Source organism: Glaciecola sp. HA4-3 (assembly GCF_055693685.1).
In genome coordinates, this window is the sequence record NZ_CM146340.1 from 1,211,102 (window position 1) to 1,326,444 (window position 115,343).

Genomic DNA, 115,343 nt, shown 5'->3' on the forward strand with positions numbered 1-115,343 from the left:
AAATCGTCAATTTTAGGTATCGCATATTCAGTGGTGTCATTTCTTGATAGCTGTTCACTAACTTCAATATCAAGGTTTATGGTATTGTTTCTGCGCGAACCTTCTTCATTTATGCTTAAGGTCATTAATTTTGATCATCTTTTGGCACTTTACTATTAAAGCCAGTGTTATCTTCTTTTTGCTGTTGTTTTATGCGTTCTTGTTCAAGTTCATATTTTTCATACGCTTGAACTACTCTTGCCACAACAGGGTGTCTTACTACGTCATTTGCGCTGAAAAAATTAAACGATATATCATCAACGTTACCAAGCACTTCAATCGCATGGCGAAGGCCAGAGCGAGCTCCTCTTGGCAAGTCAATTTGTGTGATATCGCCTGTAATAACTGCTTTAGAATTAAAGCCAATGCGAGTTAAGAACATTTTCATTTGCTCAACGGTCGTATTTTGCGATTCATCAAGTATGATAAACGCATCATTTAAAGTTCTGCCGCGCATATAGGCCAATGGTGCTACTTCTATGACATTACGCTCGATGAGTTTCTCGACTTTTTCAAAACCAAGCATTTCAAATAAAGCATCGTATAAAGGTCGTAAGTATGGGTCGACTTTCTGAGATAGATCACCGGGCAAAAACCCAAGCTTTTCACCAGCTTCAACTGCAGGTCGGGTCAATAATATTCGTCTTATTTCTTGGCGCTCAAGCGCATCAACTGCGCATGCAACTGCTAAGTATGTCTTTCCGGTTCCAGCAGGTCCTATACCAAAAGCAATGTCGTGGGATAACACATTACTTACATACTGAGATTGATTAGGATTGCGTGGTTTAATAACGCCACGTTTTGTCTTTATATGGATTTCTTTACCATGCTTGGTTTGTTCGTGTTGCTCCAAACAATTAGCCTCTTGAATAGCCAAGTGAACTTGGTTTGGTTCTAGTTCGGGAACACTGCCATTCACAGCCTAGGTCTCAATATACAAAAGTTTAAGTAATTCACTTGCGCCATTAGCTTGTTGTGTTGAGCCAGCGACACTGAACTCGTTATTCCGATAATTTATCTCAACACCAAGGCGTCGCTCTATTTGTTTGATATTATCGTCAAAAGGACCACATAGACTTTTTAAGCGTTTGCTATCTTGTGGTTCTAATATTAGCTTGTTACTCACGATATTACTCAATTTGCTTACCCTTCATATTTTATCTATTGCTTACGCAGGCATGATTTGTATAACACCGTTACGATCTGGCTTTGGCTGCTTATCAAGAATACTTTGTGGTGAGATAGCGACTCGAAGTCCCATTTCACTCTCTGTGCGTATTACTGTTCCTCTTAAGGAGTTACTGTAGACTTCGGTCACGTCTACATCGACAAATTGGCCAATCATATCTATGGTGCCTTTAAAATTAACGACACGATTGTTTTCGGTCCTACCGGTTAACTCATTTGGGTCTTTTTTAGAGGGGCCTTCGACCAAAATACGTTGTTGTGTTCCTAGCATATTGCGTGCGATTTGTTGTGCATTTTGATTAATGCGCTGTTGGAGGATTTGCAAGCGCTGTTTCTTCGTCGCCTCGGTGACATCATCGATGGCATCTGCTGCAGGTGTTCCAGGTCTTGCACTATAGATAAAGCTAAAGCTCATGTCATAACCAACATGATTAATTAAATCCATTGTTGCTTCAAAGTCATCGTCTGTTTCGCCAGGAAAGCCGATAATGAAATCAGATGACATTGCGATATTAGGACGAACTTTTTTTAGTTTTCTAATAATAGACTTATATTCTATCGCTGTGTGTCCGCGTTTCATAAGATTTAGAATACGGTCAGACCCTGATTGAACAGGTAAATGAAGGTGGTCAACTAGTTCAGGTATTTGCGCATAGGCTGCCACAATATCGTCAGTAAACTCAACAGGATGAGACGTGGTGTAGCGGATACGGTCAATTCCGTCTATGCTAGCGACAAGCTCAAGTAATTCTGCAAAACGGCAAACACTACCGTCAAAATGTTCACCGCGAAATGCATTAACATTTTGCCCCAACAAATTGACTTCCCTGACGCCTTGGGCGGCAAGTTGAGCAACTTCAAGTAAAACATCGTCAACCGGTCGGCTTACTTCTTCACCGCGAGTGTAAGGTACTACACAAAAACTACAGTACTTTGAGCAGCCTTCCATAATTGATACAAAGGCTGTAGGCCCCTCTGCTCTTGGTTCTGGTAGACGATCAAATTTCTCTATTTCAGGAAAGCTAACATCAACAACCGAACGCTCGCCACCTTTTATTTGCCCAATCATTTCGGGCAATCTATGAAGGGTTTGAGGACCAAATACAATATCAACAAAAGGAGCACGTTTGCGGATTTCATCTCCCTCTTGAGATGCGACGCAGCCGCCAACGCCAATAATAAGTTCAGGCTTATCTTTCTTTAAGTTTTTCCATCTGCCGAGTTGATGAAATACTTTTTCCTGTGCTTTTTCTCGAATAGAGCATGTATTGAGCAATATAACATCTGCTTCATGAGCTTCATCTGCTTGGGTAAAGCCATGTGTCGCATCTAATAGGTCAGCCATTTTTTCCGAGTCATACTCGTTCATTTGGCAGCCCCATGTTTTGATAAATAATTTTTTACTCATTTTTTCAAATACTTAAAGTTTAAGCCTTTAGCTTGTTTATACGCGTTTACGCCTTTTGGAGTTTATTTTAATGTGCATAAAACACATCACTATATCTTGGCGAAATAAGACGGCGATTTTACCTGTAAAAATGGGCTATTACCACAACCATCGCTGTCGTATTGTGATACTAGCAGCCCACAATATGCATAACATGCCCGGATAGAACATTAAAGAAATAACGTCACCCCAAAAAACTGCACCTAAGATCGCTGCGAATATCACGCTTGAGTAAGCAAAAAGACCAATATTTACCACCGATGCATATTGATATGCTTTTGTCATCAATAATTGTCCGATTAGGGCAAGAGCGCTCATCAATCCAATAAGTAGCCATGTGTTTGAGTGAATAGTTCGCCATGAGTAGAGCATGGGCAATGCGCTGATAAGCGTTGCGATGGCGATAAAATAAAACACAATACGAACAGCTGGTTCTGTTTCTGATAAGCGGCTCAAAGTACACTTGGTTGTTGCCACTAAAATAGCGCAGCAAAGCGCGATAGCGCCAATGAATAGTGAAAAACCGTGTTGAGGGTCAATAATCAAAAAGACGCCAAAGAAACCGACAAAAATAGCAATGACATTCATAAAGCTAATCGTTTGACCAAGCCAGAAATAGGCAATAAACGGAATAAAAAAAGGGGCGGTTTTCAATGTTATTATTGCAGATGTTAAAGGCATATTTGCAAGAATATAAAAGAAACAGTACATGCCAGCAAGACCTGTAAACGCTCTAAACATATGCAACGGCAAACGTTGGGTTCTAATAGATAAAATGTGTGTCTTACTTAGCCAAGGAAGTAAAAACAACAATGCAAATAAGTTTCTAAAAAAGACTAATTGATGCTGACTGAGGGTATCGCTTAGATACTTTACCAATGCACCTGTACCAGCGAGAAACGCTTCTGCCAGGATAAGAAGTAAAGCGCCTAGATAAACGGGTTTGACGGTAAAATTCATGTGGCTAATTCTAGCATACATTTCCTTTAAAAAGCCTCATGTGTCATAATTGTTGATGAGAATAAGTAAGCAATCGTAGGGCCTTAAAATGAGTTTGTCTGTCGATATATGTATTGTTGGTGGCGGCATGGTGGGGAGCGCGCTTGCCATAGGTTTTGCCCAACAGAATTATTCCGTCGCGTTAATCGAGAAAAATGAACTCATTGATTTTCAAGCCACGCAGGGCCCAGATATACGAGTTTCGGCCTTAAATATGAAAACCGTTGACACTTTGGCTCAACTGGAAGTGTGGGATGAGCTCAAAAAAATGCGGTTAAGGCCATACAGTTCGCTTAGTGTATGGGAACAGGGTACCGAGAAAACTACTTTTAGCGCCAGTGAAGTAGACCATGAGGTACTGGGTTTTTTCGTCGAAAACAGATTAATACAACTGGCTAATTATGCGCAAATTAAAAAGCAGCATGCACAGCGCATTACCTGTGTATTTAACAAAGAGATTGTTAACATTGACCCAATGCACGGTTGTGTAGAGCTTAACGATGGCACAATACAAGCTAAATTAATCGTTGGAGCGGATGGCGCTCAATCAAAAGTCAGACAGTCAGCCAACATTGCGTGTTCTGGATGGCAGTATAAACAGCGTGCAAATGCGATTTTGATAAAATGTCACCAAACGATTCGTGATGAGACTTGGCAAATGTTTCATGCAAATGGACCAAGAGCATTATTGCCTATGTATAACGAGCAAGATGGCGATTTTGCTTCACTAATTTGGTACGACAATGATGAACAATCAGCATGGATTCAACAAGCAGATTATGGTCAATTACACGCCGCTATTATCGAACATTTTCCAAATGTATTACCTGATTTTGATATTGTTGATGTTGCGGGATTTCCTATTACTCGAATGCATGCGAAGCAATACGGAAGGGGTAAAGCCATAATTATTGGTGATGCTGCTCACACTATTAACCCGCTTGCTGGCCAAGGTCTAAACTTAGGTTTTAAAGATATTGCAGCTCTATTGGAACTAATTGAAACAATGGGGATCGAAAACACGCATAATATCATCGTTGAATATGAGCGAAAAAGAAAGGGCCAAAATCTGTTAATGATGTCAGCGATGGACGCGCTATATCTTGGGTTTTCGAATGAACTAAAACCTTTAAAAATGTTCCGAGAAATAGCCTTGAAGCTTGCAAATAAGGCTGGACCGATTAAACAAAAAGCCCTCAAGTATGCGATGGGTATTGACTAAAAAATTATAATATTTAAGGATAATACATGACAGTGCTAATTGTGATAGGGGTGTTATTTATATCACTTATCGTTATCATCCCACTGATTGAAAAATCAAGTATGAGAGTGTCTGACGAACAAGCTGCGAAAATATCTCGATGGATATGGCCGCTAATGATTATAGCGCTTATCGCATCCATGTTAAGCGCGTTTCTATAAATTTAGATACATGACGTCTTTAGGCGCCAGTTACTTTTAGTCATCACCTCTCCAGATGTTTGGCTCTTCTAGCTTACCTTGAATATAACAATCATCTTTGTCGAACTTGATAGTATTGCCTGATCCTCGTTTTTTACGATAATCTTGGGTAACTGCAACAATAGTTGGGGTTAAAATGAAAATAGCGATAACATTTACCAAGGTCATCAAACCAAGCGCCATGTCTGCCATTGCCCATACCATTGGAAGGGATGCCATTGAACCCCATAAAATCATCAATAAATACCCCGAGGTATAAAATCCTCTGCCGATTTTATTATCGAGCTTGAACATATGTAAGTTACTTTCACCGTATGCGTAATTTGCGACAACAGACGTAAATGCAAAAAAGCAAATTGCTGCGGCGATAAAATCGGCACCTCCCACACCTAAATGCGCTTCCATCGCAGTTTGAGTTAGCCTTATTCCTTCCATTTCACCGATGCCAGTTTGCGTGCCTAATAAAATGATAAATGCAGTGCATGTGCACAGCACCATAGTATCGATAAATACTCCTAACATTTGCACATAACCTTGCGACGCAGGATGATTTGGATGGGGAGTTGCAGCTGCCGCGGCATGAGGAACGCTTCCAGACCCCGCTTCGTTAGAATATAGACCGCGTTGGATGCCATTTTTTATTGCAGCTGCTAAGGCACCGGCACCAGCTTCTTGGAAGCCAAATGCACTCTTTATGATGTCGCTTAGTACACCTTGGCAATAAATGAATATTGATGATAGTGACAATAAGAGCAATCGCTAAAAAGGCTAATGCCATAAATGGGACAACATACTGAGCAAAAGTTGCAATTGACCTAAGTCCGCCCACTACAATAAGAGCAGCAAGCGCAATGATACCTAAGCCAGCATATAAGGTTGACAGCCCATAGCTATTGTTTAACGCATCGGTAATCGTATTTGCCTGTACTGCACTAAACACAAAGCCATATCCGAAAAATAAGCATAATGCAAAAAGAGTGGCAAAGGCTTTGCTCTGAATCCCTTGTTGGATGTAATAAGCGGGGCCACCTCTAAACTGACCGTTGCTATCTTTTATTTTGTAAACTTGACCCAGTACACTTTCAGCATAACCTGTCGCCATGCCAAGTATGGCAATTACCCACATCCAGAAAATAGCGCCTGGACCCCCTAATGATATTGCAACGGCTACACCAGCTAAATTACCAGTACCTACTCGAGCCGATAGGCTTGTACAAAGTGCTTGAAAAGAACTGATCCCCTCACTATCAGCTTTTCCACTATTTCGCATGATGGAAAACATATGTCTAAAATCAGCGATTTGAATGAATTTTAAGCGCCATGTAAACCAAACGCCTGCTGCCAACAACAGGTAAATTAATATTTGTCCATTACCCCACAATATATTGTTAACAAAGCCTACAATTGTATTGATAGACTCTTGAAGCGGGAGAAAGAAATTTTGACTAAGCCAATTTTGTGATTCGGACATGGATGTAGATGCTTAAAATAAAACAAGTAGATGTATCTATTGTGCAAGATTTTTAAAAAAATCACTATCGTAAAGTGTGATTACTTAAAAAGAATTGTGTTGAGACAAAGAAATGGCTGGGGTAGCAGGACTCGAACCTACGGATGGCGGGATCAAAACCCGCTGCCTTACCAACTTGGCTATACCCCAGTTGTAGATAAACAGTAAACATACAATATAAAAAGTGGCTGGGGTAGCAGGACTCGAACCTACGGATGGCGGGATCAAAACCCGCTGCCTTACCAACTTGGCTATACCCCAACAATGGTGCGGAAGGAGAGACTTGAACTCTCACGCCGTGAAGCACTGGAACCTAAATCCAGCGTGTCTACCAATTCCACCACTCCCGCGTATTACTTTTTACATTTTCACTCAACAATTGGTGGCTACGGCGGGACTCGAACCTGCGACCCCATCATTATGAGTGATGTGCTCTAACCAGCTGAGCTACGTAGCCATTGTTCACTGCATTTCTGAGTGGCGCGTATTATGCTTAGTTGAAGCTTAGGCGTCAACCGTTTTTTGGCAAAAAAGTTGTGGTTGCCTATAAACTAGCCATTACCATGGGTCTAAACTTCAAACAATTGCGCTTAAGCTTCTGATTAATCGATCTGTTTGGGTAAAATACCATGCTTTATATTATAAGAATTTAACTGTTGGCGGATTTTCGCGCCTAATCTGCCGCCTCGTATCTTTGGTACACGGGTCGAATCAGTTTCATAATTCGCAGTCGCAAAAGTATGTGCAAACTCATTGTCATTTGCACCTATCGCATTTAAGCGAGTCTTTGCTGATAGTTCAGAGATCTTACTAATGCTTTGCTGGCGAGAAAATCGAGCAAATCCTTTAAATGTAAAGTGCGTTTCAACATACCGCTGACTACTCTGCAAAGCCCAATCCATCAGACCATGAAGTATAGCATCTTCGCTCAATCCATCTAATAGGATGTGCGCGCAAGCTCCATTACAAAGCTCTGGCAGGCGTGTTTGGCTACTAGGGCATATATCTACATGTAAAAGATATCTACCAGCGTTTAGTGTAATTAAGTCTAGTCTAGAGAAACATGCTTTGTCGTATTGTATTTCAGATAAAAGTGAATCTATTTGTTGCTCAGTTAAGTTTTCACATTGGTTTTTCGATAAACCTTTTATCTGAGACACTGCAATTAGTGGTAAGTCTTGATGACAGCTAAACGGCGTGGTGATGGCGTGCTTGGTTTTATATTTAAAAAGTTCTCTAACTTCATGTTCACGCGCTTTTAAAAGCGCCAAAAATGCAGTTTGAATTATTTCCGAAGATGGTAATTGTGGCTCCACTCGCCATCTTCTTCCATACACAATTTTGTCTGCTTCTTGTTGTGCTAATGGCAGGTAGTTGTCTTTGCCTATGATACCAACTTGGATAAAGATACTGGCTTGGTCTTCATCAACAAATAAAACGAAGTTATCATCAAATCCGATATTAGCGATAATATTGTCAATAGAGTCTTGAGTATGATGATAGCTCAAATAGTGTTGTGGAATACAATTGGTACCGTCATCTAGCACTACAGAGGGTGCGCTTGGCAATGGTGTCTCACCAGGAAGTAATGGTAATTGTTTTTTCATACATCTCACATAAAATGTAGGTCTACTAAATAGACCAAGCACGCCAATAGAAACTTTCAACTACTAGCTAATATGTGAATAATGTAAATGTGGTTTAGTATCGATGTATAAATTTTATGTAATATGTTGGCGCTAGCAAATATCTAAGCAAGCGCCACCACGCATTAAACAAGTTATCTGGGATATATTGCTGCTTCGCCTTCTTCAGGAATTGTGTTAAGTATAAATTCGCGCAAATCCTGGTTTGACAACCTAAGATCATCTCTGCGTAAATACATCATGTGGCCGCTACGATAACCTTTAAAGCTCAAACGTTCATTCATTTTGCCACTAGGATCAAGTTGCCACATTGTATATTTTGCGTCGAAATAGTTTGTAGCACCATCATAATAACCGGATTGGATAAGTACATTTAGATAAGGGTTTTGTGCCATCGCAAGCCTTAAGTTTTCTCCACTTTGATTGTTGCTTCTATCCCAAGGCCTCACAGGACCGAACATGTTGTACTTTACATCTGTTTTATAATTAAGTTCTTGTGCTATGTAGTAATTGATCGCGGGGGTAAATGAATGCAACCAAGATGTTAATTCGGCCCAGTAGTCGGGACGGTCCCCGGTTTCCTTTTTATCAATACCTAAATAGCGGCTATCAAGGCGCCCAAGCGTTTTTCCTTCATCTCTAAGTAGCTCCTTCCAAAAAAAGGCATTGCTAATATCAAGGTGACTTTGTGCAACCGCTTCTTCACTTAGTCCAGAGTACTTTGCGACTTTCTCTATTGTTGCTTGTTTTTCGCTATCAGATATGAAACCACCCTTGGCTAATGCAGGAATAAATTGATTAACGGTATATTCTTCTACTTCGTCTAAAACATCATATAAGTCTTTAGCTTGCAGTTCTGGGCTCAATTTGTTGTGGTGCCAAGCAGTGGCCGCGAAGTAGGGGAGTCTATTAGCAGCGTCAACAGGTCCATCGCGTTCAATACCAATATTGGTAGGTGAAACTAATACTACGCCATTTAAGTACATCCATTGTCGATTTTGAAGTTCAAGGGCTAAGCCTGAAACTCGTGTCGTCCCATAGCTTTCGCCTATCAAATATTTAGGTGACCGCCATCTGTTAAACCGGGTGACAAAGGTATTTAGCCATTCTGCAAGATAGCTGATATCAGAATTGACCCCAAAAAAGGTCTCTCGTTGCATTTCTGTTGATGGCATATCGCCATTTTCATCAGGTAAAACGCGAGAATAGCCAGTATTAACCGGATTGATAAACACAATATCAGCTACATCTAGCACCGAATATGGATTAGTTTGCACGCCATAGGGTTGAACGGGATATCCTTCATCGTCAATATTTAAAATTCTAGGGCCAGTATATGCCACATGCATCCAAACTGATGCTGAGCCAGGGCCGCCATTAAATGACATTAGTAAGGGTCTTTTCGCATCATCTTTAATGTCGGTACGTTTATAATAAGTATAAAACAACGTTGCTATAGCTTTACCTTCGTCATCCCAAACAGGCTGAGTACCTGTAGTCGCAGAATATGCGATGCGTTTCCCATTTATTTGTGTTTTGTGTTGCGTAACAACTGACGAGTCTGCTTCAATTTGCCTGCTCTGAGCAAAAAGAACGCTACTTAATACAAGTAAGCATGTGGCTATGCTTATATTCAAATATAATCGAAATGAGGTCATGTGGGTCTCTGATTGTCATTTTAGGAATAAAATGTAACAGTAAATTAAAGGCATACCAAGTTTTAGGTATAAAAAAACACGACCTTTTGCCGTGTTTTTATTTGATCTTATTTGAATTTAGACATTAAATCTAAAATGAATAACATCCCCGTCTTTTACGATGTAGTCTTTTCCTTCTAAGCGCCATTTTCCTGCTTCTTTTGCGCCTGATTCACCTTGGCAAGCAACATAATCGTCATAGCCTACAATTTCAGCTCTGATAAAGCCTTTTTCAAAGTCGGTGTGTATTTTTCCAGCTGCTTGTGGTGCAGTAGAGCCATTTGGATAAGTCCACGCTCTGACTTCTTTTTCACCCGCGGTAAAATAAGTTTGTAAAGTTAGGAGGCTATAACCTGCCCGAATTACTCTATTTAGCCCAGGTTCAGTTAAACCGAGTTCTTCCATAAATTCAGCTTTTTCGTCATCTTCTAATTCAGCAATATCAGACTCTATAGAAGCACATACGCTAACCACCGTTGCATTTTCAGCTTTGGCAATCTCTTTTACCCTATCTAAGTATGGATTGTTTTCAAAGCCATCCTCACTGACATTAGCGATATACATGGTCGGTTTGAGTGTCAAAAAGTTCATGTATGAAATAGCCGCGATTTCTTCAGGCGCTAATTCTACAGCTCTTAAAAGCACGCCTTCGTTAAGGTGAGGCATTATTTTCTCAAGTACTTTTAGCTCAAACTTAGCGTCGGCATCTCCGCCTTTCGCTTTTTTGGCGACTCTGATGATTGCTTTTTCAGTTGTTTCTAAATCTGCTAAACCTAACTCAGTATTGATTACATCAATATCTTCTTGAGGATTCACTTTGCCCGCAACATGCACGATGTTGTCGTCATCGAAGCACCTTACCACATGGCCTATGGCATCTGTTTCTCTGATGTTCGCTAAGAATTTATTACCCAATCCTTCGCCTTTAGATGCACCTGCCACTAAACCTGCTATATCAACAAATTCCATGGTTGTAGGAATGACGCGTTGAGGGTTAACGATCGCCGATATCGCATCTAGTCGTACATCGGGAACTGGTACAACACCCGTATTGGGTTCAATCGTGCAAAATGGAAAATTAGCTGCCTCAATACCTGCTTTGGTTAGTGCATTAAATAATGTTGATTTACCTACGTTGGGTAATCCCACTATGCCGCATTTAAAACCCATGATGTGCCTCTTTTTCGCTAATGTTAATTAATCTGCTTTAAAACTATGAAGCCGTTGTTGTGCTGTACTTAAATCATTTTCCCAAATCAATGGGATACAACGAATGGCTTCATCGATTGCGTCTTGTGTTTTTTGTCTGTCTACTTGTGGGGCTTTTGATAAAACAAAATTAGACACTTTGCTTTTGTGTCCAGGATGTCCAATACCAATTCGAAGACGAAGGAAGTCTTTTTGATTGCCAAGGCTGCTAACGATATCTTTGATACCATTTTGACTTGAGCTACCACCTATTTTAAATTTCGCGATACTCTGAGTGCAAAGTCCAATTCATCATACGCAACAAGTAGATTCATTGTATCTATTTTGTAAAACTTGCACATGGCGGAAACTGATTTACCACTGAGGTTCATAAATGTAGTTGGGATCAACAAGCGTACTTCTTGTTGAGCAATCATACCGCGCCCAGTAAAACCAAAAAACTTAGCCTCAAACTTTAATTGAATATTAAATCTTGAGGCTAAGTCTTCAACTAATTCAGCACCTGCATTGTGGCGTGAACCTTGATATTGTGAGCCTGGATTACCCAAGCCCACAATTAATCTTATCACTGTGGACACCGATTATTCCTCAGTGTCTCCAGCTTCAGCTTCACCTGCTGAATCTTCATCTTCAGCTGCTGGTCCTTTTGCTGCTTTAATGGTAACAACGGCTAAATCGTGCGATTCGCCTTTACCTAATTCAACAGCTTCAACACCTTTTGGTAAGGTAAGGTCAGAAATATGTAAAGTTTGTCCTAAAGCAACGCTGCTTAAGTCAACTTCGATATATTCAGGCAAGTTTTGCGGTAAGCATGAGATTTCGATGTCAGCCATGTGTTGTTCAGCATGACCACCTTCAATCTTAACAGAGTCAGCTTTGTCTTCATTAATGAAGTGAAGCGGCACGTTAGTTTGTAGTAATTCACCTGCTACAACGCGTTGGAAGTCGATATGAGTCACTTTAGGCTTAAAAGGGTGACGTTGCATATCTTTAACAAGCGCTTCTTCAGGCTTGCCATCAACATTGATTGTTAATACGTGTGAGTAAAATGCTTCAAACTCTTGGGCTTGAATCACTTTGTTATGATCAAGTGTTAATGCGATAGGGTCTTTACCCGCTCCGTAAATAATAGCCGGTACTTTGCCTTCATGACGTAGGCGGCGGCTCGCACCTTTCCCCATATCAGTACGGACAGTAGCGTCTAATGTAAAAATAGCGTCAGACATTATATGTCTCCAAAATTAATAATTTAAATAAGTAGTGTTTTGCGACCAAACACCACGTGAGTTAGGGCTTTTATTCGCCCTTACCGTTTTTTTCACCAGCCTTATTCAAAGCTGACCATAAAACGGCGGCGAATATTACCATTAGTGTTGAGCGCATACAATTATTTATTGCTTTGATGAGTGTTTTATTTGCGCTGATTAACGGTGTTGGTCAATCATGATTGGATTACCATCCGGGTCTTCGATAATTAGGTGTGCAGGTCCAGTGCTTTTGTCGTCAATTCGGTCTTGGATTGTCAGGCCTTTTTCAAGAAACTGAGCTTGTAATTGTCTTATATCGGTATACTCAGCTAGATTTTCTGCTTTTTGATTCCATCCAGGATTAAAGGTTAGGGTATTTTTAGCTAACATACCTTCAAATAGACCAATCAAATGTTCACCATGTTTCATAATTAGCCACTTTTGTTCGATTTCTCCAGCAAATACGGTAAATCCAAGTTTTTCATAAAACCTTTGTGAGAGATTGATATCTTTAACGGCTAAACTAATTGAAAATGCGCCTAATGACATAATGCTATCCTTTTGTTGAGAGTATCATCAGTATAGTTGAAATTACGTGTTGTATATTTTGAAAGTTTTTATACTTAATTACATAATTTAATCACTCAATAAACGTCCATTGATTGCGCTTATGATAAACATTCATCACTATCTAAGTCTTAAGTGTAGCCATTTGTAATAAAACCATCTAAGATCGCGCCTTCTTCATTTTATTGCCTGAGAAACAACGTGAACTTGATCAAATCTCTGAAAACTTACGGAATAAGCACCGAGCTTGAAATTCTTCATAACCCATCTTATGAAACACTCTTTATAGAAACTACTCAAAGCGGGCTTGAGGGCTTTGATAAGGGGTATCAAACTCAAAGTGGTGCGGTAAATGTTAAAACGGGCAAGTTTACGGGACGTTCGCCAAAGGACAAGTATATTGTTAAAGACGAAGTTACAAAAGATACAATTTGGTGGTCAGATCAAGGTAAAAACGACAACAAAGCAATCACACAAGATACGTGGAAACATTTAAAAGGTATTGTTACCACACAGTTGTCAAATAAGCGCTTGTTTATTGTTGATGCTTTTTGTGGCGCTAACAAAGATACTCGTTTGAGTGTGAGGTTTGTCACAGAAGTAGCGTGGCAAGCTCATTTTGTTACTAATATGTTTATTCGACCAAATGCACAAGAGCTTAGTGAATTTGTCCCCGATTTTATTGTGATGAATGGCGCGAAGGCAACTAACCCTTTATGGCAAGAACAGGGCCTAAATTCAGAAAACTTCGTCGCTTTTAACTTAAGTGAACGAATTCAACTTATTGGTGGTACTTGGTACGGCGGTGAGATGAAAAAAGGCATGTTTTCAATCATGAACTATTACTTGCCATTGCAAGGGATGGCTTCGATGCATTGTAGTGCAAACGTTGGACAAAAAGGCGATGTAGCAGTATTTTTTGGGCTATCTGGGACCGGCAAAACAACCCTTTCTACAGATCCAAAGCGTCAACTTATCGGAGATGATGAACATGGCTGGGATGATAATGGCGTCTTTAATTTTGAAGGTGGCTGTTACGCCAAGACGATAGATTTAAGTAAGGAAAATGAACCTGATATTTATCAAGCTATTAGACGTGACGCCTTGTTAGAAAATGTTGCTGTAGATGAAAAGGGTAATATTGATTACGCTGACAATACACTGACTGAAAATACACGCGTTTCTTACCCCATTTACCATATAGATAACATTGTGAAGCCAGTATCAAGAGGCGGACATGCTAAAAAGGTTATATTTTTAACGGCCGATGCTTTTGGTGTATTGCCAGCTGTATCAAAACTCAGTGCAGAGCAAGCACAATATTATTTGTTGTCTGGCTTTACGGCAAAATTAGCGGGTACTGAAAGAGGTATTACTGAACCAACCCCCACATTCTCAAGTTGCTTTGGAGCAGCGTTTTTAACCCTCCATCCCACCAAGTATGCTAGTGTGCTCAAAAAACGAATGGAGTACGCTGGCGCTCAAGCTTATTTGGTGAATACTGGATGGAATGGTACTGGCAAGCGAATTTCAATTAAAGCGACGCGCGCAATTATTGACGCTATTTTAGATGACAGTTTAGATAGTGCTCCTATGCAAACACTTCCTATTTTTGATTTACAGATACCGACTGTTCTTGAAGGCATCGATGCTAACATTCTAGACCCTAGAAAAACGTATTATGACCAAGAATTATGGACGGAAAAAGCTGAAGACCTCGCGATAAAATTTGTTGAGAACTTTGAGAAATTCACTGATATCAAAAGTGGTCAACAATTAGTAGCCGCAGGCCCTAAAATCACGGTAGTATAAAAAAACAAAACTGTCGAGTCTTATTATTCCAAGCACATTCATTTTATTGTTCACAGCATTGGTCGCATTTGCGGCCAATTCTGTTTTTTGCCGTTTGGCTTTAGCGAATCAAAGCATCGACCCGGCAAGTTTTACGATTATTAGACTACTATCGGGCGCCGTTACGCTAGTAATTATCTATGTAATCGTTTCATACTTAAGCTCTAGGTCGACAAACAATGAGATAAGTAAAAATACGCCATCAAATATTAGCAAGGGGACATGGATGGGGGCATTGTGTTTATTTGTTTATGCACTTTGTTTTTCTTATGCCTACACAAAGCTAGATACGGGCACCGGAGCTTTGATGTTATTTGGTAGTGTGCAGGTGAGCATGATTGTTTATGGTTTGTTTAAAAAGGAACCTTTTACATTGCCACAAGCTCTTGGGTTTGCTCTTTCCTTATTTGGACTGATTTATTTAATGTGGCCACAGCTAGGATCACCCACCTTTTTCGGGGGATTGCTAATGGTATTATCGGGAGTAGCATGGGGCGTATATTCTATTATTGGTAAATCAAGCCAAAGCGCCTTAACCGATACCACCTTTAATTTTGTTAGAAGCTTAGTTTTTATCATTCCAGTTGGCCTAATTAGTCTTGATACAATGAATGTCAGTAATACTGGACTATTATACGCTGTTCTATCAGGTGCATTTGCATCTGGATGCGGCTATGCTATTTGGTATGCTGTTTTACCAAAATTGTCCTCCATCAGCGCTGCATCGGCGCAATTGAGCGTCCCTATTATTGCTTCATTAGGAGGGCTTATATTTGTATCAGAAGCCTTAAGTGTCAGACTTATTGTTTCATCAATGTTGGTTCTAGGCGGTATTTATATTGTAATTAGTGCGCAACTAAAAACAAGTTCTTAGGATGCACTATTATTGGGGCTTAGGTATTAGTCCTTATTTTTTCTATTAAGTTGATTTATTTGCATATCACTTAACCACTTAAGATATTCTTTAGGTACATCTTGATTTTGATTCTCGATTTGCCAGTTTTTAAGTGTGCTTAGCATCAACGCTTGTTTTGCCCTGTAAGCATCAATTTTAACTAAGCGCTCAATATTTTTGGCTCTATCAGATGATTCCAACGATAAATCGCTCGCTAGGATATGATTTTTCTGTGCGATAGATGAAAGCGCGTTAGAAATATTCTCTAGCTCTTGATTTAAGTGGACAAAGGACGGTGCCCTCAATCTTGAACCTGTGACGGAAATTTTTTCAATTTCTTCTTCATCTTTAATGCCTTGGCTGTTTTGTATGAGTGTCAGAGGGGCTTCTAGGTGACTTAATTCATCATCGTTTTCAGAAGACTTTGATTCGGCAACAGTATATTCCCCAGCATTACCTATGTTGTTATCTTCAAGCGCATTTTGACTAGAGCGCTTAATAGTATTTATTTGTTCTTGTTCTTGCTTACGAGCAAATAAATCTTGTTCTTTAGATATCGTGTTTTCGTCATTTTCAATAGTGGATGGCGTTTCTTGGATATCCGTCAGGGTCTGTTCAACTTGACCACTGTTTAGATATAAAAATACGGCAACCAGCGTAATTGATGCGGCACTTGAAAAGGGCACATACCATGACCTGCGCCAATGGCTAGAAGATGCTCCTTTCATATTTTTACCAGCATGTGTTTTGGCTAATTCTAAGACTTTACTATTGGTAACCGCGCTTGGTTCTTCTTTATCCAATTGGTGGTAAATAGCATCAATATCATTATCTTTCATGCTTATTTTCCTCAATAATCGTGTTCGAGGATGATTCTATTCGCTTATTAATGCACTCGCGTAAGTTTGCATATGCTTTTCTAAGTCTGCTCTTACTTGCTTCAAGCTGCGTATCCACAATGTCTGCAATCTCTTTTACGGTAAAGCCAGCTTCATTTTTAAGTAAAAAGCACTCTAACTGAAGACTTGGTAGTCGTTGTAAGCAATGACGCAATGCGCTTTGGGTTCTTTCACTGTCGATAGTAACTTCCCCTAATTGGTCTTGATCACTGTCAAGCGCATGCTCATTAATTTCATGCTCTTCGTTGCTAATAATACGGTCAACAACGACTAAATTCCGCTTATTATCGATAACTTTGTTTCGTGCAATCGAATATAACCAAGTATTAAATTTCGCCGAAGTTTGATAGTTTTCAGCACTTTTAACGATACTTAGCCATGTTTCTTGAAAAATTTCTTCTGCCGCTGAGCGAGTCGATAGTTGCCTTAAAAGATATCGAAACAATGGGCCTTTGTGTTTTTTGTACAATAATTCAAAGGCCTCATAATCCCCCTCTTTGAAAGCAAGCATCATGCTCTCATCGCTTTGCAATGTCTATCAACCTCTCTGTGGTGAGTGTATTGTCAGTATTTATCGATACTTGTTCTAATGCTTTTGCGTTTCTAACCAATTGAATAAATTCGTTTCTATATCCAAATAGGTCATTGCCTTTTGCTTCAATCGCGGTATCGATAACCCAGTCAAAGTCCAATTCCTCAGTAAATTTACTACGTTTTAGTAGTTGGGCAAAATTAGCGGTGGCAATTGCAAATCTGAAATCGTCGCTTTGCTCACTAAATTCAGCAACATCACTGATCTTAACTGCATGTTCAATTAACTTACTAATGTCTTGTTTTGGATGTTTATATCTTAACTTTACAAAGGCAATTTCATCATTTGCGGCAATATTTGAGGTGTTTGCACGACTTGTTTGTTGATATCGAAGCTCATCAACAAATTTATCCTTTGCGTCAACAAACGTTAATTCATACATTGCTGTTACACGATGGCCTGCACCAATATCACCTGCATCAACTTTATCATTATTAAAATCCTCGTTTGCCAATACTCTATTTTCATAGCCAATCAAGCGGTATTCAGCCACCACTGCAGGGTTGAATTCCACTTGTATTTTGACATCCTTTGCAATTATTTGCATTAAAGCTTGGACTTCATCAACAAGTACTTTTCTCGCTTCATTAATCGTGTCGATGTAGGCGTAATTTCCATTTCCTGCATCAGCTAACTGTTCCATTAAATGATCGTTATAGTTACCTTGCCCGAAACCTAAGGTGCTAAGCGCGATACCTTTTGTACGTTTAAGGCTTATCATATCAATCAGACTATCATGATCTACTAAACCCACATTAAAGTCGCCATCTGTCGCTAAAATCACTCTATTGTTGCCATTTTCTTTAAACGACTGCTCAGCAAGTGAATATGCTAATTCGATACCCGATGCGCCATTTGTTGAGCCGCCTGCTTCAAGAGCATTGAGTGCAGCACTTATTTTGGCAGAGTTATTGCCAGCAGTGGGCTCTAAAACGACACCCGACGCACCGGCGTATACGACAATTGAAACTGTATCATTTTCGTCTAATGATTGACTTAGCATATTCAATGATTTTTTAAGTAAGCCTAACTTATTGGGTTGGTTCATAGAGCCAGATACATCAAGTAAAAAAACAAGGTTGTTGTCTAAAGTTTGTTTGTTTATATCATTAAAGCCCTTAATGCCGATTTTTAAAATATGTCTGTGACTATTATTTGGTGATGTTGATATCTTTGTTGTGACACTAAATGGCGTATTGGCATCAGCAGTATTGGGATACTGATAGGTAAAATAATTAATAAACTCTTCGGTTCTAACCGCTTCTTTAGGCGGCAAATAACCCTGATTCAACATTCGTCTTACATTGGTATAACTGCCTGTATCAACGTCAATAGAAAATGTAGAAACCGGACTGTTGGCAACAAGTTGCACTGCATTTTCTATTGGCGATTGGTAGTGCTCTGTGCTGATATTAGGCTCATAAGATGATTCAAAGTGTCGGTATGATTGGTTTATGCTAACACTTAGCTTCTCAGCGCTAGGGGCATACATTTCGGCTTTCCGTTCGCGATTTGTTGCATAAGTATCTTGCAAAACAAGGCTTTCGCTCTCACTTATTCTACTGCCTGTTACAACAACTGCTTGGGGATTTTCAGCCTCTGATTGATTGACAACATCCTTGTGCTTGGTATGTGAACAAGCAATAGCAGCCATTACTGCAATTACACAGATGCTTAATCGAAATAGGTGTTGTGGTGTTCGCGAGTCACGATGTTGATTCACTTTAGATTGTTTGCTACTGGCTTGAAGTAGTTTAATCATCATTTCATCCTTAGGTGGTTTAGACTGTTCGAAGCGCATTAATCAAGCGCTTATTTATCACAAACGTTCCAAGAATAAAAAAGGGGTTTTTATTTTTACTAAATTTATAAATCGTTATCGTCAGATTTGGGGTTTTGCGCTACAACGACGGTCTCTATGACTTGCACAATTTCTCCATACTGCATAAAGCTCATGACATCAGGACGTGGTATAACGGTTAATGTCAATATTAAGCCTTCTTTTTTGTGCGATTCATCAAGGTCCATCAAGGTATATTTATTACCTTTTTCATCAATAAATGCAAAAAAGCCACCTTCAAGCTCAATGTACGTCATCGTTCCAGTTATTACTTTGGGCGTGGATTGTGTTTGCTCCATCGGTTCTTCCTGCGGGGCGAGTTGTGCTGCATTTAACTCATTTAAAGACTGAGGCTTAGATACTTCACTACTATTTTCAATTACTTGTTTATCTTCGCCTTTGTGCTCACTATTTTCATTACAAGCACTTAGTAAGACAAATCCCACAGCGCTTATCATGCATATAGCTAATTGCCTGCTCATACTACCAACTCCCTGTATTTTCCATTGATGCCCATGGTTCTTGGGCCGCTAAAGATTCACCTTTTTGAAGCAACTCAATCGATACTCCATCTGGAGATTTAACAAAGGCCATATGACCATCGCGAGGAGGTCGGTTAATCGTAAGGCCTGCGTTTTGTAATTTTTCACAAAGCTCATAAATATTATCAACCCGAAACGCTAAATGCCCAAAAGCAGTGCCAGAACTATAATTTTGTTCTTCTCCCCAATTATAGGTTAGCTCAATCATAGGTGCCTTGCGCTCTTTAGCTAAGGCCTCGTCTTCAGGTGCACATAAAAACAAAAGGCTAAATTGGCCTTGTTCATGGTCAACTCTGCTCACTTGTTTAAGCCCGAGTAAATCACAGTAGAAAGCTAGACTCTCGTCAATATTCTTGATTCGTAGCATAGTATGTAGATACTGCAAAATTTACTCCGGCTTATAAAGTGTGTTTAATATTCAAACATCGCTGAAATAGATTCTTCATTGCTGATTCGTCTAATTGTTTCAGCCAACATTTCAGATAATGTTAGTTGTTTGACCATATTCAGCTTTTTGATGTCTTCGGGCAATGGAATACTGTCGGTAATGATAATTTCATCGATGACAGAGTTTTTAAGGTTCTTAGCCGCATTTCCTGAAAAGACTGCATGGGTAGCATATGCAAAAACGCGTTTTGCACCATGTTCTTTTAATGCTTCGGCTGCTTTTGCTAATGTTCCGCCTGTATCAATCATGTCATCTACAATAATACAATCACGATTATTAACATCACCAATAATATTCATGACTTGGGCAACATTTGCTTTTGGTCGACGTTTATCAATAATGGCCAAATCAGTGTCATTTAATAATTTAGCCGTTGCGCGGGCACGCACTACACCGCCAATATCTGGTGAAACCACGACAGGCGAGTCAAAATCTCGCTGGAACATATCGTCTAAAAGAATAGGTGTACCAAAAGCATTATCAACTGGCACATCAAAGAAGCCTTGAATTTGTTCAGCATGCAAATCAATAGTTAGGACTCTATCAACGCCAACATTTGACAGAAAGTCAGCAACAACCTTGGCTGTAATAGGCACTCGTGCTGATCGCACTCGTCTATCTTGCCTAGCATATCCAAAATAAGGAATAACGGCGGTAATCCTTCCCGCTGATGCTCTTCTAAAGGCATCAATCATTACGATCAATTCCATAAGATTGTCATTAGTAGGTGCGCAAGTAGATTGAATAATAAAAACATCGGAACCGCGAACATTTTCGTGGATTTCGACACTAATTTCTCCATCACTAAATCGACCACATGACATGTGACCTAATTTAGTATACAAACGTTCAGCGACTTTCTGGGCGAGTTCAGGAACGGCATTTCCTGCAAAAAGCTTCATATCAGGCACAAGTGATTCCTCGGTGCGAAGTTAAGTGTGTTTGGCTGGGGTAGCAGGACTCGAACCTACGGATGGCGGGATCAAAACCCGCTGCCTTACCAACTTGGCTATACCCCAATTGTACATTCTGGCGCGCTAATACATTCATCAGCACTTTCACAGGTGTTTCTTTAGCGGCGAAGTGTTTATTCCTTTTGCAATAAACCCAAAGATATCTTTGGGAAGAGCATTTAAGACGCCTTGAGCATCATCAAGATGGTCAAAAACAGAAAAAACGCTGGCACCGGTTCCAGTCATCCTCGACGGAGCGTAGTGTACCAACCACTGTAATAATTTTGCAACCTTAGGATGCAGATCCCCTACTAATTTCTCACAATCATTTCTAGTTTGTTCAAAATTATAGTCATTGAAATCGATTTTTGGGGTCTGTCTAGGTAAGTCAGGATGTGAAAAAACACTCGCAGTAGAAACATGCACCTGAGGTGTTGCTACCAAATAATACTTACTCGCAATCTTGGTATCGTACAAATCTTGGCCAATACCTGATGCAAACGCACTGTGACCATGAATAAAAATAGGAACATCGGCCCCTAATTGCAAACCAAGGGCTTTGAGCTGTGTGTTAGACAAACCACATTCCCATAAGGTATTTAGAACGAGCAAGACGGTCGCCGCGTTTGACGAACCTCCGCCTAAACCGCCGCCCATTGGTATTCGCTTCTTTAGCGATAAAACGACGCCTAGAGTGTTATCTTTGCGATAGGGGAGTAAAACTTTTGCTGCTTTGAAAAGTAGGTTATCTTTTTGTTCGACATCTTTTATCGGGCAAGCCAATACGATTTCGCCATTGCTAGTTAATTGTGTGCCAACTTCATCACCAAAATCTAGCAGTTGAAACAGCGTTTGCAACTGGTGATATCCATTTGGATATTGACCGCAAATGTGTAGAAAAAGGTTTATTTTAGCGGGACTTGGCCACCATTGTATTGGCGTTTTTGTCAGTTCCATTTGTTGATGCTTACCTTAATTACAGCGTTATTTACTTGATGTCGTAGCTCGATTTTTATCGGTAATTGATATGCGACATCATTAATGACCACGTTTGAGTATGCTTGGTAGTTGATTTGCCATTGCGCGCAGTTATCACAATTGGGTCTAAAGGATTTAACCAAACCATTTTCGTAAAACTCAATACGTTTAAACTCAATATCTTCGTTGCTGTAATTAAGCTCGCCTTTCAACCAAGCTTGAAGAGATAGAACCGGAATATCCCAACCGGTTACTTGCCAAATTAAAAAACTTGGATCTGGGGATGTATAGATTTTGTCATCTGCAGTTAAGGTGGCATTTGCATCTAAAAAGTCAAGCCTTGCTAAGGTGACGCCTAATAAGTTGGTTAATATAAACGAAAAATTCTCGTTGTCTTGTGACCAATTCATATATGCGCTTTTTCGGTCTTGCTCGGTGATCCAAGCAATGCGACCTTTGGCTTTATAGGTCGTTAACGTTTGAACATTATTGCTAATGAGCTCAGCCGTGGTATCGCTTGTTTTTAAACCAGTGCAAGCGCCCATAAACACTATGGAAAACAAACAAATTAAGGTATATTTCACACGCGACACCTGATGCATTGATGTGCCTGTTAACCAGACTTTAGCTGTTACTTGAAATCGCTCAAACATAAGGTGTGTAATTTTATTGATGAAATTTACGTGCTTGTGGCGGATAACATACAAGATCAAGGCCTTTTTTGCTATTGATATTGTGAATTTCTTTAAATCTAGGGGACTTTTGACTACAATGCGCCATTGTTTAATTTCCGCAAGTTGATGTCTCTTAAAATGAGTTTTATTGCCATTGGCATAAATCATGATTCTGCGCCTATCGCAATACGTGAAAAGGTGGCATTTACTCCTAGCTCACTAGCGGCCGCATTAAAGTTATATGCCAAGCAACAGCAAGAAGGTGAGCTGGTAATCTTGTCAACATGCAATCGAACTGAGCTTTTTGCAAACAGCGAGCAAATTAGCCCTGAATCTTTGTGTAAGTGGTTAGCTGATTTTCATTCAATTGAGCCTGCAGAGCTTGATTCACATTTTTATACCTTTACTGGAAAACAAGCGATTGATCACCTTATGCAAGTTGCTTGCGGCTTAAACTCCTTAATTCTAGGTGAACCACAAATATTTGGGCAAGTGAAGCAAGCATTTTCTGAAGCAAAACATATTGGAACGGTCACTGGATATTTTGAAAAGCTATTTCAGTCGACATTTGCTGTGGCAAAGAAAGTGCGAACACAAACTGAAATTGGCGCAAATGCGGTTTCGGTAGCATATGCGGCAGTACAACTTGCCAAACAAATTTTTTCGACTTTACACAAAAGCAACGTGCTATTGATTGGTGCAGGCGAAACTATCGAATTGGTAGCCAAACATCTTAGTGATGCTCAGGTTAAGCAAATGACGGTGGCCAACCGAACGTTAGCAAACGCAGAAAAGCTGGCAAAGAGTCTTCCTGGAGAGACTCAAGCGATTACTATCAGTGAGATACCTTCACAACTCACTCAAGCTGATATTGTCATCAGCTCAACAGCAAGTGCATTGCCCATTTTAGGAAAAGGAACAGTTGATGCGGTGTTAAAAACGCGTAAATATAAGCCTATGTTAATGATTGATTTAGCCGTGCCGCGTGATATTGAAGATCAAGTGGGTGAAATTGATGACGTATATCTATATACCGTTGATGACTTGCAACATATCGTAAAACAAAATGTCTCTAATCGAGAGCAAGCCGCACAGGAGGCTTTGTCGATTATTAATGCCGAATTAGTGCAATTGCTTCAATGGGAGCGGTCTAACAAAAAAATCGATTTGATCAAGCGCTACCGAGATGAGTCGGCGTTAACAGCACAGCAACTTTCCGCCAAGGCCTTAGCTAGATTGAATCAAGGTGAAGCTCCTGAAGATATAATAAAAGAATTAAGCTATAAGCTATCACAAGCCATGATGCACGGACCGACAAGGGCAATACAACAAGCGATTTCACAGCCTGAACTGCCTGCATTACAAGTGTTTGAAAATATTTTTTCAGATACTGATAAAGACAATAACTAGCCAGAATTTGGTGTTGAATAAAGGAATGACATGAAAGATTCAGTCATACAAAAACTTGAAACGCTTGTAGAGCGTTTTGAAGAAGTACAAGCATTGCTCGGCGAGCCAGATGTCATTAGTGATCAAGAACGGTTTAAAGCTTTATCAAAAGAGTATTCTCAACTCGAAGAAGTCGTAAAAGAGTTTGGCGATTTTAAAAGTGCCCAACAAGATATCGATTCAGCATTAGAAATGATTCAAGAAGATGATGCTGAAATGAAAGAAATGGCTCAAGAAGAGTTAAAAGATGCTAAAAAACGCATCGAGGTCCTTGAAACACGTCTGCAGGTTTTATTACTGCCTAAAGACCCAAACGACGATAATGATTGTTTTATTGAAATTCGGGCCGGAGCAGGTGGAGATGAAGCGGCAATATTTGCTGGCGACATGTTTAGAATGTATAGCCGTTACGTGGAAAGCAAAGGTTGGCGATTAGAAATAATGAGTGCAAATGAAGGTGAGCATGGTGGCTATAAGGAAATTATCGCTCAAATAAGTGGAGATGCACCTTATGGTGTATTGAAATTTGAGTCAGGTGGTCATCGCGTGCAACGTGTTCCAGAAACAGAGTCGCAAGGTCGTGTGCATACCTCGGCTTGCACCGTAGCAGTTTTACCTTTAGTACCAGAGTCAGAAGCAGTAGATATTAACCCTGCAGACCTTCGTGTTGATACGTTTAGGGCATCTGGCGCTGGTGGACAACATGTTAACAAAACCGATAGTGCTATTCGGTTGACGCACATACCGACGGGCGTCGTAGTAGAGTGTCAAGACGAGCGTTCGCAACATAAAAACAGAGCAAAAGCCATGTCAGTTTTACAATCGAGACTTAATCAAATTGAGATCGATAAACGAGCGGAAGAAGAAGCTAGTACACGTAAGTCTTTGGTAGGCAGCGGCGATAGGTCCGAACGAATTCGTACGTACAACTTTCCGCAAGGTAGAGTATCTGATCATAGAATTAACTTAACACTTTATAAGTTAGATGATGTTATTGCTGGTGATTTAGGGGCGTTATTGGATCCTATTAGGCAAGAACATCAAGCAGACTTGCTTGCCGCCTTAGCCAGTGACTAACTTGAGATTAACGTATCAAGTAGATCTAACGCTTAAGTCACTACTTAAATTATCGATTGAGGCTTTATTGACCTCAAAGCTTGAAACCATCGATAATCCAAGCTTGGCAGATAGTGCAGACGTATCCGAAAATCAGCTTCAAGCAGAATCAAGCTATGAAGCAAAATTATTGCTAACACACGCTTTTGATAGCAATACCGCTTGGTTGATCACGCACGAACACAAGCTAGTCAAAAAAGAAGAGTTTGATAGGTTTAACGAGCTTTTAAACCGACGTTTAGTAGGTGAACCCATTGCATTTATTTTGGGTAAGCAAGGTTTTTGGACCTTAGATTTGGAGGTTGCGCCTTGTACGTTGATACCCAGACAAGACACAGAAACCCTAGTGGAGGCCTCACTTGATTTACCTGTAGCTAACAATGCAAGTGCCTTAGATTTAGGGACAGGCACAGGAGCAATTGCTTTGGCGCTTAAATACGAAAGACCAAGTTGGCAAGTGCTTGGTCTTGAAAAAGTGCCACAAGCTGTAGATTTGGCGCGACGAAATGCGATAAACAATCAACTAACAGTTGAGTTTGTGCAAAGCGATTGGTTTACTTATATTAAAGGTACGTCAAGGCGCTTTGATTTAATTGTATCTAATCCGCCATATGTTGAGCCTAGCAGTCCCTATTTAGAAAAAGGTGATCTCAGGTTTGAACCGCACACAGCACTAGTTGCTCAGGGTGAAGGTTTTGATGATATTGCGTTTATTATCATCAATGCAAAGCAGTATTTAAAAGAAGGTGGTTTTGTTGCGATTGAACATGGTGCGAGTCAACATGAAAAGGTCAAATTACTTTTTGAAAAAGCAGGTTACATTGAGATACAGCGAATCACCGATCTTAACAAGCTCGATAGAGTGACCATTGCGAAATTGGGGTAAACTCATTGTGTTTAGCCAATATGTATTTACACTTATAGAACGCTTTGCTGCAATAAGCGGCTTGATAAGAATAACAATCAAAGGAAAGTATTATGTATACCATTGTTAAACATGCTCACTTAAGCATTATAGTGCTGACATTTTTATTCTTCGTTGTCAATTTTGCACTGACATTGAAGCAGTCTGACGCCGTGAATAATAAATTATTAAAAATAGGTCCTCATATTTTATATACATTTTTTGTATTAACCTTTATCTACTTAGCGTATCAAAGTCCTATTAGGCTTGATCCGACTGTAAATGGTTGGGCACTATCAAAGCTAGCTGGTTTTGTGTTTTACGTATTGTCTATTGCGTTTGCGTTAAAATGGGCCAAGTCCAACATGTGGCGCATTGTAGGAGCAATAAGTGTGATATTTTGGCTATTAGTGACAGCGCGCTTAGGGTTTTCTGATAAGTTAAAAATCAAAGGCATAGCACAAGACCCAAATGCAGCGATAGTGGTATTAGAAAACACGCTATCTGCATGGGTATAAATAGCTAGTAACGTAAAGGAAGATAAGTAATGCCTAATATTTCTCATGTAAATATACATAATATAAAGGTCTCAAACGACTCACCGTTTGTACTATTTGGTGGTATGAATGTGCTTGAATCAGAATCACTTGCTATGCATATCGCTGAAAAATACAAAGAAGTCACAAACAAGCTAGGCATACCATATGTATTCAAAGCATCGTTTGATAAGGCTAATCGTTCTTCTGTTCACTCGTACAGAGGCCCCGGTTTAGAAGAAGGCTTAGCTATATTTGAAAAAATAAAACGTGAATTTGAAGTGCCCATTATAACAGATGTTCACGAGCCTGCTCAGGCTGCTAGTGTAGCTGAAGTCGTAGATGTCATTCAATTACCTGCTTTTTTAGCGAGGCAAACCGATTTAGTCGTTGCAATGGCACAGACCAATGCAGTTATCAATGTCAAGAAACCGCAGTTTCTTGCGCCACACGAAATGGCACACATAATTAAGAAGTTTGATGAAGCAGGTAACAATAAAATAATGCTGTGTGAAAGAGGCAGTTGTTATGGCTATAACAACTTAGTAGTGGATATGTTAGGGATGGACCTAATGAAACCGATGGCGCCCGTTATTTTCGATGCAACTCATGCTTTGCAAAAACCAGGAGGAAGAAGTGATTCGGCTGATGGCAGAAGGGCACAAGCGGCGACCTTAGCAAGAAGTGGAATGGCGCTTGGCTTGGCCGGCCTTTTTATTGAATCTCACCCGAATCCAGATGAAGCGAAGTGTGACGGTCCTTGTGCATTGCCATTAGACAAGCTTGAGCCGTATTTACATCAAATGAAGCAGGTGGATGATCTCGTAAAAGCATTTGAGCCCTTAGATATAGAATAAATAATGCATCCATCAAAAAGCCAGTCAATTGACTGGCTTTTTTGTAAGGTGTTGTTAGTTACACATTCTCTAGAATTTCGTTAAGCGTACTACTTGGTCTCATTGCTTTGGCCGCAAGAGCGAAATCCGCAAAATAATACCCATTTATGTCCATAGCAACACCTTGCGCTGAGTTTAACTCATGTACGATAGTGTTTTCATGTTGTGACATTTTTTGAGCAACTGAATCAAATTGCTCACTAAGGGCTTTATCATCCGATTGTTCGCTAAGCGCTTGTGCCCAATACATGGCCAAGTAGAAGTGTGAACCACGATTATCAAGCTCATTAACGCGTCTAGATGGAGATTTATTCTCTTGAAGGAATTTTGCAGTGGCTTTATCCAATGTATCAGCAAGTACTTGTGCTTTTGGATTACTAGTTCTGGTGCTAAGGTGTTCCAAAGAAGCCGCTAGTGCAAGAAACTCCCCTAAAGAATCCCATCTTAAATGGTTTTCTTTCTCAAATTGTTGAACGTGTTTCGGCGCAGAGCCACCAGCCCCAGTTTCAAATAAACCACCGCCGTTCATTAATGGAACAATTGACAACATTTTGGCACTGGTACCAAGTTCTAAAATAGGGAACAAATCAGTCAAATAATCACGCAAGACGTTGCCGGTGACAGAGATAGTATCTTGTCCATTCTTGCATCGCTCAAGAGTGTATGCCGTTGCTTTAACAGGACTCATTATTTTAATGTCTAGACCGTCTGTGTCATGATCAGGCAAATATGCGTTTACTTTTTTGATCATTTGCGCATCGTGAGCTCTGTCTTCATCAAGCCAAAATACTGCAGGGCTGTTTGTTGCACGAGCACGTGTTACTGCAAGTTTTACCCAATCTTGAATGGGTGCATCTTTGGCTTGGCACATTCTCCAAATATCGCCTTCTTCCACTTCATGAGACAGTAAAGCATCACCATCGCTATTTGATACCTTTACAGTACCAGCAGATGCCAAGATAAATGTTTTATCATGTGAACCGTATTCTTCTGCTTTTTGTGCCATTAGGCCTACGTTAGGAACGGTTCCCATTGTGGTTGGGTCAAATGCCCCATTAACTTTACAAAACTCAATAACAGTATCAAAGACACCCGCATAGTTACGATCTGGAATCATGAACTTTGTGTCTTTTTGCTTACCATCTGGCCCCCACATTTGCCCTGAGGCACGAATCGCGGCTGGCATAGACGCGTCGATAATGACATCACTTGGAACATGCAAGTTTGTAATGCCCTTATCCGAATCAACCATAGCCATATCAGGTCGAGTTTCGTATACCGCCTGTATGTCTGCTTCTATTTCTGCTCGTAAATCCGCAGGCAAGTTTGTAATTTTGGCATACACATCGCCTAAACCATTTTTTACATCAACGCCTAGCTGGCTGAAGGTCGAAGCATGTTTGACAAAAACGTCTTTAAAAAACACCTCAACAGCATGACCAAAAATTACTGGATCAGATACTTTCATCATTGTCGCTTTCATGTGAAGCGATAACAAAACATCTTGCTGTTTTGCTGAATTTATTTCTTTGTCAAAAAATGCGACAAGCGCTTTTTTACTCATCACTGACGCATCGATAATTTCTTGGTCTAATAGACTCACTTTTTCTTTTAAGACAGATACCTGACCTGAAGCCTTATCAATAAATTCGATTTTCACATCTTGTGCTTTGCCAACAGTAGTTGACTGCTCTGAACCGTAAAAGTCACCCGTTTCCATATTGGCCACATGTGATTTAGAATCCGAAGACCATGCGCCCATTGAGTGTGGATTGTTTTTTGCGTATTGCTTCACTGAACCAAGGTGCTCTTCTATCAGAGTTACCCTCACGCAGTACTGGGTTTACCGCAGAGCCTAATACTTTTGCATAACGGCTTTGAATATCTTTATCGGTATCGTTGTTCGCTTGCTCAGGGTAGTCTGGTAAATCGTAACCTTTAGCTTGTAATTCTTTTATGGCAGCTTGTAGTTGAGGTATAGACGCACTGATATTAGGCAGTTTGATGATGTTTGCTTCAGGAGTTTTTGCAAGCTCTCCTAACTCACTTAATGCATCGCCAATGCGCTGCTGTTCAGTTAAATATTCTGGGAAATTGGCTATTATGCGTCCAGCTAAAGAGATATCTCGTGTTTCAACTGCGATGCCTGAAGAAGCTGTAAACGCTTCAATAATTGGCAACAATGATTGTGTTGCAAGAGCAGGGGCTTCGTCAGTAATTGTATATATTATTTTAGCGCTATCAGTAGTCATACTTTTCCTAAAAACAGTTATCAGAGGATAATTTGGGGCAAGAGTTTACTTGAAAATCATAGATTTTTATATAGATGCAAGACTAATAGCGAAGACAAATAGTACTGGTAAGATGAGTAAAGCGTAAAGAATATTGGTCTTACCTTGCTGCTGATGTTTTTAGACATAAAAAAGCACACAAGATTATAGCGATAAACTGTGTGCTTTTGGGAGGCTGATACTGATTAAGCTAATGCTTAGTTAATGTTGTTAACTTCACTTAATAATTCATCTGTGAGTGCAATGGCATTACCAATATAGCTTGAAGGGGACAAACGTTTGAGTTCTTCTTTAGCTTCTTGTGGCAAGCTTAAGCCGTCAATAAAGTCAGCCATATGCTCAGCGTTGACTTTCTTTCCTCGAGTGAGTTCTTTTAATTTCTCATAAGGTTTTTCTATTGCATATCTGCGCATCACTGTTTGGATTGGTTCCGCCAAAAGCTCCCAGTTACTATCAAGTTCTTTCTCAAGACTATCTTGATTAACTTGTAATTTGCTAATGCCTTTTAATGTTGCTTTGTAGGCGATTAGCGTATAGCCAAAGCCAACACCTAAATTGCGCAGGACAGTCGAATCGGTTAAGTCTCGTTGCCATCTACTGACAGGTAACTTTACTGCCAAATGTGAAAATATAGCGTTTGCAATCCCTAGATTACCTTCTGAGTTTTCAAAATCGATAGGATTTACTTTGTGTGGCATGGTTGAGGAACCAATTTCACCATCAATGGTTTTTTGTTTAAAGTGGCCTAGGGCGATATAGCCCCAAATATCACGATCAAAATCAAGCACAATAGTGTTAAATCTTGCCATTGCATCGTAAAGTTCTGCAATGTAATCATGAGGTTCAATTTGTGTTGTGTATGGATTGTGATCAAGGCCCAAGGATTCAACAAAGTGTTTAGAAAAGGCATGCCAATCTGTGTGTGGATATGCGCTCAAGTGAGCATTGTAATTACCTACTGCACCATTGAGTTTGCCTAAAAATGGTACGGCTTTAATTTGCTGGTATTGTCTGGCTAAACGAGCCACTACATTAGCCATTTCCTTTCCCATTGTAGTGGGAGAGGCGGGTTGACCATGCGTTCTGGCCATCATTGGAATATGTTTATATTCTTTCGCTAATGCTGTCATTGCATCAATTATTTTTTTGCATTGAGGCAACATGACAGACTCAATACCACCCTTTAGCATAAGTGCATGTGACAGGTTATTAATATCTTCAGATGTACATGCAAAATGAATAAATTCATTTACTTGCTCAAGTTCTGGCAAGTCTGCGACCTTTTCCTTTAGAAAATACTCAACTGCTTTTACATCATGATTTGTTGTACTCTCAATGTCTTTAATACGCTGGGCATCTGATTCATTAAAATTCGCTACGATATTGTTCAACAATTGTGTCGCTTTATCTGAAAATGCAGGCACTTCGGCGATGTCACTATGCTCGGATAAAGCTTGTAGCCAGCGAACTTCAACAAGTACTCGATGATAAATCAAGCCATATTCGCTAAAATATGACCGTAATTCGTGACTTTTGTTTCCATATCGACCGTCTACTGGCGATAGGGCGCTTAAAGAAGAAAGTTCCATCAAAGTACCTTAATTAAATGTTTAATTTATTGAGCGAAGTGCGTGTTTTCCCGACACCACTATGGCTTTGCGATTAAATAAAATTTGTCGACGTTTACCACCTAATTGACGCCACAATACAGCAGATCTAATGCCAGCTAAAAGAAGAGCTCTGACACGTTTTTGATTAGTTTCAATACTCAAGAATTCAGGATTGCCTGCCACCTGGATTTTAGGTGCCAATGGGCTTACGATATCTGAATATATTGAGGCTAAGGATGTCATTATCTGACTACTTTCAAAATCCACATGCGCCAATTGACGTTGAACATGTGAGACGCGGTCTGCCAACGCTCCCAGTGCTTTTTGATTTCGACTTAATTTGCGCTCTAAACTTAGCACTGAAGCAATGTACCGCGTTAATTCGGCGTCTTTTTTCTGATTATGAGTATCTAATTGAGCAACTAAACTGATGAATCCCAGTTTGAGGTTTTGTAAAGAGCCATATACTTGTTGTGGGCTATCTGCATCTGTGACAAGAATACTTGAAATACTCGCTTCAAATGCTTCTTTGTCAAACTCACCCTTACGGGCTATCTGTTGAACCAACGAAGCAGATTGACATACGCCAGCAAGGGCAAGATGTTGTTCGTGATTACTCATGAAAATTATGCCCGTTTTAATAAAGAATGATTATTGTCATCAGACTTAATGTAGCTATCAATTATGCCGCCGCCAAGGCAAACTTCATCTTGGTAAAAAACAGCTGACTGTCCTGGTGTTACGGCTTTTTGAGCTTGTTCAAAAAGTAACTTAGCAGTGCCGTCTGCTTGGGGGATATATTTGCATTGAATGTCTTGTTGGCGATATCTTGTTTTGACGGTAATTGTTGTGACTTGCTCAAGGCCCACTCTATCTACAAAATGTAGCTGGTTAGCGATAAGCCCCATTGAAAACATACTTGGATGGTTAGCTCCTTGTGCAACGATTAATACATTTCGTTTTACATCTTTTTCAACAACATACCAAGGCTCATCTCCAAACTCTTTTTTTCCGCCAATAAGCAAACCTTTGCGTTGACCAAGGGTGTGGTACATTAAACCCTGATGCGTACCTATCTCAATCCCGTCAATCGTTTCAATAATACCCGGCTGTGCCGGTAAATACTGACTTAAAAAATCTGAGAACTTACGTTCACCGATAAAACAGATTCCAGTACTATCTTTCTTGTCATGGGTAATTAAATCGTTTTTAAGTGCAATTTCTCTCACTTTTGGCTTTGGCAAATCACCTATAGGGAATAAGGTTTTTGCAATATGTTCATGGCTAAGGGTATATAAAAAATAACTCTGATCTTTGTTGTCGTCGTTTCCTCTTAGCATTTGCCACTGACCATTGCGCAGACGTCGTTGTGTGTAATGTCCTGTCGCAATATAATCGGCGCCTAGGTCTTCGGCAGCAAAGTCTAAAAAGGCTTTAAATTTTATTTCTTTGTTGCACATAATATCGGGGTTGGGGGTTCGACCTGCTTTGTATTCTTCAAGAAAATATTCAAATACATTGTCCCAATATTCAGCTGCAAAATTGATCGTATGTAAATAGATCCCCAATTTATCAGCGACCGCTTTTGCATCGGCTAGATCTTCAGCTGCTGCACAATATTCATCATTGTCATCTTCTTCCCAATTTTTCATGAAAAGACCTTCTACTTGGTAGCCTTGTTCCTTTAACAGCAAGGCTGAAACAGAAGAATCTACACCGCCGGACATTCCGACAATGACTTTAATAGCACTTTTGGGTTTTTGTAAATAGGGATCGATCTTACTCATTTGGAAATTTTAATGCTCAATTGTGTGCGCTTTTACTGCGCGTAGTTGACCTTATCTATGCTTACTTAATTATAGCAAAGCAATATGAGTTCGTCATTTGGTGTTTGTGCTAATTTATATCATTTTGTGCCATGGTTTGCCCATATGGCAATATGAGCCTAATTTAGCTCGTAGTACTCACCATTTTCTAATCCATCAATCGTCCAATTTCCAATTCGATACCTTATAAGGCGAAGGGTCGGATGATTGATTTTGGCTGTCATACGTCTAACTTGTCGATTTCTGCCTTCACTAAGGGTAATACTCAACCATGTCGTTGGAATGTCTCTGCGCGACCTGATCGGAGGCGTTCTAGGCCATATTGCAGGTTCATTGATTTTGCTGACCTTTGCAGGTAACGTGATGCCATCTTTAAGTTCAACGCCCTGAGATAGCTTTTCAATTGATGACATTGCGACATTTCCTTCAACTTGCACCCAATAGGTCTTTGTTGTTTTGTGTTGAGGGCTGGTTATTCTATTAGCTAATTTACCATCATTAGTAAGCACCAAAAGGCCTTCACTATCATAATCAAGTCGACCAGCAGCATATACATCAGGAATATCAATATAGTCTTTAAGTGTAGGACGTTTTTTATCACTATCGTCTGTAAACTGGCACATAACTTTGTAAGGCTTATTAAAAAGCACTAGTTTACGTGTTGGGGCAGGCCCTTTGAAGGCGCTGTTATTTTTATGTTTATATGCCATTTTAACTTCTAATGTTGGCCACAAAAAAAGCAGATAAAATCTGCTTTTTGTTATCTTTCGTTTACATAATTATCGAGTGGGTTCGCCATCATCCGCAAAATCGATATTTTCGGCGTGCAGACCTTTTGGGCCCTCCTGAACATCGTATTTAACGCTTTGTCCCGCTTTTAAAGAGCGATACCCGTCCATTTGTATCGTAGAGTAGTGTGCAAAGATATCGTCTCCGCCATCTTCTGGGACGATGAAACCAAACCCTTTCGCATTGTTAAACCATTTTACTTTACCAACTGCCATGCTAGTGCTTCCTAATTCCTTGAAATTTTGAACAATCGTCACCACATACTACTTACAGCACAAATTATTACTAATTACGCCTGCAATTAACACTAATTTGAACTAAAAGTGGCGAGTGCTACTCACTTTAAGTATCACTTAGTGTTACTGTAGATATTATGAACACTTTATGTCAAGAAGAACTCTGCAAATATCTCGATTTTGTCACAAAATTATACTAATTGGTTATGTCTTTGGTCTAAGTCTTGATATATCTACTATTATATTATTATGAGTAAAGAAAATATTATTAATATCGAACGTGAAAAGCAGCTGCAAAGACAGAAAACGCAGCCGCCTCCGATGTATAAGGTCATGTTAAACAATGATGATTACACGCCTATGGACTTTGTCATCGAAGTCTTACAAAAATTTTTCGCAATGGACATGGAAAAAGCGAATCAGCTAATGTTAACCGTTCATTATCAAGGAAAAGCAGTTTGTGGCATATATACTGCAGAGATTGCAGAAACAAAAGTGATGCAAGTCAATCAATATTCTCGTAAACATCAGCACCCGCTTATGTGTACGATGGAACCAGCGCAGTAAAGGGGAAAGTATGTTAAATAAAGATTTAGAACAAACGCTCAACGAAGCCTTTGTTTTTGCGCGTCAACAACGTCATGAGTTCATGACTGTAGAGCATCTTTTGCTCACACTATTAGACAACCCAGCCGCGGGGGAAGCTTTAAAAGCCTGTGGAGCAAAAGTTGATGTTCTTCGTACTGAATTGACAGATTTTGTCAATGAAACAACGCCTCTTATTAGTGAGGAAGATGCAGCTGAGCGCGAGACACAGCCTACCTTGGGCTTTCAGCGTGTATTACAAAGAGCCGTGTTTCATGTGCAATCTTCAGGAAAGGGTGAAGTAACAGGTGCCAATGTCCTGGTGGCAATTTTCAGTGAACAAGAATCACAAGCGGTATATATACTCAAAAAAGCGGATGTAACGCGTCTAGATGTGGTTAATTTTATTTCTCATGGTGTGAGTAAAAGTGATGATGAGGATGTTCCCTCTGAAGAAATTTCAGAAGAAGGCGCCGAGGGTGAAGAAAATCAGTCAATGCTTTCTAAGTATGCAAGTAATCTAAATGTTGCCGCAAAAGAAGGCAAAATCGATCCGCTTATTGGCCGAGATTTTGAAGTAGAAAGAAGCATTCAAATTTTATGTCGTCGACGTAAAAACAATCCACTACTTGTTGGTGAGGCAGGCGTAGGTAAAACCGCTATAGCTGAAGGATTGGCATTTAGAATTGTAAATGAAGATGTACCTGAGGTAATTGCGGATAGCACAATTTATTCTTTAGATTTGGGCGGTTTACTTGCTGGCACTAAATATAGAGGGGATTTTGAAAAAAGGTTGAAAGGCATTCTTAAAGAATTAAGTCGTGACGAGCATGCAATTTTATTTATTGATGAGATTCATACAATTATTGGAGCTGGCGCAGCGTCTGGTGGTGTAATGGACGCGTCTAATTTGCTTAAACCTAAACTAAGCAGTGGTGAGTTGCGCTGCATAGGTTCTACGACTTACCAAGAGTATCAAGGGATTTTTGAGAAAGACCGTGCATTGGCAAGGCGCTTCCAAAAAGTTGATATAAAAGAGCCGAGTGTTGGAGATACCACCAAAATTCTAATGGGATTGAAATCTCGATATGAAGAGCACCATAGTGTTCGATTTACGCAAAAAGCGTTGCAAGCGGCGGCTGAATTATCTGCTAAGTACATCAATGAACGTCAATTACCTGATAAAGCAATTGATGTAATTGACGAGGCCGGCGCAAGTCAAAGACTGTTGCCAGTATCAAAACGCAAAAAGACTATCAATGTGAGCGATATTGAGCAAATTATTGCAAAGATTGCGCGCATCCCCGAAAAGTCAGTGTCTGCGTCAGATAAAGATGTGCTAAAAAATCTAGAGCGAAATCTGAAAATGGTAGTGTTTGGCCAAGACGAAGCGATTGAGAAAATGTCTCAGGCAATTCAATTGTCGCGTTCTGGATTAGGAAATGAAGCTAAACCGATTGGAAACTTCTTATTCGCAGGTCCAACAGGTGTAGGTAAAACTGAGGTGACGCAACAGCTAGCTAAAGCTATGGGCGTCGAATTAGTGCGCTTTGATATGTCAGAATACATGGAGCGTCATGCCGTTAGTCGTTTGATAGGAGCACCTCCTGGTTATGTTGGATATGACCAAGGTGGTTTACTAACCGATGCTGTCATTAAAAATCCGTATTGTGTTGTCTTGCTCGATGAAATGGAAAAAGCGCACAGTGATATTTATAACATTCTGTTGCAAGTCATGGATCATGGAACGCTTACCGATAACAATGGGCGGAAAGTTGATTTTAGAAACGTAGTGTTAGTGATGACAACTAACGCAGGTGTACAGGCAACTGTGCGCAAATCTATGGGCTTTAAGCAACAAGATCATAGTCATGATGCTATGGCAGAAATTAACAAAACATTTACGCCAGAATTTAGAAACCGCTTAGATAGTATTGTATGGTTTAATCACCTAAATGAAGAGGTGATTATGCAAGTGGTAGATAAATTTATCATTGAACTTCAGGCGCAACTCGATGTTAAAGGTGTTTCACTAGAAGTCAGCGATAAAGCGCGAGAGTATATGGCACAGAAGGGCTATGACAAATCCATGGGTGCAAGACCAATGGCTAGATTAATCCAAGAAGAGTTAAAGCGTGAGCTCGCCTCAGAGTTGTTATTTGGGAAATTAGCAAAAGGCGGCGAGGTAAAAGTGGGGATGAAGAATAAAAAGCTTCATTTTAATTACACGAGCGTCGAAACCACAAAAAGCGAAGAAGTATAAATTAGCTAAGACAGCCGTAATACGCATATAGTTGGTTACCAGCATTGGGCCATAAAGCTCAATGCTAATTCGCTACAAACGGAGTTATCACCGTAGAGCAGGTAAATAAAAAGCCACTGAAAAGTGGCTTTTTACGTTAAAAATGCGTGTGTGCAGACTATTTATCTTGCTCGATAAATAATACGGCCTTTACTTAGATCGTAAGGAGTCATTTCAACCGTTACTTTGTCGCCCGTTAAAATACGGATGTAGTTTTTACGCATCTTGCCAGAAATGTGCGCAGTAACGACGTGCTTGTTTTCAAGCTCTACTCTAAACATAGTGTTTGGAAGGGTATCAAGTACCGTGCCTTCCATTTCAATACAATCTTCTTTTGCCATTTAGCGAGATAACCTCATTTGATTTAGTAATTGCTGGTGTGCAAAGCGAACTAATTATACTTTTAACAAGAACACACCGCTTTCGTTGCGCGCGAACGATACTGGAAAATCATTCAATAGTAAAGTTTTTCCTGCCTATTTTATCGATAAAACCCATTGTTTGTCTTGCAAACGTTGATTTGGATAAAACTTATTTTTGTAGTTCATTTTATCGCAATCATCTATTTGATAACCTAAATATAAGTAATGCATGTTTTCTTTTTGACATAGCTCTATCTGTTTTAGAATAAAAAATGTCCCAAGAGAGCGTTTATTTAGTGCTGGTGAAAAATACGTATATAGCGCTGATAGTGCATTTGGTAACTTGTCTGTCACCGCCACGCCTACCAATTCACCTTGTATCCTTCCCTCTATAAATATCGGATCATTCCAATTGCATCGTATAAATGAACGGTACTGTTCATAGGATGGAGGGTACATAGCTCCATCCTTATGGGCAGTATTAATATATTGTTCATAAAGAGAATAATAATCGTCGCGCTCAGCCTCGCTAACACAGACACTGATATCTTTGTTTTTGTTAAGTATTCGACGCTGACTCTTAGATGGTTTGAAGGCGCTGCAAACCACCCTTAGTGATTCACAAGCTTGACAGTTTTGACAATGTGGTCGATATAACTGCTCACCACTGCGTCTAAACCCGCTTTGAATTAAGCTAGGGTAGTGCTCATAAAGTGATTCTTCCTTTTCCATGCATACGAGCAGTTGCTCTTCTCGCTCGGGTAAATAACTACAAGAAAATGACTGTGTAACACCAAATTTCATAAATAAAAATAAACTATATGGGTAAGGGTAATGATTGCTTTTGCCAACAGTCTACCATGTCTTTGTGTTGTTCAAGAAGACCTATAAATTCTTGACGTTCAATTGCTTGACAGCCTAAACGCTCTAGATGTGGATTGACTAACTGACAGTCTATTACCCATAGTTTATGTTTTTGAAGGTGTGTCGATAGTGCAAAAAATGCAGTCTTACTTGCATCTGTTTGTAAGTGAAACATTGATTCGCCACAAAACACACTACTTACCACTACACCATAAAGGCCACCTACCAGTTTGTCGGTAGAATCATATACTTCTATCGAGTGAGCATAACCTAAACGATGTAATTGTTTATAGGCATCAATCATCTCTTGAGTAATCCAAGTTGGATTTTCATGCTCATCTGATTGATGTAAGTTATTTCTTGGGACAGTCGCGCAATACTCAATAACCGAATCAAAATCGCGATTTAGACTCGCGTGGTACTGATATTTGCGGATACTTTTTTTAAACTTTTGTTTGCAGTAAAGTTTCGTGCATCAATAATTGCTCTAGGATTTGGAGACCACCAAAGAATTGGTTCATCGTGGCTATACCATGGAAATATTCCATGTTTATAAGCTTGAATCAAACGATTTGGCGATAAATCCCCTCCAAAAGCAAGCAAACCATTAGGTTCATCAAGCGCGAAGTCAACGTTGGGAAATATCAATGGATGACTAAGTTTAAATAGCTCAAGCATAAGTAAACTTAGTCACATTTGACGTATTTTGCGAAGTTGTATTATTTTTCCAAAGCATCCAAATATTTTTCTGCGTCAAGTGCTGCCATGCAACCTGTGCCGGCAGAGGTGATCGCTTGACGATAAACATGATCACTTACATCACCAGCTGCAAACACACCTTCAACACTAGTTTGCGTTGCGCCGCCGTGCAAGCCGCTATTAACGATAATATATCCGTCTTTCATATCAAGCTCACCATCAAAAATTCCTGTATTAGGTGAATGACCAATGGCAATAAAAACCCCCATTGCGTCGACACTTGTAACGTCAGAGCTCTGGGTATCTTTAATTTTTATTCCAGTTACCCCCATTTCATCTCCCACGACTTCTTCGAGCGTCTTATTGAGGTGAAGAACAACATTACCATTTTTGGCTTTTTCTAATAAACGAGAGGCTAAAATCTTTTCACTTCTAAACGTGTCGCGGCGATGCACTACATGGACTTCAGAGGCAATGTTAGACAAATACAGTGCTTCTTCAACGGCGGTGTTTCCCCCACCAACAACAACAACTTTTTGATTGCGGTAGAAAAAGCCATCACACGTTGCACACGCACTAACGCCTTTGCCCATAAACGCGCTCTCGCTGGGAAGGCCTAAATACTTAGCCGATGCTCCTGTACAAATGATAAGCGCATCACAAGTATATTCACCATTTTCTCCAACTAAAGTAAAAGGACGTTTGCTTAAGTCAGTTTTAACAATGTGGTCGTATACTATTTCGGTATCAAACTTTTCGGCATGCTCTTGCATCCGCACCATCAGGTTAGGTCCAGTTAAATCATTTGCATCGCCTGTAGCCAGTTTTCTACTTCTGTAGTTGTTGTGAGTTGTCCGCCTTGTTGACTACCTGTAATCAAAACTGGGCTTAAATTTGCTCTTGCAGCGTATACTGCAGCTGTATAGCCAGCAGGTCCTGAGCCAAGAATTAGCAGTGGCACATGTCTAGAAGTCGCCATTAAAATCTCCGAAAGTAAAACATTGCCTGTGTATATACGGGCAATTGTAAGTAATTCAATAGTATGTTTTGTTATATTTTAGCTAAGATTAGCTTGAGCCATATTTATATGTATGAGCGTATACTTATATGAAGCTGGATTTTTTGGTGTTGCGACTAGAAAAGTCAACATACGGCGTCAAATTTAGCTTTACGAGTCATACAAAACTGTACCTGTAAAGAGTAGCATTTATGCTATGATTTAAGTAGTTGTATCACTATTAAAACAACAAATTAATTTAAAATATGGGTATTTTTAGACACGGCTGATGTGTCATATTATGATGTTCTCCAGCGGTAACTTAAGGCAAAAGCAAAACAATGGCGCAAAATATTATGAACTACATAAAATTGGGAAAAGCCTATATGGCGCAGTGGCCAATGCAAAAACAACTTTTTGCTCTTTTCCCTGAATGTAGAGTTATTCTTGCGACAAAATTGGGGCTGAAAATATTACCTGGATTAGGCGTGTTTATATTCGTCCTTCAACTACATTTTTTAGGCATGTCGTTTTTTCCTCAAGCGCTTGCTACAGGGATCTTTTTTGTTGGTTTGCCTTTTCAAGGGCTGATATGGTTAGGATATCGTTCGGAACAACAAGTGCCTCCTCAAATATCGGCGTGGTACAACGAAATTTATACTAAATTGATGTCAGAGGGTTGTGATGTGGCTAAACTGAGCCGTAAGCCAAAGTTTAAAGAGCTCGCGGTTGTACTAACAGCTGCATATCGTGAAATAGACAAGGCTTTCAAATAGAGCTCATCTATCACGTTTTTTCTAATACCTTCTTACAACGCTTACAATAATATTCTTGCTTTCCTCTTTGCACCTTATTATGCCGAATTAATGATAATTCAATTGTTTGACAAGCGCATTGATAGGCAAACGATTGCTCTGCGAGTACCTTAGTGTCCATCTTATGGGTAACGTTTGGCGATAAATTAAATATATTACTCATTACATAACGCCACTCTTTCCCATGCGGCTTTGCGTATCTGCCAAATTTTGAATATACGATAAGATGTGCTAGTTCGTGAGGAATCACTTGCTCAATAAACTGCGTTTCATTATGAGCGAATAACACGGGGTTTAACTTAATTATATTTTTATTAAGGATAGCACAACCAGCGATTTTACCGCGCTGTGTAAAAGCAAGGGTAGGTAGTTTTAGTGCTGCTTTGTACCAAGGCATCTCAAGCTTTGAAATGGCATGTTGATAGTGACTAAATAAGGCGTCGTTTGCGCGTTTTTTTGCAGCGTCACACAAACTGATATTTTCGGTATTATCAATAATCGTCATAACGAAAGTTTATCAAAAAAAAGAGCCGGATAATATATCCGACTCTTGTCATTCATCATGAATTATAAGCAAGATGTTTATTTAACCATTGAGCATTCCATGCACAACACATAAGCACCCATCGGGTCATTTAACTCTGTGATCATACTTGATTTTTCTTCAAGTTTATCAGCAAAATCGACTAGAGGGCTAGGACTGTAATCGATGTTCAACCCAGACATTGCGACGCTTGCGTTTTGCAATAGGTTTTGCCACATCAATTCATCTTCAGTTAATTCTCTTTCGATGTATACTTTCTCAAAATCTTCTAATGTTGCTAACTCAGCAGCGTGCGCAACTGCTTCAGCTAGGCCGCCCAACTCGTCCACTAGGCCTAACTCTAGGGCTTGTGTACCGACCCAAACTCTTCCTTGCGCAACGGCATCTACTTCTTCAAGTGTCATGCCTCTTTCGTTGGCAACCAACGATATAAACCTTTCATATCCGCGTTCAATATTAAGCTGAAAAAGGCTTTTATACCCATCGCTTAAGCCACGAGTTGGGTCGATACCGTCTAGCTCAGACGTACTCACACCATCGGTATTAATGCCAACATATGAGAATGCATCCTCAAAGGTATTTATCATACCAAAAATACCAATAGAGCCTGTGATAGTGCTAGGTTCAGCAAAGATACGATCTGTACTTACCGATATCCAATAACCGCCTGATGCAGCAACAGAGCTCATACTAGCAACAATTGGCTTTCCAGCTTCTTTGATTAATTCAACTTCACGACGAATAACTTCACTAGCAAAGGCACTACCACCACCTGAATCTACTTGCAGTACTACTGCTTTGACTTGGTCATCCATGCGGGCTTCACGAAGCAGTTTTGCTGTGCTGTCGCCACCAATTGTTCCTGGGTCTTGATTACCATCTAAAATCGTACCTTTTGCTACAATAACGGCGACTTTATCTTTTTGTGTCGGTAATGCTGGCATATCAGGTGTAATAATATCTAGGTAGCGAGCGAAACTAACCGAGTTATAGGTGTTTTCTTCTTCGCCTTCACCTAATAATTCAATCATTTGAGCTTTAAATTCTTCGCGTGTTCGAAGTCCATCGACCCAATCATTATTTAACGCATATTCGCCGAAATCACCCTTTACACTCTCAAACTTCGCTAAAAAGTCTGCAAAGGTCTCATCAAAGTTATCTTCACCAAATTCTCTAGCGCCTGCAACATCACCTTTAAACATTGCCCATAATTCATTGAGCCAAGCTTCGTTTGCTAGTTTTGCTTCATCCGACATGTCATTACGTGTAAATGGTTCAACCGCTGATTTAAACTTACCTACTTTAAATACATGAGTTGTGATGTTAAATCTATCTAATGCATCTTTGAAATAGGTGCCATAACGGGCATAGCCTTCCATCAATAAAATACCCATAGGATGGATATATACATTGTCAGCATGAGAGGCGAGGTAGTATTGGTTTCTAGTGTAATAGTCACCATTGGCATAAATTGGTTTGCCGGATGCTTTAAAATCGTTTAAAGCTTCACCTACCATCTTAAGCTTGTCCATACCTCCGCCACCAAAGCTATCTAACTTAAGTACCATTGCTTTGATACGGTCGTCTTCGGTTGCGTTTTCAATAACCTTAATCAGGTCATTTAGTAAGATTTCAGGATTCTCTTGACCTTGGCCAAGTGCTTGAGAAATAAATTTCTCAGCAGGATCAACCCATGTTTTTTGAATAACAAGGTTACCTTGAAGATTTAAGATTAAAGCACTGGAATCTTTAACAGTAGGTTTGTCTGAACCAGAACTCGCTATTCCTACAATAATAGCGATGAGAATCACTAAAAATAAAATATTTAAAACCAATCTGCGACTAAAGTTCAGCGCATTCCAAATACCCACAAAGAGCGATTTGGTAAAACTTGTTTTCTCTGACATGTGTACTTACCCTTTTCTATTATAATTTTCTATTTTGCAGTTTATCTAAGCACGAGATAAAAAGACAATCGTAAATTGTAAAAAGTTGTTACACAAAGATGTATAGATATCTAAACTTAATATGTATGTCTTATGTAATAATACGATAAATAAAACGATTCTAAGGAAGATTATGCTTGCACTTGATATGTTACTTAATCGACGTTCTCAACCGCGTTTAAACGCGCCAGCGCCAGCGGGTGATGTCCTTGACAATATTCTGCAAAGCGCATTTGCTGCTCCTGATCATAAATGCCTTCGACCTTGGCGCTTTATTGTATGTACCGGAGAAGGTTTGCATAAATTAGGAGAAATTTTTAAACAAGCCGCTATTAGAAATAATAAAGGGGCTGAATCCATTGAAAGGGCGCCTCAATTACCGCACCGAGCCCCAATGGTCATCGTGGCAATATGTGACCATAAAGAAGATCCCAAAATCCCGAGGGTAGAGCAAATCGCATCAACAGCATGTGCAGTTAATGCAATGCAAATGGCAGCTTTGGCTCAAGGCTACCAAGGAATATGGCGTACAGGATGGTATGCATGCGATGAACTTGTAAAACGTAGCTTAGACTGTAAATCAGATGATGAAATTTTAGGCTTTTTGTATTTAGGCAGTACGCCACTAAAAAGTATGCCGCGCCAACGAGTTGAGCAGGGCGATTTAGTCCAGTATTGGTCTTAGTCAATACTGGACTAACACCTTAACTTTCTATTTTAAATACTAAACCTGCATTTTTTGTTAAACGCTCTATTAGCGAGTGTCCCATGGCTGGTGCCGATGTGTAAAATCCGCCCTTAATGTCTGCTTGCATGTTTGCTAGGCAAATTGCGCTTTCAGTAATCATTCTAGACGTAGAACCATATCCGGGATCTAAATCTCCAGCAACACTAGCGCTATAGGTTTGTCCATTTTCATGTTCACCAATGAACAATACATCATAGAACCCATTTTCTCGTTCTTCTTTACTCGGGCCTTCTCCGGGTTTTGGGCCCTTGTCTCCAGATAAAGATTTATCATTGGCAACATGCTTTGCAATTGCTTCTCCCTTATCGCCTGGGCCTGTAAGCATCATTTCATCATATTGAAAATCTTTGCCATAAGCATAATCTAATAGATAGTTTGTTCGATGCACATTTTTGGTATTAATAGCTGCCATAATAAAAGGCGCGACCCATGAATTAAGAGATTCATCAAAGTAGGGTTTGTCGCCTCTAGGTTGTTCGGCCAACACATCTGATGTTGCTAATGAATAGGGATTAATTAGCGCTTTCATTAGACTAGGGTCTTGTTTTGCCGCAACTAATGTTGCCTTTAAGCTAGCGGCTGTGCCACCAGAGAAGGTACCTTGCATCTTGCGTACTCTGCCTTTTACATAATTCAGTGCTGTGCCAGTAGTGCTTTTAACATGGTCTTGTAAGGCAAATACACCCAAATCAAACGGTATAGAATCAAAACCACATGAGAAAACAATAACTGCTGAGGTTTCTATGGCGCGAGCTTGATATTTATTTATCATTTGATGCATCCAAGCCGGTTCACCGCATAAATCGACATAACCGGTGCCACTTTCGACGCAAGCATTGAGAAGTTTTTCGCCATAGAGTTGATAGGGCCCAACGGTGGTTAAAACAACTTTAGTATTAGCTACTAAGTTTGATAGCGCTTCATTGTCATCACTATCTGCGACAATCAAATCAATACTATCATCAATACCAAGTTCAGACTTTACATGTGCTAGTTTGTCAAGGCTACGGCCTGCCATTGCCCATTTGATATTCTCATCCGCTAGCGGTCCATTTTGGCCATAGAATTGATGTAAATATTCAGCTACTAATTTACCGGTGAAGCCTGTGCTACCAAACACCACTAAGTCATATTTCTTACTTGCTTGAGTCATGAGTTTTCCTATTTAGTTGTTATCACCATAGCTAATAACTATACGAAAGAAAGAAAAAAAGATAATTGATTAGGGTGATATATGCCTATTCACATTGATGTGCAAAGCAATAAAAAAGCGAGCCTATTGCTCGCTTTTTTGACATAAACTAAGGTGTTTACTTTTTCTCATGATGATGATGGTCGTCTTTAACCATTGCATCTTCATGATGGTGTTGATGTTCACTCTCGTGGCCGTCATCTCCATGATGATGCTCGTGCTCGTTGGCATGACCGTCTTTTCCATGATGATGCTCATGCTCGTTAGCATGGCCATCATCGCCGTGATGGTGCTCATGTTCGTTTGTGTGACCATCGTCTACGCCATGATGATGAGTGTGTTCACTATCATGTGCGTGATCGCCATGATGATGAGTTTCATCTTCTATATGGTTGGCAGCCGTATGATGGTGTTCGTATTCATTGGTGTGACCATCATCGCCATGATGATGCTCGTGCTCATTTGCATGACCGTCGTCACCATGATGATGCGCGTGTTCATTTGTATGTCCATCTTGACCATGATGATGCTCATGTTCAGTTTGATGACCATCATTACCATGATGATGAGCGTGAAGTTTATTTTCTACTTTATCATCCGGCGTAATGGCAAAACTTGAAGCTCCTATAGTCATGCCTGCAAGTAGCAAACTTAACGAAAGCATCTTACTTAGAGGAAAACCGGGTCTTATTGGTGTGTTCATATGTGTTCCTATGTGTCTGTGATGTAGTGTTTCTTGTGCTGTGTCACTCTTAACAATAGGCTGTTGAGGCAAATTTAACAAGCTAAAAGCAAAAGAAAACATGTATTTGCGACCTTAGTTCAATACCTTATTGATAGCTGATAATATAAGACTGATGTTGACCATAGGGTTTGCAGAAACACATCGTACCCATAGCCCAGATTGTGATTGATAACTTGAAAACATGCCATGAGGGAGCTGTTTTAAAAAAGTATGTGTGTCCATTAATGTAGGTCTAAATAGAAACACACCAGTTGTTGGTGTTGAATAAAGCTCTATATCGCTTCGTTGGCTTAGGGTTTTTGCAAGCTCAGAGGCGTTATCCATACATTTCTCTATTCGTTGTTCGAAACCTTTACTACCCCAAGCTAAAATTGTGGCAAGCAATGGAATCGCGCTTGCACCTCTTGAGCCTTGCACACCAATGTTTGGTGACGAAAGGTAGCCCGCATCAAGAGTAATAGCACTGTGAGCTGACTTGGGGTCCTTAAACAAAATAATAGCAGAACCCTTCGGTTGAAAGAGCCATTTGTGCGCTGAAACGCTAACTGAGTCCGCATTCTCAATTCCATCTAATAAGTGAGCATATCGCTCGCATAAGCGCAGTGGTCCACCCCATGCAGCATCAATATGGCACCATGCTGCTCGCCCTATAATTTCGCTTGAGTCAATTGCACCAGTTGATGTCGTTCCTGCATTTAATACTAGGCAAGCGTCGCTAATATCTTCAAGGCATGAAATATCAAGTTGACCTTGATTATTACATGGGATGAGTTCAAGACTCATGCCCAGTATCTTAGCTGATTTTTTTATACTTGAATGAGCGTGATGTGATGTGACGACTTTATTTATACCCTTTGTGTCTCTTGCTGCCCATAATGCAGTTAAATTGGCAATACTTGACCCACTGCACATATGGCCATCCTTCATACCAAAATATGGAGCAAGCCAATTGATTACAAGACGCTCAGCTTCTCCTGCAAAAGGGGAGGTTGCTTGGTGAAGTAAGTTTTGATTAAGGCTAGCATTCCACTGTGCTGTTGCCCAAGTAATCCAAGGGGTCGGGGGATCCATGTGGGCCATCGCATCAGGAGCACCAAGCATAGTGGCATGTTCAATGACATGCGAACTGAGTAACCTAAGAGCATGCTCTTCACCAAGCCCGATATCTGGAAACTCGATAGGTAAGGCTTCATTTTGTTTGCAAGGATTTTGTAGTAAGGATAAGGCACGTGCTAAGCCTTGATTGTAAGCAAAACTTGGATCAGTAGTTTTCATAATAGATTTAGAAGGCCTCAACAGTGTGTATGCTACTGTTCAATCTATCGTGTCTCATAAAAAAAGGCGAGATCACTCACCTTTTTTTACGTAATATTATTTAATTTAGCTAACGGTCACAATTTTACATACATTTGTTGCGCCTATAGTCTCCATTTTATCACCGTAGGTTAATATAAATTGGTCGCCAATATTCAATATGCCATTTTCTTTTAGTGCCACCACGACATCTGAGGTTAAAAAGCCTGGTTGACTTTTAGTCGTGTCGAAATACATCGGTTTTACACCTCTGTAAAGTGCCATAATATTCAGTGTTTGTGTATGTCTAGACATTGCGATAATGGGTAAAGAGGTAGTAATTCTTGACATCAGCTTTGGCGTTGTCCCACTTTCTGTTAAACCCACAATCGCCTTTATTGTACCTAGATGGTTTGCTGCATATACCGCCGCCATAGCAGTAGTTTCGCTTACATCGCTGAAGGCTTCATCGACTCTGTGTTTCGATATTTTAACACTTGGATGGGTTTCTGCGCCTTCACAAACTCGAGCCATTGCAGCAACTGTTTCAATTGGAAAATTACCTGCAGCAGTTTCAGCTGATAACATTACCGCATCAGTACCATCTAACACAGCGTTAGCAACATCCATGACTTCAGCACGAGTGGGCATAGGGCTTTCAATCATCGACTCCATCATCTGTGTCGCGGTAATAACAACTCTATTAAGTTGCCTAGAACGAGCGATTAATTTTTTTTGCACACCAACTAATTCGGCGTCCCCTATTTCTACACCTAAATCACCGCGCGCAACCATTACAGCATCTGATGCATGGATAATATCGTCCATTGCATCTTGTGAAGCAACTGTTTCTGCTCGCTCAACTTTAGCGCATATTTTAGCGAAGCATCCGGCTTCTTCGGCTAATTTTCGCGCATAATCCAAGTCTGCACCCGAGCGTGGGAATGATACGGCTAAATAATCAACTCTCATTTTTGCTGCAGTCACAATATCTTGTTTATCTTTTTCAGTAAGCGCCTCGGCGGATAAGCCACCACCAAGTCGATTAATGCCCTTGTTATTGGACAGTTTGCCTGCAACTGTAACCACCGTGTGAACTTTTTTGCCTAATACTTTTGTTACTCTTAGCTGGATTCTTCCATCATCTAATAAAAGAATATCATCTTTACTCACATCGTCAGGAAGCGCTTTGTAATCAATACCAACAGATTCTGCAGTGCCTGAGTAGGTATCTAATTCGGCGTCTAATATGAATGTTTGCCCCATTGTTAATGTGACAAAATCATTTTTAAATCGTGAGACTCTAATTTTAGGGCCTTGTAAGTCCCCTAAAATACCGACATATGTGCCCAAGCTATGAGCGACATCTCTGACCCGTTGTGCTCGTTGAATATGATCTTCTGCACTGCCATGTGAAAAGTTCATTCGCACAACATTTGCGCCTGCTTTGATAATCGCTTCAATCATTTCTGCGGAATCAGTAGCAGGGCCCAGTGTTGCGAGTATTTTTGTTCTACGAGACATTACATTTCTCTCTTGTTGTTGGGGTGATTAACATTGGTTTATTAGGGGCTAATTTTTGTGATATCGGGAGCTTCTTAAAGTATCTTTTACCCGTTTAAGGTTTTCTCGAAACTTGTTTCCTCTTCGAAGCGTAAAACCGGTCGCCAGTACATCAATCAAGGTCAGCTGTGCAATTCGTGACGCCATTGGCATATACAAATCGGTGTCTTCAGGAACCGCTAATGATAATACGTAGTTACACTCTTTGGCCAAAGGCGACTCAGCACTTGTGATCCCAATAACAGTTGCGTCATTTGCCCGAGCAATAGCTGCAATATCAACCAGACTTTTGGTGCGACCCGTATGGGAAATAAAAATCACAACATCACCTTCACGACTGTTCATACAACTCATGCGCTGCATCAAAATATCATCAAAATGTATTACTGGGACATTAAATCTAAAGAATTTGTTTACTGCATCTTTCGCGACAGAGGCTGATGCGCCTAAGCCGAAAAATGAGATGTTTCTCGCTTGAGTTAGTAAGTCAACTACGCGATTTACCATTGCTATATCAATTGATTGTCTGGCAACTTCAAGTGAAGCCATGGTGGATTCAAAAATCTTGTTAGTGTATTCATCAGGACTATCGAACTCATCAACATGACGATTAACGTACGGTGTGCCATTTGCCAAACTCTGGGCTAGGTGTAATTTAAAATCTGGGTAACCTTTAGTATCAAGGCGTCGACAAAAGCGGTTTACTGTAGGTTCGCTGACGTTGGACAGCTTTGCTAATGTGGCAATTGAAGAATGAATAGCGGATTGAGGATTGGCTAATATTACTTCTGCTACCTTCTTTTCAGACTTACTAAATTCAGTCATATCTTGCGATATTTTTTCTAGAATGTTCATTATTGAGTCTTTTTCGGATCAATTTTGCTTATATCTTACTGCTTATTTTCTATTTTGTCATATTTCTTGTAACTTTTTAACGAAATACTTGTAATTTTATTTAATATTCAGGGCTATTTTACCACGAAATAGTAAATAAATAGCGTCATGAAATTTGGATTTTAAGCCTATATAGTCTGTGCTTAGATAGCTATTTTTGTTTAACTATATGTATTTAAACAAAAAACTTGGCACTTCAAATGTTTTTTTTATTTTCGTTGCATCATAAAGGAATACAAATAAATTAATTGTAATTTTACTACATTTATAGTTAACTATAGGTATAAATTCGTCCCTTGCACGCGCACGACTTTACCCTGTACATGTAAGCGTAGCGTTCAACCGCACAAATGTTTGAGGCTACTATGGTCACACAATTAAAAAACGAACCCATTGATTTTGTCTTATTCGGTACGCTAGGGGATCTAGCTCGCCGAAAACTTCTACCAGCATTGTATCAACTTGAAAAAGCAGCGCTTTTGCATGATGGCTCAAAAATCATAGGGGTAGCTCGTCAACAACATACCTGTGATGAGTATAAAAACATCGTTAGAGAAAATATTGAAAAATTTATGGGTGAAGACATCTGCGAGGAAACATGGCTTCGCCTTACTCAACGTTTTGAATATGTTTCTATTGATATGGTCGACCCAAAAGCATATGTTGCTTTAAAAGAAAACGTCGATATTGAAAGGGTTATGGTTTGCTATTTTGCAACACCACCTTCCATTTTTGGTGATATTTGTAAAGGAATGGACGCCGCCAGTTTGATAGACGAAAGCGTTAGGGTGGTTTTAGAAAAACCAATTGGGCATGATTTAGATTCATCGAAAGTCATCAATGATCAGGTTGCTGCATTTTTCACCGAAAAACAGATTTATCGAATTGATCATTATTTAGGAAAAGAAACGGTGTTAAACCTTATTGCACTTCGTTTCGCTAATTCCATATTTGCAACCAATTGGGACCATAATTGCATCGACCATGTTCAGATAAGTGTAGCAGAGTCTGTCGGTATAGAAGGGCGTTGGGGCTACTTTGATGATGCTGGTCAAATGCGAGATATGGTTCAAAACCACTTATTACAAATACTATCACTTATCGCGATGGAGCCACCCGCTACACTCGATGCTGATAGTATTCGAGATGAAAAGTTAAAGGTACTGAAGGCACTTCGACCAATCAACGCATCAAACGTAGCGTCAAAAACGGTTCGCGGGCAATATGTGTCAGGTTTTGTTGCAGGTGAAGAAGTGCCTTATTACTTAGAAGAGCCTGAAGCAAATCAACAAAGTAGAACGGAAACCTTTGTTGCAATTAAAGCGGAAATCGACAACTGGCGTTGGGCGGGTGTGCCGTTTTTCTTAAGAACGGGTAAAAGGCTTCCAACAAAAGTGAGCGAAATTGTTATTTACTTCAAACGTCAACCTCATAATCTATTTGGAGATAGCTTTACATCTTTACCTCCAAATAAGTTGGTCATTAGATTGCAACCTGATGAAGGGGTTGAGGTTACAGTAATGAACAAAGTACCTGGGCTTACTAGTAAAGGTTCGATGGGCTTACAAAAAAGCACCTTAGATTTAAGTTTTTCAGAAGAGTTTGCTGGAGCGCGCATAGCGGATGCTTACGAAAAACTACTTTTAGAGGTCATGATAGGTAATCAAGCCCTGTTTGTTAGACGAGACGAAGTAGAACAGGCATGGCATTGGGTTGATTCTATTCTTGATGCTTGGCAAGCGAACAACGAATCACCTGAACCATATCAAGCGGGCACGTGGGGCCCTGTCTCATCTATAGGTTTGTTAGCACGAGAAGAGCGTAGTTGGTATGAGAGCAAAATAAAACATAAAAGGTCTTCATAATGTCTTTGCATGTAAAAGCGTTTTCAACAAGTGATGATTTAAACCAGGCGTTTAGTGCCCAAATTGTCGACATTTTGCAACAAGCAATTGTACAAAATAACAGTGCAACTATTGCCGTTAGTGGTGGGTCGACACCCAAGGCATTGTTTAACCTTTTATCAAAGCAGTCACTTGATTGGTCAAAGGTAACTATTACGCTTGTTGACGATAGATGGTTACCAGCTGACCATGTTGATAGTAACCAAAAATTAGTCAGCGAAAACTTGCTTGTTAACGAAGCTAGTAAAGCTACATTTAGCAGCTTAACTAATCAATACGACACTCCTTTCACCCAAGAATCCGTTATTTCTAAGCGTGTAGACGATATCACCAACTCATTTGATATTGTTATTTTGGGTATGGGAGAAGATGGTCATACTGCTTCGTTGTTTCCGTGTAGTGAACAGATCGAAGAGGGCCTCAATTTGGACCGAACCTTAAGTGTTATCGCTACTCAACCAACAACAGCGCCTTATCAGCGTATATCAATGTCACTTGTGACTATACTCAAAGCGAAACATATCTTTTTACATTTGGTTGGGCAGAAGAAAAAGACGTCTTAGAAGATGCCTTAGCCAATTATTCAATCATAGAAAAGCCGATTAAAGCGGTTGCAGAAAAAGCAGAATTAACGCTTATGTGGGCAAAATAAAAGAGGTTTTTATGAACACCTTAATTCAAGAAGTTACCGAACGAATTATTCAACGCAGTAAGGTCAGTCGCGCTGCTTATCTAGCAAAAATTGAGCAGGCCAGAAAACAAGGTCCACACAGAGGTGCTTTGTCGTGTGGTAATTTAGCACACGGGTTTGCGGCATGTGGTAAAGACGATAAAGCTGATTTGCGTTCAATGACCAAAGCGAATATCGCCATACTCTCATCTTATAACGATATGCTAAGTGCACATCAACCATATGAAAACTATCCTCAAATACTTAAAAAAGCGATTGCAGAAGTAGGTAGTGTGGCGCAGTTTGCAGGTGGTGTTCCAGCAATGTGTGACGGCGTAACTCAAGGTAATGCCGGTATGGAACTTAGTCTCATGAGTCGAGATAACATTGCGATGGGAGCCGCTGTAGGCTTATCTCACAATATGTTTGACGGAACATTGATGATGGGGATTTGTGACAAAATTGTACCTGGTTTATTGTTAGGAGGATTAAGTTTCGGGCATTTACCAACCGTGTTTGTGCCAGCAGGGCCCATGCCTTCAGGATTGCCTAATAAAGAAAAGGCAAGAATCAGACAGCAATTTGCAGAAGGTAAGGTCGGTAGGGATGCGTTACTTGACGCAGAGTCGGCCTCTTATCACTCTGCGGGTACTTGTACGTTTTATGGAACTGCAAACTCAAATCAACTCGTGGTGGAAGTTATGGGATTGCATTTACCCGGGGCGTCGTTTGTAAACCCAGGCACAGAACTTCGAGACGCACTTACCAAAGCAGCGGCTAGGCAAGTAACCAGACTCACAGATTTAGGTGATAACTATATGCCAATTGGCCATATTGTCGATGCTAAATCAATGGTGAATGGCATTGTAGCGCTATTGGCAACGGGTGGTTCAACGAACCACACAATGCATTTAGTGGCGGTTGCCAGAGCTGCGGGCTTGATTGTTACGTGGGACGACTTTGCCGATTTATCCAAAGCAACGCCATTAATAACGCGAATATATCCAAATGGCTCTGCAGATATTAACCACTTTACTGCTGCAGGCGGAATGTCTCTGTTAATCAGACAGTTGTTAGACAAAGGTTTGGTCCATAACGATGTCAATACAATTTGCGGTGAAGGACTGTCGCGCTATACGCAAGAACCAAAACTTAAAGACGGAGAGTTGTCATGGGAAGAAGGAGCCATGGAATCCTTTGATAAAGAAGTATTGGCAGATATTAACGAACCATTTAAGAAAGACGGAGGCTTGTCAGTACTAGACGGAAACTTAGGTAGAGCGGTCATGAAAACCTCTGCTCTACGTGAGCCAATTTGCAAGATAAAAGCCCCTGCGGTTGTGTTTGATGACCAATATGCATTAGATGACGCATTTAATTCAGGTAAGTTAAACAAAGATTGTGTCGTTGTTGTTCGCTTCCAAGGCCCAGCAGCGATTGGCATGCCAGAGCTTCATAGACTTACGCCGCCTTTGGGGGTATTGCAAGATCGCGGTTATAAAGTCGCGTTGGTGACAGATGGCAGAATGTCTGGGGCGTCTGGCAAAGTGCCTGCAGCTATTCATTTGACTCCAGAGGCGTTTAAAGGCGGGTTGATTGCAAAAGTACATGATGGCGACTTGATTGAAATCGATACATCAACAGGGGAAATGGTTTTGCACGTTGATGCTCAAGAGCTTAACGCCAGAAAAGCCGCTACGCTTGATTTAACAAGTAGTCATCAAGGTATGGGCAGAGAATTATTTGCGGGTATGCGCTCAACATTGACGGGGGCTGAACAAGGCGCTTGTTCACTGTTTGTTGAGCAAGACAGACTAGATAATGGCATGCTTTAAAATGATCACGACAAACAATAAAGTAGGCCCCCGTTTTGTTGCTGATGTTGGCGGCACTAATATCCGGCTAGCCCTAGTCGAAAATGGACGTATCTCGCGCATTGAAAAATTTTTGTGTAAAGACTTTGATACCATAGAAGATGCTGTTTTACATTTTCAAACCCTAGTCAAGGTGACAGCATTTAGAGCAGGATGTATTGCAATTGCATGCCCTGTTGGTGACGATTTAGTGGAAATGACCAATCATACTTGGGTATTTTCCAAACTGGCTTTGCAAAAACAGTTAAATCTTGAAGCCCTATTTGTCATTAACGATTTTACAGCCGTTGCCCACTCGTTGCCCACATTAAATCATAACCAACTGGCTCAATTAGGTGGTGGACATGCCAAAGAGCAAGGGAATATTGCTGTTTTTGGCCCTGGCACTGGTTTGGGCGTTGAGCATTTAACGTTTGCCTCACAAGGCTGGCACACATTAGATGGTGAAGGTGGGCATGTTGATTTTGCTCCTACTGATGAGCAAGATGTAATCATTTGGCAGTACCTGTATCGCAAGTATGGAAGAGCTTCTGCCGAAGAGGTGCTGTCAGGGCGGGGTATAGTGAATATTTACAATGCTTTTTGCGAGCATGACAATGTTGTACCAAAGTTTTCTCAGCCCTCAGAAATTACAAAAGCAGGGCTAGATGCTTCAGATCAGCAAGCACTTAATTCGATTACCCAGTTTTGTCGTGTTATGGGTAGCTTTGCTGGAAATTTAGCGTTAAATCTATGCACAACTGGTGGCATCTTCATTGGTGGAGGCGTTATTAGTAAGCTTGAGTCTTTCTTTATCCAAAGTGATTTTAGGGAAAAGTTCGAGGCTAAAGGTGACTTTGCTCATTACGTAAAAGATATACCCACATATTTAATCAAAGAACCTGATCATGGCTTATTAGGGGCTTTAGCTTTTTTAACACAACAAACTCAGAGAATAAAAGATGATGAATAATTGGAAAATAAGTCCAGCAGATGTTTTTAGCCAAGGTCCAGTGGTTCCAGTGTTGGTTATAGACAAAGTTGAAGATGCAGTTCCTATTGCTGAAGCTTTGATTTGTGGTGGTATTACTGTGCTTGAGGTAACCCTAAGAACTCAAGCTGCAATGAGTGTCATTGAAGAGATTGCCAGTAAAATTCCAGAGGCATATATTGGCGCTGGCACGGTCACCAATGCTGAGCAACTAGCTGCGGTTACCAACGCAGGCGCTAAATTTGCTATTAGTCCAGGACTAACAGCTGATCTCTTAAAAGCGGGGAAAGAAGGCTCAATTCCACTAATTCCTTAGCGTATCAAATATCTCAGACTTAATGAAAGCAAATGATGCAGGCTATGATCATTTGAAGTTTTTCCCAGCAGAAGCCGCTGGCGGAGTCAAAGCACTCAAATCAATTGGTGGTCCATTCCCAAACACTGTGTTTTGTCCAACCGGTGGTATTAGTTTAAGCAATTATAAAGAGTATTTGGCGCTATCAAATGTTAGATGCGTCGGCGGTTCATGGTTGGCGCCGACAGACGCCATTGAGAAAAAAGACTGGGCGACAATTACAACATTAGCAAAACAAGTCACTGAAAAGTAACATCAGTTGCGACATCGCAGCTTGGTAAACGTCGTCAGAATTATGCGATTACTTGTACCAAGCTGTGTTGCTCGCCAGCTTTTAACAAAATAGGAGTAACATTAGCCGCCTCAATACACAACATGTCTTCAAAATCATTGTCATCCATGTCTATCAAATTTCTTGATTTTGCCACCCAAGGATTCCATATGACAATCTCAGAGTGCCCAGACTGCAAACATATGCGTGTGCATTTGCTGTGCTCATCACTAAGTGTAATATTTTGGTGTGATTGCATTAAATACTGAGTATTAAATGTAATTTCTTGCTCGCTAAGGTTTGCTTCGTGAATACGATCAGTTTCACTGTTAATTTTATAAGGGGGAACAATCGCTTTTTGCTGGCATGTTTTCACTTTGTTAAAAAAAGCTGTCTCAACACCTTGTATCAGTGTACGTCGAATATCATTCACCTTAAAATAAGTATGCAAAGCTTGTGATATAGATACGCAGCTGTCTCCATTATTTTTGGTCATAAGACACACTTCTAAAGTATCTGACACTACAATTATAAGGCGTAATGCAAGTGCGGCGTACTTTTGATGATTCATAATAGCTGGGAAAGTAAGTTCAACAGTGCTTTTGACCTTAATACCATTTACTTGTTCGTGTTCAACGCTGACTAATTGCCAATCAGTGTCTCTGACTAAACCGTGATTAGCTTGCTGGCTGTCAGTGGGATGAGGGCCAAACCATGGCCAGCATATTGGTATACCGCCTCTAATAGGACTTTGCTGGTCAAATATCGCTTTACTGCTTAACCATAACCGTTCAGCGTTATCATGCTTTGGTATAAATGATAAAACCTGCCCACCAAATAAACTAATACTGGTTTTTCCACGCGCATTTTCAACATGCAACATATTGTCTTTTGATATTACCGATGCATTCATGTCAATTCCTTGGTAAAATAAATCGTCTAGGGCCATTGTTCCTAGCCACAAAAAAGCCTGCGTATGCAGGCTTTTATCACTAAGCTATCATTTATTTCGAAATGTGGGCAACTAAATCTAGGACTCGATTAGAGTAGCCCATCTCATTGTCATACCAAGCGACAACTTTTACAAAGTTCTGCGTTAGGGCAATTCCTGCTTTCGCATCAAAAATTGAAGAATGTTTATCACCAATAAAGTCTTGTGAAACCACTTCATCTTCAGTGTAAGCCAAAATACCAGATAGCGTAGTTTGAGATGCGTGTTTCATGGTTTTACAAATATCATCATAACTAACTGCTTTGGCAAGGTTTACCGTCAAATCAACAACCGATACATCTGCCGTTGGCACTCTAAACGCCATCCCAGTTAGTTTACCATTTAAGCTTGGGATAACTTTTCCAACTGCTTTTGCCGCACCGGTTGATGATGGAATAATGTTTTGTAAAGCGCCTCGACCGCCTCTCCAATCTTTATGTGATGGGCCATCTACTGTTTTTTGAGTCGCCGTTGTCGCATGAACCGTCGTCATTAATCCATCGACAATGCCAAATTCATCATGCAGTACTTTTGCAAGGGGGGCTAAGCAATTAGTTGTGCACGATGCGTTCGACACAATAGTTTGTCCATCATATTCTTCATGATTAACGCCCATTACAAACATAGGAGTATCATCTTTACTGGGCGCTGACATGACTACTTTTTTTGCGCCTGCAAGAAGATGGTCATTCGCTGTCTCAGAGTTTAAAAATAAGCCAGTTGATTCGACAATCACTTGCGCGCCAACTTTGTCCCATGCTAACTGACGTGGATCCCTTTCACTGCTTACTCTTATGGTCTTTCCATTTACCTGTAAGTTGCCATCCACTACTTCAACATCACCATCGAAACGGCCATGAGTAGAGTCGTATTTAAGCATGTAAGCGATGTATTCAATATCCAACAAATCATTAATAGCGACTACTTCAATATCGCTTCGTTGAGTAGATGCACGCAATACTAAACGTCCGATTCTGCCAAAGCCATTAATACCTATTTTAGTTGTCATAAACACCTCTTGGGTCGTATTTGCATTTCTAATATGAAATTATATTACGAAAATTATGCACAATTAGCCCACAACATTCAATATTATTTGATAATAATGTTGTTTTATTACATAAAGCATGGTGTACAATGTCATTGCAATCGTATTCAAAAAGAATAGTCTCTACTAACAGCGTCGAAGCAAGTTAGTATAGGATGTTGTTTTGCTTACTAAAGTGGCAAGACTCATTTACTTGCACTAAAATGGCTTAATCGATTTAGCTTTGTACAAAAATATCACTGTGAGTATATTCTTGTTGATTATCGTGAATATTGCAGGCAAGCCAGTTTTACTTGGAAAAAGCACCATGAACACACTGATAGACTATCTTTTAAAAGATAAAAATATTGATTCTGAATATATCGATGCTTGGGGAAAACCTGCAAAAATTGATAAAGAAAATCAAGCTAAAATGCTAAGCGCGATGGGCTATTCATTACATGATTCACAAGCGCTAGAACATGAACTAGAAGATGAGATTGCTCAAAGATGGTCCGATGCATTACCTAAAGTACTGGTCGCCAGAAAATCCCAAGAAGCGACTATTTGCATCAAAATCAACATTCAAGATGCAACAAAATTACACACCATAAAGATACAAAGTGAAACTAATAAAGTTACCATTTTTAAGTTTAGACCCGTTGAACAGACATTAGTTGATGCTCAAGTTGTTGATGAGATAGAAGTACACGCTTACGAACTTGTCTTGCCTAATATAAAAGAGTTGGGGTACCACACGCTTGAATTACTATATGGGCGTAAAAAAATTGCAAAATGTCGTTTAATAATCGCGCCTGACGCTTGTTATATACCGACAACTATCAAACGTGGCAAAAAAATCTGGGGTTTGAGTGTACAATTATATTGCATAAAAAGCCGTCGCAACTGGGGAATTGGCGATTTCACTGACCTACTTTATTTAATTGAAAAATCAGCCTCCCGCGGGGCGGATTTTATTGGTTTGAACCCTATCCACGCACTATATCCAGCTTGCCCTGAACTTTGTAGCCCATATGGCCCAAGTTCTAGACGATGGATTAACTACCTATATATTGATGTTGAAAAAGTTCCCGGCTTTGAGTCTGATCTAGTACAGTCTTGGTTTCGTGAAAACACAATATCAAGTGAGTTGTCGTCACTAAGAAATGAAGAGTTAGTAAATTATGAAGGTGTTGCCGACATTAAACTCAAAGCCTTGAAGATGTGTTTTGTTGTTGCTCAAAAACAATACCTCAAAGCGTCGCAAGCGAAGGGTAAGGCTTTCAATAAATTTGTGCTTGAGGGTGGTGAAAGCCTAAAAAACCAAGCTGTTTTTGAAGCGCTGCAAATGCAACTTAAAGAGCAGGGGAAAGACTACTGGGGATGGCCCGCTTTTCCCAAAGAATATGCCAGTGCTGACTTACCTGCGGTGCAAAAGTTTGCAAAGCAAAATCAAAATGACGTCGATTTTCATCTTTTTTTGCAATGGCAAGCAGCTGAGCAGTTTGAATTTGCTAGTCGGTTCTCGGTGAAAAGTGGTATGGAAATCGGTTTATATCGCGACTTAGCGGTTGGTGTAAGCGAAGGTAGTGCTGAGATTTGGGGTAACCAAACGCTGTACTGTTCTGATATTAGTGTAGGTGCTCCGCCAGATATATTAGGCCCATTGGGTCAAAAATGGGGCTTGCCTCCAATGAATCCGACTGTGTTAAAAGAACAAGCTTATCAGCCCATCATTGATTTGTTCGCTGATAATATGAAAGGAAGTGGTGCGCTGAGAATCGACCATGTTATGGCTTTGCTTCGACTATGGTGGGTACATAAAGATGACGATGCAACAAAAGGTGCATATATAAATTATCCAGTAGATGACTTGCTCGCTATATTAGCGCTAGAAAGTGTAAGGCATAAAAGTGTGGTAATCGGAGAAGATTTAGGTACAGTCCCACAAGCCATTAGAGCTAAATTGGAAGAAAATGGTATGTATTCTTATCGTCTCTTTTTCTTCGAACAAGCTCAAGATGGAGGTTTTTATTCACCGTCGCATTATCCTGAACAATCAATGGCAACCTTAACAACTCATGATATGCCGACGTTGATAGGGTTTTGGCACTGTGATGATCTTGCCTTGGGCAAAGACGTGGGCCTATACCCAGATGCTCAAGTATTATCTGAACTGTACGATATTCGTCATGAAAATAAGCAGCAAATATTAAATACCTTACATGGTCATTATTCGATCTGTGACTCAATCAGTCGTGATGTGAATTATGTCGGTATGAGCACTAGCTTAAATTATGGGATGCAAACCCATATGGCGAAAGGCTCAAGTGCTCTTTTAAGTTTGCAGTTAGAAGATTGGCTACAAATGGACAAACCGGTGAATATTCCAGGGACGTTTAACGAATATCCTAATTGGCGTCGCAAATTGACACACAACATTGAAGATATTTTTGACAAGCCAGAGGTTCAGAAGCTTACTCACGACTTGACGCAATTGCGAAAACAAGCAAGTATTAAGGCATAACACAACGGGATTGGTCATGAATTACCAACAAGCATTAGCCAACGGTCAAATGGCAAATCCCTTTGCCTTGTTAGGCTGGCAAGAAGGCGAAAATAGCGCAAAGATTAACATTTGGTTTGAACAAGCCTTAAGCATCAAAGTTGTGTGTTTAAATACGCATGAACATATCGCTCAACTACACAAAAATGAAGATGGGTTTTTCAGCGTAGAGCTTAAAGGCAACGATGCAAAGTATCGTCCTTACCGCGTTTGTTCGATTACTCCTCAAGGCGAATACACTTACATTGACCCCTATCAATTTGCAAACGAAGCCTATCATGCAGTCCATTTTATTGATCATAGTGCCGAAAACCTATATCGACAAGCGGGTGCGCAACTAACGCAAACAGATAGTGGCGTTAAAGGTGTGAGGTTTGCTGTATTTGCACCAAACGCGAGCACGGTAAGCGTTATTGGGGATTTTAATCACTGGGATAATAAACGTCACTTGATGCAAAAAACCGACTTGGGATACTGGGTGCTATTTATTCCTGAGCTAAAAGCTGGTGACCTATACAAGTACTCGGTTAAAGACGAGGAGGGTCAACAACTTCCTGATAAATCTGATCCGCTTGGGTTTAGTCAACACCAATATCCGTCTCACGCATCAGTTGTGTATGATCATGATGCATATAAATGGCAAGATGAGAAATGGCATCAGCAAAAGCCCGATAGTGCTTATCAACAAGCGATGAGTATCTATGAAGTGCATTTGGGATCTTGGAAACGACCATTTGCCAACAACAATCAATACCTAAGTTACCGAGAACTTGTGGACGAGCTAATCGCTTATGCCAAGAGCATGGCTTACACACATATAGAGGTGTTGCCAATAAGTGAATATCCTTTTGATGGGTCGTGGGGATATCAACCAGTAGGTTTATTTGCCCCAACTAGCCGTTTTGGCTCTCCGGATGACTTTAAATATTTTGTTGATAAATGCCACCAAAGCAAGCTTGGCGTTATTCTTGATTGGGTGCCGGCGCACTTTCCAGAAGACGGCCATGGTTTAGCGCGTTTTGATGGTAGCCATGTATATGAATATGAGGATCCAAAAAAAGGGTGGCATCCAGATTGGAACTCTTGTATTTATGATTACGGCAAAAAAGAAGTAAGGCAGTTTTTAGTCGCCAACGCACTTTATTGGTTTGATAAATTTAAAGTAGATGGCATAAGAGTTGATGCGGTAGCTTCCATGCTGTACTTAGATTATTCGCGACATGATGGCCAATGGATACCAAACGTTGATGGAGGTAATCATAACTACGAAGCAATTAGTCTCTTACAGTGGATGAATACCGAAGTTTATCGTCAATATCCAAAAGCAATAACAATTGCTGAAGAGTCAACATCATTTGCAGGCGTATCAAAACCTGTTTCTCAAGGTGGCTTAGGCTTTGGTTTTAAGTGGAACATGGGGTGGATGCATGATGCATTAAATTACATTGAAAAAGACCCCGCCTATCGTCGATATCATCATTCTCAGCTAACCTTTTCAATGGTTTATGCATTCGACGAAAACTTTGTGCTACCCATATCACATGATGAGGTTATTCATGGTAAAGGGGCTATGTTGCAAAAAATGCCGGGAGATGAATGGCAAAAATTTGCAAACTTGCGAAGTTTCTATGGTTTTATGTTTGGTCATCCAGGAAAGAAATTACAATTTATGGGGAATGAGTTTGGCCAAAGAACAGAATGGAACCATGATTCTCAACTTGCGTGGGAATTAGTGCCAAATGCACAAGCGCAATTAAGCAAACATGAAATTCAGATATCGTCTGCTCACGAGGGTATGTTATCGCTTTATAGGGATTTAAATACGTTGTATCAAGACCACAGTGCACTTCATCAGCTTGATCATGAGCAAGCTGGTTTTTGTTGGTTAGATTTGCATAATGAGCATGATTCTGTTCTGGCATTTGCCAGATTTTCTAGCGCTCCAGAAGACTTAATCGTTGTGCTTTGCAACTTTACGCCAAGCGTACATCATCATTATACGCTAGGTGTGCCTCAAGAAGGTGAATATAAGGTGTTATTAAACACTGATGAGAGCCGATACGGTGGTTCGCAATTTCCAATAGATTCGTCCTATAATACTAAAGCTGTGCAAAGTCATGGGTTTGAAAACAGTATAGATATCAAGATTCCGCCCCTATCGACCGTCTTTTTTAAAAAATGTAAATAACGTTGAGATTTTTGTGTCAAATTCCTTTCAAGTAAGCTCTGGTCGCGCCTCACCCCTAGGTGCTCATGTATTTGACAATGGTTGTAATTTTTCAGTCTATGCGCCTGATGCAAAAGATGTGTATATATGTATTTTTGATAAAACTGAAAACTGCTTGGCACAATTGCGTCTGATAGAGCGGGTAGGGAATACTTGGTTTGGCTTTATAAAAGGCATTACGTCACAGCATATGTATGGCTTAAAAGTCGTTTCACATGCCACAGATGAAGTTGAACCTAAGCTCTCTAGTTTGCCCTTATTAATTGACCCTTATGCAAAATCGCTCAATAAAAGTTTAGATTGGCAGCGTTTGGATTGCCAAAAGCAGATGAACGATGCGATACCCAAAGCTCATATCATCCAAACAGACATAGACCAAAAACAATATGCCAATAAACCTTACAATGACATAATAATTTATGAAACACACCTCAAAGGTTTGAGCATGTTACACCCAAAGGTACCTGATGCTATTAAAGGTACCTACGAAGGCGCGTGTCATCCCAGTGTGCTTGAACACATAAAAAGCTTGGGTATCACCCATGTACAATTTATGCCGCTAATGGCTTACATGCCCGAGGTGTTTGTTAGTGAAAAAGGACTGACTAATTATTGGGGATATAATCCACTTAATTTTTTTGCACCTGAACCTCGTTATGCATCTACTCATTCGGGTTTATCGCAGATGGCACCAAGCCCTCTTGCACAGTGCAAAGCGATGGTAAAAGCTTATCGTGACGAAGGTATTGACGTTATTTTGGATGTTGTATTTAATCATACTGCAGAGTCAGGTATTGATGGACCGACATTAAGTTTTAAAGGCTTGTGCAAGCAACAAACCTATTTGTTTGAAGAAACAGCGAATGGTCGGAAGTATGCTAACTATTCAGGATGTGGCAATACCGTCAATGTTGCAGACCCTTTTATCGCTAAATTGCTATTGGATGCACTTAGGTTTTGGTGTGTCGATATTGGAGTGAGTGGATTTAGATTTGATTTAGCGACCTGTTTAGGTAGAGAGACAATAAGTTTTAATCAACATTCAAGGTTTTTTGCCATGATTGAGCAAGACCCAGTGTTACGTGAATGCTTGTTAATTGCTGAGCCTTGGGATATAGGGCCCGATGGCTATCAATTGGGCCAATTTCCAAAGAATTGGCTTGAGGTAAATGATAAATATAGGGATACGATTCGTGCGTTTTGGCGCAAAGATAAGGGACTTAAAGGAGAGTTTGCGAGCCGCTTAATGGGCTCTAAAGACATTTTTTACAAAGGTCAAAGGCCGATAAAGGCTAGCCTTAACCACATCAGTTACCATGATGGATTTACACTACAAGATCTGGTCACTTATTCTCAAAAGCACAATGAAGATAATCTTGAAAATAATCAAGACGGACACAATCACAATTTAAGTGCTAATTATGGGCATGAAGGTCCTTGTCAGGACGAATCGATTCTTAAGCTAAGAGAGCAACAAAAACGCAATATGTTTGCAAGCCTATTATTGAGTCAAGGAAGTGTTCATATTTTAGGCGGTGATGAATTAAGTAGAACGCAACGAGGGAACAACAATACCTATTGCCAAGACAACGAACTTAATTGGTATGATTGGCGACTAACAAAGCGTAAAAAAAGTTTTTAGGGTTTTGTCGTTATGTCATTGCGCTTCGAAAAACCAATCCTTTGCTGAATACTTTGCATTTTAGTGATGATGATTTTAGCAATCGACAAAATGTCCACTCTGTCAAATGGTACAAGCATAACGGTGGGCAAAAAACCGATCTTGATTGGACCAATGATGAGCATCATAATTTTGCTATTCATATTATTGGTAATCCTCATGTAAATGCAATGATGCCAAACCAACAGCAGCAATGGCTAATGTGTGTTAATGGCGACGATATACCTTGTGAATTTACGCTTACTGATATTACGAATGACAATGCAATAAACCTAGGTTGGGAATGCATGCTCGATACATCAATTGATGATATAGATCTTCATTCTTACAGCACTACCGTTGCGTTTCCTAAGGCTTTTGATATGCCGGCTCGTTGCATAAAACTGTTTAGAAAAAATAATTAATAAGCACATAAAAAAGTAGCCAACAGATATGCTTGTCTTTTGGTCTTGTCCTAAATTAGTGTTATTCTTCATTCTACATTTGTGTCGCTTTAACGATAATTAATTGATGAGATTTATATGACTGTGCGTAATGGGCAAGACCTTTTTGATGTTGGATTTATCGGCTTAGGAGTGATGGGGAAAAACTTAGCACTTAATCTTGCAGATAATGGCTATAAAATTGCGTGTTTTGATATTGATACTTGTAAAGTGGAAGAGGCGCTAGCGCAAGACAAAGCTGAAAACAAAACAGACAGTATTCGTATGATAGGTTGTAATTCATACACGGAACTGCTGGCAAATATTAAGTCTCCACATACCATTATTATGTCAGTGCCTGCAGGAGAGCCTGTAGACCATGTGTGTCGCTTTTTGATTGACGCAGGCATTGCACCTGACGATATAGTTGTCGACACAGGTAATAGTTTGTGGACTGACTCTGTTGCTCGGGAGCAGCAATACAAAGGTAAATTTATTTTCTTCTCGACGGCTATTTCTGGCGGTGAAGAAGGCGCCAGATTTGGACCGTCTTTGATGCCATCGGGCGACCCTTACGCTTGGACTCGAATAGAACCTTTGTGGAACGCAGTGGCGGCTAAAGTAGATCCTGTTAGTGGAAAACCGATTGAAAATTACGAAGTCGGTAAACCCGTTACTCACGGCGAACCGTGCACCACGTATATTGGTCCAGTTGGTGCAGGTCATTATGTAAAAATGGTGCATAACGGAATTGAATATGCAGATATGCAGCTTATTTGTGAAACATACCATGTAATGAAATCCTTGCTTAATATGAGTGCAAAGGACATTAGTGAAGTCTTTGTTAATTGGAACAAAGGGATACTAGATAGTTATTTAATTGAAATAAGCGCTGAAGTGTTAGCGCACAAAGACCCCGATAGTGAAGCGGCGCTTGTGGATATGATACTGGACAAGGCAGGACAAAAAGGCACGGGTTTATGGACTGCAGTAAGTGCTTTGCAAGTCGGTAGTCCTGCACAAACAATCACTCAAGCAGTATTTGCTAGAAGTCTATCATCACTAAAAGCTCAGCGTGTAAAAGCTAGCAAAATATTAGCCGCACCCGATGTGACTAATGTGAGTGAAGAAGATAAGAGCGAAATAATAAAGTATTTGCATGACGCGTTATATTGCGCAAAAATTTGTGCTTATGCACAAGGTTTTCAATTAATGGATATTGCTGCTAAAGAGCATGGTTGGGCATTAGATTTTGCAGCAATTGCTAAAATCTGGCGAGCAGGCTGCATTATCAGAGCGGTGTTCTTACAGTCAATTACAGATGCTTATCAGGAAGATGAAGGCCTTGAAAATCTTTTGTTGGCGCCATTTTTTATCGAACAGATAAAGCAAAACCAGCAAAATTGGCGAAAAGCAGTTTCAATTGCCAGCTTATCAGGTATACCCGTACCCGCGCTATCTTCTGCACTTAATTATTATGATTCATACCGGTGCGAAGTATTACCTGCAAATCTGTTACAAGCACAGCGTGATTATTTTGGCGCACACAGTTATGCCAGAATTGATAAGCCAGAGTCTCAAAAATACCACGTTTCGTGGAGCAGCGCTGATCGCAAGCAAGAACGTGTGCGTAAATAATGATGAACTTATTAGTAATAGGGTGTGTTGCGACATGGTAGACAAATACAAAGACCAACTAAGTCCACTGGAGTATAGAGTCACTCGTTTGGCGGAAACGGAACATCCGTTTACGGGTGAATATCTGCATAATAAAGAAAGTGGCGAATATTCATGTAAATGTTGCGCAGCCCCGCTTTTTGCATCAGAAGCTAAATTTGATTCAGGATGTGGTTGGCCATCGTTTAGTGAGCAGAGTAAAGAAAATAACGTAGACTATAAAAGCGACAATAGCTTAGGAATGAGACGAATTGAGATAGTCTGCAAACAATGTGATGCGCATTTAGGCCATGTATTTGATGATGGCCCTACATCGACAGGCAAAAGATACTGCGTTAATTCTATTTCGCTTAAGTTCAAGCCAGCCTGATGAATATCAGCAAGCTTATCCAATAATATTGACAATACCTTGGTCTTATTTCAAAAAAATACTGTAATTAAATTTCATTTTTTTGCTAAAAGTGGTTTGGCACGACATGCCATATGAACATAGTTCCAAGGCTACCCGCTATTTACTAAATCCTTGACGATTAATTACGTATATATTCTGATGATATGCCTCTAACTTAGTAAAAATGAAAGTTTTCAACAATTTGGACTTTTCAACAAGTTTGCATAAAATGCGCGCGGGTGAACAATATTAACTTTTTCCAAAGGAATAACTTTCAATGAATCAGCAATATGAGCAAGAGTTACAATCAAGTTGGCAAGAGCGCCAAGACTACGCGGAGCGGATGTTACCCGTGATTGGACAGTTATACCGCAATAAAGCGGTAGAAATTTCTGTTTATGGACGCAGTCTGCTTAATGCTAGCGTTATTGATTTAATTAAGGCGCATAGAACGGTTCGTTTATTTGAAGGCGTAAAGCTGCGTTTGCGTGAAAGTTGGCCGATTCTAGAAGCGGTAAACCAAATGAACCTATCACCTTGTGAAGTAGACATTGGTCGCTTAGCTTATGAGTTTCATTATGGAAAAGCCAAAGGTCAAGATGACCTTCAGGCTTACCTAAATGAAGCACTTATGAAAGTTTGTGACACAGATGACGCTCAAGAACCGCGTGATGTTGTATTGTATGGTTTTGGACGAATTGGCCGTTTGCTTGCCCGATTAATGATTGAAAGGCAGGGCAAAGCAAATAAACTTAGGCTTAAAGCGATTGTAGTACGTGGTGGTAAAGAGGGTGATCTAGAAAAACGAGCAAGCTTGTTGCGACGTGACTCAGTTCATGGGCCTTTTAATGGCAGCATTACAGTTGATAATGAGCGTAAAGCAATAAAAGCAAATGGTTCGTTTATTCAAGTTATTTATGCAAATCACCCAAGTGAAGTGGATTACACTCAATATGGGATTAACAATGCCATAGTTGTGGATAATACAGGTATGTGGCGAGATGAAGATGGTTTATCGCAACACTTGCAAGCTAAAGGGGCAGCAAAAGTACTCCTTACGGCACTAAGGCAAAAACAATATCAAGAATATTGTACATGGGGTTAATCATACCGATATTGAAGATGCTGATACTATTCTTTCAGCAGCTAGTTGTACAACTAATGCTATAACTCCTGTTCTTAAAGCGTTAGATGAAGAATATGGCATTGTAAATGGACACGTTGAAACAGTTCATTCGTTTACAAATGACCAAAATTTGATTGACAATTATCACAAAGCTGACAGAAGAGGTAGGGCAGCTTCATTAAATATGGTAATTACTGAAACTGGCGCAGCAAAAGCCGTATCAAAGGCGTATCCTCAATTGGAAGGTAAATTGACAGGTAACGCCATTCGAGTGCCAACCCCAAACGTATCAATGGCAATTCTGAATCTAAATTTAGATAGTGAAACAGATAAAGAATCTATTAACACGTATTTACGTAACACCTCACTATTTTCAAACCTTCAGCACCAAATCGACTTTACGGCGTCAACCGAAATTGTTTCTACTGACTTAGTTGGTGCTCGCGCAGCAAGCGTTGTCGATTCACAAGCAACAATCGTTGCTGGCAATAGAAGCCACACTTTACGTTTGGTATGACAACGAATTCGGTTATAGCTGTCAAGTTATGAGGGTCGTAAGTGACATGGCGGGCGTAAGCGTACCATCACTTCCTTAAGCGATATTTAAAATTATGTAAAAAGCTGACAATCAAGTGTCAGCTTTTTTTTGGTGAGTATTTTGTATCGTTGCGTAGTTTGCTAACATATCTAAAACAGGTATCAGCTATTTAATTAGTGTAACAAGTTGAATTATTCAACTACACTAATGGCTGTGTCGATATAAAACAATAACAAGAATATTTATATGATTATTAATAGTCAATTTGACAGTGGCAACATCACAATAATTAGTGCAACAGATGAACAAAACATTCGTTTAGAAATTAATAAAGACAATCAGTCAGATTTTTATCAATGGTTTCATTTTAAATTACACGCTAGCCCCTTTGTTAATCACAAAATTCACATACAAAACTTATCTAAATCAGCTTACATTGAAGGATGGAAGGGCTATCAAGCGCTAGCGTCATACGACAGGGATACGTGGTTTAGGGTAGATACTACTTTTGATGGTGATGTCCTATGTATCGATTTCACGCCTGAATATGACAGTGTCTATTTTGCCTATTTTGTCCCCTATAGTTACGAGCGCCATTTAGACTTAATTGCACAAGCCCAAACAAGTTTTGATTGTCATCATGAACTATTAGGTAACAGTATAGATGGGCGCGAGATTAATCTGTTAATAGTTGGCGATGAGGACGAAACACAGCACAACAAAAACAAGATCTGGATTACAGCAAGGCAACACCCTGGTGAGACGATGGCTCAATGGCTTATTGAGGGTTTACTAAACAGGCTTTTAGATGAAGACGATGGTGTAGCGCGATCACTATTGCAAGACAACATTTTTTATATCGTACCAAACATGAACCCCGATGGGAGTGTTCGCGGACATTTACGTACAAATGCCGTTGGCACAAACCTAAATAGAGAATGGCAATCTCCAAGCAAAGAAAAGAGCCCAGAGGTATTGTTTACACTTGATAAAATGACTAAAACAGGTGTTGATATGTATCTTGATGTTCACGGAGATGAGGCTTTACCTTATAATTTTGTTGCAGGTAGTGAGGGAAATCCTAACTATGACGAAAGGATTAAATCACTTGAAGAGCAATTTAAGCAGGCATTGATGGCTACAACGCCAGAGTTTCAAGATGTATATGGCTATGACAAAGATGCACTAGGAAAAGCAAATTTGACGGTCGCTAGTAACGCCGTAGGCCACAAGTTTGATTGTTTGGCCTATACGCTAGAAATGCCCTTTAAAGATAATGCTGATTTACCCGATCATGCGTTTGGCTGGTCAACGTCACGTTGCAAACAATTAGGAGAAGACGTGTTGGTTGCTATACGAGCTGTAGCACCGACGCTTTGTAAATAAACACACACAACAATAATAAATAACACCCAAAAGGGGACACATGATGGACGCGTTACTTGAATTTATTAATCTTATTGACAGCTTTTTAGGAAGTGCTGTTTGGTTTCCATACGTGCTGTTGGGAACTGGTGCATTTTTCACTATATATCTTAAGTTTCCTCAGATTTATTACTTTAAACACGCTTGCAAACTAGTTACAGGTAAAATGTCAAAAAGTGATGACCCAGGTGATACAACTCAGTTTCAAGCCTTGACAACTGCTTTGTCCGGTACGGTGGGTACCGGAAATATTAGTGGTGTTGCTTTGGCTATTTTTCTAGGTGGGCCTGCTGCACTATTTTGGATGTGGGCAACGGCATTTTTTGGTATGACGACCAAATTTGTTGAAGTAACGCTATCACACAAGTACCGCGAGAAAACAGCTGATGGAACTATGGCCGGTGGTCCAATGTACTACATGGATAAACGTCTAAACATGAAATGGCTTGCGGTAGCATTTGCTGTTGCCACGGTAATTAGTTCATTTGGGACCGGTAATTTGCCGCAAAGTAACGGTATCGCCACGAGCATAGAAGCTACCTTCGGTTTTTCTCCAGTTGTTGTGGGAGGTGTGCTAGCGGTTTTGTTAGGGCTTGTTATTATTGGTGGTATTAAACGTATAGCGTCTGTGACTTCTAAAATCGTTCCGTTTATGGCGCTTGTATACATCATTGGTGCATTTGCGGTCATCTTCGCAAACATCGAAAACATTGGTCCTGCTTTTGCTTCAATTATTACTGATGCGTTTACAGGCTCGGCTGCAGCCGGCGGCTTCTTAGGCGCAACCTTTGCATACGCATTTAATAGAGGCGTAAATAGAGGATTATTCTCTAATGAAGCTGGTCAAGGTTCAGCGCCAATTGCTCATGCCTCGGCCAAAACAAAAGAGCCTGTTTCTGAGGGAATGGTGTCTATTTTGGAACCTTTTATTGATACGATTATTATTTGTACCATTACAGGTTTGGTAATTTTGTCATCAGGTGTGTGGAGTAAAAAACATGAAAACGTGTTTGAACGCTCAGATATGATGTTTATTACTGGTGAGTTTGAACAAGGAAATGCTGAAGATACTGATAATATATATCGTTATCTAAATGAGCTAAAAGGTTCTACAGTTGAAGCCTTTAATGGTGAAATTGCAGTGGTAAATGGCGTGGCTAATACAGGTGGATTTACGCTTATTAATGCTCGTTCGTTTGCTGAAGATGTTACTTATCATGTTGGTTCACTTGATGATAACTTTACCGGGACTTTAAAAATAGTGGATGGCGATATAGAAAGAGCAAATATCATTGTTCATGGTAAATCCCTCATACACTCGGCAAAATTGACAACAAAAGCATTTACGATGGGATACTTTGGACAGTATGGCCAATATATTGTGTCTATTGGTTTACTCCTTTTTGCCTTTTCTACTGCAATAGCATGGTCTTACTATGGTGATAGAGCGATGACCTATTTGTTGGGGCCTGCATCTGTTATGCCTTATCGTGTGGTATATGTAGCCGGATTCTTTTGGGCTGCAATCAGTGACACAACACTCGTTTGGGCACTATCTGCTGTGGCGATAGTAGTTATGACCTTACCAAACTTGTTTGGTATTTTAATGTTACGTAAAGAGATGAAAGAGTCGGTAAAAGAGTACTGGCATAAAGTCAAAAACTCGTAAGCGGTATCGATTATTGAATCCTGAGCAAAGACTTGCTAAAACACAAGTCTTTGCTTTTTTAGTATGTGGAGAAAGCAATGGCAATTATAGACTGCCCTGCATGTAATAAATCAATCTCAGATAAAGCAAAATCATGCTCTCACTGCGGCTACCAATTTGGTGACGCGAGTGCTGATGATATTAGGCGTAAGTTGTCACTTCAACGATATCAAAAACTGCAGAGTCTTCAGAACCAATCTATGCTGGCAATTTTAGTCTTTATAGTGGGGTGTTATTTTGTATTTCTAGGTGAATTCCCTAACACTGATAGCGGCGAATTAATGTGGAATGCATCTGTTGCAACCACCACCATTGGGTTCATTTGGTATGCTGTTAATCGATTACGAACGGCATTGGCCAAACGACAGTAAAGCAATAATTTTGATAGAGGTAATGTATGCAAGCTGAACAATTACTCGCTACGATGACACCTGATATTTTCGAAAAGCTTAAACAAGCAGTCGAAACAGGTAAATGGCTAGATGGTAATCCATTGAGTGATGATCAAAAAGAGACTGTTTTGCAAGCAGTGTTGTTATATCAGGCGAAAATTGAACAGTCTAATGAGCACATGACAATTGGTGATGACGGAGAGATTGTACAAAAGTCAAAAACTGAATTATTAAGAGAACTAAAAGGTGAAAAGCCGACCAAGCCTAAAAGAAACCAAAATATTGCTCGGTTTAAACAAGATGATTTTTGAACATATTTTTACCCCTGCTCACAAACATGCAGATTCTCAAAAACGCCTCAAAGCGATTGAATCGCTTGATTTGGCAAAAGAAAAGCACAAACAGATTATACATGAATTGGCGTTTAATGATGATTCACCAGAAGTCATCATTGCAGCCTTATTGAAACTAAATTCTTTTGCTTTATGGTATAAATGTGCACAGACCAGCTATTACCCTCAAGTCCAAAACAAAGCGATGGATGTGTGTTTTTCATTATTAGCAGATACAAATAAAATTGATGACAAAACGTTTTGTCGATTTGTTGAAGAATGCAATGACAAGGCGCTATTAGCAAAACTACTGTTTGAAAACACTAGGCTTAGACAAGATAAAGTCCTGAGTCTATCGGTACTATTTAAACTTGATAATGAAGCTTCATATCGACGATTTTTTGAAAATTTTGCAGATGATAGGCAACAATTAGCGATAATCGACGACATTCAAGATCGTAAAACATTGAATCGCTATTTAAAGCAAGCTCGCTCATCGGCCGTCATTGAAAAAATTAATACAAAACTAGAGAACCTTGAAATGCAAGCAAGTATGCCTGCAAAATTAAAGCAGTCTCTTATTTTGATAAACTCACAAATATTAGCGCTTAAAGACAGCGATGATTATGAATATATTTCCTCGCAATTATCTGAGTTAGCATCTCGTTTTGAATCTTTAAAGCTCGATTTTCACTTTTTAGATGAAAACGCAGTAGCGGCGTATACAGAAAAATATCTTGCACTTAAAGTGAGTGTGCAACAAAAGCTTGCAGTGCTTGAGCCTGCGCATCTTGAACTCGTTGAGCGAAAGGCCTTAAGTAACAACATTGAAGAGACACAAAACAATATCAATGAAATAAGGAATCAATACAACTTGCTGTGTAGTGGTGACACTAAAAATATTGAACCTCAGATGAGCTTACTGTTGAAGAGCTTGCTAGCGATAAAGCAAGAGTGCCACACTTTAATAACTCGATGCCATAGCCACGGTTCTAAACCTTTAGCAAAAAACAGCGAAACCTTACTTTTTGATGTTAGTAATTTGATTGAAAGACTCAATGCTTTGCCTGCCGCTTTACAACAGCTTGATCAAATCGAAGGGCAGGCTATTGTATTTAATGATGCTATTGATGAGTGTGAAGTAGCGATTACTAATGCCCTCAAGCAATCAGATATTGACGGATTTATTAACGCTCTTATATTGTTCGATGACACGCTTGCGTCATTTAAAAAAGAGCTGTCATCACTGAGCTTAGTTCAGGACTTTGATTCAAGTATCCTCAATAAATACAGACATCAGCTCGATGCTGCAAACACCTCGTTTAATCAGCATTTTAGCGCTTGTAAGAAACAAGACCGTGTGTGTGAAAACAAGTTAAATATCGTCAAACGATTAATAAATGAAGGTAAATTTAAGCCGGCAATGGCTACTTTTAAAACTGCCAATAACATATTTCTCAAATTGCCTGATTTATCAAAGACCAAGTTGTCGAAAAAATTTGTCATCAAATCTAAGCGCTTACACGAGAACATTAACGCTGAAATTCAAAAGTTGGCGGATTGGCAGTCTTATATTGCTGAGCCAAGAAAACCTGAGCTTTTAGATGAATTAAACGAACTTGTTTTAGAGCCTGCAAACAACATAAAAAGAAGAGCTCTAAAGGTCAAACAATTGCGTCAGCAATGGGTCAGCTTAGGGAAATTAAATACACCTGAAGATGATATTGCCAATGCACGTTTTGATGAATTAATAGAAAAAGCGTTTGAGCCCTGTCGAGTACATTATGCCCACAAAGAGGCGCAGCGAATTAACAACCTGCAGTTAGGAAAAGAACTTGTGGCAAGCGTAAAATCATTTTCTGATGACTTGGCCGCTGATGACTTGGCTAAAAAGATAAATAGCGTTAAATCCTCATTTAGTCGCTTAGGTGAGATAGACAAAGACAAATATGCTGAGTTGAAAAGTACTTTTTATGAAGCCTTATCACCTTTTCAGGATAAAGTTAATGATTTTTATGCACAAAATGGAAAGGCCAAAACGAAGTTAATTGAGAAGATAAAGAATCTCACTGTTAATGCGAAGGATGATGACTTAAAGGAAGCGACCAAGCAGGCCAAAATTATTCAAGCACAATACAAGGCAATAGGGCCATCATTTAAACGTGATGAAAATCGTTTATGGACAGAGTTTAGAACTCAAAACGATATCATCTTTAATCGATATAATGCAGCGCTTGCGGTTTCTCAGGAGCAAAATACAAAACTTATGCAAGAATTGGAGGTATTGCTTGCTCAAGCAAATGAAACACTTGATAAAGCAAGGTCTAAAGACGACTTATTGCCTTTTAGTGATGCGATTGAAAATATAAAGACCTATCTACCCAAATTGGATAGTAAAACACACAAGCAAGTCGAGCATAAACTGCAACAAGCTAACAGACACTTTCAGACGCGTAAACGCCATATGAATAGTGAGCAAGCCAAAGCAAAACTAATGAATTTGTTTACATTTTTACGTGAATTTACGGGGCCTGACTTACCCGATGGCTTTGCTTCCTTATCTACGCAACACCAAAAGTGGGTCAGTAATCCACCCAAACTACCTGATACAATCAAACCTTATGATAGACTTAAGTTACTTTGTTCGATGGCAGTTATACTCGATGTTGGATATGAAAAGTGTGTTGTTGTTTCTGAACAACAATACAAAGCGGTACAACTTGACTTAATGGCCAGTAAACTTCAAGGCGAGTCAAGCCTAGATGTAATGATTGTGTTTAAAGCATGGCTGTCAAAAGGGCCTTTGAGCGAAAAAGACCTATCGATGCTTGATACCATTGAATGGCTTGTGCTCTCGAGTCAGCCTGACCAATAGGAATATTATGAAAAAGCATATATATATCGCTTATACAGGTGGTACTATTGGTATGAAAGCCTCTGAAGACGGCTTTGTGCCTGTCGCAGGTTATCTCTTTGATACCTTGGCAAACATGCCGGAATTTCATCGTAAAGAAATGCCAGATTTCACGCTTCACGAATACGACAATTTGCTCGATTCAAGTGATATGAAACCAACTGATTGGCAACTTATTGCTCAGGATATTGCGGCTAATTATGACCAATACGATGGGTTTATAATTCTTCACGGAACTGACACAATGGCTTACACTGCCTCAGCTCTGTCTTTTATGCTTGAAGGATTGCATAAGCCGGTGATTGTTACAGGCTCACAAATTCCCTTAGCGCAGTTGCGCTCGGATGGGCAATCAAATCTACTTAATGCGCTATATATAGCTGCAACATACCCGATTAATGAAGTAACGTTATTTTTTAACAATGCGCTATTTAGAGGTAATCGAACAAGAAAAGTTGATGCCGATGGGTTTAATGCCTTTAATTCGCCTAATTTTCCTCAATTGTTATCTGCAGGGATTAACATTGAGCTCAATACACAATTAACACATTACAAATCTGAGCAAAAGGAACTAAGGGTCAGTCCTATAATTAGCCAACCTGTAGGAATGTTAACTTTGTATCCAGGGATTAGTGCTGATGTATTAACCAATATGATTCAACAACCTGTCAACGCATTAATTCTGCTCACTTATGGTGTTGGAAATGCACCACAAAACCCTGAGTTGTTAAGGCAAATTGAACGGGCAACCAAGCAAGGTGTGATGGTAGTTAATTGCACGCAGTGTATGTCTGGGACAGTCGACATGTCAGGGTATGCAACAGGCAAACTAGTCGAAAAAACAGGTATCATTTCAGGCAAAGATTTGACACCAGAGGCCGCTTTAGCAAAGTTACATTATTTATTGAGTAAAGATGAGCTCTCGTTTGAGCAGCGTTGTACCCTTATGAGCCAGAATCTACGAGGCGAAATGCTTTAAATACAGAATGCGCATGCTCAAAATTCACATTTAGAAACAATTATACTTTGCCTATTGCTTGCATAGATATGGTGGACTGATACTTTAACAATAAGAGTATCACTGTCTTTGTATTGATGAGAGTTTAGATGTTAAGTATAAAAAATATCACAAAAACGTATAGCAATGGTGTCAAAGCGCTTGATGCCGTTAATCTAAATATTACCAAAGGTCTATTTGGCTTGCTCGGCCCAAATGGAGCTGGTAAATCCTCACTAATGCGCACAATTGCCACTTTGCAACAGCCTGATGAAGGGCAGATCACCTTTGATTCCTTAGATGTAATTAATCAACCCATTGAGCTAAGGCAGAGGCTAGGTTATTTACCACAAGACTTTGGCGTATATCCAAGGGTAAGTGCTTATGAGCTTCTTTCACATTTAGCGATTTTGAAAGGTATAACGCATAAAGGTCATCGAAAAGAAGTTGTTGAAGGATTATTGGCTCAAACTAATTTATTCGAGCATCGTAAAAAAGCAGTAAGTTCATTCTCAGGCGGCATGCGTCAACGCTTTGGTATTGCTCAAGCTCTTCTGGGAAACCCAGACCTTCTGATTGTTGATGAACCAACAGCCGGTTTAGATCCTCAAGAAAGAAATCGATTCCACAATTTGTTAGTTAGCTTGGGTGAAGAAAAGGTAATCATTCTATCGACCCATATTGTAGATGACGTTTCCGAATTGTGCTCAGATATGGCTGTGCTCGGTCAAGGCAAAATTTTGTTGCAAGGTAATCCAATTGAAGTAACTAATTCATTACAGGGTAAGGTGTGGCGAAAGACTGTTCATGGCAATGAAATCAATGAGTTGCAAGAAGATTTGACCGTGATTTCAACACGTTTATTTGCAGGAAGAACCGTACTGTACGTATTGGCCGATACACCACCTGAAGGATTCGAAACAGCGCCTGCAAGTCTCGAAGATGCCTATTTTAGTATCTTAAGTCAGTCTTCAGTATTACAAGAGCGGGTATAATATGTTTGTAAAAATGCTCACCTTTGAATGGCGTTATTTTACGCGACAACCATCGTTTGTTGTTACGTGCCTTATTTTCTTTTTGTTGCCTTATTTGTCTGTTGCTGTAGAAAATATTCAAATCGGTAGCGGTGGTAATATTAACTTTAATAGTCCTTATGCGATAGCTCAGACAATGCTGATTATGGGCTTCTTTGGGATGTTCTTGGTTGTAAATTTTGTGGCTAATACAGCAATTAGAAATGAACATACTTTGATGAGCGAGATCATTTATACCAAACCTATTATCCCTTTTGCATATAAAAGTGGGCGTTTTTTTGGTGCCTTTTTGGTAGTGGTAACGGTAAGTGCAATGGTGCCATTAGGATTATTTATCGCTAGTCTAATGCCTTGGCTTGATGCCCAGCGCCTTGGAACCATCAGTTTAAGTTACTATCTTGTTCCTTTCGTTGTATTTACTATTCCGACTGTTTTCGTCTTAAGTACGTTGTTCTATGTTGCCGCAATACGAGTCAAAAGCATGATGGGCGCTTATTTGTTTGCCTTAGGCTTATTTGTATTGTTTGCTGCATCGGGAAGTATTTTTAACGAACCTCATCAAAAAGAAATCATGGCGTTGATGGACCCATTTGGTTTACGCACATTTTTTGAGACGACACAGTATTGGACACCAAGCGAAAAGAACACCTTAATTTTAACTCTAAAAGAAAGCATTCTATATAACAGAGCGCTATGGAGCATAATATCCATGACGGTACTTTTAGTGTTTGGTGGCTTTTTTAGTCAATTACGACTTTCTCCTGCTAAATCAAAAAAGGTCGTAGTTAATGAATCCATGCCTGCTCCTGAAATGGCAAATATTAGCCATCAATTTGATGCCACGAGCGAAGTTTCACAATTTTTTAAACTAGTGAGTTTCGAAGTAAAACAAGTCGTATTGAGCCCGTCATTTTTAGTTCTGTTATTGATAGCTGCTATTTTAATTGGTCAAGAGTTCATCAATCCCGCTGGTTTATATGGCGCAAAAAACTGGCCATTAACTCAATATATGATAGAGCTTATTCAAAATGGTTTTGGATTGTCACTTATTATTGTCATCACTTTCTATACAGCAGAAGTTGTGTGGCGGGAGCGTAGTGTTCAAATCGGCGATATTATCGATAGTATGCCTGTACACAATTTTACCTTTTGGTTATCTAAATTGCTCGCGGTGTGCGTCGTAATTTTCAGCCTATTATTGATAGGAATGTGTGCGACGCTACTTAACCAAATTTTTTCTTCTTATTATCATTTTGACATCCAGCAATATGTGATTTCTTTAATCTATTTTACCGCCATTCCTTGGATTTTATTAACCGTGCTTGCATTCTTTATACAAGCATTAAGTCCCAACAAGTACATGGGGATGTTGATATTTGTCGCTTACTTTTTTGTATCAGAGACCGTCTTTGTCCAATTGGGTTTTGAACATAATATGTTTCAATATTCGTCCACGCCAAGTTTAATGTATTCTGATATGAATGCATATGGATGGGCATTAACCACGCAGCATTACTACCTTGCTTATTGGGCAACTTTTGCCGCTGTGCTAGCGGCGCTCAGCTATGCAATGTGGCAACGTGGTCCGGATACAAACCTGCGCGCACGCTATGGTCTTTTAGCTTATAACTTAGGTCGCAAGGGGCAAGTTGTTATTGTTTGTTCGCTAGTCGCATTTATCAGTTTAGCAACGATCATTCATTACAATACTAGGGTGATAAATGAATTTTTTACAGCAAAGCAGGCGCTTGAACTTAGATATCAGTATGAACAAACATATCGTGCGTACGAAGATGCACCTATTCCGACGAATGTGGCGGTTGATATTAATGTTGCTATTTTCCCTGAGTTACGAAAGATTGATGCCGTAGCTTCTTTGACACTAATAAATAAAGAAGAGGTTCCGGTTAAACGGTTCTTAGTTAACTTCCCAAATTATAGTACGGTGCAAATCGAAGGAGCTAACGTTGAAGACTATAACTCAGAATTAAAGACAGCATGGTTGTCTTTAGATAAGGAGCTTTTGCCAAATGAGCAAATACAGTTAACAGTAAGTGTTACTAGGCAACATACTGGTTTTAAAGATAGAGCAGAAGATAGTTCTCTTATCCAAAACGGTACTTTTATTAACAACTATGCTTTACTCCCAATTTTCGGCGTTAACCAAAGCTTTTATATTGCTGATCAACATGAAAGAAGAAAACGTGAACTTCCGCCGCCCAAGCGTGCCTATAAACTTGAAGATGAAAGTCGCTATGAAGAAACATTTTTTGGTGCAAATGTAGGACTGATTGATTTTAAAGCAACACTTTCGACAAGCGCAGATCAAATTGCAATAGCGCCTGGCTATCTAAAAAAATATTGGATTCAAGATCAACGTAATTATTTTATCTACGAGATGGATTCTCCAATGATTGATTTTTATTCGATAATGTCTGCTGACGTAAAAGTCAAATCAAGACAGCATAAAGGGGTCGAGATAGCGGTTTATTATTACCAAGATCATGCTTGGAATGTCGATAGAATGATCGAGTCAACACAAGATTCTCTTGATTACTTCAGTGATAACTTTGGGCCTTATCAACATAAACAATTAAGAATTATAGAGTTTCCAGGTTATAGACGTTTTGCACAAAGTTTCGCCAACACTGTGCCTTATTCAGAACGGATTGGATTTATTACCGATCTAAGAGATAAAAAAGAAATAGATCCTGTTTATTATATTACTGCTCACGAAGTCGCTCACCAGTGGTTTGGTCATCAACTTGACGCTGCTAATGTCCAAGGAAGCCAAGTGCTATCTGAGACGCTATCTCAATATGCTGCTATTTTATTAATGCAACAGGAGTATGGTGAAGCAAAGGTTAGAAAATTTTTACGCTATGAGCTCGATTCATATTTACAAGGACGCTCCAGAGAATATTTAGAAGAAATGCCCTTGTTAAGGGCAGAGTCGCAAGCCTATATCCACTATCGTAAAGGCTCGATTGTAATGATGGCAATCGCAGATAGAATAGGGGTGGATGCCTTAAATAAAGCGCTTAGAGACCTAGTAGCGCGCTATAAGTTTTCGCAAGGCCGTCTGGCTACAACATTGGATCTGTTGAACGAAGTTTTAGCAAACGCTGAAGCAGATACTCACAATTTTATCAAAGAGCAGTTTAAGCAGATTACGCTATACGATCTTAGACTGCTTGATAGTCAGGTAAGTGAAGATAGTATAAATGTGAGCGTTTCTGCGGAAAAATTCGAGGCTGATGGCCAAGGAAATGAAACCAAAAACACATTCGAAGATTGGGTAGATATAGTGATTTTCGATAACAATCCAGATAATTTCGACGAAGATGTCAATATTTTGTATCGAAAGAAGCACTTGTTATTAGATGGTCAAAATAGTATCAGCATCCCGATGTCCTCACTAGCTGATGGTAACAATGGTGATAATAAATATTATGTTGGGGTCGATCCTTTCATTCGATATATTGATCGAAACGCGAACGATAATATTGCAACATTAAAACAATAGTGTAGTTAACGTAAAAAAAATGCATCAAATCGTCTTATATTATAAGTGAGTAGGAACACAATCCTTATATACGATAAAGAGACAGTGATGCATAAACACATGTTAGCGTTAAATCAAGACACTAGCTCAAATGCAATGACAGAAGTCGCATTAGGCTTGTCAATGGCGTTTTTTGCTCTGTTAATCATTGCATTGGTGTCGATAAGTTTACCAAACAAGCATGCAAATTCTGACTCGAGCTCACAAACGTCAGCAATATCAAAGGAATCTGAAATATCGCTTAAAACCGATAGCGAGCAGAGCGGTTCAGCTCACGTAGATAAGGCAATTCCATCTGATTCATTACTGCTAATTTACTGGAAAGGTGCCTATTTCAATGCTCAACTTGAACCGCTTGTAATGCACCAAGCAATACAACAAAAAGATATAATATTAGCGGTTCATCCACAGGTTGAGCTTAAAGAACTATTAGATATTCAAACACACCTTGAACAAAACCTTGGCGCAGAATATAACCTGTCTTTGACTCAACTTAATTCACAATGGCTGCAAACATTAAATGCAATGGGTGAATAATGTCTTTACTATTATGTAAATTCAAAGACAACATCCAATATTACGAATACAAAAGTGTAAGCTTTAGTACTGGTTTATTATGCGTAGTAACTTTATTGATGATTATCGCATGGTCGATTGCGCAATATAAAACATATGAATCAAGCAAACTGGTAGGCGTGAACGCACAAGCTTTTAGGTTTAATGAACATACGCAATTACGCCATACAATCGACACAACAAGCCAATCTACTGCGCAATTAAAACAAACAAACAATGAGGAACTGAGAACATCAGTAGAAAGTCTCCAAGCGATAAGAATTCATAATATCATGCGCAACACCAATCGTTACGCCACTTTTAATAATAAGGTTGATAGCAAAGAGAATGAAAAATAGACTTAAGTGATATTAGTTAATTTTGGACAAGTGTATTGGTATATATCTTGCTAAATTTAGATTATGCAAATATCGCAACAACACTATTCGATTGACGGTTATAAAACCTTAGGGATCATTCATCAGACTCCTAGCTTGTGTGTGTTGCATGTACAAGAGTTGTCATCAAATCAAGAATGTGTAATAAAGAAGTGTCAAGATGACCCCCAAATTATTGATGTCAATCTAATGAAGGCACGCTTCTGCGCAAGCGCTATGCTCCTTAGCGATGGTATTTCACACCCTAATTTAGTGCCGATTGTCTCTTTTGGGAAAACGCCTGATTACTTCCATGTTGAACCATATTACGCGCACACTTTAGACAAATGCATAGATGATTTACTACTATAGGCAGTCGATTTTTAACAAGTATCGCGATTATAAAAGACATATTGTTTGCAATAGGTCGCTTGCATACAGCGGGATTTTTACATCTGGATATTAAAGCTCAAAATATCTATATCAAAAATAAACATTATATTTTAGGAGATTATACTAGCCTTTATTTGTTTGACGAGACTTTGGCTAACAATGTGACAAATGACGCGCACTTTTTTAAAGCATGGCAACAGTCATATGGGATAAATACTACTCATCAATATGCGTGCCCCTTACTATTAAAAGGCCAAGTTCAAGCGAGTATTCAAAGTGATTTGTACATGATTGGGGCACTGTGGTTTCGAATTTTATTCGCGATGGACTATCAAAGAAACCCAAACCAGCAACAGGATTTCTTTGCCAACGAGGAGAATTTTGCTAATGTGCCAGCTTGGGCAACCGACTTACTTAGGTCTTTGCTTAACGAAAAGCCTCACTCCCGACCTAAGGATGTTCAATGCTGTTTAGATACTATTAATAATGCAAAAATGAAAACAAACGAAGATTATACCACCAAAGCAATTGATCCTGTTTCCGTATTAAATAATACCAGCAAATTGGTATATGAAAGAATTTGTAGCTGTCTTTTACAGTTTGGCTTTGTTGATAGTGCTTCAAAGCGCGCAATATGTGATGAGTATGAATTACCAGCCCACGCATTTGACGAGTTGTATTTGATGGCAAAAACACACGTTATACAACAATATGACGCAGGCCCATGGTTTGATTGGCTTGATAATTTGTACCGAATTAGAGCTAGCAAGGGACGAAGATTATCATCAAAGGCATTTCAAAATTTGTTGTCAGATGGGAATTCCGTTTCGTGTTTGCCTAATATAGTAGCGAAAAAGGTCATACTCACAGTATTTGATCAGCAAACACGAAAACTCACCCTAAGTAAAGTCTCGTTAATATGTATTACAGTTGTGTGTGTTATCTTTGTTTACTGGTGGGTAGCGCCACAGCCAGAGTTTTCATTGAATCAGGCAAAGACAAACAATGATCTAGTATGGGACACAAAGTCTGATGAATCAGCAAGCACCAACATGGAAACTAAAATAGAAAACCCTGTGATGCAAAACAATAAACTCACTTTTTCAAAGGATGATGGGCATATCATCGTTTCAAATAATAAGGGGGAATCAATTGACTTTACCTTAGTGAATATTAATACAAACATACCTTTTCGGGTTATGAATACAGAAGTAACACAAGCGCTATACGAATTGTGCGTAAAAGATAAGGTTTGTCGGCAAGATAAGAAATATAGCACCCAGAGTAATAATCTTAGCTCTCCAAAATTGCCAGTTACAAATGTATCTTATATAGAAATTGAAGACTATTTTATTCCATGGCTCAACACGAAAACTCAGCTGAATTTTACTTTGCCAACTCTTGAGCAATGGCTTGCGTTTGCGTCACCTATGCCAAGTGTTTATGACTTGAGCCAAGTTAGTCATTGTAAAGATTGCAATACTAGGTATCAAAGAAACGCGGTGATTGAAACGGCAAGTCTATCAGCAAGTCCTACGGGGCTATTTGATGTTTGGGGAAATGCACAAGAATGGATAAAGGGTTGTTATACTGACGATTTTAATAAGCTCTTACAGGATTACGCACAAGGCAATAAGCCGCTTGAGCAACACTATTTGGAGCGTTGTGATCAAGCTTTTGTCATGGGGGGCTCTTGGATCAATACGCGGGCTAATATTCAGAGACTTGCGCCTCAGCGTTTGTTAAAATCGGCAAAAACGCCTACAACAGGTTTCAGGCTAGTTGAGAGTAATAGTGAAGCTTTTCAAAACTAAGGTTGCTTTATTTTTATGCTATTTAACGGTTTTTTCGATAAATAGCCATGCTGCGCAATTAAATATTGTGTTTGTTCCTAGTGTGGGTAGTGAAAGCCTTACTGAGTTAGAAAAGCAAAGCTTTGAGGCTGCCCTAAGCGAAGCTTTTGTCAATAATTTAGACAACATCGAACCTTCAGCTACTATTTTTGACGGATGTTTTGTCCGTTTTTGTAGTCTGTCGAACATACAAGAGGTCATAAACCTTACTGTTAAAAAAGCGCCAGAAATACAAGTTGTGGGTTATTATGAATTGACCGAATCAAAACCGATATCTATAAGCGCGACCTTAATGGATACATTTTCAGGTGATATAATAACTACCAGCGTCACCAATATCGGACAATCATTTGATACTAATAGTCTTTATTCTGCAGGTTTAAGTTTAGGAAAAAAACTTCATAATGCCTTAGATAATACTGGCTTGTTGAAGTCATATACGATTGAATTAAACGGCTTTGCCCGTAAGGATTTACGAGGGATCGCAACGTATATACTGGCCAAATCACTAAATACTCAAATTGTGTTAAATTCGTCTATTCAAGAGTATTTGTTGTGGGATCGATACTTCAGTGTCGTTAATAATATTTATACTGTAGACACTAGTCTTCATGCTGAGCAGCTTAAGTTGCTATTAGAAGAATATTTTTCTCAGGAGTCGCAAAGTGTACAATTAACCTTTAGTGCCAGCGATAATAGTTTTGTCATAGCCAGAAGTGTAAATCCCTATATACCTTCCCTTATTACGACAATGTGCTTGTTTTTGCTGATTAGTTTGACGGTTTACACCCTGATTAGACGTCGTTTGTTGCTAAGTTCTATGGATGAATATGCAAAAAAACGCAATGCTCAGCGCTGGTTAGCACTTTATCAAGTACTAAAAAAGCCCATTTATTTTATTCCTAGCAAGATTGTTGAGCAAGAATCCTACTGGGAACGCCTGCAAATTGAAGCCATAAAGACCTCTCAAAAAGCACAACTTTACCTAGATGCGGGTGATCTGCAAACGGCTAAATTATTGGTGAGTAAAGCATTGCATGCAAATGCTGGATGTAGACAGGCTAACGAACTATTAAACATGATTGAGAATCATGAAAAGAAGCAAAAGTCGCTGTCGGCAGATGAGCAGTGGATCCGAAGCAAGGTTGCGAAAGCCATGAATAGCTTGCGCCAAGAGCTTCCCCACAAAGCACTCAGGCAGGCTTATCAGGCTTATGATAAAGCCTCGAGTAAAAAGGGTTTAAAAAAACAAGCAAAAGCGATAAAAAAGCTCATTAAAAAAGTGATAAATGATAATGTTAATGAGACTAAAAGTGTTGTTATCAGCACACAGAATAGCCCTGAATATTTTGTTGTTTATCATCACGAAGTGATTCATCTTGGACGACATCGCAAAGACGGTAACGAAGTATGGATTAGTCAGCAAGATTTGATTTTCTTAATTAATCATAAAGCAATTTCCAGACTTGGTCAGCAGTGTTATATCGAGCACAAAAATAGTCAACTTTCCTTATGTGATAGCGGCAGTAAAAACGGAACTACACTAAATGGAAATAGTTGTGAGCCGAAGACTCATTTTTCATTAAAGGACAAAGATGCTTTAGTATTAGGAAGCAAAAGTGGTGTAGGGGGAGTGTCACTAGAGATAAACATATCTGACAGTGGGCAATTATGTTTGTTTAGCTTTTCCTCACGAGAGGACGATATAGTTGATAAAGCGCAACTAAACAAACTTTGGCCAGATAACGCAATCACCTCGCGTGCGGTTTTAGCTAGTGTCAAAGATAGTGTGATACTTGCCTATCATAAGCGTCATAAAAAATTAGGTATATTTTGTCCAAAGGATATGGCTAAAAAACCTAATTTTGTATCAGTTGCTGAAATCAGTTTAGGCGAAATAGCAACAATAAAACCCATTGATAATACTGAGAGTCTAAGCATGGATGGGGAAAGCATACTAGGCGAGCACCCATTAAAAGTACCGTGCACTCTAACTATTGATAATGAAACAATTTATTTGAGCTCCTACGATGCTAGTTTGCAACAGCAGGCACAAACCGGACTTGTACAAACACACAATTATGAACCCATTTAATCATCAAACATGATTGCTCAAAGCGGTGAAGGTACCCAGCATCAAAACACTATTCTCACTTACGGGCTAAGTGAGGCCTTAGTGGCTGATTTTGATATGCTCAGAACAACGACCACTGTCAATGGTCATCTTAAATACAATAGTCGCACCGTTGATACTCTAGCGAGACATATTGTGTGTAGAAATTATGGTAAGTTATGTTACGAACTTTCTCACCTGTGTTGGTCAATCATTCATTATCAACAGTTTGCCAGTTCTGATTCTAATGATGTTATAAGAAGGAAAGTTAAGGGCTCAGGTTTGTTGTCGTTTTTTTCTTACAGGGAAATGGGCAAGCTGCGTCTTTTGACAATTACTTTTGCCTTCATGGAACTGACGAACGCGTGGGAGATAAACGTAATTATATTGAAGTAGAAGCTTCTACAATATCGATTACTATTTTTAAACATACATTTACCTTGCACGCATCTCGGATAAACTTATTAATGTGTCTAGTTGAATGGCTCGCGACACATATTGAGAATTTTTTTGAAGAGACAGAAGACCTATTGATAGGACAAGGCGCAAATGCTATTTCAAATTACGCAAGTGAGCTACAAAAAAAGATTTATGAGCAGCTATCCGAGCATATGCTTCCTGATAAACTGCAGCGAAAGTATAGGCATTTAGAGATCTTTTTTACCCAAGCAGATAGAGCGTTGAACGACGAAGATGTGCTTGCGTGTTGGCAGACGCTTAAACAGACAGAAGGCATGTCAAAATTCAATAATTGTGTTAATGCTGTATTTGATTATTTTGCAGCAATTGAATGGGTTGATACTCAAACGCAAGTAAAAACAGCGTTTGTAAACACCCAAGATTATACATTAACGTTAGCAAGCGATGACAATGAATATCGTCACATTGCTCCTTATTTCGCAGAAGATAAACTTGATGCTTATAAGTTACTGTGTGATTCTCCAAAGGTGTTAAATAATAAACAATATGCACTCATCAATGGATTTTCAGAGTATCACTTTTACTTGCAAAAATGCCCCAGAACATACTTTCGCTGTCAGGTATTTGCCAACGTTCAAAACATACTAATTCAATTACAACGACAGAAAAAGCAAAGTGATATTGATCAAATACTGTATCAAGAACCTGACTATGAATTAATATTTGATGATTTGGTCAAGTTGTATGCAAATAATATGCAGTCACTTTTAGCGCTTAGTGTTGTGTTGCTAGAGCAGGAACCTTCAGTTGCCCTGCAAATTATGTTTAAAATCGCTAGTGAGCAAGGGGAGCTTAATGAGCAATTTCATGCTTTAGTTGGACTGTTTAACGATAGAAAGATTGATAAAGCCTTATTTGCCCAGTGGAGCTTGTCTTATCCATGGTTTGCCCAATTGGTTCAAAAATGCGAATTAGCGTTTAAAAATATAAATCGCAAAGGTTTTACTGATAAAACGCTTTGTCGTCTCCAAGAAAATAGCGATGCCGCGCAAAGTGTTTTACGTTTAAATCAGCAGATAAAAGCGCAATTAAAACGCTCTAAACAGGCTAAATGCTGTGAACAACAGAATTATTTCTCTGACTGTCTCATATTTCTCAATGAATTTGCATCACTATATCCTCATGCGAATATAGACGCTGATGTAATTTACAGCGAACTAATGCTGCGGATGAATCAAAAAGAGAACAAATAATGGATAAACAAAGGCTCAGAGAATTGCTTTTTGTGACAACAGCACAATACAAAGGCCTAGTTGACGATGAAGCATCAGAAGTCCGCGCAGTAAGTGTGACATCAACACTTAGCACGCAAAGCCTTGTCAATGCTGCAATAGCGCCATCACTTCCAAGTTCTAAACTTATTTTACTAAGGGTCAATCAAGACCTCACAGTAAAAAGACGCTTTACTCGCATTGTTGCATCCCTTTGTACCTATGATAGCAGTGAAAAAGCCGCAGCAAGTAACAAACAAGCGCAGCGTGTTAGCGATATCACAAGAGATGAACCTGGTTTTTCATGTTCTATGTTGGCCAATCACACGGATAATCAATTGAGGATTAATATTTGTTTATTTAGTGTGAGTGAGCATCAAATTAACGAAGGTATTCATTTATATTGTGAAACTATTAATCAATTTTTTCACCTTCACTTTATAATTAGGCCCGTTAAAGATGGGCAATATCAAGGGGAAACCGTAATTGAACTTGATTCAATCGTTGCGCAAAGTATGATGAGTTTATACAGTCATTTATATGTGGTTTAATTTTATAAAACATGAACCCTAAAGTCTTTATTGCTAGTACGCTTGGTCTAATAGAAATTCAATCGATTAACGCCTTAAAAGACCCTGAGCTTGATTCTCTTGTGAGTATAGATGGCAGCTCAACGCTCGCGGGTATTAGTAAAGACTATGACCACTTTGTTAGAGGCGGTTCTGGCCTTATTCAGTCATTATTTCAAGCAGAAGATACACAAAAGTACGGTTATCGTCTTGATATATCGTCAGCATTGAGTCAAGGAACGAGTTGGCAATTAGCTGTATACGTTGCGCATTTGCTTAAATATTCACAGGCTATGAGTGACAAACAAGCGAGTGAATTTGTCATAATAGCAACAGGCAGTATTAATACTTTGTCGATGCGTGTTTCTCAAATAAGTGAACTGAAACGAAAATGTCAGCTAGCCAATCCGATGATCACATCTTGGCTAGAAGAGGGGAAAACGCCACTATTTCTTTGCCCCAAATCGAATGTAATGTCGCCCTTGCCTGATTGTCGAGTGCCACTTAACGCTATTAATAGTTTGTCGGATGTGCACAATTTATTAAGGCAATTACCTGTCAAGGTTCCCTTGTTTGAGGATTTAGGTTTTTTATTTGACTCAACTGTTGTTGCCAATGACGCAGGAGCACTCTTTATTCCTGCTGCGAAAAAGACCAAATCAGTTTTGCCAAGCAATCAAAAAGTGACAAAAGCAGTCAATAAGCAAGCAATAACCACTGGGATAAAGTATGCCGTTTCTATTTGTTTATTGGTCATTTCATTAGTATGGTTTTTTTCGCCTATTGATGACAAATACGCCTATAAGCTTGAAGCAACGATTTCTCAAGAGCAATTAGCGTGTAGTATTGGTCAGCAAATTGAGCTTCAAAATGGAACTCTTTCAAGCGCCAACAAATGGCAAATCATCGATGCCGATCATATATGCAATATTCATTTAACAACAAGTGGCGATTTTTCAACAATATGGCAAATTGACAGCAACAATCAAGTATTGTCTTTAAACGCTGACCAATATGTAAATGGTTTAAACAAATGGCCTTTATTTACACCATTATCAGCCAATATAAACAAGTCTTCTGAAGTGTTTTATTTACTATTATTTGAACAGACACCAGATTTAGCAGACCAGCATGCTCTAGCAAGCTATTTATCTCAGTTTTCCAAAACTAATAATGCACCTCACAATAAAGTATTAACCCTTACAGACTTGGTAACATGGAGCCAAGCGTCTCAGTTAAACCTAATTATTATTTCATCGAGCTGGCAGGTTTGAAAAAATATGGCTAAGCGTCTCATAACTGATTACACACAGTTATGGAGATTAAAATATGCCTTCTACCCCGACGAAATCGATATTTTTGGTAATGATTGCTGCGCTTGGCTTAAGCGCGTGTGACATGACCAGACAAACGCAACAAGAGCCTGTTGTTTTGTATGAACGAATATCAAATATTTGTATTTCACAAGTAGAGCAATTACGCCATGTTGAGAATGGACATATTGCACAGCATATGTATTTAGCAGACAGCGCAACAACATGCTTAGCAGATATAGGATTTACGCCTGATCACCCAGATCTTGAGCTTGCAATGAGATATTCGGCATTGGCTGTTGTTAATTACATCAAAGCAGGTGACATTAAAAAAGCACAAGTTGGTCTAACTCGTTTTAGGCAGCAATTTGCGCAACAAGATCTTATCTTTGACAACTATTTTTCATTTGTTGATACCGCAATTGCACTCACTCAATTTGAACAATTAACTCAGGCTCAATTGAGTGTGCTCAATATTAGTCCTAGCTTGCGCACAGAGCTTATGCGTCAACAAAAATGGTCAATGAATTAGGAACTAGATATGAAAACATATGAGATCAAAAAGTGTTTAGTAATATTGTCGACTGTTAGCGTATTTGCGATTGGGGCAAGCACAGCAACAATTGCACAAGAAAATGACTGGCAACCTATATCAGCTGAATCCTTAGTAAAACTGCCAGCTAATCTAATTGAAAAACGAATCCAACAAGATTTTCGCATGGCGCCAGCATCTGCACAAATGCTAGCCATCGACCAAAAAGCGGCTCAAAAAAGTGCACAAATACAGTCTTTAAATGCGCTTATTGGCGATGCCTCTCCAAATGAAAAAATTGACCAAAAGGTCGAATTGGTGCAACTAAAATCTGATTTTTTGGATTTGCTAGAAAAAGGTCAATCATTAAGACAAAGCCAACTTGATGAAAAAATGAATCTTTATCAAGAAGTATTAGCAAATATGTATCGTGATTCAAATATTGAGATTGGTTCACCAGAATACAAATTGAAAATTGATCAGCAACAAGCACAAGAACGAATGCAAAAAGTCTTACAACAAGTAGACGACACATTATTGTCAAACTCGATGACTCAGCAAAGTCCTTATGCACAAGAGTTTGCTGCCAATTTAGCAAAAATAGAACAACTCAAACAAGTGATAAGTGAGCATAAAGCTAGCGTTGCTATGATGATTGACGGTCAAGAGGTTAACAGTCAAGAGTATATTAGGCAGCTTTTGATGAAGTCATCAACAGAACAGTCATTGTTGGACCAAGAAGGGCTAATGTTAAGTTACATGGCTAAAATAGTCGCACTAGATGCGCAAGATTTGGAATTTACGATTAGCGATATAGAAGCTCAAAAAAACGCTAAAACTAACGAAGTATACACTCCAGCGGCTGCTGTGGGTTTATTTTTATAGGAGTCAAACATGAATATTAACGTATCACTACCCAAGATTTCTTTTGCTTGGGTGCCAATGACTATTTTGGGGCTTATCTTAACAGTGTTTTCAACCTATAGTGTTGCCAATACTAAGGCAAACATTCTGAGCCTTGAAAACCTTGAACGTCAGCGAGCAGCGCTGATTACGGATGTGTTGGATCCCCAAATGACGGTCGAGCAAAGAAGTCAAAAATTACTAAAACGTCAACGTCAACTCAGCGATATGGAAAGGATGGTGATACGCGATGAACGACTTGTCCTTGCCAGTGATTCAGCGCATGTAACTAGAGCATTTAGTCAATATGACTCGACGTTTTTGGTGCACGCAGGAGCGGAACAAGAGCGCTCAGCTGGCCAGCAGTGGTTTCATATTGTTGCCTTAAATAATGACAGTATTTTAAATGCCAAACGTGGGCATAGGCGATGAACTTAACCCTCATATCTAATCAACGTCGGCATTTGTCACAGTTAGTAGGCTTGATTGTGGGGGGGACGGTCATTTCCATGGCTGTTCTTAGTGCCACTACAAATATGAATATCGAAGATTTAATCGCTTGGATAGCCAAATACTTTGGCTTGAGTTTTTCAGTTATATTTGCGTCTTTGGTTTTAGTATCGATTTGGGCTATATTAAAAGTGCACGCTAATCAAGCTGTAAGTCTTTGGTTTCAAGTTGGTCAGCAAATGGCGAATGCCATCTCGACACTGGCGTTGACATATACATTGTTAGGCATAAGTTTGGGAATAGGTTCTTTGGCAGAGCAAGAGCTTTCACCAGATAATGTGAACCAAGTCATAAGTGTATTAACTACACAGTTCTCTATGGCATTTATGACGACAGTTATTGGTCTGCCAACCGCCATGATAATTCGAGCTTGGCTAAGTATTCTAATCGCAAAATCTGAACACCTACACTCATTGTAGTGAGTGATAAAAAAGTTGTTTTTAGTTGGGAGAAAAACATGAAAAATGTATTTATTATAGTAAGTGTGCTTGCTGGTTTGTATCTACTATTGCAAAGCAATATCCTCAAAGGGGTGACAGACTGGGCAAGTTTTTCTACAACACAAACAAGCGCAATTGTGACAACCGAAGATATAACGGCGATAGTGAAAGAAATTCAAAAGCTTGATAGTAGTAATATGGCGTTAAATCAGAGGCTTAGACAGCTTGAACGCGAGGTAAAAGCGCTTGCACAAGCAAACAAACTATTACAAACGCAAGCTGCGCTCACAACACAAACTAAAGTGCAAGAAGCCGCGGTAGAACAGACAAACGTGCCGCTTGATGAATCTCAAAGCCTTGCATCAAGTGGTCAAGCTAACAGGTATGAAACTGAAAACAAATTGTTAGAGCAGCAGGCAATCTTAAGGCAAGTCGCCAGTGAGATGGAAAATAAAGCTATTGCTGGATTACTACTGTAATTGATATCACAGGTGAACCAGTGCGATGAATAAGCAAAAAAAATACACCATCGCAACACTAGTAGTTATTTTATTAACAGGGTTTATGGATATCTTTGTTTTTAAAGATTCCAGGTCTACACAAGATGTGAACCTTGAACAGCGGGTCATCGAACACACCGATGTGGATGTACCAATTTCAAAAACAGTATCACTTTCACCATTTCAACTGCCAAACCCACCAAGTTACACAATGCCTGTCAAGCAACAAGTTGATGATAAATCAAGTACAATCCAATCACTTACTGCTAACGAGAAAGTAAAAGCGTCCGAAAAAACGGGTAATAGTCAGCAGCTTGATAAGGTTTTAGATCAAATAACCAGTCTTAATGGGAAAAATCTCGTGTTGAATTTTCCAAATGATGTGGGTGCAAGCTCTACGATATTAAATTTTTTGTATGAATGTGTGGGTATCGCTAGCGCATCATACAATAATCAAGACTTAATAATGCTTGAGCACAAGCCACCGCAGTTTGCTGCGTATAGTGAATTGCTTAGAATGGTTAGTGGTATAAAAACGCTTAGAGAAGAAAATTTAATGCGTGTTTATTCACCCAAGGGGCAATTAGTGCGTATTTACCCTAGAACGTTCGATGAGCAGCTTGCTCGTTTAATATTCACTACACTAAATGACACCCCACTTTATCAATTATCAGGCACTTATCGCTTAACTGAGCATGGGCTTGAATTAACCAATATCAGGGTTAACGAGACAAGAAAAAAGACGGCGTTTTTGTTATGGCATGCTGCTAAGTGTTAGAAAGCTGAGTAAGCCCATTTGGTGTTATGTCAATTAGGGTGGCTTTACAGCGTCGTTTTTGTATGTTTCTTTCAAGCTTGTTGCTCTTTATTGGCTGCGCTACACTTCACACCAAATAGATTATAGACAAAACGGCACCTAATTGAATAAGTCACCTAGTAGTAAAGATTTTTGGTTTTTACCCCTTGGCGGGACTGGCGAAATTGGCATGAACGTTAACTTATATGGTCATAGCAGTCAGTGGTTAATGATTGATTGTGGGGTGACCTTTGACGTACCTTTAAACCGCGATGACGACTACACAACAGGCGTGGCTCGACATCCTGTTGTTAGCGCCGATATTAGTTTTATTAGTCATAGAAGAGACAGCCTTTGTGGATTGGTATTAACACATGCCCATGAAGACCATCTTGGCGCCGTTATATATTATTTAGACCAATTGCAGTGCCCGATATATACCACTGCGTTTACTGCTGAAGTACTCAAAAGAAAAGCGTATCGAGCAGGTTTAGAGATTACTATACCCATTGTAATTGTCGAAACAGGGCAGATGTTAGATATTGGGCCATTTACCGTGAAATGGTTGCCTACTACTCACTCAATTCCAGAGGCAAATGCTTTGCTGATCACTACTGCAGTTGCAAAAGTCTTGCACACAGGAGATTGGAAGTTAGACGCCAATCCAGTGGTTGGAGATGCTTTTAATACCGATATATATCAACAACTTAAACAAGAAAACATTACCGCTCTGGTATGCGATTCTACAAACGCCACAAAGCTAGGGTTTTCAACCTCTGAAAGCGCTTGTGAGAAGGGTTTAGGAGAGTTAATAAGCAGAGCAAAAGGTCGCGTAGTAGTGACATGTTTTGCAAGTAATATTGCACGTATCATCACCTTAGCTAAAATTGCAAAAGCCACAAACAGATATCTTTGTTTGTTTGGCCCCGCTTTAGAAAATATGGTGAGTATTGCAAAAGTGACCGGCCATTGGCCTGATGGGCTAACCATTACGCCACGCCGTCACATTGGTTATTTGCCGCGCCACGAGGTGTTAATTGTAGCGACTGGGTCTCAAGGAGAACAACGAGCGGGTTTGTATAAGCTTGCGTTGAATCAACACCGAGACTGTGATTTAGACCCATACGATACCGTCATCTTTTCAAGTATTGTGATTCCCGGCAATGAAACAGCAGTTAAGCGCTTGGTTGAAAAGTTCCAACAAAGGGATATTTCTGTCATTCAGACAAGCTCAACGCAGCATACTATTCATGCATCGGGACACCCAAACAAGGAAGATTTAACATCTTTTTTTCATTGGGTAAGACCAAAGTGTATAGTACCAGTTCACGGAGAACCAGTGCATTTATCGGCATGTTCAGATGCAGCAAAAGAGATTGGGGTTGAACGTCAACTAGTAGGTTTAAACGGTGATTTATATAGCTTTGCGCCAAGTATTTCAATAAAAAGAAACGCCGTAAAGGCTTCTCGGCAAGCTCTTCAATTATAGCATTTTTGGAAATAGACTATTTCTTTTTTTGGTTTTTCTTCCTTTTTCAGCCTTTTAGATTGTAACAACTTAATAACACAACACTCTAAATAGGTTGAAATATGAACCCACAAATTAAACGAGCATTTAATCGCTCATTACTTGCTAGTGCACTTTGTTTAGCTATAGCTCCTGCAACATTTGCCGGCGTAGAATTGGTTAAAGCGTCAGCTGATGATGGCGAAACGTCGGTTGTACTTGGTGGTTACGCAAAAGTAGATGTGCGTCATGTCAGCGGTGATGTCGGTTATCAAGACTACTGGATTGCTAACATTCCTGGTGGTCAAGCAATTGATACGTCCCACACTGGTTTTAATGTAAAAGAGTCGCGCGTTAATTTTAAAGTGACGCATGGGGATATTTATGGCTTTGTTGAGTATGATTTTTATGGTGGTGGCGGTAATGAGGTGGTCAGTAATAGCACAAACCCTAGGCTTCGCCATTTTTATATCGGTTATAAAAACTGGACAATAGGGCAAAATTGGTCAACATTTATGCCTTTAGCCGCGCTTCCAGAAGCACTAGATTTTGGTGGTCCGCACGTTGGTGAAGTATTTATTCGCCAAACCCAGATTCGTTACACAAGTGGTGGTTGGCAATTTGCGATAGAAAACCCAGAAACCAATGGTAATGGGACTAACGGCACGTCTTCAAGCGCAGTTGGGTTAAGTGCAGCGAATGCTGATCCTGATGAAACTATTCCAGATTTTGTTGCGCGTTATAATCATAAGGCTGATTGGGGACAAGTCTCGTTTGGGACCTTGATTAGAAAGTTGGATCAAGGTGGGATTGACGATACGGCGGTTGCAGCGAATATTAGTGGCCGTATCAACGCGGTTGGTAAAGATGATTTTAGATTTCAGATTACTGTTGGCGAGCCTTAGCCGTTATGTTGCTGCGGCAATGACACCTGATGTTGTGACAAATGGCGATGGTGAAAGAGTTGTCGAAGAAACAACTGCATTTACAGTCGCCTACCGACATTTTTGGAATGATACTTGGCGTTCAACGGTATATTATGGTGCAGCGCAAACAGATACCTTAGATAGAGATCGCCATCATTTTGCAGTTAATTTAATTACCAACTTAAGCGCAAAATTAAGCGCTGGTGTTGAAGTAGGTCAATATGCAATAAGTGATGCCGCAATTGATGATATCGATTCGACCTATTTGCAATTTTCTACACAATTTAAGTTTTAGTTTTAATTAATATAAAAAAAGCAGCGGTACGCTGCTTTTTTTGTGCTTGTATTAGGCTTATCGATAGTTTCCAATTTTTGTAAACTGAGACTCTTGTTGTACAAACGCTTTTCTAAAATGTTCAATAAGGAGTTTCAGTTTTTGGTCGGGTTGCTTACTTTTGTGATAAACAGCATAGATGCCAAGTTTCTTGTCAGTGAAGGGTTTGAGTATCGCTTTTAATCGCCCAGTTAAAATGTGTTTGTATACCAAAGCTTGTGGCAAGTAAACAATGCCTAAATCAGCTAGTGATGCCTCGCACAATGCATTTAAATTGTCTGTATTGAATCTTCCTTTAACCGAAACATCTTGCGATTTTCCATTTACACTAAAGGTCCAAGTATCCATGCTTTTATTGTGTTGTTTGTATAACAAACATTCGTGCTCATGCAAATCAGTAGGATACAAAGGGTGTCCATTACGCTTAAGATAATTGGGTGAGGCGCACACCACCCATTGAGAATCCACAAGGCGTCTAGCAATTAAGCTTGAGTCGCTCAAATCAGCCGTTCTTATTGCTAAATCATATCCTTCTTCAATTAAATCAACGAAACGATTATTAACTGACATATCGACTGACACGTGGGGATAAAGATGGCAAAATTCCGCAATTGCTTGGCTCAACACTAAGTTAGCTGACACTACTGGCATCGTTATTCTAATGGTACCTTTAACTTCGTTAGAGTAACCTGTAACGACGTCAGTGGCGTCTTGCATGGCTGTTTTAGCTATTTGCCCCTTTGCATAAAGCATTCTACCTGCATCCGTCATGCTCAATTTTCGAGTGGTACGATACAAAAGTTGTACATTTAGGCTTTCTTCTAATCTGGCCACCCGTTTACTAACTACTGAATTGGTAAGTTGCATTAACTCTGCGACTTTAGAAAACGACCCATTTTCAACAACTTGCACAAATAATAATACGTCATCTGCCTTAATCATTTGACTCTATCCTATGATGATTATTTATCTTTTTTGCGCCGATTATGTCAAAAAAAGAAAAATTGTTTATCCATAGTGGATATATATCAACAATAGATAGGCAGTTACATTAGACCTGAGTCTAGTATTAACATTTTATTATCAACATATAATGGTTGTTATTAACAATCATTACAAAAAAGAGAGTTCACTGTGAATGAAATTACATATGGTTTATTGGCCCTTTTACCCATAGCACTCACCGGAGTGCTGTTGATTGGTTTGCAATGGTCTGCAAAAAAAGCAATGCCTATCGTGCTAGCCGTTACGGCGCTTATGGGGGTGTTGGTTTGGGATATGTCATTTAATCGAGTATTGGCCTCTGGACTGCAGGGTTTAGTCATAACAGCCTCTGTACTTTGGATTGTATTTGGCGCGATTTTTTTGCTAAATACACTAAAGCATACCGGCGCAATCAAAGTAATTCGCAATGGGTTTACACAAGTTTCACCAGATCGCAGAATTCAAGCGATCATCATTGCGTGGTGTTTTGGTACTTTTATTGAAGGCGCGTCAGGTTTTGGCACACCCGCAGCGATTGCAGCGCCGTTAATGGTCGCAATTGGATTTCCAGCAATGGCCGCTGTGCTTATGGGTATGATGATTCAAAGTACACCAGTAAGTTTCGGTGCGGTTGGTACACCTATTGTTATTGGAGTAAATAAAGGCTTAGATACAACTGCAATCACAGCACAGCTTGCAGCTCAAGGTTGGGAATGGGAAGCCTTTTTGCAACTTATTACCTCTCAAGTTGCTTTAATACATGCTGCAGTGGGCACCTTTATGCCTTTATTCATGGTTGTTATGTTGACGCGGTTTTTTGGCCGCAACAAAAGTTGGGCTGAAGGCTTTGCATGCGCTCCTTTTGCGATATTTGCTGGCTTGGCGTTTACCATTCCCTACGCGCTTACCGGTGTGTTTTTAGGGCCTGAATTTCCATCATTAATGGGTGGCCTTAGTTAGTATGGCAATTGTGGTTACCGCAGCAAAATATGGTTTCTTGATTCCTAAAAAATCTTGGGATTTTGCACCTGCAAGTGAATGGCCTGCTTCGTGGTTAGGAAAACTAACGGTGAGTGATGAAACGCAAGAGAACGAAGACAAAACTCAGGCGTCTATGTCGCCAATTACGGCATGGGTGCCTTATTTGTTAGTGGCAGTCTTGCTAGTATGTTCTCGTGTATTTGTTGAATTTAAAAGTATATTACAAGGTGTAAAAATCCCGTTTGACAACATACTGGGAGAGCAGGGTATTAGCGGGGCATTCCAACCATTGTATTTGCCAGGCATGGTATATTAATCGTGTGTGCGTTAATAGCTGCTTTTGTTCAAACACAAACATCGTCAGGCGCGTTGAAAAAAGCCTTCACTGATTCCAGTAAGACAATCTTAGGGGCTGGATTTGTGTTGATATTTACAATACCAATGGTCAGAATTTTTATTAATTCTGGTGTTAACCTATCTGACATACCGAGTATGCCTGTGGCTAGTGCAGAGCTGTTTGCAAGTGTACTTGGCTCGGCTTTTCCAATGGTAAGCGCAATGATAGGAGCACTGGGTGCTTTCATCGCTGGTTCAAACACTGTATCAAATATGATGTTTAGTCAATTTCAGTTTGAAGCTGCTATGACGCTTAGTATTAGCCCAGCAATTGTCATTGCTGCTCAAGCAGTAGGCGCAGCCGCTGGTAATATGATAGCTATTCATAATGTGGTTGCAGCATCTGCTACTGTAGGACTTTTAGGGCAAGAGGGAGCCACGCTTAGAAAAACAATACTACCGACTATTTATTATGTATTGGCCACCGGTGTTATCGTAATGTTAGCGATTTATGTATTTGGTATCAGTGGTCCATTAGGGTAGTTAGCGAGTTAATTTTAAAAGGACATTCTTATGAACGACGCAGTATTACGTAACAGCATAGACTCACAAGACAGTTTAAAAGCATCTAAAGATAGTTTATGTGAATGGGATATGTCCTTTTCTACCGGCATCAAACAAGCCGTTGACGATAACAAGGTATTAAGCAATGAAAAGATTTTGGATGCTTTTACATCAATTTTACTAGCCAAAAATGTTAGTGCTGACCCTACTAAAAACAAGCACTATCGCACAGGCTGGCGCTCTGGCGGCGGTAGCGCTTTAGCGGTTGTGTTTCCTCAAGATGTGATCCAGTTATGGGAGTGTTTAAAAATAGCGGTTGCCAATAATCTTATTATTGTCATGCAAGCAGCTAATACTGGGCTAACGGAAGGTTCTACTCCCAATGGCAATAATTATGATCGGCCGGTTGTGGTCATCAATACATTGGCATTGGACGATTTGCATTTAATCAATCGTGGACATCAAGCAATTAGTCTACTAGGCGCGACTTTGCATCATCTAGAGAGTGAATTAGCAAAGATTAATCGCTCACCTCATTCTGTTATAGGGTCTTCATGTTTAGGTGCTTCTATTGTTGGCGGAATTGCCAATAACTCTGGCGGTGCCTTGGTAAAACGTGGGCCTGCTTACACTGAACTATCTCTTTATGCTGCGATTAATCAAGAAGGTGAATTGATTTTGGTAAATCATTTAGGTCTTCAATTAGGTAACAGTGCAGATGAAGTGATACGAAGACTAGCCAAGCATGACTTCGATAAAAATAATTTAACGCAAGGGCAAAGGCAAGCAAGCGATCATCAATATAAAGAGCGCATTAAAGATATTGATGCCGACACCCCCAGTCGTTTTAATGCGGATCCACGCAGGTTGTACGAGGCGAGTGGCTGTGCAGGAAAGCTGGCAATATTTGCAGTAAGAGTTGACACGCACCCCGTTGCAAAAACGGAACAAAGTTTTTATATCGGCACCAATAATCCTGATGAGTTATATCATTTAAGAAGAGAATTGCTTAGTAAACTTGATGACTTACCAGAAGTAGGTGAATACATGCATCGCGATATATTTGATGTTGCTAATAAGTTTGGTAAAGATACTTTTTTAAGTGTCAAATACCTTGGTACTAAACGCCTACCTAGACTGTTTGCAATAAAGGGAAGGCTTGACGCCTTGCTTAATAAGGTTACTTGGCTGCCTAATTATTTAAGTGATAGGTTTATGCAGTGGGCTAGTGTTTTTTTCCCACGTCATTTACCCGCAAGAATGCTTGATTACCGAGAGCGCTTTGAGCATCACTTAGTGTTAAAGCTCTGCGATGATAGCATTGCTCCTGGTCGTGAGATTATTCAACAGCTTTTTGAAAAATCAAGTGAAGGTGCATTTTTTGAATGTGAACCTAATGAAGCTAAAAGTGCATATCTGCATCGCTTTGCTGCAGCGGGCGCAGCAATCCGTTATCAGACTATGCATGAAAAACGAGTTGGCGATATATTAGCGCTGGATATTGCGCTAAAGCGCAATGAACAAGATTGGGTTGAGTCTTTTACGCACGAGATTGAACAGCACATTGATAAAAAACTTTATTATGGCCACTTTTTTTGTCACGTATTTCATCAAGACTATATTTTGAAAAAAGGTGCTAATGCGCATGACGTTAAAAAGCTAATGTTGGCACAATTAGATAAACGAGGTGCAAAATACCCAGCAGAGCATAATGTTGGACATTTATACAAGGCTGAAGATCCACTAAAAGAATTTTACCAAACGCTTGATCCAACAAATAGTTTTAACCCTGGAGTTGGCCAAATGGATAAAACAAAGCGTAATTGTAATTGCTGCTTATGATCAAACTGATGACAAAATAAACAGAAATCTATATACTCGCGCAAGATTTTATAGCACTTGAGCGAAGACTTTCAGGCTCGTGATTTGTGTCGACAAGAGCGATAAAACATCTATTCAAAGACAAGTCTTTGATAAAGTTATGTTTATAATATAGGTCTTGTTCATTGCACTGTTTTTATTCACACATCTTATTGGCCAACGAAAAACACAAAGGACCAATGGTCAAGTATAGACAAACTCTATTTAGTGCGATTTTGTTTTCATTCGCGTTTCAATGCCTTTTTTTCTCCTTTAATGTGTTTGCACAAGCTCCTCAAATTTCATCTCCGCACTTATATTACCTTGACACAAGTATCGGGCTTGACCAAAACACGATTAATGACATTGCAGTGGATGATGAAGGGTTTATTTGGGTCGGTACCAATGAAGGCTTAAATCGCTTTGATGGCGTTAATGTGGTAGACGTGCAAGCAAAAAACAATGCGCTACACAATAACGCTATATTGCGAATTTTTAAACATTCTTCGGGCAAACTCATATTAAGTACTTCTAGTATAGGCACTGTGTTTTTTGATAAAACAACGACAGAAGTGACTCCCATTATTCAAGAGCCAATGTTAGACAGTGATGAGTTTCTAACGTGGGCGGTAGACGTTGCAGAATTAGCTAATCAAGACCTGTTGGTGGCAACCAATGACCGTGTTTATTTATATTCGTATAGTGAAAATCGCTACGTAAGCTTATATAGCATTAGCCCTGAACAATATATGCAAGGTGAGGGCATAAGAGCCTTAACACACTACAAGGATGTTGTTTTGGTGGGCACCACTTATGGTTTATTAGGCGTAGACATCAAAGGTGAATTCGCGCCGCAACTTATATACTCGGGCGAACACACTGATGGATATGATGCTGGCAATGTTAAAAAGCTTGTTTCTTTTGATTCTAAAACGCTTTTAGTTGGCACCGTGCAAGGACTTTATAAGTTTAGTTTTGAAGATATTTATCAATATGTTGTTAGTAACAAAGGGCAGGTAGCGTTTGTTACTATTAATGCTAAACGCAATATATGGGATTTGGTACAAAGCGATGATAAGACCACATATGCTGCAACAGACATAGGTTTGTTTGCTATCTCGGATGGCTTCGAAAATATGACGTTTTTATTTGAGGCGAAGAAGAATTTTGAGGTTTTATCAAATAAAAATATGTATAACTTGGCCTTGGACCGTAATCAAAATTTGTGGTTCGGCACGCGTTTTAGTGGCGCGATGAAATGGTCTCCAAACAGCCAAGATTTTCTCAACATCTATAACTCTTTACTTGACACAAAAAAGCCGCTAACAGACAACATCATTTGGTCGTTATATCAGCACACAGATGATAATTTATATATCGGCACTGGTAACGGCATTACCACATATGATTTGTACACATCTACAAGTCAATATTACAAACCTAGTAGTAATATTACTACTGATTATAGTGAATCTGAAATCTTTGAAATAAGCTACTTCAACGAACAGCAATTGTTGATTAATACAGGGGATGGACTTCGTTTATTTGATATCGATTTACAAGCATATGTCCCCTTTGAGGCACGTTTTAGTAGAGTTCTCGATTTTTTAGAGCAATATGTATACTCTTTTTTAGTTGATAGTCGCAATCGACTTTGGCTGATTCACGAATCCGAACTAGTCGTAATTGATCTCAACACTTTAGATTATGAACGCATCGACCCTAGTGAGTCGGGGCTAGCGATGACTCAAATCTATAGCTTTTTGGGCGAGGATCCTGTTAGCAACAGCATTACACTTGGGGTATCTGCAGGTTTATGGACGATCGACCTTGATTCTTTTAAATTAACTGAGCGGCATTCAATTCTATCTGAAGGTGCCGCTAAGACTGATTTCCCCAATCAATTTATCAGAGATAATCAAGGTCAAATATGGTTAAGTTATCATGGCTTTGGCGTTTATCAATTAAATGGTGATACATTTGGTCTACTTGCAAAGTTTTCGGCTGATAATATCCTGCCAACTAACCGTATTTATGACATGTATATTGATAACTACAATCACATGTGGTTTTCTTCTCATTCAGGCCTTCATGTTTTTGATATAGATGCAGCACAAGTATCAAGCTTTAATGTCGAATCTGGTCTTGCATCTAACGAATTTAATGCAGGTGCATTTACACATCTATCTGATGGGCGTTTAGCCTATGGTTCTAACCTTGGTTTTACCATATTTGACAAAGGTGATTTACGCCAACAAATTTCAAATGAAAACCAAGAGGTGACGATTACCCGAATCAACCTCGCTAGCCGCAAGTTAGATTTACCTCTAACTAGCCTTAATGGACAAACAATAGAGCTTAATCACAATGATGTTGGTCTGAGCATTGGCTTTGCAATTGTTGGAAATGTTTCTCCGTCTCTTTCTCATTATGCTTATAGGCTTGTGGAAGGTCGCAGTGTTATTACCTATCCAAATATCAGTAGTGATACGATAGTTATCCCATCACTTGCACCTTGGTAATTATACCCTTGAGTTATTTAATGCTAATTCAGCAGAGCCCTCGCAGGCCAGCATCCGCATTAACGTAGCTTATCCGCCTTTTTCTCTCCTAAGGCATGGTCGGTATACGCAATCATCGTATTCATTTTACTGCTGATGTTTTATATACGACGCAAAAATATTAAGGCGATGGTTTCTGCTGCTAACGCACAAGTAAATGAATATAATAATCGTCTTACGCAGGCCTTAGAGGCTAGTAACTCAAATATATGGGAGTGGGATTCAAACACTAAACAAATACGTTGCGAACGCGTGCGTACAGAATTAAATTACGCCTCTAGCGATGATAGTATCGATTTTGAGGATTACGTTAATTACATTGTGCCAGAGGATAGAACTGCGTTTTTATCTCAATGGCGTAAATTTATCAATGAGCAGCAATCTTACTTTGATGTGACTTATCGTTTAATTAATGCACAAAACAAGTCATTTTGGTTCCGAGATATTGGCAGCATATCTAAAACGAGCGCAGGTATTATTGAAGTAAAGGGAACATATTCTAACATCACCGAAACAATGGCGATGCAAGAAAAATACAAGCCCTTTGGCAATGCCTTTCAGCAGACAAGAGATTTGGTACTAATTTTTGATAAGCAACAACAATTGATTGCGACTAACCCATCTACTCATACCGCGTTTGGGCTGCCAGCAGATAGTAGCACCGAGGCCATGTCACAGAAGCTTTTTGAGGAATATAAAACCTTATTTGTAAGGGCAAAGAAACGATTAAATAATTTGCGTTTAAATGAAAGTACTAAAATGGAACTTAATATTCCATTACAAGGCCGTGATAAAACATTTTTGATTGATATGAAAGCGGTTAATAGTGATATCAAAAGCAATGACATAGAGAACTATTTAATTGTTGCAACAGATGTCTCAGCGCAAAAAACTGCCCAAGATAAACTTCAAAAACTCGCGAATTATGACTTGTTAACGGGATTGATTAATCGAAGCCTTCTTTTAGAAAGACTGAAGCACTCCATCAATTATTCAAAAAGACATCAAAAAATGCTGGCGATATTATTTATTGATTTAGATCGCTTTAAGCCAATAAATGACACTTTTGGGCATACTGCGGGTGATAAAGTGCTTGTTGAAATAGCAAGGCGCTTAACGTCGCAATTTCGAGAGCAAGATAGTGTCGCTAGACTTGGTGGCGATGAATTTGTCGTTGTTCTAGAAGAGGTAAATGATCTGCATGATGTTAATATCAAAGTAACAGAGTTGTTGGAAGTACTTGATCAAGAAATTCATGTTGGAGAACAAAATGTTAGCGTGTCAGCAAGTATTGGGATTGCAATTTATCCTGAAGATGCGCACAGCGCAGAGTTGTTAATTCGTAACGCAGATATTGCCATGTACAGTGCAAAACAAAACGGCAAAAATCATTATCAACACTTTACACTTTCTATGAATGAAGAAGTACAAAGTAACACGATCATGCAAAATAAAGTCAAAAAAGCAGCGACTGACAAGCTGTTTTTTAACCATTATCAAGCGATAATTGATGCTCAAAGTGGGTTTGCTGTTGGATATGAGTTGCTTCTTAGATGGAAAGATGAAAATCAATGGGTTTCTCCTGATAGGTTTATCCCTATCGCTGAACAAATAGGCTGTATCGTTGATATCACTATGCAAGCGATAGACAGAGCGATAGAAGATCTTGCTCAATGGTACAAAGCTGGGTTTTCAGGCTATGTTGCTGTTAATTTGTCAGCAAAGCATTTTTCACAACGCCCTAATTTTGAATATATATTGTCTAGCCTTAAACGCCATAAACTGCCAAGTGCTTGTTTACAGTTTGAGATAACAGAGGGATTGTTGATTGAAAAAAACAGTAATGCAATTGAATACATGCACGAGATGAGACAACTAGGTTTCAAGATATCGCTCGATGATTTTGGAACAGGCTATTCGTCCTTATCTTATTTAAGAGACTTTCCGCTTGATGTATTAAAGATTGACCGACAATTTATCTCAGATGTTACCCTTGACGAAGGGACAGAATATATTGTTCGTTCGACGCTTATGATGGCTAATTTGCTAGAGCTTAAGAGTGTTGCCGAAGGTGTTGAAACACAAGAGCAACTAGAATATTTACAATCAGTCGATTGTAAATTAGTGCAAGGGCGTTTATTTTCTATGGCCTTAGATGCTGAGTCAGTCACAGACATTCTCTTTACTAACTGGTTCGATAAGACAAGCTCGCCTGATCAAGCTAGGGCTAATATATCTAGTATTCAAAATAAGCAGCAAAACCAAGATGTTAAGACTATTAGCTCAATCAAGCCTTCGAAATAAGTTTACTCTTCTACTCCAGATACATCGGTTTTTATTGATATAAACACTAAAAAAAATAGTTATTTTCTTTGACCGATAAGGCATTATTATGCGTATGTAATTTAAATGTAAAAATAATGAAAATTTTGGGAAGCTTATGCCTTTAGATAATGCCGCTGCAGTTAATGCTGAAAACACACCTACATCAGCTGAAACACAATCCGTTATTTCACCATTAACCAAGCTATATGAATGGGAGAAAAGTCATGCAAATACAACATACATGACACAGCCTCGCCCAGATGGTGCGCAGACATTTACATGGCATGAAACAATGCAGTTAGCGAGAAAAGTGGCCGCTAGACTAAAAAGTTATGGATATCCAAAAGGTACTCGAATAGCTATTTTTGCCAAAAATTCCGCCGAATGGATTATTGCAGATATCGGTATTATGATGGCAGGCTACGTATCGGTACCTATTTTTGCTACAGCCGGAAAAGAAACGATCGAATACGTACTAGGGCATGCAGAAGCGCCGCTTATATTTATTGGGAAATTAGATGATGACAAATCCATCAATGAAGCAAATACTGATGACTTAGTCACGGTGTCGTTTCCTTATCCTAATATTGAGGCGAAGGTAGCTTGGGAAGACTTTATTGATATAGAGCCTATGCAAGAAAGCCCTGTTTACGATATGAATGAAATAATGACAATTATATATACATCAGGCAGTACTGGGCAGCCAAAGGGTGTAGTTCATACGTATAATACAATTTCTTGGGCGGCAGGAAATTCCTTAGATGCCTTAACTGTCGACAAAGACGACCGTATAATGAGTTACTTGCCGTTAGCGCACATCACTGAGCGAGTACTTGTTGAACTTGCTAGTTTCTATTCTGGTATGACATTACACTTTGTTGAGTCACTTGATACCTTTACGCGAGACGTCAAATCATGTCAGCCTACATTGTTTATTTCAGTGCCTCGTTTATGGACTAAATTCCAAATGGGCGTGCTAGCAAAACTACCACAAAAGAAATTAAGCTTTTTATTAAGTATTCCTTTTGTTGGTAAAAAAGTAGCGGCAAAAATTAGGGGCGAAATGGGCTTAGGTGCGGCGCGCTTATGGGCGTCAGGTTCTGCGCCTTTAGCACCTGCAACTATTACTTGGTTTAGCAAAATAGGGATAAACATCTCTGAAGGATGGGGGATGACCGAAAATTCTGCATATGGTACAAGCAGCGTACCGTTTAGGCCTGAAAAAATTGGGTCTATTGGTCGAGCCTATGATGGTGTAGATATACGAATAGCAGATGATGGCGAAATACAAGTGTTAGGCCCATGCAATATGATTGGCTACTATAAAGATCAAGAGAAAACATCAGGCGTATTTACTAATGATGGTTACTTACGAACAGGCGATAAAGGCCGAATTGATGACGAAGGATATGTATATATTACTGGGCGTTTAAAAGACATCTTTAAAACAGAAAAGGGTAAGTATGTTACACCAGCGCCCATTGAAGCTAAAATAATGGAAAACTCAATTGTCGAGCAAGTGTGTGTAACTGGTACAGGTTTACCTCAACCAATAGCATTATTAGTCTTGTCTGAAGAAGCCCGCATGCATTCTAAAGAGGCGGTAACTGAATCACTTCAACAAACCTTAGATTCAGTTAATAGTGGTCTTGAAAGTCATCAAAGGCTCGATAGAATCGTCGTGTTCAAAGAGGAATGGTCAATTGAAAATGACTTATTAACGCCCACTTTAAAAGTTAAACGTCATGTGATCGAAGAGAAGTTTAACGATATTATTTTGGCCTCTTATAGCGATAAAATTGTCTGGCAAGCCTAACTAATATTGTCGTAACAGGTAAAAACCTATGAATTTGTTTCATAGGTTTTTTTGTTTATCAATATCTACGTATCACTGGTTATAACTATCGAAGATAATTAATTGTTAGGCTTTGAAAAATGATGTTTATTTTAAAAATTTAAATAATACGTTTGAACAATGATAAGGAAAATAGATGCTATTGAAACTTGGGATTATTGTATTACTGGTAATAACGTCTTTTTCCACATATTCACAACTTGTTGTTATTGTGCATCCAAATAATGCAAGCGAGTTCACCTAGGAAAGTATTCAACGTATATTTTTAGGTAAAGAAAGCAAATTCTCAGATGGGAACGAATCCATTCCGATTAATTTGCCACTTAATACAGTAGAACGAGTCATATTTGATGAACAAATCTTAGGTCGTAATTCTCACTATATCTCGTCATATTGGTCCAAGCTGGTTTTTACGGGGCGTGGAATTCCGCCCAAACAACTCAATAGCCCTGAAGATGTTATAGCGTTGGTCGCTAAGAACCAAAGCGCTATCGCGTATATTGATATTTCGCTGGTTAATGAAAGTGTTAAGATTGTAAAGTTTTAAGTTTATTTACTCATTTTAAAAAATTAAAGTCTCATATTAATGCCGTTTAACTAGCAATCGCTGCACATTCCTTATAAAGTCTTTATGTAGGATATACCTTCATATTCATCTCTAAATAATACGTCAAACGGAGTTTGTATTGCTGTTTATTTACCCATCAAATAAACTTGAAGACTTGTCTGTGTTAGCTGCATCTGTGATTCAGAACACACAAAATAACGTACTAACTACGACCACTTTGATTGTACCAAATCCGGGTATGCAACACTGGTTAAGCCTTTCATTGGCGCAGCACACTGGTATATCGATGAATATGTCATGCCCAATGCCAACAAGGTTTATATGGGATATATGCCGAAAGATATTAGGCGAAGAAAAAGTACCTCGTAAAAGCCCATTTAATAGAGAACTTATGCAATGGTCTATTTTAGAATGCTTAGAAGCAGAGGATTTTTCAACGGCGTGCTATACAAACATCAAAGGGGAAAAAAGCTACCTTGAAAAGACTATATGTCATTATTGGTTACCAGCGAAGTCATCTAAACAGCTATACCAAAAGAAACTAGCATTTGCTCAGCAACTTGCCGATGTGTTTGAGCAATATATTGTTTTTCGACCTGATTGGTTAGATAAGTGGGAAAACCACGAGTTGGTCCATTTTGAGCAATCAATTGCGCTAACGAAGCAGGAATGGCAAGCTTGGTTTTGGCGTAAATTACTCAGTATTCATAACGTTCAACCCAATACTTTGCAAAACGACGCGCTAGAAGCACTTGATAGGAATTCATGCAAGTTATTGCCTGAAAATATTTATCTTTTCGGTATTAATACCATCTCGCAGAGCTATTTATCTTTTTTTAATGCATTGTCGAAACATATCAATGTGCACTTCTTTCAATTAAACCCTAGTGTCAATTATTGGGGCGATGCAAAGACTGACATTAGCCTAGCAAAAGAAAATCGACGCAAAGCGTATATGCGCTCAATTGACGAAGAGACATTGCACCCTTTATTGCGTAACCTTGGTACTCAAGGAAGAGACCTTGTAAATCTATGCAGTATGCTAGAACATCACGAAATAGCTTCTTTTGATATTCCTGCGCGTGATAATGACGCTCAAGCTAATCTACTACATCAAATACAAGATGATATTTTATTAGGTCAAATAACGCCTATTGAGATAAATTCAGATGATAGTGTGAGTGTGCATGCTTGCCACTCGCCTGTTAGAGAGTTACAAGTTCTCAAAGATAGTATATTGCATCAGTTCTCTAAGGACCCGTCATTGCAAGCCAAAGACGTATTGGTAATGTGTCCGAGTATTGAAGTCTATTCACCCTTTATCAAAGCAATATTTTGTGAATCGCATGATCCAAGATTAAATATTCCCGTGTCAATAAGCGACAGGCGTCCGACAGATTCAGAGCCACTTTTGGTGGGCTTTATGAAGCTATTATCACTAAATAAAAGTCGTTTTGGGGTAAACGAAATACTTGAATACATTGCTTTGCCAGCAGTTGCACAGCATTATTGTTTGAGTGAAAAAGAGCTCGAATTATGCTCATATTGGTTAATGAAAGCGCATGTCGTATGGGGAGTCGATGAAACACATATCGCCAAAACGATCGGTAGCCAACAAGCAGACAATATCCATGCTTGGTCTTGGGGAATCAATAGACTATTAAACGGCATTATCTGTGCTCGTGAGGATTTAACGGTGATAGGCGATGCAGTTGTTAACCTATTGGAGGGACAAGACACTGTTGCCATAGGAAAGCTTCTGCATTGTCTAGAGGATATTGAACATACGCTTACCCAGATGCATCAAGTACGATATTTGGGGCAATGGTCTGATTTTTTCTTGGCTACATTTTACGAACGTTTTTCACCCAAACAAGAAGATACGCTTGCTCAGTCGTTAATCATTAATGCTATTGCGAGTCTTAAGGAAAATGCAGATTTATCAAAATTCACTCAAAAGGTTACTATTGATGTTTCGTATGATGCACTTAAGCAGCTGATCAGCATCCCAGAAACTCGCTCGCAATTTCATGCAGGCAACGTCACTTTTTGCTCGATGTTACCAATGCGTAGCATTCCATTTAAAGTCATTGCTATTTTGGGGTTAAATCAAAGCGATTTTCCACGTCAAGATATCCCTTTTGAAGTAAACCTGATGGCGGATAGCGCACCAAGAATTGCCGACCGTTCTAGAAGGGGGGATGATCGTTATTTGTTTTTAGAGTCAATTTTATCCGCCAGACAACATTTACACTTAAGTTACCAATACAGAAAAGTGAAGGATAACTCTCTAAGACAAGCCTCATTGGTGTTAAGCATGTTGCTGGATTATTGCAAAAGCGCTTACTCAGAAAATAGTATTGAGGTGTTTGAGCATACCCTTCATCCGTTCAGTGCGCAAAACTTTATGCGTAATGCACATACGCAACAAAGTTATGATCAAGCATGGATGTATCATGCGTTGCGACTGCAAGATACTCAAAAGCAACTTATCTCATCTGATTACGAGACAAATTTAGCAGATGAACATATAAGTTTATCGACTAAAGAAATTGCCGCATTTTTGAAAAATTCACTAGCGTATTTTGCCAATAAGAAATTGGATTTGTATTTTGATGGGCCTGATGCACGGGGTTTTAAAATACCTTACAAAGTCTCTGGTTTAGACGAATATGCGATAAAATCAAACTTTATCAAGACAATTTTGCAACATGAACACGATAATAGTAAAGACCACTTAAATGAACTTAGTGAACATTGGTTGTCTAGTGGTGCTCTGCCTCAAATAGTAGGAATTGAGAATACGCTTAATAAATTCCAACAACAATCGACAGTATTATCTGAGTATAAAGCACAATATGGTGCGACTCTAAAGTTGTCATCTTCGCTAAAGTTACTAGAGTCAAATATCGAATATCAATTTGAATACATTAATGACGTAGGGATTGTCGAGATAAAGCTTAACCCTAATAAACCTGAGCTACGCCACTTTATACTTCATTGGATTCATTATTTAATTCTGTTACATAGTCAACAAAGCAATCAAACAAACTTATCTTTGCAAATATTGTATGTTGAAAATAATGACAAAGGAAATGACGGTTTTGTGCTAAAACTCGCAAAATACACATTGGCCGAGGGTATTAAGCCCTTTGATGCCTTGGTGGACATCTTTGAGGTATTTACTGATGGAGGTAAAAAACCATTGATTCTTGATGAAGGGATCAGCAAAGAAATGATGAAGTTCCAAAGTCCCGATGACGCGTTCAAAGATAAAAATATTCACTTATTTTGGAAAGAGGCAGCCGATGAAAAACCCTTTAAGCTAAACTTGCCACACAATCTACCCAACCCTTATTTTAATTATTTTTATACGCAAATGCCGCCACTAACATATGAGAATGTAGAGCCTTATTTTAAGGTGTTTTCTTGTATACATAGTCACAAAGCGACGGTACTTGAAAAGTTTGAGGTAAATAACGTAGATATAGTTCAACGTGAAACCACTCAGCATAAGGGGGAATAAACATGACCATTTCATCACGTATTCTTGACCCACTTGCACTGCGCTTATCAGGAAGGCATCTAATAGAAGCCAGCGCTGGTACCGGAAAAACGTATAATATCACTCGCTTATATGCGCGCTTGCTGTTAGAGAAAAAGTGTTCTGTAAAGCAGATCCTTGTTATGACATATACAGATGCGGCGACTGAAGAAATAAAGCAGCGTATTGCTCTTTTTATCGATGAACTGCTAGCTCGCTGGGATAAAGCACCATGTGAGTTTTCTATAAGGATGCAAAGTGTTGTTGACAAAGCACAAGGACGAGCAATTCTTGAATTAGCTAGGCTTGAGTTAGATATGTCTTCAATCTATACCATTCATGGTTTTTGCCAACATATCCTTACTCGTTATGGCTTAAGTATGCAATCTATGCCAGATACTCAGCTATTGACTGACTTTTCACTCGTCCATCAAGAGTGTGTGTCTGATTGCCTAAGGAAACTAAGAAGTGAGCCCGCAAAATTAGCATTGTTGCAGTCAAGGTCATGGCATGACCCTTCTGCCTTTATCAACGAGTTTGGCAGCTTACTGGGAAAAAATGTGACACTTACCCAAGTCACGCCTGAAGAATTAGTGCACGACTCAGTTCACTATGTTGATGCGCTATGGCTTGATTTAAAACCTCAACGAACAATGCTGTTAGATGCTTTGTCTAAACATGCAGACTTTGTGTATTTATCATTAGCGCTTACTGCTAAGAATCAGCAAAAAATAGACGAACTTATCAATATTCTGAAAATCTGGTTGACTCAAGAGTCACTATTTGACAATCAATTGTGTCAGTACTCAGATCTAGATAAAACCTCGCCAAGCGAATGGTTTGTGGCATGGATAAACAAAGAAGTAGGAAATGAGTTTTTTCAACACAAATCCCTTTCTGCATTGTTAGGGCCTAAGAAACTCGAAAAAATCAAAACGTTGGCAAATATCGATGATGGCCATCCCCTAATTGCTTCGACAAAAAGCATTGTTAGTGTACTTAAGAAGCATTTGTTAGACCCTTCGTTTAAAATCAAATGCACAACAAGATTAGAGGCGCTACCTGTATATCAAGTTTTAGCTGAAGTTATTGTGGATGTTAATGAAAGGCTAGAGCAATACAAAATCGACCGAAGACTCATTGGCTACGACGATTTAATTAATAAAGTGGCAAAGGCTTTAGACAAAGAAGAAAGTTTAGCGCAAGTTCTTCGTGAACAATTCCCTTATGCAATGGTGGATGAATTTCAAGACACAGACGCCGATCAGTTTAGCATTTTAAATCATATTTATAAGTCTTCGACCAGCCAAGCTGTGGACTCATTGCAGACAATGCTGGTGATGATAGGGGACCCAAAGCAGGCCATCTATTCATTTCGCGGTGGTGATATATTCACTTATTTGAATGCAAAGTCACAGGTAGATTTTCTGTGGGATATGGATGTTAACTATCGTTCAAGGCCAAATATGGTTGATGCATACAACCGTGTTTTTTGGGGAAGAGCACTTAGTGAAACTTCCTACAATTTGTTTGACTTTGATATTGACTACACAAAGGTTTCGACCCCCACTTCAAATGACTTATCGCCAGCTTTGATTGACCCGCAATTTAACAACAGTTTGCATTTCATCTGCGATGCTAATCAAGAACGCATTAGTGATAACCAGCAAACAATAGATATTTTGAATTGGTGCGCACATGAGATTAAGCGACTAATTTGTGATACCTATATCGTTTGTGAAGGTACACATACGCCAATACAAAACCAAGATATTGCAATACTTGTTAGAACTGGGTTTCAAGCCAAACAAGTAAAAAGAGTACTTGATGAACACGGCCTATCGTCTGTTTATTTGAGTGAAAAATCCCCTTTATTTGCTTCCAAAGAAGCGACGTATATTTATTATCTTTTACAAGCGATTTTGCAAGGTAGTAAGTCAAAGGTAAGGCAAGCATTGAGCACAGGCTTGCTCTATCAAGAAGATGGCTTGTCGATAGCTGATTTATTAAAAAATGAGCAGCATAGTGCTTGGGAACGGGTTTATGCTCGCCTGCACAGTCTAAAAAACCTCTGGTATTCTCAAGGTGTTTTCGCATTGATACAGTCATGCGTATATCGTCTCAATTTACCAAACAATCAACTTGAAAGGGCGCTAACTAATTACATGCACCTTGCTGAAATACTAGCTCAACGCTCTGTGGTATTAAATTCTCAATTGCAATTAGTTGTTTGGTTGGCCGAGCAAATAAATTCGCCAGAAAAAGAAGATGATTATCAACTGCGACTGGAAAGTGATCAAAAATTGATAAAAGTTGTGACGCAACACAAAGCAAAAGGTTTAGAGTATCCCATTGTGTTTGTGCCATTTGCCAATCAAAAAAGTAGCCGATTAAATCAACATCTTTATCAATATCATGATGATTCACACCAAGTCGTTTACCAATTAGGCCAAACCCATAAAGTCCAAAATTTAGCAGAGCGTGAAAGCATGGCAGAAGACATTCGTCTTTTATATGTATCAATGACTAGGCCTATTTACCGGCTATACTTAGGCATGATTAACGCCGAAAAGCAAACAGATGTTGCTTTGCATAAATGTTTGGGCATTCAAGGAAGTGGCAATATTCAGCATTTAATCAAAGAAGCACTTAGTGACATTGGCGACAAAATTGATATCAGCTCAAGTCAATCGTTGATGCCAATAAAAAGAATGCCTCAAAGCATTGAAAAACTAGCGCTGGATAATATTCAATTTACTGCAAACATTAGCAAACAATGGCAAGTAAGTTCTTACAGTCAACTGCAAAGGCAGTTGGTAAATCCGATGGATGTAGAGCCTGCAAAGCCAATTGAATTTACAATTAGGCATGATTTGCATACCCGGGACAATGAAGAAAATGACCACATGTATGAAGCAATCAATCAGCATACAACAAGCGATGAACTGCCATTTGCGTTTATATTTCCTAAAGGCCCACAAGCAGGGAATTTTTTGCATGACTTACTAGAAAACATAGTATTTTCTCGTCCTAGGATAGCTGAAGCCCTCAAGTCGCTCGCTCCTGTTGTGCCAAATCTTGATTTGTCTAAGCATCAGCCATTTGTGGCTTGGTTAGATCAAATACTAGCATGTCCTCTAAGCAATAGTATTGACGAATCGGATGACTTGAGTCTATCTCGTTTAGATGAAGCGTCAGTGCTTAAAGAGGCGGAATTTTATTTCCCAATCGAAGCATTATGTTTATCTAAAATGGCGCGTGTTTTAAACGATTATCGTAAAGCTTATGTTAGCCGTTATGCAATTGATAATGTTCCAGAGGTATCTTTTACTCACGCTAATTTAAAAGGGGCGATGCACGGTTTTATTGACTTAATATTTGAGTACAAAGGCAAGTTTTATGTGTGCGATTATAAATCAAATTACTTAGGTAGCGACTATGAAGATTACCAAAGTACAAAAATTGCCAGTGACATCCTTAAGCATGATTATGACTTACAATATCTAATATAT

At 39.5% G+C, this 115,343-nt stretch carries 91 protein-coding genes, 5 tRNA genes and 8 pseudogenes (2 of these 104 running past the window's edge); 60 read left to right on the plus strand and 44 right to left on the minus strand.

What is annotated here, in order from left to right:
* From ybeY to ACZ1G6_RS05810, 4 genes and pseudogenes are all read right to left on the minus strand, one after another.
* Positions 1 to 125, minus strand: the 5' portion of a protein-coding gene (gene ybeY, locus ACZ1G6_RS05795) for an rRNA maturation RNase YbeY (protein WP_472618448.1). Its footprint begins 397 nt before the window's first position; only the first 125 of its 522 coding nucleotides appear in the window; it begins with the start codon at positions 123 to 125; its stop codon lies off the left edge, out of view.
* Positions 125 to 1,177 (minus strand): annotated as a pseudogene (locus tag ACZ1G6_RS05800) (PhoH family protein). The gene ybeY and the pseudogene ACZ1G6_RS05800 overlap by 1 nt, the downstream one beginning before the upstream one ends.
* A gap of 30 nt (positions 1,178 to 1,207) precedes the next feature.
* A complete protein-coding gene (gene miaB, locus ACZ1G6_RS05805; RefSeq protein ID WP_472618449.1) occupies positions 1,208 to 2,635 on the minus strand; it encodes a tRNA (N6-isopentenyl adenosine(37)-C2)-methylthiotransferase MiaB in 1,428 nt (475 codons plus the stop codon).
* Between the two features lie 138 nt (positions 2,636 to 2,773).
* On the minus strand, positions 2,774 to 3,634 hold the full coding sequence (locus ACZ1G6_RS05810; RefSeq protein WP_472618450.1) for a DMT family transporter: 861 nt from the start codon (positions 3,632 to 3,634) through the stop codon (positions 2,774 to 2,776).
* Positions 3,635 to 3,722: 88 nt separating this feature from the next.
* Between ACZ1G6_RS05810 and ACZ1G6_RS05815 the strand changes: the two genes are divergently transcribed.
* On the plus strand, positions 3,723 to 4,895 hold the full coding sequence (locus ACZ1G6_RS05815; protein ID WP_472618451.1) for an FAD-dependent oxidoreductase: 1,173 nt from the start codon (positions 3,723 to 3,725) through the stop codon (positions 4,893 to 4,895).
* Between the two features lie 26 nt (positions 4,896 to 4,921).
* Entirely contained in the window at positions 4,922 to 5,095 is a 174-nt protein-coding gene (locus tag ACZ1G6_RS05820) for a hypothetical protein (protein ID WP_472618452.1), read from the plus strand.
* 36 nt (positions 5,096 to 5,131) lie between these two features.
* Here the strand turns inward: ACZ1G6_RS05820 and ACZ1G6_RS05825 are convergent.
* From ACZ1G6_RS05825 to ACZ1G6_RS05875, 11 genes and pseudogenes are all read right to left on the minus strand, one after another.
* A pseudogene (locus tag ACZ1G6_RS05825) lies at positions 5,132 to 6,605 on the minus strand (alanine/glycine:cation symporter family protein).
* A 113-nt stretch (positions 6,606 to 6,718) separates the two neighbouring features.
* Positions 6,719 to 6,794: transfer RNA gene (locus ACZ1G6_RS05830), tRNA-Gln, on the minus strand.
* A gap of 35 nt (positions 6,795 to 6,829) precedes the next feature.
* A tRNA-Gln gene (locus ACZ1G6_RS05835) sits at positions 6,830 to 6,905 on the minus strand.
* Between the two features lie 4 nt (positions 6,906 to 6,909).
* Positions 6,910 to 6,994, minus strand: a tRNA-Leu gene (locus ACZ1G6_RS05840).
* A gap of 30 nt (positions 6,995 to 7,024) precedes the next feature.
* Positions 7,025 to 7,101: transfer RNA gene (locus ACZ1G6_RS05845), tRNA-Met, on the minus strand.
* Between the two features lie 145 nt (positions 7,102 to 7,246).
* Positions 7,247 to 8,251: a hypothetical protein gene (locus ACZ1G6_RS05850; protein ID WP_472618453.1), complete on the minus strand. Its 1,005-nt coding sequence runs from the start codon at positions 8,249 to 8,251 to the stop codon at positions 7,247 to 7,249.
* Between the two features lie 173 nt (positions 8,252 to 8,424).
* Positions 8,425 to 9,948, minus strand: a complete 1,524-nt coding sequence (locus ACZ1G6_RS05855) for a S10 family peptidase (protein WP_472618454.1) — start codon at positions 9,946 to 9,948, stop codon at positions 8,425 to 8,427.
* A 117-nt stretch (positions 9,949 to 10,065) separates the two neighbouring features.
* Positions 10,066 to 11,157 carry a redox-regulated ATPase YchF gene (gene ychF, locus ACZ1G6_RS05860; protein WP_472618455.1) on the minus strand — a complete coding sequence of 364 codons (1,092 nt, stop codon included), beginning with the start codon at positions 11,155 to 11,157 and terminating at the stop codon, positions 10,066 to 10,068.
* Between the two features lie 27 nt (positions 11,158 to 11,184).
* Positions 11,185 to 11,774, minus strand: a pseudogene (pth, locus tag ACZ1G6_RS05865) (aminoacyl-tRNA hydrolase).
* A 3-nt stretch (positions 11,775 to 11,777) separates the two neighbouring features.
* Positions 11,778 to 12,422, minus strand: a complete 645-nt coding sequence (locus tag ACZ1G6_RS05870; RefSeq protein WP_472618456.1) for a 50S ribosomal protein L25/general stress protein Ctc — start codon at positions 12,420 to 12,422, stop codon at positions 11,778 to 11,780.
* 198 nt (positions 12,423 to 12,620) lie between these two features.
* Complete coding sequence (locus ACZ1G6_RS05875; protein ID WP_472618457.1) at positions 12,621 to 12,992, minus strand: VOC family protein; 372 nt, start codon at positions 12,990 to 12,992, stop codon at positions 12,621 to 12,623.
* Positions 12,993 to 13,211: 219 nt separating this feature from the next.
* Here ACZ1G6_RS05875 and pckA point away from each other — a divergent pair, with 219 nt between their 5' ends.
* Together pckA and ACZ1G6_RS05885 are read left to right on the plus strand one after the other, a co-directional pair.
* A complete protein-coding gene (pckA, locus tag ACZ1G6_RS05880; protein WP_472618458.1) occupies positions 13,212 to 14,822 on the plus strand; it encodes a phosphoenolpyruvate carboxykinase (ATP) in 1,611 nt (536 codons plus the stop codon).
* 46 nt (positions 14,823 to 14,868) lie between these two features.
* Positions 14,869 to 15,735 (plus strand): DMT family transporter, encoded by an 867-nt coding sequence (locus ACZ1G6_RS05885; protein ID WP_472618459.1) that lies wholly within the window; start codon positions 14,869 to 14,871, stop codon positions 15,733 to 15,735.
* Positions 15,736 to 15,761: 26 nt separating this feature from the next.
* Here ACZ1G6_RS05885 and ACZ1G6_RS05890 read toward each other — a convergent pair whose 3' ends face one another.
* The 9 genes from ACZ1G6_RS05890 to lolB form a co-directional block, all read right to left on the minus strand.
* On the minus strand, positions 15,762 to 16,595 hold the full coding sequence (locus ACZ1G6_RS05890; RefSeq protein ID WP_472618460.1) for a hypothetical protein: 834 nt from the start codon (positions 16,593 to 16,595) through the stop codon (positions 15,762 to 15,764).
* Positions 16,585 to 17,169 carry a sigma-70 family RNA polymerase sigma factor gene (locus ACZ1G6_RS05895; protein WP_472618461.1) on the minus strand — a complete coding sequence of 195 codons (585 nt, stop codon included), beginning with the start codon at positions 17,167 to 17,169 and terminating at the stop codon, positions 16,585 to 16,587. Before ACZ1G6_RS05895 ends, ACZ1G6_RS05890 begins: the two co-directional genes overlap by 11 nt.
* A gap of 4 nt (positions 17,170 to 17,173) precedes the next feature.
* Positions 17,174 to 19,009, minus strand: coding sequence for a vWA domain-containing protein (locus ACZ1G6_RS05900; RefSeq protein ID WP_472618462.1), 1,836 nt, complete (start codon positions 19,007 to 19,009; stop codon positions 17,174 to 17,176).
* Positions 19,010 to 19,113: 104 nt separating this feature from the next.
* The gene (locus ACZ1G6_RS05905; RefSeq protein ID WP_472618463.1) at positions 19,114 to 19,569 is read right to left on the minus strand and encodes a hypothetical protein; all 456 of its coding nucleotides are present in this window, start codon (positions 19,567 to 19,569) and stop codon (positions 19,114 to 19,116) included.
* 1 nt (position 19,570) lies between these two features.
* Positions 19,571 to 20,014 (minus strand): lactoylglutathione lyase, encoded by a 444-nt coding sequence (gene gloA / locus ACZ1G6_RS05910; RefSeq protein WP_472618464.1) that lies wholly within the window; start codon positions 20,012 to 20,014, stop codon positions 19,571 to 19,573.
* 26 nt (positions 20,015 to 20,040) lie between these two features.
* The gene (locus ACZ1G6_RS05915; protein WP_472618465.1) at positions 20,041 to 20,988 is read right to left on the minus strand and encodes a ribose-phosphate pyrophosphokinase; all 948 of its coding nucleotides are present in this window, start codon (positions 20,986 to 20,988) and stop codon (positions 20,041 to 20,043) included.
* A gap of 32 nt (positions 20,989 to 21,020) precedes the next feature.
* Positions 21,021 to 21,096, minus strand: a tRNA-Gln gene (locus ACZ1G6_RS05920).
* Between the two features lie 39 nt (positions 21,097 to 21,135).
* A complete protein-coding gene (gene ispE, locus ACZ1G6_RS05925; RefSeq protein ID WP_472618466.1) occupies positions 21,136 to 21,987 on the minus strand; it encodes a 4-(cytidine 5'-diphospho)-2-C-methyl-D-erythritol kinase in 852 nt (283 codons plus the stop codon).
* Positions 21,978 to 22,592 (minus strand): lipoprotein insertase outer membrane protein LolB, encoded by a 615-nt coding sequence (gene lolB, locus ACZ1G6_RS05930; RefSeq protein ID WP_472618467.1) that lies wholly within the window; start codon positions 22,590 to 22,592, stop codon positions 21,978 to 21,980. The genes ispE and lolB overlap by 10 nt, the downstream gene beginning before the upstream one ends.
* 228 nt (positions 22,593 to 22,820) lie before the next feature.
* Between lolB and hemA the strand changes: the two genes are divergently transcribed.
* The 5 genes from hemA (at position 22,821) to kdsA (ending at position 27,544) form a co-directional block, all read left to right on the plus strand.
* Positions 22,821 to 24,092 (plus strand): glutamyl-tRNA reductase, encoded by a 1,272-nt coding sequence (hemA, locus tag ACZ1G6_RS05935; RefSeq protein WP_472618934.1) that lies wholly within the window; start codon positions 22,821 to 22,823, stop codon positions 24,090 to 24,092.
* Positions 24,093 to 24,122: 30 nt separating this feature from the next.
* Complete coding sequence (prfA, locus tag ACZ1G6_RS05940; RefSeq protein WP_472618468.1) at positions 24,123 to 25,208, plus strand: peptide chain release factor 1; 1,086 nt, start codon at positions 24,123 to 24,125, stop codon at positions 25,206 to 25,208.
* A gap of 1 nt (position 25,209) precedes the next feature.
* Entirely contained in the window at positions 25,210 to 26,133 is a 924-nt protein-coding gene (gene prmC / locus ACZ1G6_RS05945; RefSeq protein ID WP_472618469.1) for a peptide chain release factor N(5)-glutamine methyltransferase, read from the plus strand.
* Positions 26,134 to 26,225: 92 nt separating this feature from the next.
* On the plus strand, positions 26,226 to 26,669 hold the full coding sequence (locus ACZ1G6_RS05950; protein ID WP_472618470.1) for a SirB2 family protein: 444 nt from the start codon (positions 26,226 to 26,228) through the stop codon (positions 26,667 to 26,669).
* Positions 26,670 to 26,698: 29 nt separating this feature from the next.
* Positions 26,699 to 27,544 carry a 3-deoxy-8-phosphooctulonate synthase gene (kdsA, locus tag ACZ1G6_RS05955; protein WP_472618471.1) on the plus strand — a complete coding sequence of 282 codons (846 nt, stop codon included), beginning with the start codon at positions 26,699 to 26,701 and terminating at the stop codon, positions 27,542 to 27,544.
* Between the two features lie 58 nt (positions 27,545 to 27,602).
* On the opposite strand, the pseudogene ACZ1G6_RS05960 reads toward kdsA, so the two are convergent.
* The 6 genes and pseudogenes from ACZ1G6_RS05960 to cspD form a co-directional block, all read right to left on the minus strand.
* Positions 27,603 to 29,835, minus strand: a pseudogene (locus ACZ1G6_RS05960) (NADP-dependent isocitrate dehydrogenase).
* 236 nt (positions 29,836 to 30,071) lie between these two features.
* The gene (purB, locus tag ACZ1G6_RS05965) at positions 30,072 to 31,463 is read right to left on the minus strand and encodes an adenylosuccinate lyase (RefSeq protein WP_472618472.1); all 1,392 of its coding nucleotides are present in this window, start codon (positions 31,461 to 31,463) and stop codon (positions 30,072 to 30,074) included.
* Positions 31,464 to 31,484: 21 nt separating this feature from the next.
* On the minus strand, positions 31,485 to 32,105 hold the full coding sequence (gene hflD / locus ACZ1G6_RS05970; protein ID WP_472618473.1) for a high frequency lysogenization protein HflD: 621 nt from the start codon (positions 32,103 to 32,105) through the stop codon (positions 31,485 to 31,487).
* A gap of 5 nt (positions 32,106 to 32,110) precedes the next feature.
* The gene (gene mnmA / locus ACZ1G6_RS05975; protein ID WP_472618474.1) at positions 32,111 to 33,271 is read right to left on the minus strand and encodes a tRNA 2-thiouridine(34) synthase MnmA; all 1,161 of its coding nucleotides are present in this window, start codon (positions 33,269 to 33,271) and stop codon (positions 32,111 to 32,113) included.
* Between the two features lie 158 nt (positions 33,272 to 33,429).
* Positions 33,430 to 34,020, minus strand: a complete 591-nt coding sequence (locus ACZ1G6_RS05980) for a pseudouridine synthase (protein ID WP_472618475.1) — start codon at positions 34,018 to 34,020, stop codon at positions 33,430 to 33,432.
* Positions 34,021 to 34,089: 69 nt separating this feature from the next.
* Positions 34,090 to 34,314 (minus strand): cold shock domain-containing protein CspD, encoded by a 225-nt coding sequence (gene cspD, locus ACZ1G6_RS05985; RefSeq protein WP_472618476.1) that lies wholly within the window; start codon positions 34,312 to 34,314, stop codon positions 34,090 to 34,092.
* A gap of 270 nt (positions 34,315 to 34,584) precedes the next feature.
* Here cspD and clpS point away from each other — a divergent pair, with 270 nt between their 5' ends.
* Both clpS and clpA read left to right on the plus strand, forming a co-directional pair.
* On the plus strand, positions 34,585 to 34,902 hold the full coding sequence (gene clpS, locus ACZ1G6_RS05990) for an ATP-dependent Clp protease adapter ClpS (protein ID WP_472618477.1): 318 nt from the start codon (positions 34,585 to 34,587) through the stop codon (positions 34,900 to 34,902).
* Positions 34,903 to 34,912: 10 nt separating this feature from the next.
* Entirely contained in the window at positions 34,913 to 37,183 is a 2,271-nt protein-coding gene (gene clpA, locus ACZ1G6_RS05995) for an ATP-dependent Clp protease ATP-binding subunit ClpA (RefSeq protein ID WP_472618478.1), read from the plus strand.
* 161 nt (positions 37,184 to 37,344) lie between these two features.
* On the opposite strand, the gene infA is transcribed toward clpA, so the two are convergent.
* From infA to trxB, 4 genes and pseudogenes are all read right to left on the minus strand, one after another.
* Complete coding sequence (infA, locus tag ACZ1G6_RS06000; protein WP_472618479.1) at positions 37,345 to 37,563, minus strand: translation initiation factor IF-1; 219 nt, start codon at positions 37,561 to 37,563, stop codon at positions 37,345 to 37,347.
* Between the two features lie 135 nt (positions 37,564 to 37,698).
* Entirely contained in the window at positions 37,699 to 38,388 is a 690-nt protein-coding gene (locus tag ACZ1G6_RS06005) for an arginyltransferase (protein ID WP_472618480.1), read from the minus strand.
* A gap of 13 nt (positions 38,389 to 38,401) precedes the next feature.
* A pseudogene (gene aat, locus ACZ1G6_RS06010) lies at positions 38,402 to 39,126 on the minus strand (leucyl/phenylalanyl-tRNA--protein transferase).
* A gap of 41 nt (positions 39,127 to 39,167) precedes the next feature.
* Positions 39,168 to 40,126 (minus strand): annotated as a pseudogene (gene trxB / locus ACZ1G6_RS06015) (thioredoxin-disulfide reductase).
* Between the two features lie 359 nt (positions 40,127 to 40,485).
* Between trxB and yfbV the strand changes: the two are divergent.
* The gene (yfbV, locus tag ACZ1G6_RS06020) at positions 40,486 to 40,920 is read left to right on the plus strand and encodes a terminus macrodomain insulation protein YfbV (protein ID WP_472618481.1); all 435 of its coding nucleotides are present in this window, start codon (positions 40,486 to 40,488) and stop codon (positions 40,918 to 40,920) included.
* Positions 40,921 to 40,930: 10 nt separating this feature from the next.
* Here yfbV and ACZ1G6_RS06025 read toward each other — a convergent pair whose 3' ends face one another.
* On the minus strand, positions 40,931 to 41,464 hold the full coding sequence (locus tag ACZ1G6_RS06025) for a SprT family zinc-dependent metalloprotease (protein ID WP_472618482.1): 534 nt from the start codon (positions 41,462 to 41,464) through the stop codon (positions 40,931 to 40,933).
* A 77-nt stretch (positions 41,465 to 41,541) separates the two neighbouring features.
* Positions 41,542 to 43,410 carry a signal peptide peptidase SppA gene (gene sppA, locus ACZ1G6_RS06030; RefSeq protein ID WP_472618483.1) on the minus strand — a complete coding sequence of 623 codons (1,869 nt, stop codon included), beginning with the start codon at positions 43,408 to 43,410 and terminating at the stop codon, positions 41,542 to 41,544.
* A gap of 172 nt (positions 43,411 to 43,582) precedes the next feature.
* Here sppA and ACZ1G6_RS06035 point away from each other — a divergent pair, with 172 nt between their 5' ends.
* A complete protein-coding gene (locus ACZ1G6_RS06035) occupies positions 43,583 to 44,134 on the plus strand; it encodes an NAD(P)H nitroreductase (protein ID WP_472618484.1) in 552 nt (183 codons plus the stop codon).
* A 19-nt stretch (positions 44,135 to 44,153) separates the two neighbouring features.
* Here the strand turns inward: ACZ1G6_RS06035 and ACZ1G6_RS06040 are convergent, their stop codons facing one another.
* From ACZ1G6_RS06040 to ACZ1G6_RS06060, 5 genes are all read right to left on the minus strand, one after another.
* On the minus strand, positions 44,154 to 45,350 hold the full coding sequence (locus ACZ1G6_RS06040; protein WP_472618485.1) for a saccharopine dehydrogenase family protein: 1,197 nt from the start codon (positions 45,348 to 45,350) through the stop codon (positions 44,154 to 44,156).
* Positions 45,351 to 45,507: 157 nt separating this feature from the next.
* On the minus strand, positions 45,508 to 46,092 hold the full coding sequence (locus ACZ1G6_RS06045) for a hypothetical protein (protein ID WP_472618486.1): 585 nt from the start codon (positions 46,090 to 46,092) through the stop codon (positions 45,508 to 45,510).
* Positions 46,093 to 46,206: 114 nt separating this feature from the next.
* A complete protein-coding gene (locus ACZ1G6_RS06050) occupies positions 46,207 to 47,409 on the minus strand; it encodes a pyridoxal phosphate-dependent decarboxylase family protein (RefSeq protein ID WP_472618487.1) in 1,203 nt (400 codons plus the stop codon).
* 105 nt (positions 47,410 to 47,514) lie between these two features.
* A complete protein-coding gene (gene pyk, locus ACZ1G6_RS06055; protein WP_472618488.1) occupies positions 47,515 to 48,951 on the minus strand; it encodes a pyruvate kinase in 1,437 nt (478 codons plus the stop codon).
* Positions 48,952 to 48,999: 48 nt separating this feature from the next.
* The gene (locus ACZ1G6_RS06060; protein ID WP_472618489.1) at positions 49,000 to 49,845 is read right to left on the minus strand and encodes a MurR/RpiR family transcriptional regulator; all 846 of its coding nucleotides are present in this window, start codon (positions 49,843 to 49,845) and stop codon (positions 49,000 to 49,002) included.
* Between the two features lie 404 nt (positions 49,846 to 50,249).
* On the opposite strand from ACZ1G6_RS06060, the gene zwf reads away from it, so the two are divergent.
* From zwf to ACZ1G6_RS06085, 5 genes and pseudogenes are all read left to right on the plus strand, one after another.
* Complete coding sequence (zwf, locus tag ACZ1G6_RS06065; protein ID WP_472618490.1) at positions 50,250 to 51,749, plus strand: glucose-6-phosphate dehydrogenase; 1,500 nt, start codon at positions 50,250 to 50,252, stop codon at positions 51,747 to 51,749.
* Positions 51,749 to 52,351 (plus strand): 6-phosphogluconolactonase, encoded by a 603-nt coding sequence (gene pgl / locus ACZ1G6_RS06070; RefSeq protein WP_472618491.1) that lies wholly within the window; start codon positions 51,749 to 51,751, stop codon positions 52,349 to 52,351. Before zwf ends, pgl begins: the two co-directional genes overlap by 1 nt.
* Positions 52,352 to 52,451: 100 nt before the next feature.
* Positions 52,452 to 54,293, plus strand: a complete 1,842-nt coding sequence (edd, locus tag ACZ1G6_RS06075; RefSeq protein WP_472618492.1) for a phosphogluconate dehydratase — start codon at positions 52,452 to 52,454, stop codon at positions 54,291 to 54,293.
* A 1-nt stretch (position 54,294) separates the two neighbouring features.
* Complete coding sequence (glk, locus tag ACZ1G6_RS06080; RefSeq protein ID WP_472618493.1) at positions 54,295 to 55,284, plus strand: glucokinase; 990 nt, start codon at positions 54,295 to 54,297, stop codon at positions 55,282 to 55,284.
* Positions 55,274 to 55,910 (plus strand): annotated as a pseudogene (locus tag ACZ1G6_RS06085) (bifunctional 4-hydroxy-2-oxoglutarate aldolase/2-dehydro-3-deoxy-phosphogluconate aldolase). The gene glk and the pseudogene ACZ1G6_RS06085 overlap by 11 nt, the downstream one beginning before the upstream one ends.
* A 40-nt stretch (positions 55,911 to 55,950) precedes the next feature.
* Here ACZ1G6_RS06085 and ACZ1G6_RS06090 read toward each other — a convergent pair.
* Positions 55,951 to 56,841, minus strand: coding sequence for a D-hexose-6-phosphate mutarotase (locus ACZ1G6_RS06090; RefSeq protein ID WP_472618494.1), 891 nt, complete (start codon positions 56,839 to 56,841; stop codon positions 55,951 to 55,953).
* Between the two features lie 91 nt (positions 56,842 to 56,932).
* Complete coding sequence (gene gap / locus ACZ1G6_RS06095; protein ID WP_472618495.1) at positions 56,933 to 57,928, minus strand: type I glyceraldehyde-3-phosphate dehydrogenase; 996 nt, start codon at positions 57,926 to 57,928, stop codon at positions 56,933 to 56,935.
* 346 nt (positions 57,929 to 58,274) lie between these two features.
* Between gap and malQ the strand changes: the two genes are divergently transcribed.
* The 33 genes and pseudogenes from malQ (at position 58,275) to ACZ1G6_RS06260 (ending at position 96,214) form a co-directional block, all read left to right on the plus strand.
* A complete protein-coding gene (gene malQ, locus ACZ1G6_RS06100) occupies positions 58,275 to 60,473 on the plus strand; it encodes a 4-alpha-glucanotransferase (RefSeq protein WP_472618496.1) in 2,199 nt (732 codons plus the stop codon).
* A 16-nt stretch (positions 60,474 to 60,489) separates the two neighbouring features.
* A complete protein-coding gene (glgB, locus tag ACZ1G6_RS06105; RefSeq protein ID WP_472618497.1) occupies positions 60,490 to 62,700 on the plus strand; it encodes a 1,4-alpha-glucan branching protein GlgB in 2,211 nt (736 codons plus the stop codon).
* Positions 62,701 to 62,713: 13 nt separating this feature from the next.
* The gene (gene glgX, locus ACZ1G6_RS06110) at positions 62,714 to 64,381 is read left to right on the plus strand and encodes a glycogen debranching protein GlgX (protein ID WP_472618498.1); all 1,668 of its coding nucleotides are present in this window, start codon (positions 62,714 to 62,716) and stop codon (positions 64,379 to 64,381) included.
* Between the two features lie 53 nt (positions 64,382 to 64,434).
* Positions 64,435 to 64,824 (plus strand): hypothetical protein, encoded by a 390-nt coding sequence (locus ACZ1G6_RS06115; RefSeq protein WP_472618499.1) that lies wholly within the window; start codon positions 64,435 to 64,437, stop codon positions 64,822 to 64,824.
* 117 nt (positions 64,825 to 64,941) lie between these two features.
* A complete protein-coding gene (gene gndA, locus ACZ1G6_RS06120; RefSeq protein WP_472618500.1) occupies positions 64,942 to 66,480 on the plus strand; it encodes an NADP-dependent phosphogluconate dehydrogenase in 1,539 nt (512 codons plus the stop codon).
* A 34-nt stretch (positions 66,481 to 66,514) separates the two neighbouring features.
* On the plus strand, positions 66,515 to 66,889 hold the full coding sequence (gene msrB, locus ACZ1G6_RS06125) for a peptide-methionine (R)-S-oxide reductase MsrB (protein WP_472618501.1): 375 nt from the start codon (positions 66,515 to 66,517) through the stop codon (positions 66,887 to 66,889).
* 298 nt (positions 66,890 to 67,187) lie between these two features.
* Positions 67,188 to 68,632 (plus strand): annotated as a pseudogene (locus ACZ1G6_RS06130) (glyceraldehyde-3-phosphate dehydrogenase).
* 188 nt (positions 68,633 to 68,820) lie between these two features.
* Positions 68,821 to 69,960: a M14 family metallopeptidase gene (locus tag ACZ1G6_RS06135; protein ID WP_472618502.1), complete on the plus strand. Its 1,140-nt coding sequence runs from the start codon at positions 68,821 to 68,823 to the stop codon at positions 69,958 to 69,960.
* Between the two features lie 43 nt (positions 69,961 to 70,003).
* Positions 70,004 to 71,668 (plus strand): alanine/glycine:cation symporter family protein, encoded by a 1,665-nt coding sequence (locus ACZ1G6_RS06140; protein WP_472618935.1) that lies wholly within the window; start codon positions 70,004 to 70,006, stop codon positions 71,666 to 71,668.
* A gap of 77 nt (positions 71,669 to 71,745) precedes the next feature.
* Positions 71,746 to 72,078: a hypothetical protein gene (locus ACZ1G6_RS06145; protein WP_472618503.1), complete on the plus strand. Its 333-nt coding sequence runs from the start codon at positions 71,746 to 71,748 to the stop codon at positions 72,076 to 72,078.
* Positions 72,079 to 72,104: 26 nt separating this feature from the next.
* Complete coding sequence (locus ACZ1G6_RS06150) at positions 72,105 to 72,410, plus strand: YeaC family protein (protein WP_472618504.1); 306 nt, start codon at positions 72,105 to 72,107, stop codon at positions 72,408 to 72,410.
* Complete coding sequence (locus ACZ1G6_RS06155) at positions 72,400 to 75,306, plus strand: DUF349 domain-containing protein (protein ID WP_472618505.1); 2,907 nt, start codon at positions 72,400 to 72,402, stop codon at positions 75,304 to 75,306. The genes ACZ1G6_RS06150 and ACZ1G6_RS06155 overlap by 11 nt, the downstream gene beginning before the upstream one ends.
* 7 nt (positions 75,307 to 75,313) lie before the next feature.
* On the plus strand, positions 75,314 to 76,324 hold the full coding sequence (ansA, locus tag ACZ1G6_RS06160; protein WP_472618506.1) for an asparaginase: 1,011 nt from the start codon (positions 75,314 to 75,316) through the stop codon (positions 76,322 to 76,324).
* A 128-nt stretch (positions 76,325 to 76,452) separates the two neighbouring features.
* The gene (locus ACZ1G6_RS06165; RefSeq protein ID WP_472618507.1) at positions 76,453 to 77,337 is read left to right on the plus strand and encodes an ABC transporter ATP-binding protein; all 885 of its coding nucleotides are present in this window, start codon (positions 76,453 to 76,455) and stop codon (positions 77,335 to 77,337) included.
* 1 nt (position 77,338) lies between these two features.
* On the plus strand, positions 77,339 to 80,902 hold the full coding sequence (locus ACZ1G6_RS06170) for an ABC transporter permease/M1 family aminopeptidase (RefSeq protein ID WP_472618508.1): 3,564 nt from the start codon (positions 77,339 to 77,341) through the stop codon (positions 80,900 to 80,902).
* An 87-nt stretch (positions 80,903 to 80,989) separates the two neighbouring features.
* Positions 80,990 to 81,478: a hypothetical protein gene (locus tag ACZ1G6_RS06175; RefSeq protein WP_472618509.1), complete on the plus strand. Its 489-nt coding sequence runs from the start codon at positions 80,990 to 80,992 to the stop codon at positions 81,476 to 81,478.
* Positions 81,478 to 81,855, plus strand: coding sequence for a hypothetical protein (locus ACZ1G6_RS06180; protein ID WP_472618510.1), 378 nt, complete (start codon positions 81,478 to 81,480; stop codon positions 81,853 to 81,855). Before ACZ1G6_RS06175 ends, ACZ1G6_RS06180 begins: the two co-directional genes overlap by 1 nt.
* Positions 81,856 to 81,918: 63 nt before the next feature.
* A complete protein-coding gene (locus ACZ1G6_RS06185; RefSeq protein WP_472618511.1) occupies positions 81,919 to 82,245 on the plus strand; it encodes a hypothetical protein in 327 nt (108 codons plus the stop codon).
* Between the two features lie 29 nt (positions 82,246 to 82,274).
* Entirely contained in the window at positions 82,275 to 84,080 is a 1,806-nt protein-coding gene (locus ACZ1G6_RS06190) for an SUMF1/EgtB/PvdO family nonheme iron enzyme (RefSeq protein ID WP_472618936.1), read from the plus strand.
* Positions 84,061 to 86,214, plus strand: coding sequence for an FHA domain-containing protein (locus ACZ1G6_RS06195; protein ID WP_472618512.1), 2,154 nt, complete (start codon positions 84,061 to 84,063; stop codon positions 86,212 to 86,214). The genes ACZ1G6_RS06190 and ACZ1G6_RS06195 overlap by 20 nt, the downstream gene beginning before the upstream one ends.
* Positions 86,215 to 86,223: 9 nt before the next feature.
* Positions 86,224 to 86,628, plus strand: a complete 405-nt coding sequence (locus tag ACZ1G6_RS06200; protein WP_472618513.1) for a hypothetical protein — start codon at positions 86,224 to 86,226, stop codon at positions 86,626 to 86,628.
* Positions 86,598 to 87,905, plus strand: coding sequence for a hypothetical protein (locus ACZ1G6_RS06205; protein WP_472618514.1), 1,308 nt, complete (start codon positions 86,598 to 86,600; stop codon positions 87,903 to 87,905). The genes ACZ1G6_RS06200 and ACZ1G6_RS06205 overlap by 31 nt, the downstream gene beginning before the upstream one ends.
* A complete protein-coding gene (locus ACZ1G6_RS06210) occupies positions 87,905 to 88,474 on the plus strand; it encodes a hypothetical protein (RefSeq protein WP_472618515.1) in 570 nt (189 codons plus the stop codon). Before ACZ1G6_RS06205 ends, ACZ1G6_RS06210 begins: the two co-directional genes overlap by 1 nt.
* Before the next feature lie 11 nt (positions 88,475 to 88,485).
* Positions 88,486 to 89,766 (plus strand): hypothetical protein, encoded by a 1,281-nt coding sequence (locus ACZ1G6_RS06215; protein WP_472618516.1) that lies wholly within the window; start codon positions 88,486 to 88,488, stop codon positions 89,764 to 89,766.
* A 55-nt stretch (positions 89,767 to 89,821) separates the two neighbouring features.
* Positions 89,822 to 90,337 carry a hypothetical protein gene (locus ACZ1G6_RS06220; RefSeq protein WP_472618517.1) on the plus strand — a complete coding sequence of 172 codons (516 nt, stop codon included), beginning with the start codon at positions 89,822 to 89,824 and terminating at the stop codon, positions 90,335 to 90,337.
* 9 nt (positions 90,338 to 90,346) lie between these two features.
* A complete protein-coding gene (locus ACZ1G6_RS06225) occupies positions 90,347 to 91,222 on the plus strand; it encodes a hypothetical protein (RefSeq protein ID WP_472618518.1) in 876 nt (291 codons plus the stop codon).
* Between the two features lie 9 nt (positions 91,223 to 91,231).
* Positions 91,232 to 91,672: a hypothetical protein gene (locus ACZ1G6_RS06230; protein WP_472618519.1), complete on the plus strand. Its 441-nt coding sequence runs from the start codon at positions 91,232 to 91,234 to the stop codon at positions 91,670 to 91,672.
* The gene (locus ACZ1G6_RS06235; RefSeq protein ID WP_472618520.1) at positions 91,669 to 92,169 is read left to right on the plus strand and encodes a hypothetical protein; all 501 of its coding nucleotides are present in this window, start codon (positions 91,669 to 91,671) and stop codon (positions 92,167 to 92,169) included. Before ACZ1G6_RS06230 ends, ACZ1G6_RS06235 begins: the two co-directional genes overlap by 4 nt.
* Positions 92,170 to 92,207: 38 nt before the next feature.
* Positions 92,208 to 92,669: a hypothetical protein gene (locus tag ACZ1G6_RS06240; protein ID WP_472618521.1), complete on the plus strand. Its 462-nt coding sequence runs from the start codon at positions 92,208 to 92,210 to the stop codon at positions 92,667 to 92,669.
* Positions 92,670 to 92,694: 25 nt separating this feature from the next.
* Positions 92,695 to 93,468: a hypothetical protein gene (locus ACZ1G6_RS06245; RefSeq protein ID WP_472618522.1), complete on the plus strand. Its 774-nt coding sequence runs from the start codon at positions 92,695 to 92,697 to the stop codon at positions 93,466 to 93,468.
* A gap of 208 nt (positions 93,469 to 93,676) precedes the next feature.
* Positions 93,677 to 94,975 carry a ribonuclease J gene (locus ACZ1G6_RS06250; RefSeq protein ID WP_472618937.1) on the plus strand — a complete coding sequence of 433 codons (1,299 nt, stop codon included), beginning with the start codon at positions 93,677 to 93,679 and terminating at the stop codon, positions 94,973 to 94,975.
* A gap of 101 nt (positions 94,976 to 95,076) precedes the next feature.
* A complete protein-coding gene (locus tag ACZ1G6_RS06255) occupies positions 95,077 to 95,898 on the plus strand; it encodes a DcaP family trimeric outer membrane transporter (RefSeq protein ID WP_472618523.1) in 822 nt (273 codons plus the stop codon).
* Positions 95,861 to 96,214, plus strand: coding sequence for a hypothetical protein (locus ACZ1G6_RS06260; protein ID WP_472618524.1), 354 nt, complete (start codon positions 95,861 to 95,863; stop codon positions 96,212 to 96,214). The genes ACZ1G6_RS06255 and ACZ1G6_RS06260 overlap by 38 nt, the downstream gene beginning before the upstream one ends.
* Before the next feature lie 57 nt (positions 96,215 to 96,271).
* Here the strand turns inward: ACZ1G6_RS06260 and ACZ1G6_RS06265 are convergent, their stop codons facing one another.
* Positions 96,272 to 97,195 (minus strand): LysR family transcriptional regulator, encoded by a 924-nt coding sequence (locus ACZ1G6_RS06265; protein WP_472618525.1) that lies wholly within the window; start codon positions 97,193 to 97,195, stop codon positions 96,272 to 96,274.
* Between the two features lie 192 nt (positions 97,196 to 97,387).
* Between ACZ1G6_RS06265 and ACZ1G6_RS06270 the strand changes: the two genes are divergently transcribed.
* The 9 genes from ACZ1G6_RS06270 to recB all read left to right on the plus strand — a co-directional run.
* Positions 97,388 to 98,197 (plus strand): L-lactate permease, encoded by an 810-nt coding sequence (locus tag ACZ1G6_RS06270; protein ID WP_472618526.1) that lies wholly within the window; start codon positions 97,388 to 97,390, stop codon positions 98,195 to 98,197.
* A 1-nt stretch (position 98,198) separates the two neighbouring features.
* Positions 98,199 to 98,534, plus strand: a complete 336-nt coding sequence (locus ACZ1G6_RS06275) for a hypothetical protein (protein ID WP_472618527.1) — start codon at positions 98,199 to 98,201, stop codon at positions 98,532 to 98,534.
* A 2-nt stretch (positions 98,535 to 98,536) separates the two neighbouring features.
* Positions 98,537 to 99,097 carry an L-lactate permease gene (locus ACZ1G6_RS06280; RefSeq protein WP_472618528.1) on the plus strand — a complete coding sequence of 187 codons (561 nt, stop codon included), beginning with the start codon at positions 98,537 to 98,539 and terminating at the stop codon, positions 99,095 to 99,097.
* Positions 99,098 to 99,208: 111 nt separating this feature from the next.
* Entirely contained in the window at positions 99,209 to 100,960 is a 1,752-nt protein-coding gene (gene dld, locus ACZ1G6_RS06285) for a D-lactate dehydrogenase (RefSeq protein ID WP_472618938.1), read from the plus strand.
* Positions 100,961 to 101,178: 218 nt separating this feature from the next.
* Positions 101,179 to 103,500 carry a ligand-binding sensor domain-containing protein gene (locus tag ACZ1G6_RS06290; RefSeq protein WP_472618529.1) on the plus strand — a complete coding sequence of 774 codons (2,322 nt, stop codon included), beginning with the start codon at positions 101,179 to 101,181 and terminating at the stop codon, positions 103,498 to 103,500.
* Positions 103,501 to 103,668: 168 nt separating this feature from the next.
* On the plus strand, positions 103,669 to 105,843 hold the full coding sequence (locus ACZ1G6_RS06295; RefSeq protein WP_472618530.1) for an EAL domain-containing protein: 2,175 nt from the start codon (positions 103,669 to 103,671) through the stop codon (positions 105,841 to 105,843).
* 136 nt (positions 105,844 to 105,979) lie between these two features.
* Positions 105,980 to 107,680, plus strand: a complete 1,701-nt coding sequence (locus ACZ1G6_RS06300; protein WP_472618531.1) for an AMP-binding protein — start codon at positions 105,980 to 105,982, stop codon at positions 107,678 to 107,680.
* Between the two features lie 725 nt (positions 107,681 to 108,405).
* A complete protein-coding gene (gene recC / locus ACZ1G6_RS06305; protein ID WP_472618532.1) occupies positions 108,406 to 111,813 on the plus strand; it encodes an exodeoxyribonuclease V subunit gamma in 3,408 nt (1,135 codons plus the stop codon).
* A gap of 2 nt (positions 111,814 to 111,815) precedes the next feature.
* Positions 111,816 to 115,343, plus strand: the 5' portion of a protein-coding gene (gene recB, locus ACZ1G6_RS06310) for an exodeoxyribonuclease V subunit beta (protein WP_472618533.1). 210 nt of this gene lie beyond the right edge of the window; the window shows 3,528 of its 3,738 coding nt (coding positions 1–3,528); it begins with the start codon at positions 111,816 to 111,818; the stop codon falls past the right edge of the window.

What these genes read in the sequence shown, in the direction of transcription:
- gap (WP_472618495.1), bottom strand. Translation starts at nt 57,928, where the DNA reads ATGACAACTAAAATAGGTATTAATGGCTTTGGCAGAATCGGACGTTTA.
- ACZ1G6_RS06235 (WP_472618520.1), top strand. Translation starts at nt 91,669, where the DNA reads ATGAACTTAACCCTCATATCTAATCAACGTCGGCATTTGTCACAGTTA.
- purB (WP_472618472.1), bottom strand. Translation starts at nt 31,463, where the DNA reads ATGGAACTTTCTTCTTTAAGCGCCCTATCGCCAGTAGACGGTCGATAT.
- ACZ1G6_RS06265 (WP_472618525.1), bottom strand. Translation starts at nt 97,195, where the DNA reads ATGATTAAGGCAGATGACGTATTATTATTTGTGCAAGTTGTTGAAAAT.
- mnmA (WP_472618474.1), bottom strand. Translation starts at nt 33,271, where the DNA reads ATGAGTAAGATCGATCCCTATTTACAAAAACCCAAAAGTGCTATTAAA.
- ACZ1G6_RS05895 (WP_472618461.1), bottom strand. Translation starts at nt 17,169, where the DNA reads ATGATGCTTGCTTTCAAAGAGGGGGATTATGAGGCCTTTGAATTATTG.
- ACZ1G6_RS06050 (WP_472618487.1), bottom strand. Translation starts at nt 47,409, where the DNA reads ATGAAAACTACTGATCCAAGTTTTGCTTACAATCAAGGCTTAGCACGT.
- ACZ1G6_RS06290 (WP_472618529.1), top strand. Translation starts at nt 101,179, where the DNA reads ATGGTCAAGTATAGACAAACTCTATTTAGTGCGATTTTGTTTTCATTC.
- pgl (WP_472618491.1), top strand. Translation starts at nt 51,749, where the DNA reads ATGTCTTTGCATGTAAAAGCGTTTTCAACAAGTGATGATTTAAACCAG.
- ACZ1G6_RS06200 (WP_472618513.1), top strand. Translation starts at nt 86,224, where the DNA reads ATGATTGCTCAAAGCGGTGAAGGTACCCAGCATCAAAACACTATTCTC.
- gndA (WP_472618500.1), top strand. Translation starts at nt 64,942, where the DNA reads ATGACTGTGCGTAATGGGCAAGACCTTTTTGATGTTGGATTTATCGGC.
- sppA (WP_472618483.1), bottom strand. Translation starts at nt 43,410, where the DNA reads ATGTCAGAGAAAACAAGTTTTACCAAATCGCTCTTTGTGGGTATTTGG.
- clpS (WP_472618477.1), top strand. Translation starts at nt 34,585, where the DNA reads ATGAGTAAAGAAAATATTATTAATATCGAACGTGAAAAGCAGCTGCAA.
- prfA (WP_472618468.1), top strand. Translation starts at nt 24,123, where the DNA reads ATGAAAGATTCAGTCATACAAAAACTTGAAACGCTTGTAGAGCGTTTT.
- ACZ1G6_RS06250 (WP_472618937.1), top strand. Translation starts at nt 93,677, where the DNA reads ATGAACGTTAACTTATATGGTCATAGCAGTCAGTGGTTAATGATTGAT.
- ACZ1G6_RS06090 (WP_472618494.1), bottom strand. Translation starts at nt 56,841, where the DNA reads ATGAATGCATCGGTAATATCAAAAGACAATATGTTGCATGTTGAAAAT.
- infA (WP_472618479.1), bottom strand. Translation starts at nt 37,563, where the DNA reads ATGGCAAAAGAAGATTGTATTGAAATGGAAGGCACGGTACTTGATACC.
- msrB (WP_472618501.1), top strand. Translation starts at nt 66,515, where the DNA reads ATGGTAGACAAATACAAAGACCAACTAAGTCCACTGGAGTATAGAGTC.
- ACZ1G6_RS06220 (WP_472618517.1), top strand. Translation starts at nt 89,822, where the DNA reads ATGCCTTCTACCCCGACGAAATCGATATTTTTGGTAATGATTGCTGCG.
- malQ (WP_472618496.1), top strand. Translation starts at nt 58,275, where the DNA reads ATGAACACACTGATAGACTATCTTTTAAAAGATAAAAATATTGATTCT.
- ACZ1G6_RS06295 (WP_472618530.1), top strand. Translation starts at nt 103,669, where the DNA reads ATGGTTTCTGCTGCTAACGCACAAGTAAATGAATATAATAATCGTCTT.
- edd (WP_472618492.1), top strand. Translation starts at nt 52,452, where the DNA reads ATGAACACCTTAATTCAAGAAGTTACCGAACGAATTATTCAACGCAGT.
- zwf (WP_472618490.1), top strand. Translation starts at nt 50,250, where the DNA reads ATGGTCACACAATTAAAAAACGAACCCATTGATTTTGTCTTATTCGGT.
- ACZ1G6_RS06025 (WP_472618482.1), bottom strand. Translation starts at nt 41,464, where the DNA reads ATGACGATTATTGATAATACCGAAAATATCAGTTTGTGTGACGCTGCA.
- hemA (WP_472618934.1), top strand. Translation starts at nt 22,821, where the DNA reads ATGAGTTTTATTGCCATTGGCATAAATCATGATTCTGCGCCTATCGCA.
- ACZ1G6_RS06210 (WP_472618515.1), top strand. Translation starts at nt 87,905, where the DNA reads ATGGATAAACAAAGGCTCAGAGAATTGCTTTTTGTGACAACAGCACAA.
- ACZ1G6_RS05870 (WP_472618456.1), bottom strand. Translation starts at nt 12,422, where the DNA reads ATGTCTGACGCTATTTTTACATTAGACGCTACTGTCCGTACTGATATG.
- ACZ1G6_RS06145 (WP_472618503.1), top strand. Translation starts at nt 71,746, where the DNA reads ATGGCAATTATAGACTGCCCTGCATGTAATAAATCAATCTCAGATAAA.
- miaB (WP_472618449.1), bottom strand. Translation starts at nt 2,635, where the DNA reads ATGAGTAAAAAATTATTTATCAAAACATGGGGCTGCCAAATGAACGAG.
- ACZ1G6_RS06045 (WP_472618486.1), bottom strand. Translation starts at nt 46,092, where the DNA reads ATGAACACACCAATAAGACCCGGTTTTCCTCTAAGTAAGATGCTTTCG.
- ACZ1G6_RS06300 (WP_472618531.1), top strand. Translation starts at nt 105,980, where the DNA reads ATGCCTTTAGATAATGCCGCTGCAGTTAATGCTGAAAACACACCTACA.
- ACZ1G6_RS05820 (WP_472618452.1), top strand. Translation starts at nt 4,922, where the DNA reads ATGACAGTGCTAATTGTGATAGGGGTGTTATTTATATCACTTATCGTT.
- ACZ1G6_RS06165 (WP_472618507.1), top strand. Translation starts at nt 76,453, where the DNA reads ATGTTAAGTATAAAAAATATCACAAAAACGTATAGCAATGGTGTCAAA.
- ispE (WP_472618466.1), bottom strand. Translation starts at nt 21,987, where the DNA reads ATGGAACTGACAAAAACGCCAATACAATGGTGGCCAAGTCCCGCTAAA.
- ACZ1G6_RS06230 (WP_472618519.1), top strand. Translation starts at nt 91,232, where the DNA reads ATGAATATTAACGTATCACTACCCAAGATTTCTTTTGCTTGGGTGCCA.
- ACZ1G6_RS06225 (WP_472618518.1), top strand. Translation starts at nt 90,347, where the DNA reads ATGAAAACATATGAGATCAAAAAGTGTTTAGTAATATTGTCGACTGTT.
- dld (WP_472618938.1), top strand. Translation starts at nt 99,209, where the DNA reads ATGTCCTTTTCTACCGGCATCAAACAAGCCGTTGACGATAACAAGGTA.
- ACZ1G6_RS06175 (WP_472618509.1), top strand. Translation starts at nt 80,990, where the DNA reads ATGCATAAACACATGTTAGCGTTAAATCAAGACACTAGCTCAAATGCA.
- ACZ1G6_RS06005 (WP_472618480.1), bottom strand. Translation starts at nt 38,388, where the DNA reads ATGAAATTTGGTGTTACACAGTCATTTTCTTGTAGTTATTTACCCGAG.
- ACZ1G6_RS06170 (WP_472618508.1), top strand. Translation starts at nt 77,339, where the DNA reads ATGTTTGTAAAAATGCTCACCTTTGAATGGCGTTATTTTACGCGACAA.
- ACZ1G6_RS05875 (WP_472618457.1), bottom strand. Translation starts at nt 12,992, where the DNA reads ATGTCATTAGGCGCATTTTCAATTAGTTTAGCCGTTAAAGATATCAAT.
- ACZ1G6_RS06040 (WP_472618485.1), bottom strand. Translation starts at nt 45,350, where the DNA reads ATGACTCAAGCAAGTAAGAAATATGACTTAGTGGTGTTTGGTAGCACA.
- ACZ1G6_RS05900 (WP_472618462.1), bottom strand. Translation starts at nt 19,009, where the DNA reads ATGATTAAACTACTTCAAGCCAGTAGCAAACAATCTAAAGTGAATCAA.
- ACZ1G6_RS06260 (WP_472618524.1), top strand. Translation starts at nt 95,861, where the DNA reads ATGATTTTAGATTTCAGATTACTGTTGGCGAGCCTTAGCCGTTATGTT.
- ACZ1G6_RS06275 (WP_472618527.1), top strand. Translation starts at nt 98,199, where the DNA reads ATGGCAATTGTGGTTACCGCAGCAAAATATGGTTTCTTGATTCCTAAA.
- ACZ1G6_RS06240 (WP_472618521.1), top strand. Translation starts at nt 92,208, where the DNA reads ATGAAAAATGTATTTATTATAGTAAGTGTGCTTGCTGGTTTGTATCTA.
- ACZ1G6_RS05890 (WP_472618460.1), bottom strand. Translation starts at nt 16,595, where the DNA reads ATGAAAGATAATGATATTGATGCTATTTACCACCAATTGGATAAAGAA.
- ACZ1G6_RS06180 (WP_472618510.1), top strand. Translation starts at nt 81,478, where the DNA reads ATGTCTTTACTATTATGTAAATTCAAAGACAACATCCAATATTACGAA.
- ACZ1G6_RS06215 (WP_472618516.1), top strand. Translation starts at nt 88,486, where the DNA reads ATGAACCCTAAAGTCTTTATTGCTAGTACGCTTGGTCTAATAGAAATT.
- ACZ1G6_RS05980 (WP_472618475.1), bottom strand. Translation starts at nt 34,020, where the DNA reads ATGGCATATAAACATAAAAATAACAGCGCCTTCAAAGGGCCTGCCCCA.
- clpA (WP_472618478.1), top strand. Translation starts at nt 34,913, where the DNA reads ATGTTAAATAAAGATTTAGAACAAACGCTCAACGAAGCCTTTGTTTTT.
- ACZ1G6_RS06035 (WP_472618484.1), top strand. Translation starts at nt 43,583, where the DNA reads ATGCTTGCACTTGATATGTTACTTAATCGACGTTCTCAACCGCGTTTA.
- ACZ1G6_RS06185 (WP_472618511.1), top strand. Translation starts at nt 81,919, where the DNA reads ATGCAAATATCGCAACAACACTATTCGATTGACGGTTATAAAACCTTA.
- ACZ1G6_RS05810 (WP_472618450.1), bottom strand. Translation starts at nt 3,634, where the DNA reads ATGAATTTTACCGTCAAACCCGTTTATCTAGGCGCTTTACTTCTTATC.
- ACZ1G6_RS06140 (WP_472618935.1), top strand. Translation starts at nt 70,004, where the DNA reads ATGGACGCGTTACTTGAATTTATTAATCTTATTGACAGCTTTTTAGGA.
- ACZ1G6_RS05850 (WP_472618453.1), bottom strand. Translation starts at nt 8,251, where the DNA reads ATGAAAAAACAATTACCATTACTTCCTGGTGAGACACCATTGCCAAGC.
- kdsA (WP_472618471.1), top strand. Translation starts at nt 26,699, where the DNA reads ATGCCTAATATTTCTCATGTAAATATACATAATATAAAGGTCTCAAAC.
- ACZ1G6_RS05815 (WP_472618451.1), top strand. Translation starts at nt 3,723, where the DNA reads ATGAGTTTGTCTGTCGATATATGTATTGTTGGTGGCGGCATGGTGGGG.
- ACZ1G6_RS05950 (WP_472618470.1), top strand. Translation starts at nt 26,226, where the DNA reads ATGTATACCATTGTTAAACATGCTCACTTAAGCATTATAGTGCTGACA.
- ychF (WP_472618455.1), bottom strand. Translation starts at nt 11,157, where the DNA reads ATGGGTTTTAAATGCGGCATAGTGGGATTACCCAACGTAGGTAAATCA.
- pyk (WP_472618488.1), bottom strand. Translation starts at nt 48,951, where the DNA reads ATGTCTCGTAGAACAAAAATACTCGCAACACTGGGCCCTGCTACTGAT.
- ACZ1G6_RS06150 (WP_472618504.1), top strand. Translation starts at nt 72,105, where the DNA reads ATGCAAGCTGAACAATTACTCGCTACGATGACACCTGATATTTTCGAA.
- hflD (WP_472618473.1), bottom strand. Translation starts at nt 32,105, where the DNA reads ATGAGTAATCACGAACAACATCTTGCCCTTGCTGGCGTATGTCAATCT.
- ACZ1G6_RS06060 (WP_472618489.1), bottom strand. Translation starts at nt 49,845, where the DNA reads ATGAACATTCTAGAAAAAATATCGCAAGATATGACTGAATTTAGTAAG.
- ACZ1G6_RS05905 (WP_472618463.1), bottom strand. Translation starts at nt 19,569, where the DNA reads ATGAGCAGGCAATTAGCTATATGCATGATAAGCGCTGTGGGATTTGTC.
- glk (WP_472618493.1), top strand. Translation starts at nt 54,295, where the DNA reads ATGATCACGACAAACAATAAAGTAGGCCCCCGTTTTGTTGCTGATGTT.
- ACZ1G6_RS06135 (WP_472618502.1), top strand. Translation starts at nt 68,821, where the DNA reads ATGATTATTAATAGTCAATTTGACAGTGGCAACATCACAATAATTAGT.
- ACZ1G6_RS05855 (WP_472618454.1), bottom strand. Translation starts at nt 9,948, where the DNA reads ATGACCTCATTTCGATTATATTTGAATATAAGCATAGCCACATGCTTA.
- cspD (WP_472618476.1), bottom strand. Translation starts at nt 34,314, where the DNA reads ATGGCAGTTGGTAAAGTAAAATGGTTTAACAATGCGAAAGGGTTTGGT.
- glgB (WP_472618497.1), top strand. Translation starts at nt 60,490, where the DNA reads ATGAATTACCAACAAGCATTAGCCAACGGTCAAATGGCAAATCCCTTT.
- ACZ1G6_RS06155 (WP_472618505.1), top strand. Translation starts at nt 72,400, where the DNA reads ATGATTTTTGAACATATTTTTACCCCTGCTCACAAACATGCAGATTCT.
- ansA (WP_472618506.1), top strand. Translation starts at nt 75,314, where the DNA reads ATGAAAAAGCATATATATATCGCTTATACAGGTGGTACTATTGGTATG.
- ACZ1G6_RS06245 (WP_472618522.1), top strand. Translation starts at nt 92,695, where the DNA reads ATGAATAAGCAAAAAAAATACACCATCGCAACACTAGTAGTTATTTTA.
- ACZ1G6_RS06255 (WP_472618523.1), top strand. Translation starts at nt 95,077, where the DNA reads ATGAACCCACAAATTAAACGAGCATTTAATCGCTCATTACTTGCTAGT.
- yfbV (WP_472618481.1), top strand. Translation starts at nt 40,486, where the DNA reads ATGGCGCAAAATATTATGAACTACATAAAATTGGGAAAAGCCTATATG.